This is a genomic window from Paracoccus thiocyanatus, assembly GCF_900156255.1.
Classification (GTDB): domain Bacteria; phylum Pseudomonadota; class Alphaproteobacteria; order Rhodobacterales; family Rhodobacteraceae; genus Paracoccus; species Paracoccus thiocyanatus.
In genome coordinates, this window is record NZ_FTMK01000004.1 from 55295 (window position 1) to 167462 (window position 112168).

Annotated in this window: 106 protein-coding genes, 1 tRNA gene and 1 CRISPR repeat array; of the genes, 61 read left to right on the forward strand and 46 right to left on the reverse strand. The window is 67.9% G+C overall.

All coding sequences use genetic code 11. From position 1 onward, the window contains the following. Positions 1-291: 291 nt before the first annotated feature. Both F3H32_RS04400 and pnp read left to right on the forward strand, forming a co-directional pair. Positions 292-558: a hypothetical protein gene (locus tag F3H32_RS04400; RefSeq protein WP_149764739.1), complete on the forward strand. Its 267-nt coding sequence runs from the start codon at positions 292-294 to the stop codon at positions 556-558. A gap of 241 nt (positions 559-799) precedes the next feature. After that, positions 800-2947 (forward strand): polyribonucleotide nucleotidyltransferase, encoded by a 2148-nt coding sequence (gene pnp, locus F3H32_RS04405; RefSeq protein ID WP_149764741.1) that lies wholly within the window; start codon positions 800-802, stop codon positions 2945-2947. Between the two features lie 53 nt (positions 2948-3000). On the opposite strand, the gene F3H32_RS04410 is transcribed toward pnp, so the two are convergent. After that, positions 3001-3879: a hypothetical protein gene (locus F3H32_RS04410; RefSeq protein ID WP_149764743.1), complete on the reverse strand. Its 879-nt coding sequence runs from the start codon at positions 3877-3879 to the stop codon at positions 3001-3003. Between the two features lie 15 nt (positions 3880-3894). Between F3H32_RS04410 and F3H32_RS04415 the strand changes: the two genes are divergently transcribed. Then, a complete protein-coding gene (locus F3H32_RS04415) occupies positions 3895-4704 on the forward strand; it encodes a glycosyltransferase family 2 protein (RefSeq protein ID WP_149764745.1) in 810 nt (269 codons plus the stop codon). Between the two features lie 30 nt (positions 4705-4734). On the opposite strand, the gene F3H32_RS04420 is transcribed toward F3H32_RS04415, so the two are convergent. Beyond that, on the reverse strand, positions 4735-5391 hold the full coding sequence (locus F3H32_RS04420; protein WP_149764746.1) for a peroxiredoxin: 657 nt from the start codon (positions 5389-5391) through the stop codon (positions 4735-4737). 158 nt (positions 5392-5549) lie between these two features. Here F3H32_RS04420 and F3H32_RS04425 point away from each other — a divergent pair, with 158 nt between their 5' ends. After that, positions 5550-6992: an aldehyde dehydrogenase family protein gene (locus F3H32_RS04425; protein ID WP_188128589.1), complete on the forward strand. Its 1443-nt coding sequence runs from the start codon at positions 5550-5552 to the stop codon at positions 6990-6992. A 96-nt stretch (positions 6993-7088) separates the two neighbouring features. Here F3H32_RS04425 and F3H32_RS04430 read toward each other — a convergent pair whose 3' ends face one another. The 5 genes from F3H32_RS04430 to F3H32_RS04450 all read right to left on the reverse strand — a co-directional run bounded on the left by F3H32_RS04430 (position 7089) and on the right by F3H32_RS04450 (position 12922). Then, complete coding sequence (locus F3H32_RS04430) at positions 7089-7811, reverse strand: GntR family transcriptional regulator (RefSeq protein WP_149764750.1); 723 nt, start codon at positions 7809-7811, stop codon at positions 7089-7091. 43 nt (positions 7812-7854) lie between these two features. Then, entirely contained in the window at positions 7855-8865 is a 1011-nt protein-coding gene (locus tag F3H32_RS04435; protein WP_149764752.1) for an aldose epimerase family protein, read from the reverse strand. A gap of 295 nt (positions 8866-9160) precedes the next feature. Then, entirely contained in the window at positions 9161-11227 is a 2067-nt protein-coding gene (locus tag F3H32_RS04440; protein ID WP_149764754.1) for a TRAP transporter permease, read from the reverse strand. 78 nt (positions 11228-11305) lie between these two features. Then, complete coding sequence (locus tag F3H32_RS04445; RefSeq protein WP_149764755.1) at positions 11306-12307, reverse strand: TAXI family TRAP transporter solute-binding subunit; 1002 nt, start codon at positions 12305-12307, stop codon at positions 11306-11308. 159 nt (positions 12308-12466) lie between these two features. Continuing rightward, positions 12467-12922 (reverse strand): phosphohydrolase, encoded by a 456-nt coding sequence (locus F3H32_RS04450; RefSeq protein WP_223191340.1) that lies wholly within the window; start codon positions 12920-12922, stop codon positions 12467-12469. A gap of 182 nt (positions 12923-13104) precedes the next feature. Here F3H32_RS04450 and F3H32_RS04455 point away from each other — a divergent pair, with 182 nt between their 5' ends. The 14 genes from F3H32_RS04455 (at position 13105) to F3H32_RS04520 (ending at position 27441) form a co-directional block, all read left to right on the forward strand. After that, positions 13105-14061 carry a GlxA family transcriptional regulator gene (locus tag F3H32_RS04455; RefSeq protein ID WP_149764757.1) on the forward strand — a complete coding sequence of 319 codons (957 nt, stop codon included), beginning with the start codon at positions 13105-13107 and terminating at the stop codon, positions 14059-14061. Positions 14062-14156: 95 nt separating this feature from the next. Next, entirely contained in the window at positions 14157-15536 is a 1380-nt protein-coding gene (gene ehuR / locus F3H32_RS04460) for a MocR-like ectoine utilization transcription factor EhuR (RefSeq protein ID WP_223191341.1), read from the forward strand. Positions 15537-15624: 88 nt separating this feature from the next. After that, positions 15625-16410, forward strand: a complete 786-nt coding sequence (ehuA, locus tag F3H32_RS04465; protein WP_149764761.1) for an ectoine/hydroxyectoine ABC transporter ATP-binding protein EhuA — start codon at positions 15625-15627, stop codon at positions 16408-16410. Between the two features lie 23 nt (positions 16411-16433). Beyond that, a complete protein-coding gene (gene ehuB / locus F3H32_RS04470; protein ID WP_223191342.1) occupies positions 16434-17255 on the forward strand; it encodes an ectoine/hydroxyectoine ABC transporter substrate-binding protein EhuB in 822 nt (273 codons plus the stop codon). Between the two features lie 57 nt (positions 17256-17312). Continuing rightward, positions 17313-17969 carry an ectoine/hydroxyectoine ABC transporter permease subunit EhuC gene (gene ehuC, locus F3H32_RS04475; protein WP_149764763.1) on the forward strand — a complete coding sequence of 219 codons (657 nt, stop codon included), beginning with the start codon at positions 17313-17315 and terminating at the stop codon, positions 17967-17969. Between the two features lies 1 nt (position 17970). Then, positions 17971-18630, forward strand: a complete 660-nt coding sequence (gene ehuD, locus F3H32_RS04480; protein ID WP_149764765.1) for an ectoine/hydroxyectoine ABC transporter permease subunit EhuD — start codon at positions 17971-17973, stop codon at positions 18628-18630. Beyond that, on the forward strand, positions 18627-19370 hold the full coding sequence (locus F3H32_RS04485) for an aspartate racemase/maleate isomerase family protein (protein WP_149764767.1): 744 nt from the start codon (positions 18627-18629) through the stop codon (positions 19368-19370). Before ehuD ends, F3H32_RS04485 begins: the two co-directional genes overlap by 4 nt. Further along, positions 19367-20317 (forward strand): hydroxyectoine utilization dehydratase EutB, encoded by a 951-nt coding sequence (eutB, locus tag F3H32_RS04490; protein ID WP_149764769.1) that lies wholly within the window; start codon positions 19367-19369, stop codon positions 20315-20317. Before F3H32_RS04485 ends, eutB begins: the two co-directional genes overlap by 4 nt. Continuing rightward, entirely contained in the window at positions 20314-21291 is a 978-nt protein-coding gene (locus tag F3H32_RS04495; RefSeq protein ID WP_149764771.1) for a cyclodeaminase, read from the forward strand. Before eutB ends, F3H32_RS04495 begins: the two co-directional genes overlap by 4 nt. Positions 21292-21302: 11 nt before the next feature. After that, positions 21303-22484, forward strand: a complete 1182-nt coding sequence (doeA, locus tag F3H32_RS04500; protein WP_149764773.1) for an ectoine hydrolase DoeA — start codon at positions 21303-21305, stop codon at positions 22482-22484. Between the two features lie 4 nt (positions 22485-22488). Continuing rightward, positions 22489-23499, forward strand: a complete 1011-nt coding sequence (doeB, locus tag F3H32_RS04505) for a N(2)-acetyl-L-2,4-diaminobutanoate deacetylase DoeB (protein WP_181900539.1) — start codon at positions 22489-22491, stop codon at positions 23497-23499. Continuing rightward, positions 23496-24947 carry an NAD-dependent succinate-semialdehyde dehydrogenase gene (locus F3H32_RS04510; protein WP_149764775.1) on the forward strand — a complete coding sequence of 484 codons (1452 nt, stop codon included), beginning with the start codon at positions 23496-23498 and terminating at the stop codon, positions 24945-24947. The genes doeB and F3H32_RS04510 overlap by 4 nt, the downstream gene beginning before the upstream one ends. Further along, entirely contained in the window at positions 24947-26317 is a 1371-nt protein-coding gene (locus F3H32_RS04515) for an aspartate aminotransferase family protein (RefSeq protein ID WP_115754785.1), read from the forward strand. Before F3H32_RS04510 ends, F3H32_RS04515 begins: the two co-directional genes overlap by 1 nt. After that, positions 26317-27441 carry an alcohol dehydrogenase family protein gene (locus F3H32_RS04520; protein ID WP_223191343.1) on the forward strand — a complete coding sequence of 375 codons (1125 nt, stop codon included), beginning with the start codon at positions 26317-26319 and terminating at the stop codon, positions 27439-27441. The genes F3H32_RS04515 and F3H32_RS04520 overlap by 1 nt, the downstream gene beginning before the upstream one ends. Positions 27442-27497: 56 nt before the next feature. Here F3H32_RS04520 and F3H32_RS04525 read toward each other — a convergent pair whose 3' ends face one another. Next, positions 27498-27866 (reverse strand): hypothetical protein, encoded by a 369-nt coding sequence (locus F3H32_RS04525; protein ID WP_149764777.1) that lies wholly within the window; start codon positions 27864-27866, stop codon positions 27498-27500. A gap of 83 nt (positions 27867-27949) precedes the next feature. Beyond that, a complete protein-coding gene (locus F3H32_RS04530) occupies positions 27950-30991 on the reverse strand; it encodes a Hint domain-containing protein (protein WP_149764778.1) in 3042 nt (1013 codons plus the stop codon). A gap of 664 nt (positions 30992-31655) precedes the next feature. Between F3H32_RS04530 and F3H32_RS04535 the strand changes: the two genes are divergently transcribed. The 9 genes from F3H32_RS04535 (at position 31656) to cas2e (ending at position 39873) form a co-directional block, all read left to right on the forward strand. Beyond that, positions 31656-32510: a LytTR family DNA-binding domain-containing protein gene (locus F3H32_RS04535; protein ID WP_223191344.1), complete on the forward strand. Its 855-nt coding sequence runs from the start codon at positions 31656-31658 to the stop codon at positions 32508-32510. 80 nt (positions 32511-32590) lie between these two features. Continuing rightward, complete coding sequence (selA, locus tag F3H32_RS04540) at positions 32591-33979, forward strand: L-seryl-tRNA(Sec) selenium transferase (RefSeq protein WP_149764782.1); 1389 nt, start codon at positions 32591-32593, stop codon at positions 33977-33979. A gap of 132 nt (positions 33980-34111) precedes the next feature. Then, complete coding sequence (locus F3H32_RS04545; protein ID WP_149764785.1) at positions 34112-35602, forward strand: CRISPR-associated endonuclease Cas3''; 1491 nt, start codon at positions 34112-34114, stop codon at positions 35600-35602. Next, positions 35595-36122 carry a type I-E CRISPR-associated protein Cse2/CasB gene (locus tag F3H32_RS04550; RefSeq protein WP_149764787.1) on the forward strand — a complete coding sequence of 176 codons (528 nt, stop codon included), beginning with the start codon at positions 35595-35597 and terminating at the stop codon, positions 36120-36122. Before F3H32_RS04545 ends, F3H32_RS04550 begins: the two co-directional genes overlap by 8 nt. Further along, positions 36115-37248: a type I-E CRISPR-associated protein Cas7/Cse4/CasC gene (gene cas7e / locus F3H32_RS04555; protein ID WP_149764789.1), complete on the forward strand. Its 1134-nt coding sequence runs from the start codon at positions 36115-36117 to the stop codon at positions 37246-37248. Before F3H32_RS04550 ends, cas7e begins: the two co-directional genes overlap by 8 nt. Beyond that, positions 37245-37982, forward strand: a complete 738-nt coding sequence (gene cas5e / locus F3H32_RS04560) for a type I-E CRISPR-associated protein Cas5/CasD (RefSeq protein ID WP_149764791.1) — start codon at positions 37245-37247, stop codon at positions 37980-37982. The genes cas7e and cas5e overlap by 4 nt, the downstream gene beginning before the upstream one ends. Then, positions 37979-38704 carry a type I-E CRISPR-associated protein Cas6/Cse3/CasE gene (locus tag F3H32_RS04565; RefSeq protein ID WP_149764793.1) on the forward strand — a complete coding sequence of 242 codons (726 nt, stop codon included), beginning with the start codon at positions 37979-37981 and terminating at the stop codon, positions 38702-38704. Before cas5e ends, F3H32_RS04565 begins: the two co-directional genes overlap by 4 nt. Before the next feature lie 3 nt (positions 38705-38707). Next, positions 38708-39583, forward strand: coding sequence for a type I-E CRISPR-associated endonuclease Cas1e (gene cas1e / locus F3H32_RS04570; RefSeq protein ID WP_149764795.1), 876 nt, complete (start codon positions 38708-38710; stop codon positions 39581-39583). Next, positions 39583-39873, forward strand: coding sequence for a type I-E CRISPR-associated endoribonuclease Cas2e (cas2e, locus tag F3H32_RS04575; protein ID WP_149764797.1), 291 nt, complete (start codon positions 39583-39585; stop codon positions 39871-39873). Before cas1e ends, cas2e begins: the two co-directional genes overlap by 1 nt. A 67-nt stretch (positions 39874-39940) precedes the next feature. Beyond that, a CRISPR array of direct repeats spans positions 39941-41737; the repeat unit is 29 nt; unit sequence GGCTCCCCCGCACCCGCGGGGATAGACCC. 247 nt (positions 41738-41984) lie between these two features. On the opposite strand, the gene rpmB is transcribed toward cas2e, so the two are convergent. Continuing rightward, on the reverse strand, positions 41985-42260 hold the full coding sequence (rpmB, locus tag F3H32_RS04580) for a 50S ribosomal protein L28 (protein ID WP_115756722.1): 276 nt from the start codon (positions 42258-42260) through the stop codon (positions 41985-41987). Between the two features lie 273 nt (positions 42261-42533). Continuing rightward, positions 42534-43523: a methylmalonyl Co-A mutase-associated GTPase MeaB gene (gene meaB, locus F3H32_RS04585; RefSeq protein ID WP_149764799.1), complete on the reverse strand. Its 990-nt coding sequence runs from the start codon at positions 43521-43523 to the stop codon at positions 42534-42536. 145 nt (positions 43524-43668) lie between these two features. Here meaB and F3H32_RS04590 point away from each other — a divergent pair, with 145 nt between their 5' ends. The 3 genes from F3H32_RS04590 (at position 43669) to F3H32_RS04600 (ending at position 46246) form a co-directional block, all read left to right on the forward strand. Continuing rightward, positions 43669-44028, forward strand: a complete 360-nt coding sequence (locus F3H32_RS04590) for a thioredoxin domain-containing protein (protein ID WP_149764801.1) — start codon at positions 43669-43671, stop codon at positions 44026-44028. A gap of 62 nt (positions 44029-44090) precedes the next feature. Next, on the forward strand, positions 44091-45383 hold the full coding sequence (gene serS, locus F3H32_RS04595; protein ID WP_149764802.1) for a serine--tRNA ligase: 1293 nt from the start codon (positions 44091-44093) through the stop codon (positions 45381-45383). Positions 45384-45448: 65 nt separating this feature from the next. Continuing rightward, a complete protein-coding gene (locus F3H32_RS04600) occupies positions 45449-46246 on the forward strand; it encodes a hypothetical protein (protein ID WP_223191345.1) in 798 nt (265 codons plus the stop codon). Here F3H32_RS04600 and der read toward each other — a convergent pair. The 6 genes from der to ribA form a co-directional block, all read right to left on the reverse strand. Continuing rightward, positions 46243-47709 carry a ribosome biogenesis GTPase Der gene (gene der, locus F3H32_RS04605; RefSeq protein ID WP_149764806.1) on the reverse strand — a complete coding sequence of 489 codons (1467 nt, stop codon included), beginning with the start codon at positions 47707-47709 and terminating at the stop codon, positions 46243-46245. The genes F3H32_RS04600 and der overlap by 4 nt on opposite strands. Then, positions 47706-49028 (reverse strand): PQQ-binding-like beta-propeller repeat protein, encoded by a 1323-nt coding sequence (locus F3H32_RS04610; RefSeq protein ID WP_149764808.1) that lies wholly within the window; start codon positions 49026-49028, stop codon positions 47706-47708. Before F3H32_RS04610 ends, der begins: the two co-directional genes overlap by 4 nt. 81 nt (positions 49029-49109) lie before the next feature. Then, complete coding sequence (locus tag F3H32_RS04615) at positions 49110-49817, reverse strand: tetratricopeptide repeat protein (RefSeq protein WP_149764810.1); 708 nt, start codon at positions 49815-49817, stop codon at positions 49110-49112. A 43-nt stretch (positions 49818-49860) separates the two neighbouring features. Beyond that, positions 49861-50772, reverse strand: a complete 912-nt coding sequence (rarD, locus tag F3H32_RS04620; protein WP_149764811.1) for an EamA family transporter RarD — start codon at positions 50770-50772, stop codon at positions 49861-49863. A gap of 78 nt (positions 50773-50850) precedes the next feature. Further along, the gene (locus F3H32_RS04625; protein WP_188128585.1) at positions 50851-51387 is read right to left on the reverse strand and encodes a L,D-transpeptidase family protein; all 537 of its coding nucleotides are present in this window, start codon (positions 51385-51387) and stop codon (positions 50851-50853) included. Continuing rightward, a complete protein-coding gene (gene ribA / locus F3H32_RS04630) occupies positions 51384-52445 on the reverse strand; it encodes a GTP cyclohydrolase II (protein ID WP_149764812.1) in 1062 nt (353 codons plus the stop codon). The genes F3H32_RS04625 and ribA overlap by 4 nt, the downstream gene beginning before the upstream one ends. Positions 52446-52578: 133 nt before the next feature. Here ribA and F3H32_RS04635 point away from each other — a divergent pair, with 133 nt between their 5' ends. The 5 genes from F3H32_RS04635 to pdeM all read left to right on the forward strand — a co-directional run bounded on the left by F3H32_RS04635 (position 52579) and on the right by pdeM (position 59230). After that, positions 52579-53265 (forward strand): response regulator transcription factor, encoded by a 687-nt coding sequence (locus F3H32_RS04635; RefSeq protein WP_115755921.1) that lies wholly within the window; start codon positions 52579-52581, stop codon positions 53263-53265. Between the two features lie 346 nt (positions 53266-53611). After that, positions 53612-54601 carry a ligase-associated DNA damage response exonuclease gene (locus F3H32_RS04640; protein WP_149764813.1) on the forward strand — a complete coding sequence of 330 codons (990 nt, stop codon included), beginning with the start codon at positions 53612-53614 and terminating at the stop codon, positions 54599-54601. Then, positions 54598-56142 (forward strand): cisplatin damage response ATP-dependent DNA ligase, encoded by a 1545-nt coding sequence (locus F3H32_RS04645; protein ID WP_149764814.1) that lies wholly within the window; start codon positions 54598-54600, stop codon positions 56140-56142. The genes F3H32_RS04640 and F3H32_RS04645 overlap by 4 nt, the downstream gene beginning before the upstream one ends. Further along, the gene (locus F3H32_RS04650) at positions 56139-58571 is read left to right on the forward strand and encodes a ligase-associated DNA damage response DEXH box helicase (protein ID WP_149764815.1); all 2433 of its coding nucleotides are present in this window, start codon (positions 56139-56141) and stop codon (positions 58569-58571) included. The genes F3H32_RS04645 and F3H32_RS04650 overlap by 4 nt, the downstream gene beginning before the upstream one ends. After that, the gene (pdeM, locus tag F3H32_RS04655) at positions 58568-59230 is read left to right on the forward strand and encodes a ligase-associated DNA damage response endonuclease PdeM (protein ID WP_149764816.1); all 663 of its coding nucleotides are present in this window, start codon (positions 58568-58570) and stop codon (positions 59228-59230) included. The genes F3H32_RS04650 and pdeM overlap by 4 nt, the downstream gene beginning before the upstream one ends. A gap of 68 nt (positions 59231-59298) precedes the next feature. Here pdeM and F3H32_RS04660 read toward each other — a convergent pair whose 3' ends face one another. The 11 genes from F3H32_RS04660 to F3H32_RS04710 all read right to left on the reverse strand — a co-directional run bounded on the left by F3H32_RS04660 (position 59299) and on the right by F3H32_RS04710 (position 71389). Then, complete coding sequence (locus F3H32_RS04660; RefSeq protein WP_223191346.1) at positions 59299-60027, reverse strand: outer membrane protein; 729 nt, start codon at positions 60025-60027, stop codon at positions 59299-59301. Positions 60028-60274: 247 nt separating this feature from the next. Beyond that, a complete protein-coding gene (gene gyrB, locus F3H32_RS04665) occupies positions 60275-62713 on the reverse strand; it encodes a DNA topoisomerase (ATP-hydrolyzing) subunit B (protein WP_149764818.1) in 2439 nt (812 codons plus the stop codon). 218 nt (positions 62714-62931) lie between these two features. Next, positions 62932-63267: a DUF1491 family protein gene (locus tag F3H32_RS04670; protein WP_149764819.1), complete on the reverse strand. Its 336-nt coding sequence runs from the start codon at positions 63265-63267 to the stop codon at positions 62932-62934. After that, positions 63260-64171, reverse strand: a complete 912-nt coding sequence (gene era / locus F3H32_RS04675; RefSeq protein WP_149764820.1) for a GTPase Era — start codon at positions 64169-64171, stop codon at positions 63260-63262. Before era ends, F3H32_RS04670 begins: the two co-directional genes overlap by 8 nt. Then, entirely contained in the window at positions 64168-64857 is a 690-nt protein-coding gene (gene rnc, locus F3H32_RS04680) for a ribonuclease III (RefSeq protein ID WP_115755914.1), read from the reverse strand. Before rnc ends, era begins: the two co-directional genes overlap by 4 nt. A 43-nt stretch (positions 64858-64900) precedes the next feature. After that, the gene (gene lepB / locus F3H32_RS04685; protein WP_394349609.1) at positions 64901-65692 is read right to left on the reverse strand and encodes a signal peptidase I; all 792 of its coding nucleotides are present in this window, start codon (positions 65690-65692) and stop codon (positions 64901-64903) included. Between the two features lie 58 nt (positions 65693-65750). Further along, positions 65751-66170 carry a holo-ACP synthase gene (gene acpS / locus F3H32_RS04690; protein ID WP_149764821.1) on the reverse strand — a complete coding sequence of 140 codons (420 nt, stop codon included), beginning with the start codon at positions 66168-66170 and terminating at the stop codon, positions 65751-65753. Positions 66171-66218: 48 nt separating this feature from the next. After that, on the reverse strand, positions 66219-66953 hold the full coding sequence (locus F3H32_RS04695; protein WP_149764822.1) for a pyridoxine 5'-phosphate synthase: 735 nt from the start codon (positions 66951-66953) through the stop codon (positions 66219-66221). Positions 66954-66982: 29 nt separating this feature from the next. Next, a complete protein-coding gene (locus tag F3H32_RS04700) occupies positions 66983-67804 on the reverse strand; it encodes a 4-(cytidine 5'-diphospho)-2-C-methyl-D-erythritol kinase (RefSeq protein ID WP_149764823.1) in 822 nt (273 codons plus the stop codon). A 2-nt stretch (positions 67805-67806) separates the two neighbouring features. Next, positions 67807-69636 carry a tetratricopeptide repeat protein gene (locus F3H32_RS04705; protein WP_223191347.1) on the reverse strand — a complete coding sequence of 610 codons (1830 nt, stop codon included), beginning with the start codon at positions 69634-69636 and terminating at the stop codon, positions 67807-67809. Positions 69637-69742: 106 nt separating this feature from the next. Beyond that, positions 69743-71389, reverse strand: coding sequence for an electron transfer flavoprotein-ubiquinone oxidoreductase (locus F3H32_RS04710; RefSeq protein WP_149764824.1), 1647 nt, complete (start codon positions 71387-71389; stop codon positions 69743-69745). A 277-nt stretch (positions 71390-71666) separates the two neighbouring features. On the opposite strand from F3H32_RS04710, the gene greA reads away from it, so the two are divergent. Together greA and F3H32_RS04720 are read left to right on the forward strand one after the other, a co-directional pair. Beyond that, positions 71667-72137: a transcription elongation factor GreA gene (greA, locus tag F3H32_RS04715; RefSeq protein ID WP_149764825.1), complete on the forward strand. Its 471-nt coding sequence runs from the start codon at positions 71667-71669 to the stop codon at positions 72135-72137. A 17-nt stretch (positions 72138-72154) separates the two neighbouring features. Next, a complete protein-coding gene (locus F3H32_RS04720; RefSeq protein ID WP_149764826.1) occupies positions 72155-73129 on the forward strand; it encodes a hypothetical protein in 975 nt (324 codons plus the stop codon). On the opposite strand, the gene F3H32_RS04725 is transcribed toward F3H32_RS04720, so the two are convergent. Beyond that, positions 73126-73713 carry a GNAT family N-acetyltransferase gene (locus F3H32_RS04725; protein WP_149764827.1) on the reverse strand — a complete coding sequence of 196 codons (588 nt, stop codon included), beginning with the start codon at positions 73711-73713 and terminating at the stop codon, positions 73126-73128. The two genes, F3H32_RS04720 and F3H32_RS04725, sit on opposite strands and share 4 nt — an antisense overlap. Before the next feature lie 73 nt (positions 73714-73786). Here F3H32_RS04725 and F3H32_RS04730 point away from each other — a divergent pair, with 73 nt between their 5' ends. Both F3H32_RS04730 and F3H32_RS04735 read left to right on the forward strand, forming a co-directional pair. Continuing rightward, entirely contained in the window at positions 73787-74563 is a 777-nt protein-coding gene (locus F3H32_RS04730) for an AzlC family ABC transporter permease (protein ID WP_149764828.1), read from the forward strand. Next, positions 74560-74892 (forward strand): AzlD domain-containing protein, encoded by a 333-nt coding sequence (locus tag F3H32_RS04735; RefSeq protein WP_149764829.1) that lies wholly within the window; start codon positions 74560-74562, stop codon positions 74890-74892. The genes F3H32_RS04730 and F3H32_RS04735 overlap by 4 nt, the downstream gene beginning before the upstream one ends. On the opposite strand, the gene F3H32_RS04740 is transcribed toward F3H32_RS04735, so the two are convergent. The 4 genes from F3H32_RS04740 to F3H32_RS04755 are packed head-to-tail and all read right to left on the reverse strand — an operon-like array spanning position 74877 to position 78471. Then, positions 74877-75524, reverse strand: a complete 648-nt coding sequence (locus F3H32_RS04740; RefSeq protein ID WP_149764830.1) for a hypothetical protein — start codon at positions 75522-75524, stop codon at positions 74877-74879. The two genes, F3H32_RS04735 and F3H32_RS04740, sit on opposite strands and share 16 nt — an antisense overlap. A gap of 23 nt (positions 75525-75547) precedes the next feature. Further along, entirely contained in the window at positions 75548-75700 is a 153-nt protein-coding gene (locus F3H32_RS04745) for an aa3-type cytochrome c oxidase subunit IV (RefSeq protein WP_149764831.1), read from the reverse strand. Between the two features lie 60 nt (positions 75701-75760). Beyond that, positions 75761-76783: an MBL fold metallo-hydrolase gene (locus tag F3H32_RS04750; RefSeq protein ID WP_149764832.1), complete on the reverse strand. Its 1023-nt coding sequence runs from the start codon at positions 76781-76783 to the stop codon at positions 75761-75763. After that, on the reverse strand, positions 76780-78471 hold the full coding sequence (locus F3H32_RS04755; RefSeq protein WP_149764833.1) for an acyl-CoA dehydrogenase: 1692 nt from the start codon (positions 78469-78471) through the stop codon (positions 76780-76782). Before F3H32_RS04755 ends, F3H32_RS04750 begins: the two co-directional genes overlap by 4 nt. A 116-nt stretch (positions 78472-78587) precedes the next feature. Between F3H32_RS04755 and F3H32_RS04760 the strand changes: the two genes are divergently transcribed. After that, positions 78588-79538: an L-threonylcarbamoyladenylate synthase gene (locus tag F3H32_RS04760; RefSeq protein ID WP_149764834.1), complete on the forward strand. Its 951-nt coding sequence runs from the start codon at positions 78588-78590 to the stop codon at positions 79536-79538. A gap of 3 nt (positions 79539-79541) precedes the next feature. On the opposite strand, the gene F3H32_RS04765 is transcribed toward F3H32_RS04760, so the two are convergent. Beyond that, complete coding sequence (locus F3H32_RS04765; RefSeq protein ID WP_149764835.1) at positions 79542-80114, reverse strand: YqgE/AlgH family protein; 573 nt, start codon at positions 80112-80114, stop codon at positions 79542-79544. Positions 80115-80224: 110 nt separating this feature from the next. Here F3H32_RS04765 and F3H32_RS04770 point away from each other — a divergent pair, with 110 nt between their 5' ends. Next, the gene (locus tag F3H32_RS04770; RefSeq protein WP_149764836.1) at positions 80225-81007 is read left to right on the forward strand and encodes a protein-disulfide reductase DsbD domain-containing protein; all 783 of its coding nucleotides are present in this window, start codon (positions 80225-80227) and stop codon (positions 81005-81007) included. Here F3H32_RS04770 and F3H32_RS04775 read toward each other — a convergent pair. Both F3H32_RS04775 and F3H32_RS04780 read right to left on the reverse strand, forming a co-directional pair. Continuing rightward, entirely contained in the window at positions 81004-81807 is an 804-nt protein-coding gene (locus tag F3H32_RS04775; protein ID WP_149764837.1) for a uracil-DNA glycosylase, read from the reverse strand. The two genes, F3H32_RS04770 and F3H32_RS04775, sit on opposite strands and share 4 nt — an antisense overlap. A 73-nt stretch (positions 81808-81880) precedes the next feature. Further along, on the reverse strand, positions 81881-82282 hold the full coding sequence (locus tag F3H32_RS04780) for a hypothetical protein (RefSeq protein ID WP_149764838.1): 402 nt from the start codon (positions 82280-82282) through the stop codon (positions 81881-81883). Between the two features lie 153 nt (positions 82283-82435). On the opposite strand from F3H32_RS04780, the gene leuB reads away from it, so the two are divergent. The 3 genes from leuB to F3H32_RS04795 all read left to right on the forward strand — a co-directional run bounded on the left by leuB (position 82436) and on the right by F3H32_RS04795 (position 85252). Continuing rightward, the gene (leuB, locus tag F3H32_RS04785; RefSeq protein ID WP_149764839.1) at positions 82436-83554 is read left to right on the forward strand and encodes a 3-isopropylmalate dehydrogenase; all 1119 of its coding nucleotides are present in this window, start codon (positions 82436-82438) and stop codon (positions 83552-83554) included. Between the two features lie 184 nt (positions 83555-83738). After that, a tRNA-Pro gene (locus F3H32_RS04790) sits at positions 83739-83815 on the forward strand. A gap of 408 nt (positions 83816-84223) precedes the next feature. Next, the gene (locus F3H32_RS04795; protein WP_188128586.1) at positions 84224-85252 is read left to right on the forward strand and encodes a hypothetical protein; all 1029 of its coding nucleotides are present in this window, start codon (positions 84224-84226) and stop codon (positions 85250-85252) included. 269 nt (positions 85253-85521) lie between these two features. Here the strand turns inward: F3H32_RS04795 and F3H32_RS04800 are convergent, their stop codons facing one another. Both F3H32_RS04800 and F3H32_RS04805 read right to left on the reverse strand, forming a co-directional pair. Next, a complete protein-coding gene (locus tag F3H32_RS04800) occupies positions 85522-86205 on the reverse strand; it encodes a RelA/SpoT domain-containing protein (protein ID WP_149764841.1) in 684 nt (227 codons plus the stop codon). Positions 86206-86208: 3 nt separating this feature from the next. Beyond that, positions 86209-86586, reverse strand: a complete 378-nt coding sequence (locus tag F3H32_RS04805) for a hypothetical protein (protein WP_149764842.1) — start codon at positions 86584-86586, stop codon at positions 86209-86211. 83 nt (positions 86587-86669) lie between these two features. Here F3H32_RS04805 and F3H32_RS04810 point away from each other — a divergent pair, with 83 nt between their 5' ends. The 5 genes from F3H32_RS04810 (at position 86670) to F3H32_RS04830 (ending at position 90585) form a co-directional block, all read left to right on the forward strand. Beyond that, entirely contained in the window at positions 86670-87629 is a 960-nt protein-coding gene (locus F3H32_RS04810) for an aminomethyltransferase family protein (protein ID WP_188128587.1), read from the forward strand. Between the two features lie 319 nt (positions 87630-87948). Continuing rightward, on the forward strand, positions 87949-88734 hold the full coding sequence (locus F3H32_RS04815) for an exodeoxyribonuclease III (protein ID WP_149764844.1): 786 nt from the start codon (positions 87949-87951) through the stop codon (positions 88732-88734). A gap of 108 nt (positions 88735-88842) precedes the next feature. Then, positions 88843-89754, forward strand: coding sequence for a thioredoxin (trxA, locus tag F3H32_RS04820; protein WP_149764845.1), 912 nt, complete (start codon positions 88843-88845; stop codon positions 89752-89754). Between the two features lies 1 nt (position 89755). Continuing rightward, a complete protein-coding gene (locus tag F3H32_RS04825) occupies positions 89756-90394 on the forward strand; it encodes an LON peptidase substrate-binding domain-containing protein (protein ID WP_115755220.1) in 639 nt (212 codons plus the stop codon). Positions 90395-90429: 35 nt separating this feature from the next. Then, positions 90430-90585 (forward strand): Trm112 family protein, encoded by a 156-nt coding sequence (locus tag F3H32_RS04830; protein ID WP_115755223.1) that lies wholly within the window; start codon positions 90430-90432, stop codon positions 90583-90585. Positions 90586-90602: 17 nt separating this feature from the next. On the opposite strand, the gene F3H32_RS04835 is transcribed toward F3H32_RS04830, so the two are convergent. From F3H32_RS04835 to F3H32_RS04855, 5 genes are all read right to left on the reverse strand, one after another. Then, entirely contained in the window at positions 90603-90932 is a 330-nt protein-coding gene (locus F3H32_RS04835; protein WP_149764846.1) for a DUF779 domain-containing protein, read from the reverse strand. Positions 90933-91003: 71 nt separating this feature from the next. Then, positions 91004-92530: an aldehyde dehydrogenase gene (adh, locus tag F3H32_RS04840; protein ID WP_149764847.1), complete on the reverse strand. Its 1527-nt coding sequence runs from the start codon at positions 92528-92530 to the stop codon at positions 91004-91006. A 106-nt stretch (positions 92531-92636) separates the two neighbouring features. After that, positions 92637-93635 (reverse strand): helix-turn-helix domain-containing protein, encoded by a 999-nt coding sequence (locus F3H32_RS04845; RefSeq protein WP_149764848.1) that lies wholly within the window; start codon positions 93633-93635, stop codon positions 92637-92639. An 87-nt stretch (positions 93636-93722) separates the two neighbouring features. Continuing rightward, positions 93723-99221 carry an alpha-2-macroglobulin family protein gene (locus F3H32_RS04850; RefSeq protein ID WP_149764849.1) on the reverse strand — a complete coding sequence of 1833 codons (5499 nt, stop codon included), beginning with the start codon at positions 99219-99221 and terminating at the stop codon, positions 93723-93725. Between the two features lie 56 nt (positions 99222-99277). Next, a complete protein-coding gene (locus F3H32_RS04855; RefSeq protein ID WP_149764850.1) occupies positions 99278-100336 on the reverse strand; it encodes a quinoprotein relay system zinc metallohydrolase 2 in 1059 nt (352 codons plus the stop codon). A 139-nt stretch (positions 100337-100475) separates the two neighbouring features. Here F3H32_RS04855 and pqqA point away from each other — a divergent pair, with 139 nt between their 5' ends. From pqqA to F3H32_RS04885, 6 genes are all read left to right on the forward strand, one after another. Further along, positions 100476-100568 (forward strand): pyrroloquinoline quinone precursor peptide PqqA, encoded by a 93-nt coding sequence (pqqA, locus tag F3H32_RS04860; protein WP_024843519.1) that lies wholly within the window; start codon positions 100476-100478, stop codon positions 100566-100568. A gap of 67 nt (positions 100569-100635) precedes the next feature. Then, positions 100636-101526: a pyrroloquinoline quinone biosynthesis protein PqqB gene (gene pqqB / locus F3H32_RS04865; protein ID WP_149764851.1), complete on the forward strand. Its 891-nt coding sequence runs from the start codon at positions 100636-100638 to the stop codon at positions 101524-101526. Then, a complete protein-coding gene (pqqC, locus tag F3H32_RS04870) occupies positions 101523-102317 on the forward strand; it encodes a pyrroloquinoline-quinone synthase PqqC (protein WP_115756569.1) in 795 nt (264 codons plus the stop codon). The genes pqqB and pqqC overlap by 4 nt, the downstream gene beginning before the upstream one ends. Continuing rightward, positions 102314-102625: a pyrroloquinoline quinone biosynthesis peptide chaperone PqqD gene (gene pqqD, locus F3H32_RS04875; protein WP_149764852.1), complete on the forward strand. Its 312-nt coding sequence runs from the start codon at positions 102314-102316 to the stop codon at positions 102623-102625. The genes pqqC and pqqD overlap by 4 nt, the downstream gene beginning before the upstream one ends. Then, on the forward strand, positions 102622-103758 hold the full coding sequence (gene pqqE / locus F3H32_RS04880) for a pyrroloquinoline quinone biosynthesis protein PqqE (RefSeq protein ID WP_149764853.1): 1137 nt from the start codon (positions 102622-102624) through the stop codon (positions 103756-103758). The genes pqqD and pqqE overlap by 4 nt, the downstream gene beginning before the upstream one ends. Beyond that, positions 103755-104525: a quinoprotein dehydrogenase-associated SoxYZ-like carrier gene (locus F3H32_RS04885; RefSeq protein ID WP_149764854.1), complete on the forward strand. Its 771-nt coding sequence runs from the start codon at positions 103755-103757 to the stop codon at positions 104523-104525. Before pqqE ends, F3H32_RS04885 begins: the two co-directional genes overlap by 4 nt. On the opposite strand, the gene F3H32_RS04890 is transcribed toward F3H32_RS04885, so the two are convergent. Genes F3H32_RS04890 through F3H32_RS04900 form a run of 3 tightly spaced genes read right to left on the reverse strand, consistent with a single transcriptional unit; the run spans position 104513 to position 106863 of the window. Then, the gene (locus F3H32_RS04890) at positions 104513-105103 is read right to left on the reverse strand and encodes an ATP-binding cassette domain-containing protein (RefSeq protein WP_149764855.1); all 591 of its coding nucleotides are present in this window, start codon (positions 105101-105103) and stop codon (positions 104513-104515) included. The two genes, F3H32_RS04885 and F3H32_RS04890, sit on opposite strands and share 13 nt — an antisense overlap. Continuing rightward, positions 105093-105875, reverse strand: coding sequence for an ABC transporter permease (locus tag F3H32_RS04895; RefSeq protein WP_149764856.1), 783 nt, complete (start codon positions 105873-105875; stop codon positions 105093-105095). The genes F3H32_RS04890 and F3H32_RS04895 overlap by 11 nt, the downstream gene beginning before the upstream one ends. Before the next feature lie 7 nt (positions 105876-105882). Next, a complete protein-coding gene (locus F3H32_RS04900; RefSeq protein ID WP_149764857.1) occupies positions 105883-106863 on the reverse strand; it encodes an ABC transporter substrate-binding protein in 981 nt (326 codons plus the stop codon). 186 nt (positions 106864-107049) lie between these two features. On the opposite strand from F3H32_RS04900, the gene F3H32_RS04905 reads away from it, so the two are divergent. The 6 genes from F3H32_RS04905 to F3H32_RS04930 all read left to right on the forward strand — a co-directional run bounded on the left by F3H32_RS04905 (position 107050) and on the right by F3H32_RS04930 (position 112143). Beyond that, the gene (locus tag F3H32_RS04905; protein WP_149764858.1) at positions 107050-107760 is read left to right on the forward strand and encodes a response regulator; all 711 of its coding nucleotides are present in this window, start codon (positions 107050-107052) and stop codon (positions 107758-107760) included. Continuing rightward, positions 107757-108938 carry an FIST N-terminal domain-containing protein gene (locus tag F3H32_RS04910; RefSeq protein ID WP_149764859.1) on the forward strand — a complete coding sequence of 394 codons (1182 nt, stop codon included), beginning with the start codon at positions 107757-107759 and terminating at the stop codon, positions 108936-108938. The genes F3H32_RS04905 and F3H32_RS04910 overlap by 4 nt, the downstream gene beginning before the upstream one ends. A 3-nt stretch (positions 108939-108941) precedes the next feature. Then, the gene (locus F3H32_RS04915; protein ID WP_149764860.1) at positions 108942-110267 is read left to right on the forward strand and encodes an ATP-binding response regulator; all 1326 of its coding nucleotides are present in this window, start codon (positions 108942-108944) and stop codon (positions 110265-110267) included. Between the two features lie 85 nt (positions 110268-110352). Next, positions 110353-110967, forward strand: coding sequence for a hypothetical protein (locus F3H32_RS04920; protein WP_149764861.1), 615 nt, complete (start codon positions 110353-110355; stop codon positions 110965-110967). Further along, positions 110964-111302, forward strand: a complete 339-nt coding sequence (locus F3H32_RS04925) for a hypothetical protein (protein WP_149764862.1) — start codon at positions 110964-110966, stop codon at positions 111300-111302. The genes F3H32_RS04920 and F3H32_RS04925 overlap by 4 nt, the downstream gene beginning before the upstream one ends. A 58-nt stretch (positions 111303-111360) precedes the next feature. After that, the gene (locus F3H32_RS04930) at positions 111361-112143 is read left to right on the forward strand and encodes an SDR family oxidoreductase (RefSeq protein ID WP_149764863.1); all 783 of its coding nucleotides are present in this window, start codon (positions 111361-111363) and stop codon (positions 112141-112143) included. The last annotated feature ends 25 nt before the right edge of the window (positions 112144-112168 follow it).

Genomic DNA, 112168 nt, shown 5'->3' on the forward strand with positions numbered 1-112168 from the left:
GCAATGTTAATCGGTTCGTTTTTCAAGCCCACCATCCCTCCGCCGACCCCTTCTTCGGTCCTGACCAGCTTGACGGATGGGTTGGGCAAGCTTCTTGGTTCGTCGCAAAGCCCCCAGACGGCGACGGGCAACGCGGCGCGCCTGGATCTTTCGCCGCAGGCGGCTGCAACTCCCGCCCCGGAAATCGCGGTGGCCGCTGCGCCTGCGCCGACGGGCGCCAGCGTTCCCTTGGACGGTGCCGGGCAGACAGGTGCCGGGACGGCGGCCCCGGCCGCCGGAACCCTGCCAACCGTGCCCCCAAGCCTGGCACCCCAACCCTTTGCCAACCGCACGGTCGGCGCGGCAGAAAAGGCCGAACCTGCGCGGTCGCAGCAGGCCCTTGTCCCGCCCGGCCCCGATGCCGAGGCGCTGTTCCGGTCCTGGGCGATCGCGGCACAGGCCAAGGAAATGGCGCAGGATGTGGTCAAGCGCGTCGCCGTGATCGACAGCCCGGCATGGCCGGCCGAGGCGACGGCCGAACCCAAGGCCGCCGTGCCGAGAACGCTGGCCACGGCCTGACCGGCCCCGCCAACGCCGGGGGCGACACCCGCCCCTGGCAGCTAAACAGGACCCCCGTCCGGATATCGGCCCGCGGTAAACCACTTTCCAAATCCCCTGTTTTCCTGTATGGGCCGTGCCCATCTGTGACGTGACGCCAGGCCCCTGGGCACATGCGAAGGATAGGGGCGGCGGCAATGGGGCCGCCATTTGACACAGGGCGCGCGACCGGAAGGGCCGGCGCGCCGCCAGAGGAAACCAGATGTTTGATGAAGTGAAGAAATCCATCCAGTGGGGCCAGGAAACGCTCACGCTGGAAACGGGCAAGGTTGCCCGTCAGGCCGACGGCTCGGTCATCGCCACCTTGGGCGAGACCAGCGTGATGGCCAACGTCACTTTCGCGAAAGAACCCAAGCCCGGCCAGGACTTCTTCCCCCTGACGGTGCATTACCAGGAAAAATACTATGCCGCCGGCAAGATCCCCGGCGGTTTCTTCAAGCGCGAAGCCCGTCCTTCGGAAAAGGAAACGCTGACTGCGCGCCTGATCGACCGGCCGATCCGCCCGCTGTTCGTCCCCGGCTTCAAGCATGAAGTGCTGGTGATGTGCACGGTGCTGAGCCACGACCTGGTCAACGATCCCGATATCGTGGCCATGATCGCTGCCTCGGCCGCGCTGACGATTTCCGGCGTGCCCTTCATGGGTCCGATCGCCGCCGCCCGCGTGGGCTTTGCCAATGGCGAATATGTCCTGAACCCCGAAGTGCAGGACATGGACCATCTGCGCGGCAATCCCGAGCAGCGGCTGGATCTGGTCGTCGCCGGCACCCGCGACGCGGTGATGATGGTCGAATCGGAAGCCTATGAACTGACCGAGGCCGAGATGCTGGGCGCGGTCAAGTTCGGCCACGAGGCCATGCAGCCGGTCATCGACCTGATCATCGACCTGGCCGAAGCTGCGGCGAAGGAACCCTTCGACTTTGCCTCGCCGGATTACAGCGCGCTTTACGCCCAGGTGAAATCGCTGGGCGAGGACGACATGCGCGCCGCCTATGCCATCCACGACAAGGGCGAGCGCCGCGACGCCATCGAGGCCGCCAAGGCCAAGGTGCTGGCCGGCCTGTCCGAGGATCAGCGGCTGGACCCCAACCTGGGCTCGGCGCTGAAAAAGCTGGAATCGGGCATCCTGCGCGGCGGCATCATCGACGGCCGCCCGCGTATCGACGGCCGCGACAACAAGACCATCCGCCCCATCGACTGCGAAGTGGGCTTCCTGCCGCGCACCCATGGCTCGTCGCTGTTCACCCGCGGCGAAACCCAGGCGCTGGTCGTGACCACGCTGGGCACCGGCGATGATGAACAGATCATCGACGCGCTGCATGGCAACAGCCGCAGCAACTTCCTGCTGCATTACAACTTCCCGCCCTATTCGGTGGGCGAGGTGGGCCGCGTGGGCAGCCCCGGCCGCCGCGAGATCGGCCATGGCAAGCTGGCCTGGCGCGCGCTGCAAGCCGTGCTGCCGGCGCCGACCGATTTCCCCTATACCATCCGCGTCGTCAGCGAGATCACCGAATCGAACGGCTCGTCCTCGATGGCCTCGGTCTGCGGCGGGTCGCTGTCGATGATGGATGCGGGCGTGCCGCTGAAAGCGCCGGTGGCCGGCGTCGCCATGGGCCTGATCCTGGAAGAGGACGGCCGCTGGGCGGTGCTGACCGACATCCTGGGCGACGAGGACCACCTGGGCGACATGGACTTCAAGGTCGCGGGCACCGAAAACGGCATCACCAGCCTGCAAATGGACATCAAGGTCGCGGGCATCACGCCCGAGATCATGGAACAGGCGCTGGCCCAGGCCCGCGATGGCCGGCTGCACATCCTGGCCGAGATGTCCAAGGCCCTGACCGAGGGCCGGCGCGAGTTCAGCGCCCACGCCCCGCGCATCGAGACGATGACCATCCCGACCGACAAGATCCGCGAAGTGATCGGCTCGGGCGGCAAGGTGATCCGCGAGATCGTGGAAACCTCGGGCGCGAAAGTCGACATCAGCGACGACGGCACCATCAAGATCGCCTCGGCCAATGCCGATTCGATCAAGAAGGCCTATGACATGATCCATTCGATCGTGGCCGAACCCGAAGAGGGCAAGGTCTATACCGGCAAGGTGGTGAAACTGGTCGATTTCGGCGCCTTCGTGAACTTCTTCGGCAAGCGCGACGGGCTGGTGCATGTCAGCCAGATCGCGGGCAAGCGCCTGAACCACCCCAACGAGGTGCTGAAGGAAGGCCAGGAGGTCAAGGTCAAGCTGCTGGGCTTTGACGACCGCGGCAAGGTGCGCCTGGGCATGAAGATGGTCGACCAGGAAACCGGCGAGGAGATTTCGCCGGAGAAGAAAGAGGAATCGGCCGAGGGCTGACGCTTCGTTTAGGAAAACGGATCAAGCGGAGCCTGTGGGCTCCGCTTTTCTTTTCAGCTTTCCCACCATTCGGTCTTTTTCAGTCGATGCACGGCGCGCAGCCGGGCAAAAACCGTATCGGCATCCTGAAGCCGGTTATAAATGCCGTGCAGGATTACGCCGGTGGGGCGCACGTCGAAGAATGGCTTCAACCGCCAATAGAGATTGTAAAGCGTATCATCCTGGCCGGCGGCGAAGCAGGACATGCCTTCGAACAGCGGCACCATCCGCTGGCGCAGTTCGGTAATGCGCTCCGGCAAGATGGGCTGGTCCTGGCTATTAGTCAGCCATCGCTCGGTCTCGGCGATCTTGACCATGTTCGCCAGTAACGAGGCCAGCATGCCCGCCCCGCGCACCTCGGGCCGCGGGTCGAGTTCAACGAACGTGTCCGCGGCCGAAGTCAGCCAGCGGATGTTCAGCGTTTCCGCAAGGAAATCGCATTCCGCATCCCAGAGTTGCCGGAAGTGGGCATAATTTTGCTGGGGCGCTACGCGGCGGCGGATCAGCACAATCAGTTTTGCGTGATGGAACATTAGTTCGGGCTGGCCGGAAAATTCGGCGCGCAGCTTGTCAAAATGTTCGCCCAGATCGCGCTGGGATTTCCAGGATTGGCTGGCCGGTCCCGCCGCGATAAGTGCGGTCTTCATCTGCTCGAAGGGCTCGGAATCGCGCATGAACTTGCGAGCGCCAAGGCGCCTTCGATGCTGGTTCCAAGACAGAAACCGCTCGATCCGGGTTTTTCTCCGCATCAGATAGCTCCTGAAAGGGTGTTTGCTCGGCCGCTGTTTGGCGGGGCATCTTTCGAGCCTTCCCGATGCGGCCCTTGACTTGCCAGATTGCTTGGTCCTGATGCGCTTGGCAAGGTCCGCGACTTGTCCAGCGTCTTCAACCAAGAAAGGGCAGTATGAATGACCTTACCCGTTTCTGCCTTCATCGTCTGCCAGAACGAAGAGCGCGTGATCGAGAACTGCATCCGCAGCGTTGCCTTTTGCGCCGAGATCGTCGTGGTCGATTCCGGCTCGACCGACGGCACGCTGGCGATCTTGCAAAAGCTGCGCGAAGAAGGGCTGCCGCTGAACATCCTGCACGAGCCCTGGCGCGGCTTTGGCGCGCAAAAGCAGTTCGCCCTGGATCAGTGCAGTCAGGACTGGTGCCTAAGCATCGACAGCGATGAGCGGGTCAGCCCGAAGCTGGCCAAGATCTTTCCCGGCCTGCTGGCGCAGGAGGGCGTGAATGGCTGGCGGCTGACGCGCTATGACTATCTGCCCGGCTATGGCTTCGTGCCGCCCGCCGCGCATGAGCGTTATCACAACCGGCTGTTCCGACGCGGGCGCGGGCGCTTTGATCCGACCGATCTGGTGCATGAGGGCATCGCCATCGACGGCCCGGTGCGCAAGGCGCAGCCTGGCGGGCTTTTGCATTTCAGCCCGTTGTCGCTGCACGAGCAGATGGAGAAAAAGAACAAGTATTCATCGCTCAAGGCGGAAATGAAGGCCCGGCGCGGCCAGCCGCCCCGTCCCTGGAAGATGCTGGCCAGCCCGTTTCTGTTCTTTCTGAAATGGTATTTCGGCCATGGCATGTGGCGCTGCGGCTGGCTGGGCTTCACCCATAGCATGCAGGGCGCGATCTATTCCTTCCTGACCGAGGCAAAGCGCTATGAAAACGCGGCGATCAGTCGGGTTCCGCCGGTCGAGCCAACCGATGTCGGCAGGTATTAGGTGGGGCAGAACGCCCCGCCCGCGCCCAGCTTACGCCGGATCCTTGGCAAAGCGCAGATAGGGCAGGGTCTTGTTCAACTGGCCGTATTTCGCCTCGGCCGCCGCGTCGTCCAGCGACAGCGCCACGATCACGTCCTGGCCCGGCATCCAGTTCGCGGGGGTGGCCAGCGGCACGCCGTCGGTCTTTTGCACCGCGTCCAGCGCCCGCACGATCTCGGCAAAGTTGCGGCCCACCGACATCGGATAGGACATGGTCAGCCGGACCTTCTTGTCGGGGCCGATGATGAACACCGTGCGCACCGTCGCCGAATGCGCCGGGGTGCGGTCCGCGCCCGGCAGGTAGAAATCCGCCGGCAGCATGTCGTAAGCCTTGGACACCGTCAGCGAGGTGTCGTCGATGATGGCGAAATTCGCCGGGGTGCCGGCGACCTTTTCGATGTCCGCCTTCCATTTGCCGTGATCCTCGACCGAATCGACCGAAACGCCCAGAACCTTGGTGCCCCGCTTCTCGAACTCGGGCACAAGCTGGGCGACGGCGCCGAATTCCGTGGTGCAGACCGGGGTGAAATCCCGCGGATGCGAGAACAGGATCGCATAGCTGTCGCCGACCCAGTCGTGAAAGCTGATCGGCCCTTCGGTGGAATCGGCAGTGAAATCAGGCGCGGTGTCATTGAGGCGCAGGGACATGTCGGATCCTTTCGGTTGGTTTGGCGACAAGATAGGCATCTGCGGCGGATTGTCCAACCTGATGCGTTCAGTCGTGTTAATCGCCCGGCTTGCAGCCCGCCCGCGCGGGTGCCAGTCTGCGGCCAATCCCAGATCAAAAGGAGGCTTTGATGAGCGGACTGGCCGACAAGCGGAATTTCTACATCGGCGGCGCCTGGGTGGCGCCCCGCCAGCCCCGCGACCTGGAGGTCATCGACCCCTCGACCGAAGAGCCGGTGGCGGTGATCAGCCTGGGCGACCAGGCGGATACGGATGCGGCGGTGGCGGCGGCCAAGGCGGCCTTCCCGGCCTGGGCCGCGACGCCCCCCGCCCAGCGGCTGGCCTATGTCCAGAAGATCCTGGACATCTACAAACGCCGCGCCCCCGACATGGCCGCCGCCATCAGCGCCGAGATGGGCGCGCCGCAGGACATGGCGCTGGCCGACCAGACCGCCGCCGGCAGCTATCACATCGAAACCTTCATCGAGGCGTTCAAGGGCTTTGACTTCATCCGCCCCCTGCGCCCCGATACCCCCACCAGCATGGTCGCGTGGGAGCCGGTGGGCGTGGTCGGGCTGATCACCCCCTGGAACTGGCCGATGAACCAGGTCACGCTGAAGGTGATCCCGGCCCTGCTGGCCGGCAATACGCTGGTGCTGAAACCCAGCGAGATCGCGCCCCTGTCCTCGGTCGTCTTTACCGAGATCGTGGACGAGGCCGGGCTGCCGCCGGGCGTCTACAACATGGTGAACGGCGACGGCGCGGGCGTGGGTTCGCAGCTTTCGGTGCATCCCGACGTGGACATGATCAGCTTTACCGGCTCGACCCGCGCGGGCATCGCCATCACCAAGGCGGCGGCCGATACGCTGAAAAAGGTGGCGCTGGAACTGGGCGGCAAGGGGGCGAACCTGGTCTTTGCCGATGCCGACGAAAAGGCGGTGACACGGGGCGCGCGGCATTGCTTCAACAATAGCGGGCAAAGCTGCAACGCCCCGACCCGAATGCTGGTCGAGCGGTCCTTTTACGAAACCGCGGTCGAGCAGGCCCGCAAGGTGGCCGAGGAAACCGCCGTGGCCAGCGCGCACCAGCCCGGCCGCCATATCGGCCCGGTGGTCAGCAAGCAGCAATGGGACAAGATCCAGGAGCTGATCCAGACCGGCATCGACCAAGGCGCCCGCCTGGTCGCCGGCGGAACCGGCCTGCCCGAAGGCGTCAATCGCGGCTATTTCGTGCGTCCGACGGTCTTTGCCGACGTGACCCCGGACATGACCATCGCCCGGCAGGAAATCTTTGGCCCGGTGCTGTCGATCATGCCCTTCGACACCGAGGAAGAGGCGGTCGCGATCGCCAATGACACGATCTATGGGCTGACGAACTATGTCCAGACCCAGGACGGGGCGCGCCGCAACCGGCTGGCCCGGCAATTGCGCGCCGGCATGGTCGAGACGAACGGCCAAAGCCGGGGCAGGGGCGCGGCCTTTGGCGGCGTCAAGGCGTCGGGCCGGGCGCGCGAGGGTGGCGTTTGGGGGCTGGAGGAGTTCATGGACAGCAAGCAGATCAGCGGCTGGGACCCCGAAGCGTAACCGGCAGGGCCGTCCAAGGGGGCGGCCCATGTCCTGGCCGGATGGCGGCGGGACAGCCCGCCCGGCGCGCAATGGGCCTGGCGCTTTGCGCTGGCGTCAGGCTTGCGCGGCGAGTGTTGCGGCGAAGGAATCGGTGCTGGTGAAATAATCCGGCGACAGCCGCAGCACCCCCGGCAGGTCCAGAAGCACCCGGCGCAGATGCAGCCGCATCGCCGCTTCGGCCGCATCGGGGTCGCCGGCGGCGATTGCCTCGGCCACGCTGCGATGCTGGGCCAGCATGATGTCCTTGGGCGTGATCGCACTTAGCAGGTGGCGGGCGCGGTCCAGCGGCATCTTGACCTGTTGCAAGTGGCTCCAGACCAGGGCCTTGCCGGCGATCCGGGCCAGGGTGGCGTGAAATTCCTCGTCCAACTGGACCAGGGTCGTGGGATCGGCCTGGGTCTCTTGCGCGGCGATCTGTTCAAACAGCGTCTGGTGGTCCTGGCGCCGGGCCTGGGATGCCGCAAGGCGCACGATGTCGGCTTCGACCGATTCGCGGATGAAGCGGGTGCACAGCACCCATTCCAGGTCGATGCGGGTGACGAAGGTGCCGCGCTGGGGGCGCACCTCCAGCAGACCCTCGCCCGCCAGGCGGATGAACGCTTCGCGCACGGGTTGGCGCGACATGGCGTAGCCATCGGCGATCTCTTGTTCCGAAAGGCGCGCGCCGGGGGGCAGTTCGCCTTGGACGATGCGCTGGCGCAGCCGGGCGTGAAGCTGCGCCGCAAAGGGCGCCTGCGCCCGCGTCGCGGAATGGGTCTGGGTCGATGCGCGGTCCATGTTTCCTCCCTGACCCCGCATTAGTTCGTGACCCGATCTTGCGTCAACTGCCGGAACGGCGGTGAAAGGTCATCGCGGTGGTCTGGCGATAAAGCTGTCCCGGCTCCAGCAGCGCCGAGGGATAGCCGGGATTATGCGGCGAATCCGGCCAGAGCTGCGTTTCCAGCGCAATACCGGCATGGCGGCCATAGGGGCGGCCGGCATGGCCGGGCGCCCTGGGGGTGAGATGTTCTGTCGCATGGATCTGAAGCCCCGGCTCGGTCGAGCGCAGGGTCATCGCAAGCTGGCCGGCCTGAAGCGTCGCGACCTTGCGCGGCACGATCCGGCGCCGCGACGCAAGGCAAAGATTGTGGTCGATGCGCGGCCCGTCCAGCCGGTCGCCCAGTCGCACCGGCTGGCGAAAGTCCAGATGCGTGCCCTGGACCGGGGCGGGGCGGCCAAGCGGGATCATCTCGGCGTCCACCGGCAGGTAGTGTTTGGCCGGGACGGTCAGGTGGTGATCGGCGATGCTGTCCGTCCCGTCCAGGTTGAAATAGCTATGCTGGGTAAAGTTGCACAGCGTGGCTTCGTCGGAAGTGGCCAGGATCGTCAGCATCAGCACCGGGCCGGGCAGGATGGACCAGGTCGCCCTGATCAGCATGGCGCCCGGAAAGCCCATATGCCCCGCGGGCAGGTAATCGGCCAGCGCCACCGAACCTTGGTCCCAATCGGCCAGCATCCAGTTGCGGGTGCCGCAGCCATCGCGGCCGCCATGCAGCATGTGGCGGTCGTCCTGGTTGCGGTCCAGATGCCATTCCTCGCCGTCGATCACCGCGCGGCCCTGGGCGATGCGATTGGCATAGCGCCCGATCACCGCGCCGAAATAGCGGCCTTTGCCCAGATAGGGGTCCAGCTTGGGAAAGCCCAGCACCAGCGCGTGCCCCATCCCCGCTAGCCGCAGATCCTGGAGCGATGCGCCCAGCGTGATGATCGAGGCCGTCAGCCCATGGCCCGAAATGGTCGCCTGCATGACCTGCCCGCCATCGGGCAGCGTTCCGAATGGCCTGGGCGTCATGCCATGGTGCCCCGCCCTGCCGGCCTGCCTGGACAGCCGGGGCGCGTGGGGACGGCCGGGGCGGTTGCCGGGATCGGGCGGCTGTGCCCCGGAAAATCGGATCGAGTTCGGAATGGGCTGTTCCCCCGCAGGCGAAACCTGCCGCAGGTTACCGATAATTCCCGCATCCGCCAGCCCCCTGTCGGCATGTCGCCTGCGGCCGGGCCGGCCAGGCAGGGGCCGGGCAACGCCCGCCTTGCGCGGTAAGGCCGGCGGGGCTTGCCAGGCCGCGCCTGCCGTCCCCTTGCCCTTGCCATCAGGATGCCGGTATGGCCCCGCCGCGATCGCCCCCTGCCATGTATTGGCGCAGCACGACGGCGGCCAGGATCGCCATGCCCAGCACGGTCGAGGTGAGTTCGGGCGCGATCAGCATCAGCGCGGCCAGGGGCAGCACGATCCTTTCGATCGTCAGCAGCGGACCCATCAGCCAATTGGTGATCGCGGCCGACAGCGCCACGATGCCCAGGACCGAGCCGGTAAAGGCCAGCAGGAAGTCGGGCAGCGTGAAGGACTGCGTGACCAGCAGAAGCGAGGGCGAGAAGACGAAGACGAAAGGCACCAGCGCCTTGCCCATGGACAGCCGGAACGCGGTATTGCCGGCCTTGAACCCGTTGGCGCCGGCGATCCCGGCCCCGGCATAGGCGGCCAGCGCCACCGGCGGCGTCACGTCGGCCAGCACGCCGAAATAGAAGACGAAGAAATGCGCCACCAGCGGTTCGACATTCATCATGCCCAGGACCGGGGCGGCCACCGCGACCATGATGATATAGTTCGCCGTGGTCGGCACCCCGCAGCCCATCAGCACGCAGACCACCGCCGTCATCAGCAGGGTGAACAGCAGCGTCAGCGTCTGGATGCTGAACAGCTCGAACGGCAGGAAGGTCAGGAACTGATGCAACCCCACGGCCCAGTCCTGCGCCACGCTCGTGACCATGAAGGCGATCTTGAAGCCGACGCCCGTCAGCGTGACGATGCCGATCACCACGCCGACCAGCGCGGCGGCGGCGGTCACGGCCAGCGATTGGCGCGCGCCGGCGACGAAGCCCTCGTAAAGGCCGGCGGCGGTTTCCTTGATGCCCTCGACCACGCCCGCGGCCATGACCCGCTGGATCAGATAGACCGCGATACAGGCGGTGATCGCCCAGAAGGCCGAAAGAAACGGCGTGCGGCCCGACATCAGCATCCAGACCAGCAGCACCAGCGGAAAGACCGACAGCCAGCCTTCGCGCAGCACCTTGCCGGCCTTGGGCAGTTCCTCGGCGCGCAAGCCGCGGATGCCCAGGCGCTTGGCCTCCAGGTGGACCTGAACCAGCACGCCGAAGAAATGCATGAAGGCCGGGACGATGGCGGCGATCAGGATGGTGCGCAGCGGGATGCCCAGATATTCCACCATCAGAAAGGCGACCGCACCCATGACCGGCGGGGTGATCTGGCCGCCGGTCGAGGACGAGGCCTCGACCGCGGCGGCGAAATGGCGCTTGAAGCCGATCTTGATCATCGCCGGAATGGTCAGCGCGCCCGTGGTCACGGTATTGGCGATCGACGAGCCCGAGATCGTCCCCAGCATCGCCGAGGAGATGACCGAGACCTTGGCCGGCCCGCCGGCGTAGCGCCCGGTCAGCGCGGTGGCCAGGTCGATGAACAACTGCCCCAGCCCGATCTTTTGCGCCATCACCCCGAACAGCACGAAGTGGAACACATAGGTGGCGATGACCCCCAGCGCGGTGCCATAGATGCCCTGCGACGTCAGATACAGGTGATTGACGATATTGGACCAGTCCGCGCCGGGATGGACCAGGATGCCGGGCATCGACTTGCCGAAATAGGCATAGGCGATGAACAGCCCGGCGATCACCGGCAGCGGCCAGCCCATCGAGCGGCGCACCGCCTCCATCAGCACCACGAGCAGCACCGTGCCCATGGCGATGTCGATGGGCAGCGGATTGCCGACCCGGAAGGCAAGCTGGTCATAGATCCAGGGCACGTAAAAGGCGCTGACCGCGCCGCCGATGGCAAGGATCCAATCCGTGACCGGCACGCCCAGGACGGCAAAGCCGCCGGTCTTGTGCCGATTCCGCGCCAGGGCCGAGAAGCTGAGAAAGATCACGAACAGCGACACGCCCATATGCAGCCCGCGATGGGTCGTGGCGCGCGGAATGCCGAATCCGGCCGTGTAGAAGTGATAGACCGACAGCAGGAACAGGATGACGCCGGACAGGATGGCGATGGGCCGGGTCACCGTCCGAAAGCGCGCTTCGGGATCGTATTCCTCTTCCAGGGCGCGCAGTTGTGCGTCGGTTAGCTCGCGGGGTGCGTCGGTCATCTTGTTTTCCTGCAATGCGCGTCGGCAACAGGGGCGCGAACCGCAGCGGTCCGCGCCCCCGGATCGGCGGCGGAAGCGTTACTTCAGCTTGCCCGCTTCTTTGTAGAAGCGCTCGGCGCCGGGGTGGAACGGGATGCCCGCGCCCTGGGTCGCGCTGTCAAGGGTGATCAGCTTGCCCTTGGCATGGCCGGCCGCGAACAGCTTTTGCGTGTTGTCGTTGTAAAGCGCCTTGGTGATGCCATAGACCAGATCTTCGGACAGATCGGCGTTGGTGACCAGCTGCGCCCCGACCGAGATCGTGGCCACATCGGCGTCCTGCCCCTCATAGGTGCCGGCGGGCACGGTGTCGGTGGCAAAGAAGCTGTAGGTGTCGCGCAGCTTTTCCACCTCGGGGCCGGTGATGGGCACCAGGGTCACATCATGCTGGCTGGCCAGTTCGGCGATGGCGCCGGCCGGGTAGCCGCCGACGAAGAAAAAGGCGTCCATCGCCCCGTCGCGCATCCGGTCCGCCGCCTGGTCGGGCTTGAGATATTCGGGCGTCACATCGGCTTCGGACAGGCCAAAGGCTTCCAGGATGATCTTGGCATCGACCAGCGTGCCCGATCCCGGCTCGTCCAGCGAGACCCGCTTGCCCTTGAGATCGGCGACCGAGGCGATGCCCGCATCCTTGCGCGCCACCAGGTGGATGCTTTCGGGATAAAGGTTGGCGATCAGCCGCAGCTTTTCGACCGCCGGCTGGCCTTCCCACAGGCCGGTGCCGGTCTGCGCCCAATAGGCGACGTCGGATTGGCTGAACCCGGCCTCCATCGCGCCGCCGTTGATGGCGTTCACGTTGCCGACCGAGCCGTTCGAGGCCACCGCCGTCGCCACCAGCCCCGGCACCCCGCAAGAGCCGCCATCCTCGCAGGCGCGCGAGCCGGGCGGGCTGGAAATCGCGTTGGCGATCAGGCCGCCGATCGGGTAATAGGTGCCGGCCGTGCCGCCCGTTCCGATGCGGAAGAATGACATCTCCTGCGCGCCGGCGGCCATGCCAAAGGTCGCGGCCATCGCGGCGGCGGCAAACAGTGCTTTGAAACTCATGATTTTCCCCTGTCAGAGTGGTTCTTGCCGGCAGGTTAGCGCAGGCGGAAGGCCATGAACAACCATCAATCTGGGTGCGGCCGTTTCGGTCGCTGCGTCACCGCCCCGCCGCGGGCCTGGCGCGGGCCGTATCTTTGCGCCTGCCGGGCGGATGCGGGCTCAATGGCAGCGCTCGGGCGGCGGGGGCTGCGATTGGGCCAGGCGGCGCATGGCCTTGCCGTATTTTTCCAGCCTTTCCTGATCTTCGGGGCCTGCGTTCTTCAGCCGGGCGGTATCGGAATTGTCGCACAGATCCAGGATCTTGACCGCCCGCGCCAGGACGTTGCGGCCGGCGCGATCCACGAAATCGAAATAGTCCTCGTCCTTGCGGCGGGTCAGGGCGTCGACCGCCTGGGCCAGGCGCAAATCCAGGCCGGCGGCCCGCAACTGGTCGATGGTCCAGTCGCTGTCCTCGACCACGTCGTGCAGAACGGCGACGATGCGCTGGTCATCCCCGTCCGCGGCCAGCATCATCCGCAGCGGGTGCAGGATATAGGGCCGGCCCGCGCGATCCCTTTGGCCGCGATGCGCCTGGGCGGCGATGCTGATGGCCTGTTCCAGATCCATGTCGTTCATGCTCTTGCCTCGTCCCTGGGCTGGGGGTGGCGTGAAACCTTGGGCGGCGGGCTTTGTTCCCGCGGCTGGCCGGCATCACCGGCAAAACCCGCCCCCTGCGGATCACGTGCGGGGCCGATTGCCTTTGGCCCGGCTTTCGGCAATGGTGCCAAGGTGGCGAAGTCGATGGAATCGCGGTCGATATGGACAAAACTGCACCCCTGATCGGTATCCTGCTTTATCCCGGCGTGCAGGTTTCGGCGGTGCTGGGCCTGACCGACCTGTTCCAGATCGCCGGGCAGTCCGCAACGCATGGCGACCGGCTTGACGTGCGCCACCTGCGCGCCGAGGGCGACGGCCCGCCCAAGCCGGTCTTCGACACCGCGCCGCAAGCGGCCGGGGATGCGCGCTGCGACGTGCTGATCCTGCCGCCCTCGCTTGCGCCGCCGATCACCCCCGCGGCGGCGGCGCCGCTGGCAGGCTGGCTGCGGGACCGTCATGCCCAGGGAACGGTGCTGGCCTCGATCTGCGCCGGCGCGTTCCTGCTGGGCGAAACGGGGTTGCTGGCCGGCCGGGCGGTGACGACGCATTGGACCCATGCGCAGGACTTGCAGGACCGCTTTCCCGACGCGCGGGTGGACTGCGACCGCCTGGTGATCGACGGCGGCGACATCGTTTCGGCGGGCGGGCTGATGTCCTGGACCGATCTGGGCCTGAAGCTGGTGGACCGCTTCCTGGGCCCGGTGGCGATGGCCCGAACGGCCCGGATGCTGCTGGTCGATCCGCCGGGGCGCGAGCAGCGCTTTTACAGCGGCTTCGTGCCGCGCCTGACGCATGGCGATGCCGCGATCCTGAAGGCGCAGCATTTCCTGCAAGCGCATGAGGGCAAGGAGGCGCGGCTTTCCGTCCTGGCCAGCCAGGCGGGGCTGGAGGAACGCACCTTTCTGCGCCGCTTCCAGAAAGCGACCGGGCTGACCGCGACCGATTACGCCCAGCGCCTGCGGGTGGCCAAGGCGCAGGAGCTTTTGCAATTCGGCCAGCAGCCCATCGAGCGCATCGCCTGGGAGGTCGGCTATTCCGACCCCGGCGCATTTCGCAAGGTGTTCCTGCGCATCGTCGGCCTGCCGCCCGGCGAGTATCGGCAAAGGTTCCATGCCTGACGCCCGCCGCCGCAAGACGGCGATTGCGGGCGCGCGGGATAGATCATAACATTGCCGAGTAATGACAGGATTGTCTTCATTCGGATTTCATCACAATGTGGACCCCCGATCCTCGCGCCCTGCACCGTCCGGCCTATCTTTCCCTGGCCGAGCAATATGCGCGGGCGATCCGCGACGGAATGCTGCCTGCCGGCAGCCGCCTGCCACCGCAGCGCAGGCTGGCCGACGACCTGGGGCTTTCCGTGCAGACCGTCTCGCGCGCTTATGAGGAACTGATCCGCCGCGGCCTGGTGGTGGGCGAGGTCGGGCGCGGCTCCTTCGTGCTGCCCTCGGGTTCAGAGAACACGCCGCCCTATCTGGCCGAACGGCTTGGCGAACTGATCGACCTGTCGATCCTGAAGCCGGTGACCGAGCGGATGCATGTGGAAACATTTCGCGAGGGGCTGCATTGGGTGGCCGAAAACCTGCCGGTCCCGGCGGCGCTGTCCTTTCGGCCCAGTTCGGTCCTGCCGCAGCACCGGCAGATCGCGGCCGACTGGCTGCGCCGGGGCGGCATCGACGCGGCGCCGGAAAACATCACCATAACCGACGGCGCGACCTCGGCCATCACCACCGCGGTCATGAGCGCGGTGCCCGCCGGCGACACGCTGGCCGCCTCGGCGCTGACCCATCACCTGCTGATGCCGCTGTGCAAATACCTGGGCCTGCACCTGGAGGGCCTGCCGGTGGACGAGGACGGCATCGTCCCCGAGGCGCTGGACCACCTGGCGCGCAAGGGCAGCCTGCGCGCGCTTTACATGCAGCCCGCCGCCGTCAACCCAATGGCGATCATGAGCAGCGCCGGCCGCCGCGCCGAACTGGTCGCCGTCGCCCGCCGCCACGACCTGCTGATCATCGAAAACGACATGCTGAACGCGATGATCGCCGACCGGCCGCCGCCCATGGCCGCCCTGGCGCCCGAACGGGTGCTGCATATCAACGGCTTCACCAAGACCACGCTGCCGGGCCTGCGGGTCGCCTGGCTGCTGTCGCCGGCGCGGCTGGCTTCGGCCACCGCCAACCGGCATCTGGTGACGAACTGGATGGCCACGCCGGCCATGGTGGAACTGCTGAGCCACTGGATCGGCGACGGCACCGTCGACCGGCTGATCCTGTGGCAGCGCGAGGCGCTGGCCGTCCGGCATGGCATCGCGCGCCAGGTTCTGGGCGCCGCACCCTTTCGCGCCCATCCGCAAAGCCTGCACATCTGGCTGGAACTGCCCCCCGGCCGCGACGAGGAAGAATTCGTGGCCCAGGCCCGCCAGCGCGGCGTCGCCATCGCCTCGGGCCGCGCTTTTCGGCTAAGCGAGCGCGGTCGGCGGGATGCGGTGCGAATCGCCCTGGGCTCGACCAGCACCGAAGAACTGCGCCGTGGCCTGACCTTGGTCGCCGAAGCCCTGGGCGGATTTGCCGAACCGCTGCTTCCACTGATCTGACGGGCCAGAAAAATTGTCATGATATTATTTTTGGATTGACCTGATTTAATCCCGCTGCAAAGTTCCTTGGGACAGCAAGGGGGGCGCATTGGACCAGCCGATCATCCGCATCCAGAACCTGCGAAAGTCCTTTGGGACGCTGACCGTCATCGACGGGCTGAATTTCGACGTGATGAGGGGCGAGAAGCTGGCGCTCATCGGTCCATCGGGTTCGGGCAAGACCACCATCCTGCGCATCCTGATGACGCTGGAGGACATTTCCGGCGGCCGTATCGAGGTTTGCGGCGAGCCGCTTTTCCACATGCACAGGAACGGTGCCGAACTGCCCGCGGACGAGGCGCATCTGCACAAGATGCGCCGCCATATCGGCATGGTGTTCCAGCATTTCAACCTGTTCCCGCACAAGTCGGTCTTGCAGAACATCACCCTGGCGCCGATGCTGACCAAGGGCGAGCCGCGGGCGGGCGCCGAAAAGCATGCGCGCGATCTTCTGGACATGGTGGGGCTGGCCGACAAGGCCGATTACATGCCCAGCCAGCTTTCCGGCGGCCAGAAGCAGCGCGTCGCCATCGCCCGCGCCCTGGCCTTGCAGCCGCAGATCATGCTGTTCGACGAGGTGACGTCGGCGCTTGACCCGGAACTGGTCGAAGAGGTGCTGGAGGTGATGAAGCGCCTTGCCTCGGAAACCGACATGACCATGCTGCTGGTCACGCATGAGATGGGCTTTGCCCATGATTTCGCCGATCGTGTGCTGTTTTTCGACCAGGGCCGCATCGTCGAACAGGGCCCGCCCGCCCAGATCTTTACCGCGCCGCAAGAGGACCGCACGAAGTCCTTCCTGCGCAAGATCATCGCCGCCGGACAACGCGTGTGATGCCAACCCGACAGGAGAGAATGATGAAGAAATGCCTGATTGCCGCGGCCCTGCTGGCCGTGCCGCTGCCCGCCGTGGCGGACAAGCTGGATGATCTCAAGGAACAGGGCTATGTCCGCATCGCCATCGGCAACGAGCCGCCCTATACCGCCGTCGCCTCGGACGGCAAGGTGTCGGGCGCGGCCCCGGACGTGGCGCGCGCCGTCTTTGCCGCGCTGGGCATCAACGACCTTGAAGCCTCGATCGCCGAATATGGCGCGATGATCCCCAGCCTTCAGGCGGGCCGCGTCGATGCCATCACCGCAGGCCTGTTCATGAAGCCGGAACGCTGCAATGCCGTGGCCTATTCGGAGCCGATCCTGTGCGACGCCGAGGCGCTTCTGGTGCCCAAGGGCAACCCCAAGGGCTTCAAGTCCTATGCCGACATCGCCAACGACTCTTCCGCCAGAATGGGCGCGCCGGGCGGCGGGACCGAGGAAAAGCTGGCGCTGGACGCCGGCGTGCCGCGCGACCGGCTGGTGGTGGTGCCCGACCCGCAATCAGGGCTGAAGATGGTGCAGGACGGCCGCATCGACGCCTATTCGCTGCCGGTCCTGTCGCTGAACGACCTGCTGGCGAAATCGGGCGATGCCAACCTGGAGGTCTTTGCCCCGGTCGAGGGCGCGCCGGTCTATTGCGACGGCGCCGCCTTCAACAAGAACGACACCGCGCTGCGCGACGCCTTTGACGTGGAACTGGCCAAGCTGAAGGAATCGGGCGAATTCGCCAAGATCGTCGAGCCCTACGGCTTTTCGGCGGCCGCGGCCATGTCCACCACCCGCGACGCGCTCTGCGCCGCGCAGTGACAACGGGCGGGGGCAGACCCCGCCCATCCCGATAACGGCAAAGGCAGGCTTCGGCGCATGGGCGACTGGGCAGGATATCTGACACTCATCCTTATGGGGGCCTGGGTCACGGTCAAGCTGACCCTGATGGGTTCGGCCCTGGCGCTGGTCGTGGCCTTCGTCGCCGGCCTGGGGCGTCTGTCGCGCCAGGGCTGGGTCCGCGGGCTTGCGACCGCCTATATCGAGTTCTTCCGCGGCACCTCGATCTTCGTGCAGCTATTCTGGATCTATTTCGTGCTGCCGATGACCGGGGTTGCGCTGACGCCGATGCAGGCCGGGGTGATGGCCCTGGGGCTGAACGTCGGCGCCTATGGGGCCGAGGTGGTGCGCGGCGCCGTCCTGGCCGTGCCGCGCGACCAGCACGAGGCCTGCATCGCCGTCAACCTGACCCGGTTCCAGCGCATGCGCCACATCATCCTGCCGCAGGCGCTGCCCCTGATGCTGCCGACCTTTGGCAACAACGCCATCGAGCTTTTGAAGGCCACTTCGGTCGTGTCGCTGATCTCGTTGTCGGACATGACCTTTCAGGCCCAGGTGGTGCGTTCGCAGACCGGCAACACGCTGATGCCCTTTGTCACCATCCTGCTGCTGTATTTCGCCATGTCCTCGGCGCTTTCCTTCGGCATGCGCCGGCTGGAGCGGCGGGTGACGCGCGGTCTGGACGGGGTGCGCTAAGATGGAATGGGATTGGGATTTCGCCTGGTCGATCATGCCGACCCTGCTGGCCGGGTTTCGCATCACCCTGATCGCCACGGTGCTGGGCGCCATGGTCGCCGCGGTGCTGGGGCTGGTCTTTGCCATCCTGCGCCGCTCGGCCAACCGGGCCGTCGCCCGCACCACCGGCTTCGTGGTCGAGTTCATCCGCGGCACGCCGCTGCTGGTGCAGCTTTACTTCATCTTCTACGTGCTGCCCGACCTGGGGCTGCGCCTGCCGGCGCTGACTGCGGGGGTGATCGGCATGGGGCTGCATTACGCGACCTATGCCGCCGAGGTCTATCGCGGCGGCATCGAAGCGGTGCCGCGCGGGCAATGGGAAGCCGCCAAGGCCACCAACCTGACCGCGCGCCAGACCTGGCTGCATGTGGTGCTGCCGCAGGCGGTGCCGCCGATGATCCCCGCCATGGCCAACTATCTGCTGGCCATGTTCAAGGAAACGCCGCTGCTGTCGGCGATCACCGTGCTGGAGCTGATGAACCAGGCCAAATCGGTCGCGAACAGTTCCTATCGCTATGTCGAGCCGATGACGCTGGTCGGCGTGATGTTCCTGATCGTCAGCCTGATCTCGGTGGTGGCGCTGCGCTGGCTGGAGCGCCGCTATGGGAGGATTTCGCGGTGACGATCCTGTCCGTTCCGGTCGTGCTGGACGACCGCCCGCTGCCCGGTCGCGTCGGGCTGGTGACGCTGGCCACCGACCACACGACCGAGGTCGATTTCGCCGCTTTGCCGGCGCATGGCGTGGGCGTCTATGCCACCCGCATCCCCTTTGCCAACCCGGTGACGCCGGAAACGCTGGCCGCCATGGCCCGCGACGTGACCGCGGCCGCGGCGCTGATCCTGCCGGACGAGGATCTGGACGCGGTGGTCTATAGCTGCACCTCGGCCTCGGTGGTGATCGGCGATCAGGCCGTGCGCGATGCAATCCGGCTGGGCAAGCCCGCGGCCGAACCGATCACGCCGATCTCGGCCGGCTTCGCGGCGCTCAGGGCGCTGGGGGCTGACCGGATCACGCTGCTGACCCCCTATAGTCCCCGCACGACCCAGCCGATGGCGGATTGCTTCGAGGCCGGGGGCTTTGCCTTGCAGGGCCTATCCTGCCTGAACCTGACCGATGACCGCGAGATGGCGCGGATTTCCCATGCGACGATCGTCGAGGCCGCGCGCGCCGCGCTGGTGCCGGGCAGCCAGGCGCTGTTTCTCGCCTGCACCGCCGTGCGCGCCTGCGCCATCATCGACCGGATCGAGGATGCGGTGGGCGTGCCGGTGGTCTCGGCCAATTCCGCGACGCTTTGGGCGGCGGCGCGGGCTTGCGGCGTGACTGCGCCGGTTGGGCCGGGCCAGTTGATGGGGCTGGCATGACCGTGACCTTGGACGACATCCGCGCCGCCGCCGAACGCATCCGCGGCCATGTGGTGGAAACGCCGCTGGTCCGCGACGAGGCGCTGTCGGCGCGGCTGGGCCAGCCCGTGTGGCTGAAATGCGAATACCGCCAGACCACCGGCGCCTTCAAGCTGCGCGGCGCGACCAATGCCATCCTGTCGCTGCCGCCCGCGGCGCTGGCGCGCGGCGTCGTCACCGCCTCGACCGGCAATCACGGCCGGGCGCTGGCCCATGCCGCCCGCGCGCTGGACGTGCCGGCCACCGTCTGCCTGTCGCGGCTGGTGCCGGAAAACAAGGTGCAGGCGATCCGCGACCTGGGCGCGGCGGTCCGCATCACCGGCGCCAGCCAGGACGAGGCGATGCAGGAAGTCGCCCGCGCCGTCGCGCAACAGGGCATGACCGAGATCCCGCCCTTTGACCACCAGGCCGTGGTGGCGGGCCAGGGCACCATCGGCCTGGAAATCGGCACGCCCGAGGCGGTGCTGGTGCCGCTGTCCGGCGGCGGCCTTGCCGCCGGGATCGCGGTGGCGGTCAAGGCGCTGTCGCCCGGCACGCGCGTCATCGGCCTGACCATGGAGAACGGCGCCGCCATGGCCGCGAGCCTTGCCGCCGGCCGCCCGGTCGAGGTCGCGGAAACCGCCAGCCTGGCCGACAGCCTGGGCGGCGGCATCGGATTGCAGAACCGCGTGACCTTCCCGCTGTGCCGCGACCTGCTGGACGAGGTGATCCTGCTGACCGAGGCCGAGATCGCCCAGGGCATCCGCCATCTGGGCCGCGCCGGCCATGTCGTCGAAGGCGCGGCCAGCGTCGGCGCCGCCGCGCTGCTGGCCGGCAAGGTCGTCCCGCAAGGCCCGACCGTCATCATCCTTTCCGGCGCGAATATCGACCCCGCGCTGCATGCCCGCATCATGGCAGAGGCCGCATGAGACCGCCCGTGACCATCCTGACCGAAACCGACCTGCGCGCGCTGGTGCCGCTGGATACCGGGGCGGTCGACTGTATCCGCGATGCCTTTGTCGCGTTGGCGACCAAGGCGGTGGCGATGCCGCCGATCCTGCGCCTCGACATTCCCAAGCATCGGGGCGAGGTCGATGTGAAGACCGCCTATGTTCCCGGCCTGTCGCATTTCGCCATCAAGATCTCGCCCGGCTTCTTCGGCAACCCGGCGCTTGGCCTGCCCTCGACCAATGGCATGATGGTGGTGCTGTCCGCGCGCACCGGCCTGGTCGAGGCGCTGCTGCTGGACAACGGCTATCTGACCGATGTGCGCACCGCCGCCGCCGGGGCGGTGGCCGCAGATGCGCTGGCGCGGCCGGACGCGGCGACGGCGGCGATCCTGGGCGCCGGAATGCAGGCGCGGATGCAGTTGCAGGCGCTGGCGCTGGTGCGCAAGCTGACCGGCGCGCGGGTCTGGGCCCGCGATGCCGCCAAGGCACAGGCTTTCGCGGCCCAGATGACCGCCGCCCTGCGCATCCCGGTGATCGCCGCCGCCAGCGTGGCCGGCGCCACGCGGGCCGCCGATCTGGTGGTCACGACCACGCCCTCGCAAAAGCCCATCCTGGCCGCCGCCCACATCGCGCCCGGCACCCATGTCACCGCCATGGGCTCGGACGCCCAGCATAAGAACGAGATCGCCCCCGACCTGATCGCCGCCGCGCATTACGTCGCGGATCGCCTGTCGCAGACCCGCGAGTTGGGGGAACTGCACCACGCGCCGCTGGCCGGGCAGGATTTCCCCGAGCTTGGCCAGATCCTGGCCGGGCAGCGCCCCGGCCGCACCAGCCCCGAACAGATCACCCTGGCCGACCTGACCGGCACCGGCATCCAGGACACCGCCATCGCCACCCTGGCGCTTGCCCGCGCGGGCAAGGCCGGGGCGGGCAGCCGCTTCACCCTGTAAGAGAAACCGCCATGACAGACGTCATCCTGAAATTTACCCGCGAGGAATATGCAGACCGCCTTGCCAAGACCCGCCGGGCGATGGAGGAAAAGGGCGTCGATCTGCTGATCGTCACCGATCCTTCCAACATGAACTGGCTGACCGGCTATGACGGCTGGTCCTTTTATGTCCATCAATGCGTGGTGGTGCCGCCGGATGGCGAGCCGATCTGGTATGGCCGCGGCCAGGACGCGAACGGCGCCAAGCTGACCGCCTATCTGCGGCAGGAAAACATCATCGGCTATCCCGACCATTACGTGCAGAACCCCCAGATGCACCCGATGGACTATCTGTCGGGCATCCTGCGCGACAAAGGCTGGGGCGCAAAGCGCATCGGCGTCGAGATGGACAATTACTGGTTCACCGCCGCCGCCTTTGCCAGCCTGACCCGGAACCTGCCGGATGCGCGCTTCAGCGACTGCACGGCGCTGGTGAACTGGCAGCGCGCGGTGAAATCGCCGCAGGAAATCGCCTATATGCGCAACGCCGCCCGCATCGTCGAGGCGATGCATGCCCGCATCCTGGACAAGGTGCAGGTCGGGATGCGCAAATGCGACCTGGTCGCGGAAATCCATGACGCCGGCACCCGCGGCGTGGACGGGATCGGCGGCGACTATCCGGCCATCGTGCCGCTGCTGCCCTCGGGGCGCGATGCCTCGGCCCCGCATCTGACCTGGGACGACCGGCCGATGAAGGCGGGCGAGGGCACATTCTTCGAAATCGCCGGCTGCTATCACCGCTATCATGTGCCGCTGTCGCGCACGGTGTTCCTGGGCAAGCCGACGCAGGCCTTCCTGGACGCCGAAAAGGCCACGCTGGAGGGGATGGAGGCCGGGCTTGCCGCCGCGAAACCCGGCAATACCTGCGAAGACATCGCCAAGGGCTTCTTCGACGTGCTGGCGAAATACGGCATCGTCAAGGACAACCGCACCGGCTACGGCATCGGCGTCAGCTATCCGCCGGACTGGGGCGAGCGCACCATGTCGCTGCGCCCCGGCGACCGCACCGTGCTGCAACCCGGCATGACCTTCCATTTCATGACCGGCCTGTGGCTTGATGACATGGGGCTGGAGATCACCGAGTCGATCCTGATCACCGAGACAGGCGTGGAATGCCTTGCCAATGTTCCGCGCCAGCTTTTCGTGAAGGACTAGGGCCATGTTGCAGATGCAGCTTACGCCTTCGCCCATCGCGGCGACGGTGGATTTCGCAGCGCCGGGCGTCCGCCACGGCTTTCTGCGCCTGCCCTATTCGCGCGACGATGCCGCATGGGGCTCGATCATGACCCCGATCACCGTGGTCAACAATGGCGAGGGGCCGACGGCGCTGCTGAGCGGCGCCAATCACGGCGACGAATACGAAGGACCGATCGCGCTGTTCGACCTGGCGGCGCGGGTGCGGGCCGAGGATGTGACCGGCCGCATCATTATCGTTCCGGCGATGAACTATCCGGCCTTTGCGGCCGGCACCCGCACCTCGCCCATCGACCGCGGCAACCTGAACCGCAGCTTTCCCGGCCGGCCCGACGGCACGGTCACGCAAAAGATCGCGGATTACTTCCAGCGGGTGCTGCTGCCGATGGCGGATGTGGTGCTGGATTTCCACTCCGGCGGCAAGACCCTGGATTTCCTGCCCTATTGCGCCGCCCATGTCCTGCCCGACAAGCGGCAGCAGGCGGCGGCCTTTGACCTTGTGCGCGCCTTTGGCGCCCCCTGGTCGGTCAAGATGCTAGAGATCGACGCGGTCGGCATGTACGACACCGCGGCCGAGGAAATGGGAAAGACCTTCGTCACCACCGAACTGGGGGGCGGCGGCACCGCCACCGCCCGCTCGGCCGGGATCGCCAAGCGGGGGCTGACCAACCTGCTGATCGCGGCGGGGGTGATGCGTGGCGAGATCGCGCCGCAGCCGACGCAATGGCTCGACATGCCCGACGAGGATTGCTTCACCTTTGCAGAAGATGGCGGGCTGATCGAGTTCCTGGCGGACCTGGGCGACCGGGTGGACCATGGCCAGCCCGTCGCCCGCATCTTTCCGGTAACGCGCACCGGCCTTGCCCCGGTCGTGGTCCATGCCCGCCGCGCGGGCCTGATGATGGCGCGGCATTTCCCCGGCATCGTGAAACCCGGCGACTGCGTCGCCGTCATCGGCGTGGAGGTTGACGAATGATTACCGACAAGACCCTGATGCGCCAGGATGCCTTCGTGAACGGTGCCTGGCTGGGCGGGCCGCGCTTTGCCGTCATCGACCCGGCGACGGGCGAACCCGTGGCGCAGGTGGCGCGGCTGGATGCGGCGCAGGCCCGCGGCGCGGTCGATGCGGCCGATGCCGCCTTCACCGGCTGGGCGGCGCTGTTGCCGCAGGAACGGGCCGCGGTGCTGATGCGCTGGCACCGGCTGATCGTCGAGGCGCGCGAGGACCTGGCGCGGATCATGACCGCCGAACAGGGCAAGCCGCTGTCGGAATCGCGCGGCGAGATCGACTATGCCGCCAGCTTTGTCGAGTTTTATGCCGAAGAGGCCAAGCGCCCGAACATCGAAAGCGTGACCTCGCATCTTTCGACTGCCGAGATGGAGCTTTGGCGCGAGCCGCTGGGCGTCGCGGCGCTGATAACGCCCTGGAACTTTCCCTGCGCCATGATCACCCGCAAGGCGGCGGCGGCGCTGGCGGCGGGCTGCACCGTGGTTATCCACCCCTCGGCCGAGACGCCGCTGTCGGCGACCGCGCTGGCGGAACTGGCCGACCGCGCGGGCTTTCCGGCCGGCGTCTTCAACGTGGCGACGGGCGAGGCGGCGGAAATCGTCGGCGAATGGTGCGCCGATACGCGGGTGCGGGCGCTGTCCTTTACTGGCTCGACCAGGGTCGGCAAGCTGCTTTACCGGCAAAGCGCCGACACGGTGAAGCGGCTGGTGCTGGAACTGGGCGGCCACGCCCCCTTTATCGCATTCGCCGATTGCGACCTCGACCTGGCGGTGGACGAGGCGATCAAGGCCAAGTTCGCCACCTCGGGCCAGGATTGCCTGGGCGCCAACCGCTTCCTGATAGAGCGCGGGATCTATGATGAGTTCTGCCGCCGCTTCAGCGCCGCCGCCGCCGCGCTGACGCTGGGGCCGGGGGCCGAGGACCGCGACCTGGGCCCGCTGATGAACGAAGCGGCGGTCAGGAAGCAGGAGGAGCATGTCGCCGACGCCCTGGCCCGCGGCGCGCGGCTTTTGACCGGCGGCAGCCGCGATCCGCAGGGGCCGCTGTTCTATCGCCCGACGGTGCTGGCCGACGTCCCGGCCGAGGCACTGATCTTTCACGAGGAAACCTTTGGCCCCGTCGCAGCCATCGCGCCCTTCGACGCCGAGGACGAGGCGGTTCGCATCGCCAACGGCACCGAATACGGCCTGGTCGCCTATGTCCACAGCCGCGACCCGCGCCGCATCTATCGGCTGTCCCGCGCCCTGGTCTTCGGCATGGTCGCCGTGAACCGCACCAAGGTCACGGGCGCGCCGATCCCCTTTGGCGGGATGAAGCAATCGGGCCTGGGCCGCGAGGGCAGCCGCCACGGGCTAGAGGCCTTTACCGATATCAAATACGTCTGCCGCGACTGGGCAGAGACAAGGAGAGCGTGATGCTGACCAATGACCAACTGTCCAAATGGGACCGCGAAAGCTTTTTCCACCCCTCGACCAATGTCGGCCAGTTCGCGCGCGGCGAAGGTGCGCAGCGCATCATCGCCGGCGCAGAGGGCGTCCATATCACCGACCGCGACGGCAACCGGCTGCTGGACGGGTTTGCCGGGCTTTACTGCGTGAACGTGGGCTATGGCCGGCCCGAGATCGCCGAGGCCATCGCCCGGCAGGCGCATGAACTGGCCTATTACCACGCCTATGCCGGCCACGGGTCCGAGGCCGCGATCACCCTGGCGAAAATGGTCATGGACCGCGCGCCGAAACACATGGCGCGGGTCTATTTCGGCCTTGGCGGTTCGGACGCCAATGAAACCAACGTCAAGCTGGTCTGGTATTACAATAATATCCGCGGGCTGCCGCAGAAGAAGAAGATCATCTCGCGCTGGCGGGGCTATCACGGCTCGGGGTTGATGACCGGCTCGCTGACCGGGCTGGAACTGTTCCACAAGAAATTCGACCTGCCGCTGGCGCAGGTGATCCATACCGAAGCGCCCTATTACTATCGCCGCAAGGACGCAGCCATGTCCGAGGAACAGTTCAGCGCCCATTGCGCCGAGGAACTGGAGCGGCTGATCGCGGCCGAGGGCGCCGACACCATCGCCGCCTTCATCGGCGAGCCGGTGCTGGGCACCGGCGGCATCGTGCCGCCGCCCAAGGGCTATTGGGATGCGATCCAGAAGGTGCTGGCGCGCCACGACATCCTGCTGATCGCCGACGAGGTGGTGACGGGCTTTGGCCGGCTGGGCAGCATGTTCGGCAGCGATCATTACGGCATGGTCCCCGACATCATCACCATCGCCAAGGGCCTGACTTCGGCCTATGCGCCGCTGTCGGGCAGCATCGTCGGGCAGAAGGTCTGGGAGGTGCTGATGCAGGGCAGCGACGAATACGGCGTCTTTGGCCATGGCTGGACCTATTCCGCCCATCCCATCGGCGCCGCGGCCGGCATCGCCAACCTGCGGCTGATCGACGAACTGGGGCTGGTCGAAAACGCCGGCACCGTCGGCCGCTATCTGAACGACCGCATGCGGGCGGCGCTGGGCGATCACCCGAATGTCGGCGAGATCCGCGGCGAAGGCATGCTTTGCGCCGTCGAACTGGTCCGCGACCGCCAGACGCGCGGCTTTTTCGACGCGGCCGAGGGCATCGGCGGCAAGGCAGTCGCCGCCATGCTCAAGCGCGGCGTGATCGCGCGGGCCATGCCGCAAGGCGACATCATCGGCCTGGCCCCGCCGCTTTGCCTGACCGAGGCCGAGGCGGATGTGATCGTCGACGCCACCGCCGACGCGTTGCGCGAAACGCTTGGCTGATGGCCGGCGCCGCGATCCCCGAAACCATGTGCGCCATGGTCCTGACCGGCCATGGCGGCCCCGAGCGGCTGGAATGGCGCCAGGACTGGCCGGTCCCGCGCCCGGCCAGGGGCGAGGTGCTGGTGCGCATCACCGCCTGCGCCAAGAACAATACCGACCGCAAGGTGCGCGAGGGGCTTTATTCGACCGCCGGCGACGACACCGTCACCTCTTTCGCGATGGCGGGGAACACGCTGTCCTTTCCGCGCATCCAGGGCGCGGATGTGGTCGGCCATGTCGTCGCGGTGGGCGAGGGCGTCGCGCCGGACAGGATCGGCGAAAGGGGCTTGCTGGATTTCAACATCTATCCCGACGCGCGGGACGACCTGAACCTGGCGCCCGATTATTTCGGCCATGGTGCCGATGGCGGTTTCGCGGAATACGGCTGTTTCCCCTCGGACCAGTTCCACGCCATCGCCAACCCGGCGCTGAGCGATGCGGAACTGGCGACGCTGGGCATGTGCTCGTGGCAGACGGGCTACCGGATGCTGACATCGGCCGGGGTGGCGGCGGGCGAGCATGTGCTGGTTACGGGCGCCTCGGGCGGGGTCGGGACCGCGCTGTTGCAGCTTTGCCGGGTGATCGGCGCCATTCCCCATGCCGTTGCCAGCCCCGGCAAGGCGGCGGCGCTTCACGCGCTTGGCGCTCAAACGGTGATCGAGCGCGGCGCGGTCACGGACTGGCCCGGAGCGGCCTGGGCCGCGACGGGCGGCGCCCCCATCGACGCGGTGATGGACCTGGTCGGCGGCGAGATGACCGTGCCGCTGATCCAGACCATGTGCCGCGACCTGCGCCGCCGGGCCACGCCGCCGCGCCTGTCCATCGCCGGGGCCAGCGCGGGCAATGTGACCGCGCTGCCCTGGACCCTGATCTACCTGAACCAGGTGCGGATCTTTGGCGTGTCGCACGGCACCCGCGCCGAGGCCCGGCAGTTGATCGCCTGGATCAGGGAAAACCGCTTGCGGCCGGTGCTGGCCGGCACCATGCCGCTGTCGAAACTGCCCCAGGCCGAACGCCTGTTCGCCGAGCGCAGCCGCGATTTTGTCGGAAAGCTGGTCATCATCCCCGACAGCGTCATCGGCTAGGCGCGGGCTGGCCCTTGGCCGGCGGCCAGGGGGGGCGGGCTGTCTTCCTTCGCCTGTCAGCGGCCCTTGCCGGCGTATCGGCCGCCATCTGCGTCATCGACGCCGGGCTTGCGGAATTCGCGCCATGCCAGGCACAGCAGGGCGGTGCCGCCGCTGACGCAATAGGTGATGGCAAGCCCCAGCAGCCCAAGGCCCGCCAGCCAGGCCAGCAGCGTCGCCGCGCCTGCGGCCAGCACGGCCAGCGCGATCAAGGCGACGACCCGTCCGCCGCCCTGCGCCCGGTCAAGGCCGGGGTGGTCCAGCGCCTCGGGCTGGGGGTGGAACCAGTATTGGCGATCCGCCCTGGCGCACCAGGCCGGCACCGTGCTTTCTGCAATCGTCGGACCCGTCGGCTCGGCCTTGGCCGGCGGCGGAACCGCGTTCACGGCGGCAGCGCCAGCGCGTTGCCGCCATGCGGGGCGCGCCTGATCCGGCGCCAAAGGCCGTGCCGGGCCCGCCCCTGCCGGCATCAGCCCACCTTTCCCCAGGTAAAGGGCTGCTTGCCATTGGCGACCAGCCGCTGCACCAGGTTGCGCCCCTGGCGGCCGCGCATCAAAAGCCGGGCAGCAACCGGCGCCTGCGGCTGCGGCTGCGCCAGTTCCGGGAAAATCGTAAGGATTTCCTCGCGCGCCTCTGGTCCCAGCGCCTTCATCGCCTCGGGTCCGGTATACAGGCTTTCGGTCGGCGCCCCGTTCGAGAAGACCACCTCGTGCCGGTCGAACATGAAATGCCAGTATTCCACCTCTGCCATGTCCTCGACCACCTCGATGCCGTCCAGCCCGATCAGGTGGCGCGCCGCCAGCAGCACCTCGGCCTCGCCGACCATCCGGCGCGCCACGGCCGAACGCAGCAGCACGCGATGCTGGGGCGAGACGATCAGGTCGCGTTCGGGCAGCCGCTCGCCCAGCGCCTCGGCGCGGATGCGGATCGGGCGCAGCTTGGGCTGCTCGGCCAGTTCCTGGGCGGTCAGCACGCGCTTGCCGATCCAGCGCAGCGCCTTCATGCCGTGGTCCAGCGTCATCACCTTCATGCCGGGTTCCAACTGCTCGACAGGAACCTCGCCGTCCTCGGTCTTGATCAGGGTGCCGCGCAGGAAGCAGACCACCCCGGTATTTTCGGCATTCAGAAGATTGGCCGCGACCGGCTGCCCCTGGCCGTCCAGGATACGCAGCCCGCCCACCTGTTGCAGGACGCCATCGGACTGATCCGCCCGCAGCCAGCCCAGCGGGGTGGAATAGGTCTGGTCCGGATTGGCGGCGTTCCAGGCCGCCAGCGTGGTGTCGTTGTAGAAATCCGCAAGATTGACGGTTTCGTTGTTGGCGGAGATGCCGTCGCCGATGCCGGTCAGGGCGTCGAAATCCTCGATCACGTCGCCGCCCGCATCGACAACGAAATGGTCGATGCCGTCGCCGCCCGCCAGCGTATCCGCCCCCGCGCCGCCGTTCAGAGTGTCGTTGCCATCGCCGCCCAGCAGGCTGTCATTGCCCGTGCCCGCGTCGAGCAGGTCGTGACCCGCACCGCCGTGCAGCGTGTCATCGCCATTGGCGGCTCGCAGCGTGTCGTTGCCCTCGCCCCCGTCGAGCGAGTCGTTGCCTTCGCCGCCAAACAGCCTGTCGTTACCCTCGCCGCCGAAAAGCGAATCGTGCCCGCCTTGGCCCTCAAGCTGGTCATCGCCGGCGCCGCCCTCAAGCGAACCGTTGCCGTAGCCGCCATCCAAGGTGTCATTGCCGTCGCCGCCCAAAAGGGTATCGTTTCCGTTTCCGTCGCCCCCTTTCAGTTGGTCGTCGCCCTCGCCACCGTCCAACAGATCGGCACCTTCGCCGCCGTCCAGCGTGTCGTTGCCCGTGCCGCCCAGCAGTTGGTCATCGCCGCTGCCGCCGTCCAGCAGATCCGCACCGCTACCGCCGATCAGCGTATCGTTGCCATTGCCGCCGCGCAGGGTGTCGTTGTCGTCCCCGCCGTCCAGCAGGTCCGCCCCCTCGCCGCCATACAGCTTGTCTTCGCCCTCACCGCCATACAGCTTGTCGTCGCCAATATCGCCACTGAGCGTGTCGTTCCCGTCGGCGCCCACGAGGGCATCGTTTCCGGCACCGCCGTCCAGGATGTCGTTCCCCAGGCCCCCATAAAGGCTGTCGTTGCCGGCATCGCCATGGATGGAATCGGCGCCGTCGCCCCCGTCGATACTGTCGTCGCCGCCATCCCCGTGGATGGTATCGTCACCGGCCTCGCCGTGGATCGAATCGTTCCCGTCGGTGATCTGGTCGCCCTGGGCGTCGGCATAGCCAAGGCCCATGTCTTCGTTACCGGCCGTGCCGTCCACCACGCCGTCAGGCTGCATCGCCGGGTCGAACAGCGTGGTGTCGGGATCCAGCGATTCCCAATCGTAAAGCAGGCTGTCCTTGCCGATCCCGTCGTCGCGCATCGACGTCAGTTCGATGCGCGAGATGTTCAGGCCGGCCAGCTTGCTGGGCGTCAGCTCACCCCAATCGCCCCAATCGCCATCTCCGCCGGTGATTTCGCCGGTCGGGACCGCGAAGACATCACCGTTTTCAAGCTGATAGACGTTCAGCGCGACCTTTTTCAGAACCTTTTCCTGACCATTGGCGTCGATGTGGTAAACATTGCCCCAGAAAAGCTGTTGCGAGTCGATCTCGCTGAAGCTTGATCCGTTCTGGCCGCCCGAGGGCGTATTGGCGAAACCCTCATCATAATAGCCGTCTGGATAATAGGTCGGGTCCCGGCCATAGTCATTGGTCGCCAGCAGGTCGTCGAGGACCTCCGGGTCGTGGCGCACCCAAAGCGTGTGCAAGGTGAACTGGTTGGCGCCGGGCGTGCCGCCGGTGGCGTCATATCCGCCCAAAAGATGGGCGGCACCTTCCATGTCGCCGTTGCCCTGAACGGTGTCCAGGATCGGCTTGTTGCCCAGATAAAGCGTATGCACCTGATCGTGGACGGATTCCCAGTCATAGATAAGCGTGTCCTGGCCGATCGCATCATCGCGGACCGTGTGCAGTTCGAAGCCGATAATGTCGAGACCGCTTAGAATACTTGGTGTCGTTTCTCCGTAATCTCCGTAGACATAATTGCCTTCTCCGCCCACGATTTCGGCCGACGGAACGACGAAGGTATCGCCGTTCTCGGTCTGATAGGCGGTAAAGGAGACATTCTGCAGAACCTTTTCCACGCCGTCGATGTCGCGATAGTAGACATCGCCATGATAAAGCTGCTCTTCGTCCAGCCGGCTATAGCCGCCAGAAGGCGTGTTGGAAAATCCGTCCTGCCAATAGCCGGGGCCGGGCTCTTCCTCGGTAACGCCGGCGTCGTTGGTTGCCAGCAACGCGTCCATGGCAATCGGATCATGCTGGACCTGAAGGTTATAATACTCAAAACCCGAGCCATGATCGTAACGGCCCAGAAGTTTTGCAGCGTCTTCCATGACGCCATTGCCCTGAACCGTGTCCAGGATCGGCCGGTTTCCGATATAAAAGACGTTGTTGATCCGATTCGTCATTTCTTATCTCCGGCATGGCCCAGACCCGTCGGGGCCGCGAACACTGGCAAGCGAATGGGCAGGTAGCCCGAAACTGTGAAAAAACCGTTAATTTCCGACACGGCAGCGCTCCGTAAAGATTGCACGCTGAAAGCGGGCATGGCCCAAGCGCCCCAGCTTCCGAACGGAGCATGGCTAACCCGGCAAGGGCAGGACTGCACAGTGCGATGCCCTGGACCGCCAGGCCGGACCGGAAAAATGTCCTGGACCGGCAGCAAGTCGCGGTGAACTGCCGGTAACGGGAAATAAAGACTTGTCCTGTACAGTTGGCGCGTCACGAAATGACAGCGAGTGGTGTAAAATGTCAGCCCGGTTATCCCTGAAGGAGAAGTTTGCCCCAGTTCCTGGGGCGAATCCGGCGGAAAGGGGCCTTGGAAATCCCTGCGATTCCACCCCAAGGTTGTGCACCGACGCGAACTTGGTAAATAGCAGCGCGGTGTCATCCGGGGAACCGCGCAAGCCAGGGACACTTATGCCAGAATCCGACATGTCGATGCAGAAGTCACGAACCGCGGACCGAGATGAGATTCGGATCCGGGTGATCTTGATAAACGGCCACAAGGTAACCCTTACGCCGACGGATCTGTGGCGTGTCCTGACCGATCGCCATTCCCTGATCTATTTCATGATATGCAGCATCTTGATCGCCTATCTTTACCCGTTGCCGATCTTGCCGTCGCCGCCCTGGTGGGAATATGTCACGGTCTTTTCCGCCGCAGAGATCGTTTTCTGGGGCACGGCCTATGGCATTCTTGTTGCGTCGGGTTGGGTAAGGCGCCTGTGGCGGCAATTCATCATCCCGGTTCCCTTGGTCATGTTCCTGTCGATATTCGCGACATTGCTGTTCGCCCGGATCTACAATCCCATCATGGCCGGGCCGGTCTGGTCCGAATTCTCTCCCCTTCAGGAAGAGGTTGTGCTGGTTTACGTGGTCATTCTGGGGTTCGAGATCGTGTATTCGATCTTTGTTCTGCCCCATACCCGGTTTTATGGCGGATTGATGCGGTTGCCCCCCGCCGGCCCCGTGGCCCTGGACCCGGCCCCGCCGCCGCCCGCGCTGCTGGCCGAAAACCGGACGACGCCGCCATCTTCGCCGCCGCAGAAGCCGCAGGCGGAACCTGCAAAGCCCCCGCCGCGCCACGTGCATTTCGGCAGCCATAGCTGGCCCGTCTCGGCATTGCGGCTGATTCGCGCCGAAGAGCATTACATCCGCGTCGTGACCGACCATCAGGAGGTGCTGATCCGCTATCGCCTTTCGGATGCGGTATCGCAGCTTCCCGAAGATGCGGGGATGCGGGTGCATCGCTCTTATTGGCTAAGCTACGATGCCATCGTCCAGCGCGCGCCGCTTCCCGACAGCCGGCTTTTGCTGACGCTGTGGAACGGCACGACCGTCACCGTGCCCCGCGCGCATCGCAAGAAGCTTGAGGCGGCCTTTGCCGCGCGGCCTTGTCCCGCGGATCCGGCAAAGGGCGGCTGAACGCCGCCGACGCCCCTTGCGCAGCAAGGCGGGTTGCGGACAAGATGCCGTGATATCTGCGGCCACCCGGCGAAAGAAGCATGGATCCTCGCAGCGCTCTTCCCTCGGTCGACAGGCTTTTGCGCCGGCCCGAGGCGACGCATTTGATCGCGCATCACGGCCGCGACACCGTGCTGGGCATGCTGCGCGGCCTGTTGCAGGCCCGGCGCATGGCCGCGGGCCGGGGCGAGCCGGCGGACGCAGAAGGCGTGCTGGAAGAATGCGCCGCGCGGCTGGCGGCGCAGGCCCGGCCCTCGCTGCGGGCGGTGCTGAACCTGACCGGGACGGTCAACCACACCAATCTGGGCCGGGCGCTGCTGTCTCGACCCGCCGCCGAGGCCGCCTTTCAGGCGATGGTCAGCGCCACGAACCTGGAATACGATCTGGACCGCGGCGCGCGCGGCGACCGCGACTGCCATGTCGAGGCGCTGATCTGCCGCCTGACCGGCGCCGAGGCCGCGACGGTGGTGAACAACAACGCCGCCGCGGTGCTGCTGATGCTGAACACGCTGGCCCTGGGGCAGGAGGTCGTCGTCTCGCGCGGGGAGCTGGTCGAGATCGGCGGCGCCTTTCGCGTCCCCGAGGTGATGGCCCGCGCCGGCTGCCGCCTGCACGAGGTCGGCGCGACCAACCGCACCCATCTGCGCGATTTCGCCAATGCGGTGAACGCCGAAACCGCCGCCTTCATGAAGGTCCATGCCAGCAATTACGCCATCGAGGGCTTCACCGCCGAGGTGCCCCAGGCCGACCTGGCGGCGCTGGCGCGGCGGCACGGCCTGCCGTTGCTGATCGACCTGGGCAGCGGGTCGCTGCTGGATCTTGGCGCCTTTGGCCTGCCGCCCGAACCGACGGCGCGGCAGGCGATCCGTGACGGCGCCGATGCGGTGACCTTTAGTGGCGACAAGCTGCTGGGCGGCCCGCAATGCGGCATCATCGCCGGTTCGCGCGCGCTGGTGGACCGGATGCGGGCCAACCCGCTCAAGCGGGCGCTGCGGGTGGACAAGATCATCCTGGCCGCGCTGGGCGCCACGCTGCAAGCCCATGCCGATCCCGAACGCGCGCGGACGGAAATCCCCACCCTTCGCCTGCTGACCCGGCCGCAGGGCGAAATCCGCGCGCTGGCCGACCGGCTGTGCCCGCCGGTTCGCGCGGCGCTGTCGGGCCGGGCAAAGGTCGCGGTGATCGACTGTCTCAGTCAGATCGGCAGCGGCGCGCGGCCGGTCGATCTGCTGCCAAGCGCCGGGCTGGCTTTTTCGGAAACCGGCGCGGTGCCGGTTGCGCGGATCGCGCAGGCCTTCCGCGCCCTGCCGCTGCCGGTGGTCGGCCGCGTCCACAAGGGCCGCTTCCTGCTGGACCTGCGCTGCCTGGAGGACGAGACTGCCTTTCTGGCGCAGTTGGGCCAGTTGGATTTCGGCAGGGCCGGGGGTTGAGACAGGCGCGGCGGCCGCGGCGAAACTTGGCGCGAGAGCCCGAGGCAACGGTTAAAATGTCGCGCAATCTTTCCTTGAAAAGTTTATAGTTGTGAACATGGTAATTCAGGCCTCCTGACCAAAGGATACCTGATGCGCGAACCTTGGGGAAAGCTGGATCTGCCGACGGGCGACAGTCACCACTTGATCCATCACAGTGCCGATGTCGCCGCTGTGGTTCACGAATTGCTTCATCTGCCAGGCTTTCGGTCCCGGCTGGACGCCGCCGCAGGCGCGCGCGTAAGCGACGACGGCATTGCCTGCCTGGCGGCGCTGGCGTTCCTGCATGATGTGGGCAAGCTGGCGCCCGCCTTTCAGGCCAAGGGCTGGCCGGCTGGGCACGGCATCACGCCGCGCGATCACCTGCGCTGCGGGTGGCGCTGGCTGAAGCAGGAAGAGCCCGGCGATTGCCTGGACGGCAATGCGCTGCATCTGATCCGTTGGCCCGGCCTTCTGGAATGGTTCAAGGTCCTGTTCGCCCATCACGGGGCGCCGATCGCCGAGCCGCCCGAAACCTGGGCGACGGCCGCGTTCAACGACCCCAGCGACTACAACTGGAAAGCGTCCGAGCGCCAGATGGGGCGGGCCATGCTGGCCTGGTTTCCCCAGATCGCCACGGCCGCCCCGCCCCAGCCGGTTCCGCGGCTGGCGCATCATTTCGCAGGCGTACTGGCCTTGGCAGACTGGATCGGGTCGGATCGCAGCGTGTTCGGCTTTGTGCCGGATCATGATCCGCACTATTACACCAAGGCGCGCGGACTGGCCCGCGCCCGGCTGCGCGAGATCCAGCTTGATACGGCCCCGGCCACCTTGCGCGGCCGCGCGGATTGGAGCCTGTTGTCGGACCATCCCCAGCCGCGCGCGGCCCAGCAAAAGCTGGCCGAAATCCCGCTAGACGAAACGCTGGTCATCCTTGAGGCCGAGACCGGGTCGGGCAAGACCGAGGCGGCCTTGTGGCGCTTTGCGATGCTTTATCAGCTGATCTGCGAGCTGTATTTCGGTGACTCCTGGGCGCGCCCGCCGCTTGCCGAGCCGGGGCCGGACGAGGGCGCGGACGACTTGCTGCTGATCGCCGAGGCCTTCGCCCGCGGCAATTCCAAGACTGACGGCTTCAAGTCGCGGGTGATCCCCGTGCCCAAGGCGGTCAAAAAGACCATGCTGGGCAGCGAGGCGGTCGAATTGGCCAGGGATCAGATCGAACTGATCACCAAGGTCGACATTGCCCTGCGCAACGGCCTTGCGCTCATCAGCGCCGAGGGCGAGCGGGACAAGGTCGGCAAGGCGAATTACGCCCGCACAGCACCCGCCCGCGATGCCCTGCAAGCGCGCGCCGATGCGCTGTTCTTTCCGGCGCTGTGGGACAAGCTCGCGGCCGGCTCGGAAACCGGCCGGCTTGCCGTCCACGCCCGGCTGATGCGCGACATGGCGGCGGCTGCGCGGGCCGCGTTCGAACGCGCCGCGCCCGCGATCCCCTGCGCCTCGATCATGCGCCCGCGGGCCGAAACGCGGGGCAGGGCGGCGCTGAACCGAGGCATCGCCGCGATCTTCAAGGAATCCGACATGACAGAGGTCGAACATGCCTGAGCCAAGCGAGCCGGTGGGCGCCCGCGCCTGCGCCATCGCCGCCGCCCTTGCTGTTGCCGATAGCGGCGACCGCGCCGCCGCCCGCCGCATGGGCCCCGAGGGCAGCGCATTTTTCTGGCGCATGGTCGCCCGCCACGGCATCGCCCGCGGCGAAGAGGAGAAATGGCGCCGCATCACCCGGATGCTGGCGCTGCTGACCCCGGCCAGCGCCACCAAGACCGTTCACCAGCCCGGGCGCAAGCTGGGGGCCGTGCTGGCCGATGGCGGTGCGGAAACGGCGCGGCTGGACAAGCCCGCCCTGTCGGAACCGCGCCTGGCCCGGCTGCTGGCCGCGCGCGGGCCCGCCCGGCTGGAAGCGCTGGAACGCGCCGTCCGCGCCCTGGCGCGCCAACAGCCGCATATCGACGCCGCCAGCCTGGCCTGGGCCGTGCTGCGCGAGGACGGCCGCGACATTGCGCGCGACTATTACGCCCGGCTTGACCGCCGATCCGAACAAAAGCCCGAGGATGCCGATGCCTGACCCCCGTTTCCTGCAAATCCATTTCCTGGCCCCCTATACTGCCGCGCTGCTGAACCGTGACGATGCGGGCTTGGCCAAGCGGCTGCCCTATGGCGGCCATCTGCGCACCCGCGTCAGCTCGCAATGTCTCAAGCGGCATTGGCGGCTGGCCGACGATCCGCATGCGCTGGACCGGATCGACGGGGCGGATGCGGCCTTCCGTTCGCGCGAGATCGTCGAACGCAAGGTATTCGGCGACTGGTCCGAAGGCGTTGCCGGCGACACCATCGCGGCAATCCGCGAGGTGCTGCTGAAGGCGGTCTATGGCGACAAGGGCGCCGACAAGAAATCCCGCCAGACCCTGCTGTTGGGCGAGGTCGAGGTGGCTTATCTGACGCAGGCCGCGCAGGACATGGTCGCGCAGTCGAATGGCGATCCGAAACAGGCCAAGGACGTGGCCGCCGAGTGGTTCAAGACCCACAAGGCCAATCTCAAGGCGATGGGCGAAGGATCCAAGCTGCCGGGCGGCCTGGTCGGCGCGCTGTTCGGGCGCATGGTGACTTCCGACCCGCGCGCCAATATCGACGCGGCGGTGCATGTCGCCCATGCCTTCACCGTCCATGCGGAAGAGGCGGAAAGCGACTATTTCATCGCCGCCGACGATCTGGCGCGGGAAGAGGACACCGGCGCCGACACCATCCAGGAAACCGAGCTGACCTCGGGCCTGTTCTATGGCTATGTCGTCGTGGACCTGCCGGCGCTGATCGGCAACCTGGGCGGCGACCGCCGGCTGGCGGGCGAGGTGCTGCACAACCTGGTCTATCTGGTGGCCGAGGTCTCGCCGGGCGCAAAGCTCGGCTCGACCGCGCCCTACAGCCGGGCGTCGTTCCTGCTGCTCGAAGCAGGCGACCGCCAGCCGCGCTCGCTGGCCGAGGCGTTCCGCGCCCCCGTCGCGCCCGACACCGCGCAGGCGGTTGCGGCGCTGGCCGATCATCTTGCCGCGCTGGACGGCGTCTATGCCACCGCAGAGGATCGCCGCGTGATGACGCTGGTGAACCGCGACCTGCCCGGCACCGCGCGCGGCACGCTGGCCGAGCTGGCGCAGTTCGCCGGCGGTCTTCCCACCGCCGTCCCGATGCCGGCATGACGCATCGCTGGCTGCATCTGCGCCTCGCCGCGCCGCTGATGGCCTTTGGCGGGGTGACCATCGACCATGTCGGCGTCACGCGCGAATTTCCCTCGGCCTCGGCGCTGGTGGGGCTTTTGGGCAATGCGCTTGGCTGGCAGCGTCACCAGGGCGCCGAGCATCAGGCCCTGCAAGACCGGCTGGTCTTTGCCGCGCTGTCGGTGCTGCCTGCGGGCGCGGCGCCTTGGGTCATCACCGACAACCAGAATGCGCGACTTTATGAGGACGAACCCGGATGGACGACATTCGGGGCTCCCGAACGCAGAAATAAGGGAAGCAGCTATTCGAACCCCGCCGTGAAAACCCAGATCGGTAACGAATCCGGCAGAAAATGGATAACGCACCGCCGCCGCCGCGACTATCTGGCCGATCACGAAACCCGCGTCGTGCTGCGGCTGGCGGCGGGGCAGGGGCCTTCGCTTGACGATCTGGCGCAGGCGCTGGACCGCCCGGCGCGACCGCTGTTCATCGGGCGCAAGCCCTGCCTCCCCTCGGGGCCGGTGTTCCAGGGCTGGACCCAGGCGGATACCGCCCACCAGGCCCTGCAATCGCTGAACCTGGCCGGCCGCGCCCTGTGGCCGGACGAGGGGCAGGCCCATCCGCGCGCCCTGCGCCTGGACATTCCCGACACCCGCAACTGGGTTTCGGGGCTGCATGGTGGCACGCGCCTCGTCTGGCAGGGTGAGCTGGCATGAGCTTGCATCTGGTCGAAATGCCGATCTCGCTGCCGGCCCTGAACCGCTGGGCCGGGCCGCGCAATTTCGCGCGCGGCGCCTTTGACGAGGGGCTGGCGCTGCATCACCTGCTGGGCGAGGTCTTCGGTCCCGCCGCTCTGCAACCCTTTCGCATGCTGGTGGCGCCGCGCGCCCAGGCGGGCACGCTTTACGCCTATGCCGCCCGCCCGGCCGAGGCGCTGCGCCGCGATGCCGCCGCGGTGATCGGCCCATCGCATGCCGGCGTGGTGGCGCTGGACGGCCTGCGCTCGCTGCCGCGCCCGGCGGATGGCTGGCGCAGCGGGCAACGGCTGGGCTTCGACCTGCGGCTGCGCCCGGTCGTGCGGCTGGCCTCGGCGATCGCAGGCACCGGCTTTGCCAAGGGCGCCGAGATCGACGCCTTCCTGGCCGAGGCCCTGCGCGTCGGCAGCGCCCGCCCGCGCGAGGCGGTGTATCTGGACTGGCTGGCCGCGCGGCTGGCGCCCGCCGCCCGCCTGGAACGCGAAACCAGCCGGCTGCACGCCTTTCAGCGCAGTGCCATCAACCGCAATGGCCGCGCCTTGGACGGCCCCGACGCGATCATCCACGGAACGCTGAGCGTGACTGATCCCGCAGGCTTTGCCGATCTGCTGGCGCGCGGGATCGGCCGGCATCGCAGCTATGGCTATGGCATGCTGCTGCTGCGTCCGCCGCAACGGGGCTGACCGATGCTAAAGGGGCGGCTGGGGCTCGACAGCGCGAAGGTGCCGCATTCCGACCGGGCAGGGTGCCTGTATCTGGCGCGCGGCGCGCTGACCGCGCGGGACGGCACGCTGGCCTTTCTGCAAGGCGCCCCCGGTCCCGGCGATGCCTTGACCTCGGGCGACTATGCCATCCCCTTGCAGGGCGTCTCGATGATCCTGCTGGGTCCCGGCTCGACCGTCAGCCATGACGCGCTGCGGCTTCTGGCCCATGCCCGCACGGCGCTGGCCGCCGTGGGCGAGGACGGTGTGCGCATGTATACCGCCCCGCCGATCATGCCCGACCGTTCGGGCCTGGCGCGGCTTCAGGCGCGGATCTGGGCGGATGAGGATCTGCGCCTGATGACGGCGCGGCGCATGTATGCCCTGCGCCTGGGCGAGGTGCTGCCGCATCGCGACCTGAACGTGCTGCGCGGCATCGAGGGCGCGCGGATGAAGGAAACCTATGCGCTTTGGGCGCAGCGCATCGGCATCGAATGGCAGGGCCGCCGCTATGACCGCCAGAAACCGCTGGCGGCCGACCTGGCCAACCAGGCGCTGAACCACGCCTCAAGCGCGGTCGAGGCCGCCGCCGCCATCGCCGTGACCGCCACCGCGACCATCCCGCAGCTAGGCTTCATCCACGAGGATCCGGGCCAGTCCTTTGTTCTCGACATTGCCGATCTTTATCGCGACACGATCACCATCCCCTGCGCCTTCAAGGCGGCCCGCGACGTGATGGCCGCCCCTGCCGAGAACATCGAGCGCGTGACACGGCGCATGACCGGCCGTGCGATCTCGGCCGAGGGGCTGATCCCAAGCATGATCGAACGCATCAAGGCGCTGGTCGAGGGCCGCGGCTGATGGCGCTGACCATCATCGTGACCCGCGACGTCGAGGCACGCTATCGCGGCTTCCTGACCTCGGTGATGCTGGAGATTTCTCCGGGGGTCTACGTAGCCCCGAACATGAGCGCGGCGGTCCGCGCCCGCGTCTGGGAGGTGGTGTCCGACTGGTGGCACAGCCTGGGGCGCGGCGCGCTGGTCCTGGTCTGGCGCGACAAGGCCGCGACAGGTCATCTGCGCATCGAGACGCTGGGCGAGCCCCCGAAAGAGATCGTGGACGCGGATGGTGTTTTGCTCGTAAAACGATAGCAGACGGCAGAAATTTCGCGTGTTTGCTTTTTGATAATTGAATGATATGAGGGTATTGCCTCCGAGAGGCTCCCCCGCACCCGCGGGGATAGACCGCCCTCCCGGTAGCGGATCCAGAGCGAACTGGTGGCTCCCCCGCACCCGCGGGGATAGACCCCCCGATATCGGGACAATCACCGACGAAGCCAGGGCTCCCCCGCACCCGCGGGGATAGACCCCCTGCCTTGGTGCGTCCGATGAATGGTATACGGGCTCCCCCGCACCCGCGGGGATAGACCCCCAGCCGAGGGGCTGACGCTCTACGGCAAGCAGGCTCCCCCGCACCCGCGGGGATAGACCCGACATAGACCTTGCGACCGATATCGTCACTGGGGCTCCCCCGCACCCGCGGGGATAGACCCATAGTGCAGCGTGTCGGGGCTGTCATGCGCTGGGCTCCCCCGCACCCGCGGGGATAGACCCCGCTCCGGCACCACGCCGGCCCGCGATTGGATGGCTCCCCCGCACCCGCGGGGATAGACCCTTCTGATGGACTGACCTGGACGCCGACGGAGAGGCTCCCCCGCACCCGCGGGGATAGACCCATGCCGCACAGGATCGCAGCCCTGGCGCTGGAGGCTCCCCCGCACCCGCGGGGATAGACCCTCGTTCATGCCGTTGAAGGCGATGATGCCGTTGGCTCCCCCGCACCCGCGGGGATAGACCTGGTCGGCCGACATGGCGCTCAACAGTGCCGCGGCTCCCCCGCACCCGCGGGGATAGACCCTGGCACGGGTGTTTGAAGAATGTGTTCCGTGCGGCTCCCCCGCACCCGCGGGGATAGACCCAGCCACTGCCGTATCGAATTGCGCTAGGACATGGCTCCCCCGCACCCGCGGGGATAGACCCTCGTCCGCACCTCGCGGACCGGCCGTGCTGAAGGCTCCCCCGCACCCGCGGGGATAGACCCGAGCCTCCCGTGCATCGCAACTCGCTCGATCCGGCTCCCCCGCACCCGCGGGGATAGACCCTCCGCCCTCACCTTGTCACCCGCGACGACGACGGCTCCCCCGCACCCGCGGGGATAGACCCACTGCGGGCGACGCTGGCCGAGATGGAGGAAGGGCTCCCCCGCACCCGCGGGGATAGACCCCCACATCCCCACCGCCTGCATGGCGATGACGGGGCTCCCCCGCACCCGCGGGGATAGACCCGGTGGATCATACGCGCCAATGGTATGCAGAACGGCTCCCCCGCACCCGCGGGGATAGACCCGATGACCATCTTGCCTTCGGGCCAGACCAGGCGGCTCCCCCGCACCCGCGGGGATAGACCCCCGCTCCTGCCACCTGCCGAGAACCGCAAGCGGGCTCCCCCGCACCCGCGGGGATAGACCCGCCTCGCAAAAGGCGCGGATGCGGGCGAGCGAGGCTCCCCCGCACCCGCGGGGATAGACCCGCGACTTGGGAATCACAGTCACCCGGACGCGGGGCTCCCCCGCACCCGCGGGAATAGACCCCTTGCACCACCTGCCGCCTATCTGTCAATGCAGGCTCCCCCGCACCCGCGGGGATAGACCTTGACCACGCGACCAGAAAGAGATGACCGAATGGGCTCCCCCGCACCCGCGGGGATAGACCCCAGCGGTTCGGCAAGGACTACCTGCAAGCCATGGCTCCCCCGCACCCGCGGGGATAGACCCAAGCCGGTCAGCACCGCCACCCAAAGCGCGCTGGCTCCCCCGCACCCGCGGGGATAGACCCCAGGCGACGTTCCTCGCGCGTTTCAAAGCCCCGGCTCCCCCGCACCCGCGGGGATAGACCCACGACCGGCATCTCGGCGCAGGCGATGATCGAGGCTCCCCCGCACCCGCGGGGATTGACCCGCGGCCCGCATTCCGCTGCGGCCCCCGCGGTAGGCGGTAGGCGGTAGGCGGTAGGCGGTAGGCGGCAGGCGGCAGGCGGCAGGCGGCGCTCGCGATTCACGCCTGCGGCTCCTGATCGTCGCCGCGGTTTGGCGGACGGGAATGCCCCCCCGATGCCGCAAGGCAGGCTGGCTGCAAAGCGAAAAGCCCCGCCGAATCAGCGGGGCTTTTTCATATTCGACCCGCGCCATCAGGACGCGGCAGGGATTTAGGCCTTGGCCAGGTCGCGCTTGATCTTCAGGGCGCGGTCGGACAGTTCCACATCCTTGGCCTTGGCAAGAAAGGCGTCCAGCCCGCCACGATGGTCGACCGAACGCAGCGCCGCGGCCGAGATACGCAACTGGAAGCTGCGGCCCAGCTTTTCCGACAGCAGCGAGACTTCGTTCAGGTTCGGCAGAAACCGGCGACGGGTCTTGTTGTTGGCGTGGGACACGTTGTTGCCGCTCATCGGGCCCTTGCCGGTCAGTTCGCAAACGCGCGACATGATCTTGTTCCTTCGATTCGATCCTGCACGGGCGTCGGCCCGCAATATGTAAAGGGCGCCGTCTGGCAGCGCCCGGAAATCCGTTTGCGCGGGATAAAGCGGAACGGCTGTGCCGTCAAGCCTTTTCACCAGCGCCCGGCGGCCCCGAAACCCGCGGCCAGCCGGAAAAATGCGGCCCTGATGCCGCAAGGGCGCCGGCTTTTCCTGCCCGCGCCCCGGCCGGGCAAAGGGAAAGCGGCATCCGCGCCGATCGGCCTGGGCGGGGCGATTCGCTCAGGCCTCTTGCAGCCTTTGGGCCGGCGTCGCTTCCAGCCAGTCCAGCATCTCGGCCGCCGCCGAATCGGGGTCGCTGTCGCCTCGGGCCACCGCGTCGCCGATCTCGCGCAGCCGGGCGCGCACCTGCGGGGCGTCGAGCCGCGCCAGCAGCCCGGCGCGCAGTTCCGACAGGAACCAGTGGCGCGCCTGTTCGGCGCGGCGGGCATCGAAATGCCCATGTTCGCGCCGCCAGTCGGCCAGATGCGTCATGTTGGCCCAGGCCTTGTCGAGCCCGTCGCCGGTATAAGCGGAAACCGGCAGCGCCTTGGGGAAGCCCGAGGGATCATAGGGGCGCTTGCGCAAGAGCCGCAGCGCGCCGGCGTAATCGGCGACCGTGCGCATGGCGGTGTCGCGCAAATCGCCATCGGCCTTGTTGACCAGGATGATGTCGGCGATTTCCATGATGCCGCGCTTGACGCCCTGCAACTCGTCGCCGCCGGCAGGGGCGAGCAGCAGGATGAACAGGTCCGACATCTCGGCCACCAGGGTTTCGCTTTGCCCGACGCCCACCGTCTCGATCAGCACCACGTCGAAGCCCGCCGCCTCGCACAGGCGCACGGTTTCGCGGGTGCGCCGAGCGACGCCGCCCAGTTCCGCGCGCGAGGGCGAGGGGCGGATGAAGGCGTTCGGGTCGCGCGACAGCGTCTCCATCCGAGTCTTGTCGCCCAGGATCGAGCCGCCCGAGCGCGCCGAGCTGGGATCGACGGCCAGCACCGCGACCTTGAGGCCCTGCGCGGTCAGCATCTTGCCGAAAGCCTCGATAAAGGTGGATTTGCCCACGCCCGGCGTGCCCGACAGGCCGATGCGCAGCGCCTGGCGCTGCGGCAGCTCTGCCAGCAGCGCCACGGCGCGGCCGCGGTGGTCGGGGCGGGTGCTTTCGATCAGCGTGATCGCGCGGGACAGCGCGCGGCGATTGCCCTGCGTCAAGGGTTCGGTCAGTTCGTCCATGCCTGTTCCGCTGCGCCGTTGCAACGCGGGGGCCGACTGCCCCCGCACCCCCGTGGATATTTCCACACGGAAGACATGTAAACGCCGCGCGGTTGTGACGACAGCGCCCGAGGGGTAGGAATGGCGCGGAAAAAAGGAGCGGGCAATGCCGACGCGACGGGCGATTCTGGCCGGGATGGCGGCGATGGCGGCGGGGCCGGGCAGGGCGGCGCCGGGGCTGCAATTGCTGATGGTGCGGCGGCGGGGCTGCGTCTATTGCGCCCAGTGGGATCGCGAGATCGGCCCGGTCTACGGGCGCCATCCCGAGGGGCGGGCGGCGCCGCTGCTGGTCGTCGACCTGGACGGGCCTTGGCCGGATGGGCTGGTGCTGGCGCGGCGGCCCAGGCTGACGCCCAGTTTCATCCTGCTGCAAGGCGGGGTCGAACTGGTGCGCGTCGAGGGCTATCCGGGGAGGCAGCAGTTCTTCGGCGTCTTGCGCGACATGCTGGCCGTGGCGGCGGGCTGAGGCTTTCGCCTTGCGCGGGCTTGGGTTATCTGAACCCGCGTAACCTGCCAAAGGAATGGGCCATGCACGACATCCGCGCCATCCGCGACAACCCCGCCGCCTTCGACGCAGCCCTGGGCCTGCGCAACATGGCCCCGGTTTCGCCCGAGATCCTGTCGCTGGATGCCGACCGCCGCGCGCGTATCGCAAGCGCCGAGGCGGCGCAGGCCGAGCAGAACCGCGCCAGCAAGGAGGCCGGCGCCGCCAAGGGCCGCGGCGATGATGCCGAGTTCGAGCGGCTGCGCGCCCTGGTCACCGCCAAGAAGGACGAAACCGCGCGCTTGCAGGCCGAAGCCGCGGCGCTGGACGCCAAGCTGCGCGAATTGCTGCTGGCGGTGCCGAACCTGCCGCTGGAAAGCGTGCCGGCGGGCCAGGACGAGGCGGACAATGTCGAGATCCGCCGCTGGGGCGAGCCGCGCGAGTTCGGCTTTGCCCCGCGCGAGCATTTCGAGATCGAGGCTGTCCGCCCCGGCATGGATTTCGAAACCGCCGCCAAGCTGGCCGGGTCGCGATTCGTGGTGCTGAAAGGCGGTGTCGCCCGCATCCAGCGTGCCCTGGCGCAGTTCATGCTGGACCTGCACAGCCTGGAGCACGGGCTGGAAGAGACCTGGACCCCGGTGCTGGTCCTGTCCGAGATGATGGAGGGCACCGGACAATTGCCGAAATTCGGCGAGGACAGCTATCAGACCCGCGAGGGCTGGTGGCTTATTCCCACGGCCGAGGTGACGCTGACCAATACCGTGAATGGCGAACTGGTCGATCACGCCAGCCTGCCGCGGCGCATGGTGGCGCATAGCCAGTGCTTCCGGTCCGAGGCGGGAAGCGCCGGACGCGACACCGCCGGGATGCTGCGCCAGCACCAGTTCGAGAAGGTCGAGATGGTGTCTATCACCGATGCGGAATCGGGGGTGGCCGAACATGCGCGCATGACCCGCTGTGCCGAGACGGTGCTGGAGCGGCTGGGCCTGCCTTATCGCACCATCGTGCTGTGCGGCGGCGACATGGGCTTTGGCGCCCGCATCACCCACGACCTGGAAGTCTGGCTGCCCGGACAGGGCCGGTATCGCGAGATTTCCAGCGTCAGCTATTGCGGGGATTTCCAGGCGCGGCGGATGAATGCGCGCTATCGCCCGGCCGGCGGCGGCAAGCCCGAATTCGTCCATACGCTGAACGGCTCGGGCCTGGCGGTGGGGCGTGCGCTGATCGCGGTGCTGGAGAACGGCCAGCAGGAGGATGGATCGGTGATCCTGCCCGAGGCGCTGCATCCCTATTTGGGCGGTCGCACCCGGCTTGACGTGGACGGCGTGCTGCGCTGAGCCGATAAAAGAGCCGCCGGGCGAAACCGGCCGCAAGCGGGCGGCGTTTCCTGCGCATGTCTCGCATGGCCGCCTTGTTGCTGATCCTTGGGGTGCTGGCCTTCGTGGCCAGCACGCTGGTTTACGCGCTGCAACCGGGGGCGGGGGTCGATCCGTCCCTGGGACCTGCCCCCTGGCAAGCGGGACCGCAGGGGCCGCCGCCGGTGCCGGTCGACCTGCCCGCCCTGTTCCTGCGTCCGCGGGGGCTGTGGATGGGCGGGCTATTGGCCGCAGTCTGGGCGGCGCTGGCGTATCACGCCGGGCGGCGCTGGTTCGAAGGGCGGCAGGTGCGCGCCGCCGCGACCTTGGGCGTCAAGCAAGGCCCGGTCCAGAACCATAAGCGCGGCGCCGGCGGGGCCGAGGCTTTGCCGTTGATCCTGGGGCTGCTGGCCGGGGCGGCCTGGCCGTGGTTGTGGCCGGCCCAGCCCTTTTACGCTTTTCTGCTGTCCGCGGCGATGCTGGCCGGCTTCCTGGTCGCCGCGATGCGCGACATTCACGTCGGCGGCCATGTGCGGCGCAGTTCCTCGCTGGGCTTCGTGGCGGGCTGGGGGGTGCTGGCCTGCCTGGCCGTGCTGACCGGGTTGCTGCGCGACCGGCTGGGGCTGCCGCAAGAGGGCGCGGCCATCGCCGCCCTGCTGATCGGATCGGTCGCGGCGGTCCGGGTGCAGTTGCGGCTGGAGCGGCGGATCGGCTTCAGCCTGGCGCTGATCTGGGGGCTGATCGGCGTGGCGGCCAGCACCGTGACCACCGATGCGGCCATCGCCACCATGACCGTCATCGCCATTGCCATCGTGGCCGTGGCGCTGGTGCGGGTGATGACCTAGCTGCCTTTGGGCTTTTGGCGCTGCTTGTGCTTGGAGAGCGCGCCGGACTGGCTGATCTTGCTGGCCTTGTCCCGGTATGGGTTCTTGGTGCCCTGGTCGCGGAAGGTCAGCCGGATCGGCGTGCCCGGCATGTCGAAATCTGCCCGCAGCCCGTTGATCAGGTAGCGCTGGTAGCTGTCGGGCAGCTTGTCGGTATGGGTCGCCATGACGACAAAGGCCGGCGGCCGGGTCTTGACCTGGGTCATGTAGCGCAGCCGGATCCGGCGGCCGCCGGGTGCGGGCGGCGGATGCGCCTCGGTCATCGCGCCCAGCCATTGGTTCAGCCGCGCGGTCGGGATGCGGCGGTTCCAGACCTCATGCGCCTTCAGGACGGCGTTGTGCAGCCGGTCCAGCCCCTTGCCGGTGCGGGCCGAAACCGTGACCAGCGGCGCGCCCTTGAGCTGCGGCAACAGCCGCTCGAACGCCTCGCGCAGTTCCTTGAGCTTTTCGGGCTTGTCCTCTTCCAGGTCCCATTTGTTCGCGGCGACGACCACGGCGCGGCCCTCGGTCTCGGCGAAATCGGCGATGCGCAGGTCCTGCTGTTCAAAGGGAATGCCCACGTCCAGAAGCACCACCACCACCTCGGCAAAGCGCACGGCGCGCAACCCGTCGGCGACGGAAAGCTTTTCCACCTTGTCGGTCACGCGCGCCTTCTTGCGCATCCCGGCGGTGTCGAAGATGCGCACCGGCGTGCCCATGAAATCCGTGCTGACGCTGATCGAATCGCGGGTGATACCGGCTTCGGGTCCGGTCAGCAGCCGGTCCTCGCCCAGGATCTTGTTGATGAGGGTGGATTTTCCGGCATTGGGCCGGCCGATCACCGCGACCTGCAAGGGTTTCTGCGCGCTGGGGCGCCAGTCCTCGACCTCTTCGCCATCCTCGACGGCGACATCGGTTTCGGGGGTTTGCTGGACGTTCTGGGCCTCGAACTCTTCGGCCAGCGGGACCAGCGCGCGATAAAGGTCGTCCATCCCCTCGCCATGCTCGGCCGATAGACGCAGGGGCTCGCCCAGCCCCAGAGCATAGGCCTCCATCGCGCCCGCCTCGCCGGCGCGGCCCTCGGCCTTGTTGGCGGCCAGGATGACGTGCTTGGCCCGCTTGCGCAGGATATCGGCGAAATATTCGTCGGCAGCGGTCACGCCGACGCGGGCGTCGATCACGAACAGGCAGACATCGGCCTCATCGACCGCGCGCTCGGTCAAGCGGCGCATCCGGCCTTGCAGGCTGTCGTCCTCGGCCATTTCCAGCCCGGCCGAATCGATGACGATAAAGCGCAGATCGCCCAGCCGGCCCGCGCCTTCGCGCAGGTCGCGGGTCACGCCGGGCTGGTCGTCGACCAGCGCCAGCCGCTTGCCGACAAGGCGGTTGAACAGCGTGGATTTGCCGACATTGGGACGCCCGACAATGGCGAGGGTAAAGCTCATCTGTATGCGATCAACTGGCCGTCATGGGTGACGACGTAAAGGGTCTGGCCCGCGACGGCCGGGCCTGCTGCGGCGCCGCCCGGAATCTGGGCGGTGCCGATCAGCGCGCCCGAGGCGGGATCGAAGACGCGCAGATAGCCGTCCGACGAGGCAAGGTAAAGCCTGGATCCCGCCAGCACCGGGCCGTAATGGTTCCAGACCCGGTCCTGCTTGCGGATGACCTGTTCGGTAAAATAGGGCAGCTTCTGCGCCCAGACCCGGCTGCCATTGGCCGCGTCCAGCCGGATCAGCTGCGCCTGGTCGTTGACCAGGAAGACCGAGTTGCCGGCCGCCAGCACCGGGCTGGCCGCACCTTCGCGCGCGTGCCATTTCATCGCGCCGCTGGCCAGGTCATAGGCGCCGACGCCGCCGGCGCTGGTGCCGGCGTAAAGTGTGTTGCCCTGGATGACCGGGTCGCCGGTCATGTCGCGGAAATAGCTGACCGCGCGGCCCAGCCGGGTGCCGCCGACATTGGCGACCCAAAGCTGGCTGCCGTCGCCGGCATCGACGCCGGTCAGCGCGCCGGTGTTCGAGGGAAAGACCACCGTGCCGCCCGATACCGCGGGGGCGGTGGCGCCCATCACCCCGGCCATGTCCTTGTTGCCGAAGCTGCGCCACAGCACCTTGCCGTCATTGGCGCGCACCGCCCAGCCGGTCTGTTCGCGGTCCAGCACATAGACCACGCCATTCGCGACCGTTGGCGCGCCGCCGATGGTCGAGCCGACCTTCTGCCGCCAGGCGACGCCGCCGGTGCGAGCATCCAGCGCCACCAGCTCGCCATAGCCGGTCGAGGCGAAGACGCGGTTGCCCGCAAAGGCCAGCCCGCCGCCCGAGACGCTGCGGCCGCTTTCCCCGGCCGGGCGCAGATCGACGCTCCAGGCCCGGCCGCCGCCGGTGGTGGTGGCGGTGACGGTGGACTGGCTGTCCAGCGTAAAGGCCAAGCCGCCCGCGACCACCGGCTCGGCGGTGATGCGGTGGCGCTTGTCCGATCCCGTGCCGATGGGCGCGGCCCAGACGCGGCGGGTGCCCGCGCCCAGGGCGACATTGCCCGGCGCATGGGCGGCATTGCCGGCGCGCTGCGGCCAGTCGGCATTGGCGCGCATCGGCGGCAGGGACAGGGCGGCGGTGGTCGGCGCCTGCGCGCCCTGAACCGCGGGGCTGTCGGGCGACAGCACGGCGCGGGGGTCCAGCCGCTCTCCGGGCAGGATCGTGTCACGCTCGGCGCAAGCCGAAAGGGCGGTCAGGCCAGCCAGAGCGGCGATCAGGGACAGCCTCGTCATCGCTTTCTCCTTTGTCCGGGCCGGGGGCGGATCGGGGTCGGCCGCGGGCGCATTGCTTCGGTTCGCCGTTCCGCCGGCCGCCTAGTTCGGGGCCGCTCCCGGCAGCGGCTGGGGGACGGTCTGGGGACCGGCACCCTCGCCCTGCCGCGGCTCGGCGCCCAGGGTGATCATCATCTCGGACAGGCGACGGCGCAAGGATTCGGACAGCCCGTCCTTTTGCTGGATCTGGCCGATCAGCATCACCGCGTCCTCGGTGCGGCCGGCGCCGATCAGCGCCACCGCCTTCTGTTCCAGGGCCAGCAACTCGAACGGGGCGCCGGGCTTGGACAGTTCGGCCAGCAGCCGGTCGCGCTCGGCCGCATCCATTGCGGGGCCCGCGGCCATCACCGCCTTGAGCAGCGCCAGATCGTGCAGCACCGGGTCGTCGCGCAGCGTCGCCGCGGCCGCCTTGAGCCGCTCGGCCGCCTTTTGCGACAGCCCGGCTTCGGCCTCGGCGCCGGCGGCCAGCATTTCGGCAAGCGCCTTGCGCCCGGCTCCGCCGGCGGGATCGACGGCCGACAGCGCGGCGACCGGATCGTCGCCCTGCCGCGCGGCCGTGATCGCATCGCCCCAGGTCCTGGCCCGGCTTTCGGCCTGGCTGCCCGACCATTCGCGCCAGGCCGCGCCGCCGACGATGCCCAGGATCACCAGCAGCGCAACCCAGCCATAGCGGCGGAACAGCGTGAACAGCCGGTCGCGACGCAGGTCTTCGGTCACTTCGTCGATGAAGCTGTCGTTCTGATTGGCCATGTCGCCGTCCCCGAATGCTCTTTGGCGCTTTCTATACGGGGTTTCACCCGTTTGCCAATGGCAGGCCGCGGCGGGACTGCCACAGCGCCGCCGCGGAATAGATCGCCAGGGCCGCCCAGATCATCGCAAAGGCAGCCATGTGCCAGCCGGTGAAGGCTTCGCCAAACAGCAGCACCGCGCAAAGAAATTGCAGCGTCGGGTTCAGGTAGAACATCAGCCCCAGCGTCGCCATTCCGACCCGGCGCGCGGCATAGCTGAACAGGATCAGCGGCACCGCCGTCACCGCCCCCGAGGCGACCAGCAATAGTGAAACCGGCAGGTCCGCGCCAAAGCCCAGCGGCTGCGCCAGCGGCGCCGGCATCAGGCCAAGCGCCTGCGGGACCAGCCATGCCAGGGCCAGCGGGGCCAGCAGCGCTACTTCGGCCGCGACCGACAGCACCGGACCCAAGGGTAGCGCCTTCTTGGCGATACCGTAAAGCACGAAGCTGCCGGCCAGCCCCAGGCTGATCCAGGGCGCGACCCCCAGCCCCCAGGTCAGCAGCGCCACCGCCAGCGCCGCCAAGGCCACGGCCAGCCCCTGCATTCGCGTCAGGCTTTCGCCGAAAAGCAGCACCCCGGCCAGCACCGCGGCCAGCGGGAAGATGTAATAGCCCAGCGAGCTTTGCACCACATGGCCGCTTTGGACCGCCCAGATGAACAGGCCCCAATTGGTCGAAACCGTCAGCGCCGCCAAGCCGATGCGCCGCCAGTGCCGCCCCGTCAGGGCGGCGCGCAAATCGCCCAGCCTGCCCTGGATGCCCAGCACGACCAGAAACAGCAGCAGGGACCACAGGGTGCGATGGGCCAGCACCTCGGCGGTGGGCACCCCCGCCAGCGCCCGATAAAAGATCGGCGACAGGCCCCATGTCACGCAGACCGCGATCATTGCCCAGAAGCCCTTGCTCCATTCGCTCATGCGTCGTTCCTTTGCCTGTCGCCAGCCATGCGGGCGATTCGCGCCAAGGGCAAGGGCGTCCGGCCCAGGCGCGCGCGCTTAGTCCTTTCCCCAATGCCGGGCTGCCCGCCGCGCGGGCCAGCGGGACAGGGCGCGAACCTCTAGCGGATCGCCCGGCGCGACGGCGGCGGCCAGCCACAGCAGATCGCGACGTGCCATGGCGATGCAGCCGGCCGTCGGAAAGCCGGGCCGGCGCCATTGATGCAGGAAGATCGCCGAACCCAGGCCCGGCCGGGCCTGCGGATGGTTCCAGTCCGTCACCAGCACGATGTCGTAAAGCGGATCGGGGCGCCGCATCGCCTCGTGGCTGGGGGTGAAGGGCGCGCGCACCGGCTGGTTATAGGCCGCATGGCCTGATGCATCGCACCACAGATCGCCCGGCAGGATCGGCCGCGCCCAGGCGTTCGGCCGCGCCACCCGGTCGGGGCGGTAAAGCAGGCCGACGATGCGATGCAGGCCAATCGGCGTCGCCCCGTCGCCTTCGCGCTTCTCGGCGCGGATGCCGCCGCGCCCCACCGAACAGGGAATGAGCCGCGAGCCCGCCCGCAGCCCCATGGGCGTCAGGGCCAGCCTCATAGCAGATGGCCGGATTTCGCGGCCTTCACGTCCAGATAGCCGGTATTGTGGCGATTGCGGGGCGTGATCAGCGGCACCCGCTCGGCCACGCGGATGCCGTGGCCCTCCAGCATCGCCACCTTTTTCGGATTGTTGGTCATCAGCCGCACCGCGTCGAAGCCCATCTTCTTCAGGATGCCGGCGCCGATGCGGAAATCGCGCTCGTCATCCTCGAATCCCAGGCGGTGATTGGCCTCGACCGTGTCGAAACCCTGGTTTTGCAGGGCATAGGCGCGCATCTTGTTGGCCAGGCCGATGCCCCGCCCCTCTTGGTTCAGGTAAAGCAGCACCCCTTCGCCGGCCTGGCCCATGGCGGCCAGCGCGGCATGTAGCTGCGGCCCGCAATCGCATTTCAGGCTGCCCAGCACGTCGCCGGTGAAACAGGCCGAATGCAGCCGCGCCAGCACCGGCGCCGCGCGCGAGGGGGCGCCGATCTCGACCGCGTAATGCTCGGCCTCGCCGGTGTCGGGGCGAAAGATGTGCAGCTTGGCGTTCTCGGCCGCCAGCAAGGGCAGGCGGGCGGCGGCGACGGGGGCCATCGCCGCCTCGGTCGCCATCTGCGCCAGCGCCGGGCCGGGCGACAGCCGCGTCAGCCCCTCGGCCGGCCCGACTGCCGCAACCACCAGCACGGCGGGCAGAAGCTGCGCCGATTTTGCCAGCGCGATGCCGGCCCGATGCGCGTCCACGTCGCCGCCGCGCGGGCTGCGGAAGGGGCCCTTCATCGGCGTCATCAGGTCGCCCGCCGGATCGGCCACCGCCCGCAGCCAGGCCAGATCGGCGTCGCCCGGCACCTCGACCCGCGCCAGGTCGCCGTCATAGACGCGCACCTTCAGCGTTTCTGCCCGCGGGCCGGTGATGGCCAGGACGGCGGGGCCAAGCGCGCGCATCGCCTCTAGCCGGTCGGCCCGCAGCGTCTCGGCCGCGGCGACAAGCTGGTCGCCGATCACCACCGGCAGGCCGATGCGCAGATCGGCGCGGGCGCGCGACAGGGTTTCGGTCAGGGTCGGGATCAGGGTCATCGGGCCAGCATGGTTGAAACAATCTGAAACATAGGGCGGGTTTCCGACAACTCCATGTGAGAATTGCCGCAATCCTCTGGACGCCCGCCGCAGCGCGCCGCAACTTTCCGCCATAACGCCAAAGGAGGCAAGAATGGCCGGACTGAAAAAGATCCTGCTGGTCGATGACGAGGATGACCTGCGCGAGGCCCTGGCCGAACAACTGGTCGCCACCGAGGATTTCGAGGTGTTCGAGGCCGGTTCGGGCCACGAGGCGGTCGAGCGGACCAAGGGTGCGATCTTCGACCTGGTGGTGCTGGACGTGGGCCTGCCCGATACCGACGGGCGCGAGCTGTGCAAGCGGCTGCGCAAGCAGGGGGTGAAATGCCCCATCGTCATGCTGACCGGCCACGATACCGATGCCGACACCATCCTGGGGCTGGATTCGGGGGCGAACGACTATATCACCAAGCCGTTCAAGTTCCCGGTGCTGCTGGCGCGGCTGCGCGCGCAACTGCGCACGCATGAGCAGTCCGAGGACGCGATCTTCCAGCTTGGCCCCTATACGTTCAAGCCGGCGATGAAGATGCTGATCGACCAGAAGGACCGCAAGATCCGGCTGACGGAAAAGGAAACCAATATCCTGAAGTTCCTTTACCGGGCCCAGGACGGGGTGGTGGCGCGCGACGTGCTCTTGCACGAGGTCTGGGGTTACAATGCCGGCGTGACCACCCATACGCTGGAGACGCATATCTATCGGCTGCGCCAGAAGATCGAGCCCGATCCCTCGAACGCGCGGCTGCTGGTGACAGAGTCCGGCGGCTATCGGCTGGTCGCCTGAGCCGTCGGGGGACGGAACCCGCGCAAGGGTTGCGGGTTCTGTCTGCCAAGCCCGGTGGCCGGAGGATGCGGCCACGAAAAAAACCCGGCCCCGACTGGCGGCCGGGTTTTCCCTTTTGCGGCGTCGCGCGGGGGCGCTTCGCCCCCCGCACCCCCCGAGGATATTTGTTCACGAAAGAAGCCGGCGGGCGATCAGGCGGCGCGCAGGTGTTCGATGCGATTTGCCGGCCTTTGCGCGTCGGCATGGATCTGGATCGCGGCAGCGGCGTTTGCTCGAACGAGACGATCTTTCTGGGCCGGCCGCGGGGTCGGGTTGATTTTCACGAAATGTTCTACATCTTCGGGTCATGCGCGCCGATTCCATCCTGTTCCCCACCGAAGCCGGGCTTTTCTGTCCCCAGGGCGGCTTTCACATCGACCCGCTGCGTCCGGTCGAGCGCGCGCTGATCACCCATGGCCATTCCGACCACGCCCGCCTTGGCCATGGCGCGGTCATGGCCACCGCCGAGACGCTGGAGATCATGCGGCTGCGCATGGGCGACGGTTTCGCGGGCTCGGTCCAGGTGGCCGAACCCGAGACGCGGATCGGCGGCGTCACGGTCGGCTTTCACCCGGCCGGGCATGTGCTGGGATCAAGCCAGATTTCCGTTACCGCCGGTGGGTGCCGCATCGTCGTTTCGGGCGATTATGCGCGCCAGCCGAACCCGACCTGCGCGCCGTTCCAGCCGGTGCCCTGCGATGTCTTCGTGACCGAGGCGACCTTTGGCCTGCCGGTGTTCCGCTTTCCCGAGCCCTCGACGCAGGTGGAGAAGCTGCTTGCCAGCATGGCCGAGTTTCCCGACCGCCCGCATCTGGTCGGCGCCTATGCGCTGGGCAAGGCGCAGCATGTCATCGCGCTGATGCGCGAGGCCGGCTATGATGCGCCCATCGCCATCCATGGCGCGCTGAAGGCGCTGTGCGATTTCTATGCCTTTCGCGGGGTCGAACTGGGCGCGTTGGTGCCCGCCACGGCCGAGGATGTGGCGGCGCAGTTGGTGATCGCGCCGCCCTCGGCATTCGCCAGCCCCTGGGTGCAGCGGTTCCGCGACCCGGTGATCGGCTTTGCCTCGGGCTGGATGGCGGTCAGGGCGCGGGCGCGCCAGCGCGGCGCGGAATTGCCGCTGGTCATCAGCGACCACGTGGATTGGCCGGCGCTGACCGGCACGCTGGCGGAACTGGCGCCGGCCGAGGTCTGGGTCACGCATGGCGCCGAGGACGGGGTGATCCGCTGGTGCGAGCTGGCGCAGATCCCCGCCCGGCCGCTGCGGCTGGTCGGCTATGAGGACGAGGCGGAATGAAAGCCTTTGCCGCTTTGCTGGAACGGCTGGCCTTTACGCCGGCGCGCAATGCCAAGTTGCAGCTTTTGCGGCATTACCTGGAACGCACGGCCGACCCGGATCGCGGCTGGGCGTTGGCGGCGCTGACCGGCGACCTGGAATTGCGCCGGGTCACGCCGTCGCTGCTGCGCGGGCTGGCGGCCGAGCGGGTGGACGACCAGCTTCTGGCGCTGAGCTATGATTTCGTCGGCGACCTGGCCGAGACCATCGCCCTGGTCTGGCCCGAGGGGGCCGAGGACGACCCCGCCCTGTCGCATGCGGTGGCGCTGCTGCAAGGCACCGGCAAGGCGGCGCTGCCCGGCGCCATCGCCGCGATGCTGGACCGGCTGGGCCCGTCCGAGCGGCTGGCCTTTCTGAAGCTGGCCACCGGCAACCTGCGCGTCGGCGTCTCGGCCCGGATGGCGCGGATGGCGCTGGCGGGGATGGGCGCGCCCTCGGTCCCCGAGATCGAGGAGATCTGGCACGGGCTTGCGCCGCCCTATGCGCCGCTGTTCGGCTGGATCGGCGGCGGGGCGCGGCCGGAAAGCGCGGCGCTGGCGCCGTTCCGCCCGGTGATGCTGTCCACGGCGACCGACCTGGACCAGTTGCGCGGGCTGGCGCCCGGCGATTATTTCGCGGAATGGAAATGGGACGGCATCCGCGTGCAGGCGGTGGCCGAGGGTGGGATGCGGCGGGTTTATTCCCGCACCGGCGAGGATATCTCGCACGCCTTTCCCGACCTGATCGAGGCGATGGATTTCGAAGGCAGCGTCGATGGCGAGCTGATCGTGCGGCGCGAGGGCGAGGTGGCGCCTTTTGGCGAGTTGCAAAAGCGGCTGAACCGCAAGACCGTGGGCAAGGGGTTGCTTTCCAGCCATCCGGCGGGCTTGCGGCTTTACGACCTGCTGCTGTGGGAGGGTCGCGACCTGCGCGCCGAACCGCTGGAGGCGCGGCGCAGGGTGCTGGAAGCCGTGGATTTCGGGCCGCGCATCGATCTGTCGCCGCTGCTGGATTTCGCCTCGTGGGATGATCTGGCCGCGTTGCGCGCCGATCCGCCCGCCGCGGTGATCGAGGGGGTGATGATCAAGCGCCGCGATTCGGCCTATGTCGCCGGCCGGCCGCGCGGGCCCTGGTTCAAGTGGAAGCGCGACCCGATGGTGGTCGATGCGGTGCTGATCTATGCGCAGCGCGGCCATGGCAAGCGGTCGGGCTTTCATTCCGATTTCACCTTTGGCCTGTGGGACGGCGGCGAGCTGGTGCCGGTCGGCAAGGCCTATTTCGGCTTTACCGATGCCGAGTTGCGCGAACTGGACCGTTTCGTGCGCCAGAACACCGTCGAGCGTTACGGGCCGGTGCGCGCCTTGGCGCCGAAGCTGGTGGTCGAGGTGGCCTTCGAGGGGCTGAACCGCTCGGCCCGGCACCGTTCGGGCGTGGCCATGCGTTTTCCCCGCATCAGCCGCATCCGCTGGGACAAGCCGGCGGCCGAGGCGGATCACCTGGCGACGCTTGAGGCGATGCTGTGATCCTGCCGCCCGCGTTCCGGGACTGGTTCGCGCGCCAGGGCTGGCAGCCGCATCCGCATCAGTTGGCGCTGCTGGCGGCGACCGGCGACAGCCTGCTGATCGCGCCGACCGGCGGCGGCAAGACGCTGGCGGGGTTTTTGCCCTCATTGGTGGAACTGGTGCAGGTGGGGCGGTCGCAGGAGTATTTGGAAAACGGTGAAAGCGCGAAAGGGTCGGTGCATACGCTTTACGTCTCGCCGCTGAAGGCATTGACCGCCGACATCGGGCGCAACCTGGCGCGGCCGGTGGCGGAGCTGGGGCTGGGGGTGCGGGTCGAGGACCGGACCGGCGATACCGGGCAGAGCCAGCGCCGGCGCCAGCGCGTCGATCCGCCCGAGATCCTGCTGACCACGCCGGAAAGCCTGGCCCTGATGCTGAGCTATCCCGAGGCGCCGGCGATCTTTGGCGGCTTGCGCCGCGTGGTGCTGGACGAATTACACGCCCTGGCGGAAAGCAAGCGCGGCGACCAGTTGATGCTGGGCCTGGCGCGGCTGCGGGCCTTGGCGCCGGGGCTGCGGGTGACGGGCCTGTCGGCGACGGTCGAGGATCCGCAGGCGCTGGCCGGGTTCATGGCGGGTGCGCGGCCTGTGACCGTGGTCGAGGCCGATCCCGGCCCCGATCCCGACATCGCCATGCTGGCCACCGCCCGGCCCGCGCCCTGGTCCGGCGGCGGCGGGCATTACGCCATCCGCGAGGTGCTGGCGGCGGTGAAGGCGGCCCGCACCACCATCATCTTCATCAACACCCGCGCCCAGGCCGAGCTGTTTTTTCAGGCGCTTTGGGCTGCGAATGACGAGAACCTGCCCATCGGGTTGCACCACGGCAGCCTGGCGCGCGAAAGCCGCGCGCGGGTCGAGGCGGCGATGGCGGCGGGCGAATTGCGCGCCGTGGTGGCGACCGGCAGCCTGGACCTGGGCATCGACTGGGGCGCGGTCGATCTGGTGATCCAGGTCGGCGCGCCCAAGAACGTCAAGCGGCTGGTGCAGCGCATCGGCCGGGCGAACCATCGCTATAACGCCCCGTCCAGGGCGCGGATCGTGCCGGCGAACCGTTTCGAGCAGATCGAATGCGTCGCCGCGCTGGAGGCGGTGCGCGCGCGCGACCTGGACGGCGATCCGCGCGGGCCGGGGCCGCTCGATGTGCTGTGCCAGCATATCGGGCTTACCGCCTGCGCCGCGCCCTTCGATGCCGATGCGCTTTATGCCGAGGTCGTCACCGCCGGCCCCTATCGCAGACTGTCCCGCGCCGATTTCGACGCCTGCCTGGATTTCGCCGCGACCGGGGGCTATGCCTTGCGCGCTTATGACCGCTGGCAGCGGCTGATGCTGCGCGGCGGCCTGTGGCAGCTACGCGACCCGCGGGCGGCGAGGCTTTTGCGGATGAATGCCGGCACCATCGTCGAGGCCGAGATGATGAAGGTCCGCCTGCGCGGCCGCAGCGGCGCGCCTTTGGGCGAGGTCGAGGAGGCATTCGCGGCCAGCCTGACGCCGGGCGACAGCTTTCTGATCGGCGGGCGGGTGGTGCGCATGGATGCGATGCGCGAGATGGTGATCGAGGTCACGCCCGACCCGACGCGGCAGCCCAAGATCGCCGTCTATTCCGGCGTCAAGCTGGCGATGTCCACGCAGCTTGCCCATCGCGTGCTGGCGCTGATCGGCGATCCGTCGCGGCACGGCGCCTTGCCGGCGCAGGTGCGGGACTGGCTGGGCTTGCAGGCCGAAGTCTCGGCCCTGCCGGAACCGGGGCTGCTGTTATCCGAAAGCTTTCCCCATGCCGGGCTGTGGCATTTCGCGCTTTACGGTTTCGCCGGGCGCAATGCCTTGCAGACGCTGGGCCTGTTGCTGACCCGCGAGATGGAGGAGGAGGGGCTGGGCCCGCTGGGCTTCCTGTCGACCGATTACGCGCTGCTGGTTTGGTCGCTGGACCCGCTGCGCGATCCCGCGCCGCTGTTGGACCGGGCGCGGCTGCGGGCGGGCTTGGGCGACTGGCTGGGCGGGAATGCGGTGATGAAGCGCACTTTCCGCAACGTTGCGACCGTCGCCGGGCTGATCCAGCGCAACATGCCGGGACAGCGGAAATCCGGGCGGCAGGCGACATTCTCTAGCGACATTCTTTACGACACCTTGCGCAAATACGACCCCGGCCACCTGATGCTGCGGATCACCGCCGACGAGGCCGGGCGGGGCCTTGTCGATTTCGGCCGGATCGAAGAAATGCTGGACCGCTCGCCCCGGCGCGAGCATCGGATGCTGGATCGCGTCTCGCCCCTGGCCGCGCCCTTGCTGCTGGAAATGGGCCGGGTGCCGATCCGCGGCGAGGGCCGCGAGCGGCTGGCGCAGATCGAGGCCGAGGCGCTGATGGCCGAGGCCGGGCTGGAAGGGATCGCATGAGCGGATATGGCTTCGACTTTCACGGCCTGCGGCTTGAGGCGCGGGGCTCGGGCGCGCTCTGGTGGGGGGCGGGCGGCTGGCTGGTCGTGGCCGACCTGCACCTGGGCAAGTCCGAGCGCATGGCCCGGCGCGGCGGCCCCTTGCTGCCGCCCTATGAGGGGCTGGCGACGCTGGAGCGGCTGGCGGATGAGATCGCGGCGCTGGACCCGCGGGCGGTGGTCAGCCTGGGCGACGGTTTCGACGACCTGGCGGCGGCCGAGGCGCTGGACCCGCTGGTCGCGGGCGCCTTGGCCGGGCTGGCGCAGGGGCGGGACTGGGTCTGGATCGGCGGCAACCACGATCCCGGCGCGCCCGCGGGCCTGCCGGGCCGGGCGGCGGACAGCCTGCGGCTGGGCCGGGTCACGCTGCGGCACCAGGCGGGGCAGGGGCCGGACATATCGGGCCATTTCCACCCCGCCGTGCGGCTGGCCGGCGAACGGCGCCGGGCCTTTCTGCTGGGGGCCGATCACCTGCTGCTGCCGGCCTTTGGGGCCTATACCGGCGGGCTGTTGCAGGACGATCCGGCCTTGGCGGCGCTGGTGCCGCAGGGGCTGGCCATCGCCTGCGGCGCCCGCGCCATCCCCCTGCCGCTGGGCCTGTCGCGCCGGCAAAGGCGCTGAGCCACGAAAAAGGGCCGCCCCAAGGGCGACCCTTTTCCGTCCGTGGAGCCGGATCAATCCTTCCGGGATCAGAACTTGAAGTTCAGGCCCAGTTTCAGGTTGTGATATTCTGGGGTGGCCTGGGTGGAGACGCCGCCATCGGCAACATAATTCCGGGTGGTCTTGCCGAAGCTGGCGTATTCATACTCGCCCGTCACCGACATCCGGTCAGTGACCTTCTTTTCGACGCCGACACCCAGGATATAGCCGGTTTTGCTGAAATCGCTGTCTTCGCTTATCGACCCGCCGCTGCCGTCAGTGCCCGCGACATTGTATTCGACCTTGGCGCGCGCGATGCCGGCGACGCCATAAACCAGCAGGTCCGGCTGCACGACGTAGCCGGTCTTCATGCGCAACGCGAGAACGTTCTTGATCTTCGACGTGACTTCGGTGGTCCCGCCCAATGTGTTCTCGAAAGACATCGTGTCATCGATATTGCCGCCTTCGAAGCCCAGTTCGGGGCCGAAAACCCAGCGATCCCGCTGCCAGCGATAACCGACCCGCACACCCGCATTGACGCCGCTGAGTTCGAGCTTGCCGACATCGCCAAGGTAGTCGCCCGTTGCGGTTTCGTGGAAGCCCACGCGGTCGTCGCCGCCGAAAGCATAGCCCAGCGTCAGGCCGGCATAACCACCCGCCCAGTCGGCGACCGGGGCGGTTTCAATCACCGGGGACACGACGCCGGTGTCGACGACCGGGGCCACGAAGCCACCGGCATTCGCGGCCAGCGACGCGCCAAGGGAAAGCGAGGCGAACATCGCCGCAGCGGCGGAAAATTTCACATGAACGGGGCACATATTCACGTCTCCTATGCGTGGTGATGCGGACAGGGCGTGCGCCCGAGCATCAGAATTGGCCAACAGCTAGCCTTGCTGCCACAGGGCTGCAAGAAGGGGTTGGTGACGCCATTATTTTCCCGCAAGGTCCGCGGCATGATGGCAACACTAAATCCCCGGTTGTCTTAAAATCGGCGATTCGCCCGCGCGGATTTGACGGCCTGTGCGCTTAGATGTCCAGGTTTTCCACGTTCAGCGCGTTCTGCTGGATGAAGTCGCGCCGCGGCTCGACCACATCGCCCATCAGCTTGGTAAAGATGTCGTCCGCCTCGGACAGGTCTTCGACCCGCACCTGCAACATGGTGCGCGCCGACGGGTCCAGGGTGGTTTCCCATAGCTGTTCGGGGTTCATTTCGCCCAGGCCCTTGTAGCGTTGCAGCGACAGGCCCTTTTCCCCCTCAAGGAAGATGGCTTGCAGCAGGCTCATCGGGCCGTGGATCGGGATGTCGCGATCCTTGCGGACAAGATGCGCGGTCTGGCCATAGACCTCGCGCAGCGTATCGGTCATGACGCCCAGCCGCCGGCTTTCGGCGCTGCGCAGCATCGGGCCGTCCAGGGTGCGGCTTTCCTCGACCCCGCGCAACAGCCGGGTCAGGCGGATGCCGGCATCCTGGGTCGGCCGGCCGGTCCAGCCGCGCTCATACTCCTCGGCGATCATGTCCAGACGCTGGGCCACGGCATTCGCCACGCCCTGCGCATCGGCATCGACCCGACCCTGGACCAGCGCGCCGGCGATGGCGGCCTGTTCGGTGATATGGGGCGGGTAATGCGTCGGATAGGCGCGCAGGATGCGGCGCACGCTGCGCGCTTCCTCGACCACGCGGGCCAGGTCGGCGCCGGTCAGGGTCTCGCCATGGCCAAGCCGCAGGCTGGCGCCGTCGATGCCCTGTTCGATCAGGTAATCCTCCAGCGCCGCCTCGTCCTTCAGATAGACCTCGGACCGGCCGCGGCTGACCTTGTAAAGCGGCGGCTGCGCGATATAGAGATGCCCCGCCTCGATCAGCTCCGGCATCTGCCGGAAGAAAAAGGTCAGCAAAAGCGTGCGGATATGCGCGCCGTCCACGTCGGCATCGGTCATGATGACGATCTTGTGGTAACGCAGCTTGCCCAGGTTGAATTCGTCCCGGCCGATGCCGGTCCCCAGCGCGGTGATCAGCGTGCCGATCTGGTCCGATGACAGCATCCGGTCGAACCGCGCCCGCTCCACGTTCAGGATCTTGCCGCGCAGGGGCAGAACCGCCTGGTTCTGGCGCGATCGGCCCTGCTTGGCGGACCCGCCGGCCGAATCGCCCTCGACGATGAACAGTTCCGACAGCGCCGGGTCCTTTTCCTGGCAATCCGCCAGCTTGCCGGGCAGGCTGGCCACGTCCATCGCGGTCTTGCGGCGCGTCAACTCGCGCGCCTTGCGCGCCGCCTCGCGGGCCAGAGCCGCCTCGATGATCTTGCCAAGGATGGATTTCGCCTCGGCCGGGTTCTCCTCGAACCATTCGGCCAGCTTTTCGCCCACCAGCCCCTCGACGGCCGGGCGCACCTCGGACGAGACCAGCTTGTCCTTGGTCTGGCTGGAAAATTTCGGGTCCGGCACCTTGACCGACAGCACGCAGGTCAGCCCCTCGCGCGCGTCGTCGCCGGTGAAATCGACCTTTTCCTTGCGCGCCTGGGCATTGGTTTGCGCATAGTTGTTGATGACGCGGGTCAGCGCGCCGCGAAAACCGGCCAGATGCGTGCCGCCGTCGCGTTGCGGGATGTTGTTGGTAAAGGGCAGCACGGTCTCGTGATACGAGTCGTTCCACCACATCGCCACCTCGACGCCGATGCCGTTCCTTTCGCCCTGGATGAAGATCGGCTCGGGCATGACCGCGGTTTTCGAGCGGTCGATGAACTTCACGAATTCCTGGACGCCGCCCTCATAGAACAGTTCGGTGCGCAGCGGCTCGGCGGGGCGCTCGTCCTCCAGGATGATCCGCACGCCCGAGTTCAGGAAAGCCAGTTCCCGCAGCCGGTTTTCCAGCAGCTTGAAGCTGTATTCGCGGTTCAGGAAGGTGCCGTCCGGCCGGTCCTCCTTGGACGAGGCCAGAAAGCGCACCTCGGTGCCCTTTTCGCCCGGCGCGGCATCGCCGGTGACGCGCAGATGCTCGACCGTGTCGCCGTTCTCGAAGCGGACGAAATGTTCCTTGCCATTGCGCCAGATGCGCAGCTCCAGCCAGTCCGACAGGGCGTTGACGACCGAGACGCCGACGCCGTGCAACCCGCCCGAGACCTTGTAGCTGTTCTGGTCGAACTTGCCGCCGGCATGCAGTTGGGTCATGATGACCTCGGCCGCGCTGACGCCTTCGGTGGGGTGCATGTCGACCGGAATCCCGCGCCCGTTGTCACGCACGGAAACGCTGCCGTCGGCATGAATCTTGACGCGCACGAAATCGGCATGACCGGCCAGCGCCTCGTCGATGCCGTTATCCACGACCTCGGTGACCATGTGATGCAGGCCCGAACCGTCGTCGGTATCGCCGATATACATGCCGGGACGCTTGCGCACCGCTTCCAGGCCCTTGAGAACCTTGATGGATTCGGCGCCGTAGTCGGAGGTCTGAGGGGCGGGTTCGGTCATTGTCTTCTTATCCTGCCTTGGACCCTCATCTTATAGTGTGCGCCGCAGGGAATGTCACGGGAAAGCCACAAGATTTAGCGGCTTCCCACCTGCCCGCCGCGCCCCCGGCCGTCCCGCGCGAAACCCCGGCGTCTTCGTTCCCCAAATACCCGTGCTGCCGCCCCGCCGGGCCAGGCTTTGCCGGCTTTCACCGTTTTCCAAATACTCCTGCCGCCGGTTCAAGCCAGCCCGTCCTCGTCCAGCAGGGTGCGGCCGTCGCGGCTCTCGATCTCGATCACCCACAGGTCGGGGTCGCGGGCGATGTTGCGGGCGATCTCGGCGTCGATCTCTGGCTCGGAAGCGTCATTCAGTTGCAGCCATTGCCGCGTGTCGGTCTGGAAATCCCATTCCCGGACCCACAGGCCGGCGCGGCCGTCCAGCGTGGCGCATTTCACCATCACGCTGCCGGCGGTGTCGTCGCCATGGCGGGTGACATAGGCCGGGATGCCGGCAAGGTCCAGCCGGCGCAGATAGGCCGCGACCCAGATGCCGGCGGCCAGCCGTGGTTCAGGCATCGCCGTCGCGGAAATCAAGGCCCATTTCGTTGTAACGCTCGGCCTCGTCCAGCCAGTTTTCCCGCACCTTGACTTGCAGGAACAGATGCACCGGCCGGCCCATGAATTCGGCCAGTTCGGCCCGCGCGGCCTGGCCCACGGCCTTGATCGTCTCGCCGCCCTTGCCCAGCACGATGCCCTTGTGGCCGGGGCGGGCGACATAGACGATCTGGTCCACGCGGGCCGAGCCGTCCTTCTTCTCCTCCCATGCCTCGGTCTCGACCGTCAGTTGGTAGGGGATTTCCTCGTGCAGGCGCAGGGTCAGCTTTTCGCGGGTGATTTCCGCGGCGATCATGCGCATCGGCAGGTCGGCCACCTGGTCCTCGGGGTAAAGCCAAGGCCCCTCGGGCACTTCCTGCGCCAGCCAATCCAGCAGGTCCGCGCAGCCATGGCCCTTTTCGGCCGAGATCATGAAGGTGCGGGCAAAGTCGAAGGCGGCATTCACCTGTTGCGACAGCGCCAGCAATGCCTCGGACTTCACCCGGTCGATCTTGTTGATGACCAGCGCCACCGGCGTCTGGCCGGCATGGTCGCGCAGGTTGTCGATGATCGCCTGCGCGCCCTCGGTCAGCCCGCGATGCGCCTCGATCAACAGCAGGATCACATCGGCATCGGCCGCGCCGCCCCAGGCCGCCTTGACCATGCTGCGGTCCAGCCTGCGGCGCGGGCGAAAGATGCCGGGCGTGTCGACGAAGACGATCTGGCTGTCCCCGCGCATGGCGATGCCGCGGATGCGGGCGCGGGTGGTCTGCACCTTATGCGTCACGATCGAGACCTTGGCCCCGACCATGCGGTTCAGCAGCGTGGATTTCCCGGCATTCGGTTCGCCGATCAGGGCTGCGAAGCCTGCGCGTGTCTGGGTCATGGCGTTCTTTCGATCTGTTCCAGCATCGCCGCGGCGGCGGCCTGTTCGATGCTGCGTTTCGTGCCCTTGCCGCTGGCCGCGGCCTCGCGGCCGTCGTCCAGCCGCACGGTGATCTGGAATTCCGGCGCGTGGTCGGGGCCGCTGCGCGCAACCTGGACATAGCGCGGCGGGCTCATGCCCTGCGCCTGCGCCCATTCCTGAAGCGCGGTCTTGGCGTCGCGGGCATCGCTTGCGACATTGGCCAGCCGGTCGGCCCACAGGTTCAGCACCACGTCGCGCGCCGCCTCGAAGCCGGCATCCAGATAGACGGCGGCGATCACCGCCTCCATCGCGTCGGCCAAGAGCGCGTCCTTGCGCCGCCCGCCCGACAGCATTTCGGACCGGCCGAGCTTGAGCACATCGCCCAGCCCGATCTCGCGGGCGATGGCGGCGCAGGTCTCGCCCTTGACCAGCGCGTTGTAGCGCGGGGCAAGCTGGCCTTCGGTCGCGCTGCGGTCGGCGGCGAACAGCGCCTCGGCCATGGTCAGGCCCAGCACCCGGTCGCCCAGGAATTCCAGCCGCTGGTTGTCGGGCCGGGTCGTGCTGGCGATCGAGCCATGGGTCAGCGCGCGGCGCAGAAGATCGGGGCGCAGGAATTCATGCCCCAGCCGGTCCGAGAATGCGCGCAGGTCTGCGGAAATCTTCATGTCGCGATCCTGCCACGGCGCGGGGCGCCGCGGCAATTCTTCCTTAATCCACGGCCTTCAGGAAACGGTCGGGCCGCCAGGTCCAGAAATACAGCAGCGACTTGCCGGCCGATGAGAACATGATCCGGTCGGCCCGGCCGATCAGGTATTCCGCCGGAACCATGCCGACGCCGCCCACCGCAGCCGGCCAGCGCGAATCGCCGGAATTGTCGCGGTTGTCGCCCAGGAAGAAGTAATTCCCCTCGGGCACGGTGAACTCGGCGGTGTTGTCGCCCGGACCGTTGGCAGAGATATCCAGCACGTCATGGGCGACGCCATTGGGCAGCGTCTCGGTGAAGCGGGCCTTTTCGCAGGCCGCGCCCTGGGGCACCGGCTCGTTGCCGCAACGCGGCAGGGTCTGTTGCGGGCCTTGCGGCGCGTAGGGTTCGGCAAATGTGCCGGCGGGCTCTTGCGGCACCTCTTGCCCGTTGATCCAGAGCCTGCCGTTCCTCATCTGGATGCGGTCGCCGGGCAGGCCGACCACGCGCTTGATGAAATCGTCGCCCCGCGTCGGGTGGCGAAAGACCACGACATCGCCGCGTTCGGGATCAGAGCCCAGGATGCGGCCCGAGATCGGGCACAGCGCGAAGGGGCAGGATACCCGCGAATAGCCATAGGCCATCTTGTTCACGAACAGGAAATCGCCGATCAGCAGCGTGTCCTTCATGCTGCCCGAGGGAATCCAGAACGGCTGGAAGAACAGGGTGCGGAACACGCCCGCGATCACCAGCGCCCAGAAGATGGTCTTGACGGTTTCCCAGATGCCGCCGTCCTTGCGGGCTTCGCTTTCGGCCATTGATGCCATTCCCTTCATCGGCAAGTCGCGCGTTCATGGGGCGCGGGGGGCGGCAAAGTCAAGCCGTGGCGGGGTCGGCCGGAATGGGAAGCGCCTCGATCACCACGAAGGCCTGGGCCCAAGGGTGGTCGTCGGTCAGCGTCACATGCACCTGCGCGCGGTGGCCGGGGGGCGTCATCGCCGCCAGCCTTTCGGCCGCCCAGCCGGTCAGTTCCATGGTCGGCTGGCCGGTCGCCAGGTTCCTGACCGCCATGTCGCGCCAGGCGATGCCCATGGCCAGCCCGGTTCCCAGCGCCTTGGAGCAGGCTTCCTTGGCCGCCCAGCGTTTCGCCAGCGTCGCGGCCTCGTGCCGGCGGCGCGCGGCCAGGACCAGTTCGCGTTCGGTAAAGACCCGGCGGCGAAAGCGGTCGCCGTGGCGCGCAAGCACCCCGGCGATGCGGTCGATATTGCAAAGGTCCGAGCCTATGCCGAGAATCATGCGCCTGATTGGTCCTGTAGTGACATGAGTATTTGGAAAACGGTGAAATCAGCCGCGGGCCGCGTCCATGCGCCGGCGCATTTCGCGGATCGCCGGGCCAAGGCCCAGGAAGACCGATTCGGCGATCAGGAAATGCCCGATGTTGAGCTCGCGCAGTTCCGGGATGGCGGCGATGGGGCCGACCGTGTCGAAGGTCAGGCCGTGGCCGGCATGGACTTCCAGCCCCAGAAGATGCGCCTGGGCCGCGGCGCGGCGCAGGGCGTCCAGTTCCAGGTCGCGTTCGGCCAGCCGCCCTTCGGTATCCAGGTCGCAATAGGCGCCGGTATGCAGTTCCACCACCGCGGCGCCGATGCGGGCGGCGGCCTCGACCTGGTCCTGTTCGTGGCCGATGAACAGCGAGACCCGGCAGCCCGCCTCGCGCAGGGGGGCGATGAAATCGGCCAGGAACGCCTGGTTTCCGGCCACGTCCAGCCCGCCTTCGGTCGTGCGTTCCTCGCGCTTTTCGGGGACGATGCAGACGGCATGCGGGCGGTGGCGCAGCGCGATGGCCTGCATTTCCGCGGTGGCGGCCATTTCCAGGTTCAGCGGCAGGTTCAGCGCCGCCATCAGCCGGTCGATATCCGCGTCCGAGATGTGGCGGCGATCCTCGCGCAGATGCGCGGTGATGCCGTCGGCCCCCGCCTTTTCGGCCAGTTCCGCCGCCCGCACCGGGTCGGGCCAGGGCGTGCCGCGGGCGTTGCGGATGGTGGCGACGTGGTCGATGTTGACGCCAAGGCGCAGCATGGTTTTCCCCTTGTGGATGTCGCGGCAGATTAGTGCTTTGCCGGCGCAAGTCCAGTCGCCGCCACCCACCAGCCCGGATTGGCCGCGGCGAGGGCGGCCTGGGCGGCGCTGGCCTGGGCTGCGCTGGCGAAAAGCCCAAAGCAGGTCGCGCCCGAGCCGGACATCCGGGCAAGCTGCGCGCCCGAGCCGCGGATCGCCGCCAGGCAATCGGCGATCTGCGGCATCAGCCGGATGGCGGGCGGTTCCAGATCGTTGCGGCAGTGGCGCAGAAAGGCGACCAGCGCCGCCGCATCGCGAAAGGCCGGCAGCCGGGCGGGCAGGGGCGGGTTGCCGGGCCGCTCCAATGCCTGGAACACCGCCGGCGTCGGCAGGGCGCGGCCGGGATTGACCAGCAGCACATGCAGCCTGGGCAAGGGCGGCAGCGGCGTCAGGATTTCGCCCAGGCCCTGCATCCGCAAAGGCCGGGCGGCCAGGCAGGCCGGCACATCCGCGCCCAGCGACTCGGCCCCCGTGGGCCGGGCGTCCAGCGCGCGCAGCACCGCCGCCGCATCGGCCGAGCCGCCGCCGATGCCAGAGGCCACGGGCAGGTTCTTTTCCAGGGTGATCGCGACCTCGCGGCCGGCAAGTCGGGCGGCGCGAAGGCACAGGTTGTCGGGCTCGGCCACCAGGCCATCGGCAAAGGGGCCGGTCAGGCGAAGCGACAGGGGTCCCGGCGCGACGGTCACGACATCGCCCAGTTCCAGGAACACCACCAGCGAATCAAGCAGGTGATAGCCGTCGGCGCGGCGGCCGGTCACATGCAGCGCCAGATTCAGCTTGGCTGGCGCGGCCTCGCGCCGGGGCAGGGGCATGGTTAATCGGCCCTGGCCGGTTCGGGGGCGCGCGGCTCCTCGGCCGGGGTGGCGCGGCCGGCCTTTTCGCTGTCCAGCACCGCGTCCAGGCCCCGCTCCAGCTTGGCGCGGATGCGGTCGGCCTCGGCCTCGGTTTCGGGTTTCAGCGACAGGGCGCGGTGCCACTGGATCTCGGCCTCGCGCTGGCGGCCGACCATCCAGTAGATGTCGCCCATATGGTCGTTGACCAGCGAATCGCCGGGCATGGCCGCCACCGCGCGCTCCATCGGTGGCACCGCCTGGGGATAGTTGCCCAGGCGGAAATAGGCCCACGCCAGCGAATCCAGGATGTAGCCGTCATCGGGGCGCAGTTCGACCGCGCGCTTGATCAGGTCCAGCGCCTCGTCCAGCTTGTCGCCGCGGTCCACCAGGCTGTAGCCCAGATAGTTCAGCACCTGGGCGGAATCCGGGCGGATCGTCAGCGCCTCGCGAAAATCGGCCTCGGCCCTGGCGAACTGGTCCGAGCGTTCCAGCGCGATGCCGCGGGCGTAAAGCGGGAACCAGCGCGCCTCGGCGCCGTCCTTGCCGATCAGGTCCAGCGCCTTGTCATAGGCCGGCACGGCCTGGGCGAATTTTTCCTGCTGGCGCAGCATGTCGCCAAGCGCGATCCAGCCCTGCGCCAGGTCGGGATGGGCTGCGGTCAGCGCCAGCGCGGCTTTTTCGGCATCGTCCAGCCGTTCGGCGCGGGCCAGCGCGTCGATGCGCGACAGTTCTGCGACGGGGCGCATGTCGCCCAGCTCGCGCAGCGCCTCGAACTCGGCCTCGGCCAGGTCGAACTGGCCGAAATCCTGCAAGAGCTGCGCGGCCAGGACCCGCGCCTCGGCCAGGTCGGGGGCCAGGTATTCGGCCAGCCGGGCATGGATCAGCGCCAGCGGGTCGGGTTCCTCGCTGCTGGCCAGGACCGAGCCGAAGGTCAGGAACACCTGGGCCATGCCATCGGCCGGCCCGCGCGCCACGTCAAAGGGCAGCGTCTCGCCCTGCGCCATGCGGTCGCGCAGCGAAACGAGCAGGGGTTCCTGGGCAAAGCCCGGCGTCGCTTCGAGCATGGCGATGGCGTCGCGGTTGCGCTCAAGCTGGGACAGCGCCTGGGCGTGGGCGATGACGCCCAGGATATGCGCCCCGGTGGCGGGATCGGCCAGCAGCAATTCGGCGCCCTCGAAATCGCCGACCCGCGCCTTGGCCAGCGCCAGGTGATAATTCACCATCGGCGCCGCCCCGCGCATTTCGGCCAGCGACTTGAAGGTGGTCAGCGATTCCCCCGCCCTGCCGGCGCCGAGCAGCGCCCAGGCGCGCATCATCCCATCGACCAGCTTGCTGCCGCCGGGGGACGCGGCATCCCCGGCCGCGGGCGCGGCCGCGATGGAGTCGGCCAGCGCCTCCCACCGCCCGGCGCGCGCCATTTCGGCACGTTGCATCAGGCGGGCGAGTTCCGTGGCGCGGCCCTGGTCCGAGATGGTGCCGGCAAGGGCGGCGGCGCGCTCCATCTCGCCGGCCGAGATCAGGGCGATCAGGGCGCTGTCTTGCAGAAAGGCGTCGTCGTCGTCATGGGCCAGCGCTTGCAGGAAATACCGTGCGGCCGGGCGATAGTCGTTGGCGATCGCGGCCATGCGCGCGGCCAGGTAGGGGCCGGAAAGACCGTGCAAGGCGGGACCCGAAGCGGCCGGGCGCTGCGCCGGCCTGTCGTTTTGCGCGTCTTCGGCCTGCGCCAGCAATGGCGCGGCCATGGCGGCGCCTTGCGGCAGCGGCGCGGCGGTCAGCGCGACCAGCAGCAGCGGGATCAGAGTTTTCGTCACGGCTTGGCCCATGTTTTCGGCGGCTTTCGGCGATTTGTGCAGGCGACCCTAGCCGCCGCAGCGCCGATGGGCAACGCCGCGGCCGGCGCTGCACCGCCCGCCGCGATCACATATTCGGGTAGTTCGGCCCGTCGCCGCCCTGGGGCGTGGTCCAGTTGATGTTCTGGGAGGGATCCTTGATGTCGCAGGTCTTGCAATGCACGCAGTTCTGGAAGTTGATCTGGAAGCGCGGGCCATCGTCGCCCTCCAGCACTTCATAGACCCCGGCCGGGCAATAGCGCTGCGCCGGCTCGGCATAAAGCGGCAGGTTCACCGCGATCGGGATCGCGGGGTCCTTGAGCTTCAGGTGGCAGGGCTGGCTTTCCTCGTGATTGGTAAAGCTGAAAGCCACGTTGGTCAGCCGGTCGAAGCTGAGCTTGCCGTCGGGCCGGGGATAGTCGATGGGCTTGTAGTCGGCAGCCTTGCCGGTGGCGGCGGCGTCGGTCTTGCCATGCTTCCACGTCCCCAGCGGGTTCCAGCCGGTCAGGTTCGCCACCCACATGTCGAAGCCGCCAAGCGCCAGGCTGGACCACAGCCCCAGTTTCGACCAGAGCGGCTTGACGTTCCTGACCGGCTTCAGGTCGCGGGCGATGGGGCCGGAACGCAGGTCGGCCTCGTATTCGGCAAGCTCGTCGCCCTCGCGCCCCGCGGCGATGGCCGCAGCCGCCGCCTCAGCCGCGGCGATGCCGGACAGCATGGCGTTGTGGTTGCCCTTGATGCGCGGCACGTTCACCAGCCCGGCCGAGCAGCCCAGCAGCACCGCCCCCGGCACGGTCAGCTTCGGGATCGACTGCCAGCCGCCCTCGGAGATTGCCCTGGCACCGTAAGCCACGCGCTTGCCGCCCTCCAGCAGTTCCGCGACCATGGGATGATGCTTGAAGCGCTGGAACTCCATATAGGGATACAGGTAGGGGTTGGCATAGTTCAGGTGCACGACGAAGCCGACCAGCACCTGGTTGCCTTCCAGGTGATAGATGAAGCTGCCGCCGCCGGCGTTCTTGCCCAAGGGCCAGCCCATGGTATGCGTCACCGTGCCGGGCTTGGCCTTGGCCGGGTCGATCTCCCAGATCTCCTTCATGCCGAGGCCGAATTTCTGCGGCTCGTGGCCGGCCGAGAGGTCGTATTTGCCGATCAGTTCCTTGGCGAGGCTGCCGCGCACGCCCTCGGCGATCAGCACGTATTTGCCGCGCAGTTCCATGCCGGGCTCATAGGCCGGGCCGGGGGTGCCGTCGGCATTCAGCCCCATTTCGCCGGCGACGACGCCGACCACCCGGTCGCCCTCATAAACCAGTTGCGAGCAGGCCATGCCGGGGAAGATCTCGACCTCCAGCGCCTCGGCCTGTTCGGCGAGCCAGCGGCAGACATTGCCCATGCTGACGATATACTTGCCGTGATTGTTCATCAGGGGCGGCATCGGCCAGTTCGGGACGCGCACCTGCCCGCCCTCGCCGAGCATATAGAAATTGTCGGACGTGACCTTGGTGGTGACGGGCGCGCCCTTGTCCTTCCAGTCGGGGATCAGCCGGTCAAGGCCCGAGGTGTCCAGCACCGCGCCCGACAGGATATGCGCGCCGATCTCGGAACCCTTCTCCAGCAGCACCACGGAAAGTTCGGGGTTGAGCTGCTTCAGACGGATCGCTGCCGACAGCCCGCTTGGACCGCCGCCGACGATCACAACGTCGTAATCCATCGACTCGCGTTCAATTCCAGACATGGCTCGGCCCCCGTTTTTCCCTAGCTCGATAATCCGTGCGCCAGACCTAGCCTGTAATATTCTTGCGGGCAATCGCAACGCGGCGCATTAAAATCGCCATGGGGCGTTTTCTCGGCGGGCTGTTGCGGATCGGATCGGGCGGGACTTGAAACAGGGGCCGGAACCCGCCACGATGCCTATCGGATTTTCAGCGGACGCCCCCAGCCCATGGCCGGGGGCGTTCCCACAGCTTGTTTCGCGTTGACTGGTGTCGCAGGTGGCGACCGGAAGGACTGAAATGGAAAAGATACCGATGACCCGCGCGGGCTTTGACCAACTGGACGAGGAATTGCGCGAATTGCGCTCTGTCCAGCGGCCCGCGGTGATCCGCGCCATCGCCGAGGCGCGCGAACATGGCGACCTGTCGGAAAACGCCGAATACCACGCGGCGCGCGAAAAGCAGAGCTTCGTCGAGGGACGCATCAAGGAACTTGAAATGATCCTGTCGCGCGCCGAGGTCATCGACCCCAGCCGGCTGAACGGCAGCATCAAGTTCGGCGCCACCGTCACCCTGCTTGACGAGGATACCGAGGAAAAGCGCACCTATCAGATCGTCGGCGAGGCCGAGGCCGACCTGGAACGCGGATTGCTGAACATCCGCTCGCCCCTGGCCCGCGCCCTGATCGGCAAGGACGAGGGCGACAGCGTCGAAGTGGTGACGCCGGGGGGCGGAAAATCATACGAGATCATGGCGATCCGTTATGTCTGACGGATGGGACCGGGCGCATGAATTCGCTTGACCCGCTGCGTCGGCTGGCTGTCGAACAGACCCGCGACCGCCTGCGGGTGATCGGCGCGGTTGCCAGCCTGGCCTGGCTGGCGGTGATCGGACTGTGGGCGCTTTTCGGTTCCGCCGGCGAAGAAGCGGGCGCCGCGGGCTGGCTGCTTTGGCTGGTGGGCGCGGCAATGCCCCTGGCGCTGGTCTGGCTGGCGGTCTGGTCGGCGCGCGGCCTGCTGGCGCTGCGCCAGGAGGCCGAGGAATTGCGCGCCATCCTGGCCCGCATGCAGGATCAGCCGGGACAGGCCGCGCCGGTCGAGCCTGCGCCCGAGCCGCGCCCGGCCGCCGCGCCCGCATCTTCGGCGCGGCGCAGCCCGGTCCCGCCGGCGCCGCGGCCTTCGGCCGATACGCGGCAGGCCATGCTGGAACTGGACGCGCCGGCCGCGGCCCGGCTGACGCCGGCCGAACTGTTCCACGCGCTGAACTTTCCCGACGGCCCCGAAGATTACGAGGCGATTCGCTGCCTGCGCCTGGCGCTGGCCGATCCGGGCATGGCCCGGCTGATCCGCGCCGCGCAGGACGTGGTCACGCTGCTGGCCGGGCAGGGCGTCTATATGGACGAACTGGCCATGGCTGCGGCCGACCCGGTCCTGTGGCATCGCTTTGCCACGGGCGCGCGCGGCGGCTCGGTCGCCGAACTGGCGGTGATCCGCGACGAGCCCGCCCTGGCCAGCGCCGCGGCCCTGCTGCGCGGCGACGAGGTGTTCCGCGACGTCGCCCACCATTTCCTGCGCCATTTCGACCGGCTGCTGAGCCGCCAGGCCCAGGACGGCGACCCGCAACTGCTGGCGGCGCTGGCCGAAACCCGCTCGGGCCGGGCTTTCATGTTGCTGGCGCAGGCGACCGGCATGCTGGGCCAAGCGGGCGAAAACCTGGAAGAAGCCGACGACCTGGCAGATACCGGCCCGGCCGCGCCGCGCTAAAGCATCAGCCGCAGCACATGGGCCGGGGCCGACCAGGGCCAGCCCAGCCTTTGGCGGGCCTGCGGCAGAAAGCCCATGGCCTGCCAGGCTGCCAAGGCATCGGGGTTGCCCGCCTCGACCTCGGCGCGCAGGGCGGGGTGGCCGCGGCGGCGGGCATGGTCGGCGGCCGTCCGGATCAGGGCCTGGGCAATGCCCTGCCGCCGCCATTGCGGCCGGACCGCCACCCCGTCCAGCACCAGATCCGCCGTCTCGGCGCCGGGCCGGTAAAGCCCGGTCGCCATATGCCGCAGCCGGCCGGCCGTCGGGCCCCAGACCGCCACGAAGGCACCGATACCGGGGGCGAGAAACCCGCCTTGCGCATCGCGCAGCCCCGCCATGCCCAGCAGCCGCCCGCATGGCGACAGCGCCACCAGCGCCTGGCCGGGCCGCATGGCGGCGCGCACCAGCGCCACGCCGTGCCGCGCCCCTGTCGGCACCGGCAAAAGCTGCGCGCCAAAATGTCGCCAGTAAAGCGCCGCCGCAGCCGCGCGCAGGTCGGGCGGTATGCCATGCAGGATGCGGGCGTCGGGCGGGGTCGCGGTCATGGGGCTCCTTGTGCCGGGGCGCGGATTTCGCCAATGTGCCGCGAACCTGTCCCGATCAAGAGCCGATTTCACCATGTCCGCGCAAGCCGATCTTGCGGTCGATCCCAGCCCGACCCCCGAACAGAGCCGCGCCTTGCGGCGCAGCCCCAGGCAATGCGCGCGCCACGGCTTCGTGCAGGCGCTGCCGTTTATCCTGGTGCTCTTGCCCTTTGGGATGCTGTTCGGCGTCGTCTCGTCGGATGCGGGGCTGGATCTGGGGCAGATCCTTGGCTTTACCGTGCTGGTGCTGGCCGGGGCTTCGCAGTTCACCGCGGTGCAACTGATGACCGACCACGCGCCGGCGCTGGTGGTGATCATCTCGGCCATTGCGGTCAACCTGCGCATGGCGATGTATTCAGCCTCGCTGGTGCCGTGGCTGGGCGGGGCCAGGCCGCGCGACCGGGCCTGGATCGCCTATGTGCTGATCGACCAGACCTATGCGCTGTCGATCCAGCATTATGAAAAGCACCCCCGGCTGGGCCTGGGACAGCGGATCGGCTATTTCCTGGGCGCGGCGCTGGCCACCTGTCCGCCCTGGCTGGGCGCAACGCTGCTGGGCGTCTGGCTGGGCGAGGCCATCCCGCAGGACTGGGCGCTGGATTTCGCCATCCCGATCACCTTCCTGGCGCTGGTCGCGCCGATGCTGCGCAGCCCGGCCCATGTCGCCGCGGCGCTGGTGGCGGTTCTGGCGGCGCTGGCCTTTGCCTTTCTGCCCTCGGGGTTGGGGCTGTTCGTCGCAGCGCCCCTGGCCATGCTGACCGGCGCCGGGGTCGAGATGCTGATGGAACGCCGCAAGGAGGCGCGGGCATGACCGGATATGGCGACACGACGATCTGGCTGATCATCCTGGCTGTCGCGCTGGGGACCTATGGGTTGCGCTGGTCCTTTCTTGGTGCTTTTGGCAACCGGCCGATGCCGGTCTGGGCGCAGCGGATCCTGCGCTATACGGCGGTCGGGGTGCTGCCGGCGCTGGTGGCGCCGCTGATCGTCTGGCCGGCGGCGACCGGGGGCCAGACCGATCCGGCGCGGATGATCGCTGCGGTGGTGGCGGTGGGGCTGGGGGTGGCGACGCGCAATGTGCTGGCGGCCATCCTGGGCGGGATGGCCGCGCTTTACATGGCGCTTTATCTCATCACATGAAGCTGGCCGTCGCGGCCATAGCCCGTGACCGCGCCGCCTTTCTGCCGCAGCAGCACGTCATGGTTGTTGGCCGGGTCGCCGTCCATGTGCCGGCGCGAGGTCACGCCCGGCCGCGCCAGGAACCATTGGCGCAGCTTGAGCGGTGAAAAGCCGGTGGGTGCGCCCTCGAATCCGGGCACGCGGCCCAGGGCCTTGCCGGTATTGACGGCGCAGAAGCTTTTGTTCGAGGCCCCCTGCTGCTCGACCGCGCGGATCGCGGCATCGGCGACGGCCAGCGGCACCTCGACGGTGTCCTCGGCCACCCAATAGGTCGAGCGGGCGTGGTAGTCGATGTAGAAATTCTTGAAATTCGGGGTAATGCCGTAAAGCACGTCCCGCCGTTCCGGGATCGCCGGATGTTCCCAGCTTCCGGCCGGGTCATAGATGACGCGCTGGCTGCCATTGATCATCAGCGCGGAATGCCCGCCTTCGCCGCGGGGGATGCCGATCACGGTGAACAGCGTGATCGAGGGCGGCCCGTCCGTGACATAGCGCGCCCGCATCAGGCTGTCGTCGCTGGCCCATTTGTTATCGGCCCCGCAGGCCGCAAGCGCGGCCGGCAGCGCCAGCGCAAGGAAGGCACGCCTTTGCATCTTGGATCTTTCCCTGGTCAGGATCAGGCGTTGGCAAGTGCCATGAACACCAGGACGGCGATGGACAGCCCGCTGACCCAGATCCCGGCCTTGATAAAGCCCCGGAATGTCGCCTGATGGTGGCTGATGTCCATGTGGCCGTGCTTGTGTTCGGTAATTTCGTGATGCGAGACCATGATCCTGTCCGTGAAGATGCGCTGCGTCGAAAGCAGGCATAACCCAAGCCGGCGGCCGTGTCACGCCCCCCAAAGCACCGCGCCGTCCTGGGTCTGGCCCATGGGCCACACCTTGCCGGCGGCATGCAGGTGGTTGATATGGCCCACCGCCTCGGCCAGCGCGAGGCCGAATTCCGGCTTGGCGATCTGGCGGCGATACAGCAGCGGGAAACAGCCGACGGCGCTTTGCGGCTGCTGGCGCAGCCCGTCCAGCAGCCGCGTCAGCGCGGCGCGCTGGCTGTCGGCCAGTTGCCGCAGCCGGGTCGGCAGGCCGCGATAGGGCAGTTTGTGGCCCGGCAGGACCAGCTGGTCGGGCCGCGCGAATGCGGCCAGCCTTTCGCAGCTTTCCAGCCAGTCGCCCACGGTGTCCGCCTGCGGCTCGATCGGATAGACCCCCAGGTTGGGAGAGATGGTCGCCAGCATCTGGTCGCCGCCGATCACCAGGTCGTCGTCCAGCGACCACAGCGTGACATGGTCGGGCGCATGCCCCTGGCCCATGCGCACCACCCAGCGGCGGTCGCCGAATGCGACCTGCTGGCCTTCGGACAGCCGCCGATAGCCGGGGGGCAGGGGCGCGCAGACATCGGCGCTGTTGAAGGGGCGCTCGTGGCTGCGTTCGGCCAGCAGGTCGGGGGGCATTCCCGCCCGGCGCCAAAAGGCCAGCGCCTGCGGCGTCGGGCGCTCTTGCACGTCCAGGATGCCCATCCGCGCCGTCAGCCAGGCCGGGCGCGAGGTCCAAAGCTCTGCCCCCAGCCCCTGGAACCAGCCGGCCAGGCCCATATGGTCGATGTGGTGATGGGTGGCGATCAGCCGCGTGACCGGCGCGCCGGCAAGCGGCCCTTGCAGGATGCCCTGCCAGATGGCCCGGCAGCGCGGATTGTCCAGCCCGGTATCCACCAGCGTCCAGCCATCGGCATCGCGAAAGGCATAGGCGTTGACGGTGTCGGGCTTGAACGGCAGGGGAAGCTGGAACCAGAACACGCCGGGGGCGATCTCATGGCCTTCGCCCTCGGCCGGGGGGGTATGTGTTTCGCTGCGTATCACCCGGTCATTTGACCCAGCAGCACCGCGTCGTCAAGCGCCTCCAGCTCGGCCAGGCCGGCGCGGGCGGCGGCCAGGTCGGCGGCGTATTGCGGCAGGATGCGGGTTATGTAAAGCCGCGCCAGAGCCTTGCTGCCGCCGCTGGTCGCGGCGCGCAGGTGGTAATGCGCGCCCAGCACCCGCGCAAAGGCGGACAGATAGGGCGCGGCGCCGGCAAAGCGGTCGGGCATGTCGCGCTCCAACAGGTCCAGCGTCGATTCGCGAAGGGTTTCGGCGGCCTGCCACAGCAGGTTGGCCAGGTCCGGCTGGGCCGCCTGCGCCGCCTTGGCGCCGTCCAGGATCTCGTCCAGCAGCGCCATCGCGGCGGCGCCGCCATCGGCCAGCTTGCGTCCGACCAGGTCCATGGCCTGGATGCCGTTCGTGCCCTCGTAGATCGCGGTGATGCGCACGTCGCGCAGATACTGCGCCGCGCCGGTTTCCTCGATATAGCCCATGCCGCCATGGACCTGCACCGCGGTATCGGCGACGCGGATGCCGACATCGGTGCCATGCGCCTTGGCGATGGGGGTCAGGAAGGCGGCGCGCGCGGCCCATTCCTCGGACCCGGTGGCGCGCGCCATGTCCAGCGCCACCGCGCAGCCCAGGCAGATGGCGCGGGCGGCAAAGATTTCGGCCCGCGATTGCGCCAGCATCCGCCGCACATCGGGGTGGCGGATGATCGGGCCCATCTGCACCCGCTCGGCCGCATAGGCCACGGCCTGCTGCAAGGCCGCCTCGGCCTGGGCCACGCCCTGGACGCCGACGCCCAGCCGGGCCGCGTTCATCATGGTGAACATGGCGGCCATGCCCTTGTGTTCCTGGCCCACCAGCCAGCCTTTCGCGCCCTCGAAGCTCATGACGCAGGTGGGGCTGCCGTGGATGCCCAGCTTGTGTTCCAGGCTGACCACGCGCAGGTCGTTGGCGATGCCGGGATTGCCATCCGCGTCGGGGATCAGCTTGGGCACCATGAACAGGCTGATGCCGCGGGTGCCCGGCGCGCCGTCGGGCAGGCGGGCCAGCACCAGGTGGCAGACATTCCCGGACAGGTCGCTGTCGCCCCAGGTGATGAAGATCTTTTGCCCGGTGATGCGATAGCTGCCGTCGTCCGCCCGCTCGGCGCGGGTGGTCAGCGCGCCGACGTCGGAACCGGCCTGCGGCTCGGTCAGGTTCATGGTGCCAGACCATTCGCCCGAGATGAGCCTGGGCAGGTAAAGCGCCTTCAGCGCGTCGCTGCCGTGATGCTCCAGCGCCTCGATCTGGCCCTGGGTCAAGAGCGGGTTCAGCTGCAACGCCAGGCAGCCCGAGGCCACCATCTCGTTCACCGCCATGTTCAGCGCCTGCGGCAGGCCCATGCCGCCATGTTCGGGATCGGCGGCAATGCCGATCCAGCCGCCCTCGGCCAGGGCGCGGAACGCCTCGGCATAGCCGGGAGAGGAGCGCAGCTTGCCGTTTTCCAGCCGCGCGGGGGTCAGGTCGCCGGCGCGGTTGATGGGGGCGATAACCTCGGTCGCCAGCTTTCCGGCCTCGGCCAGGACGGCAGCCATGGTCTCGCTTGTCGCCTCGGCAAAGCGTTCGGTGCCGGACAGTTCTGGAAACGACACGACCTGGTTCAGGATGAACGCGATCTGATCGACCGGGGCTTGATAGGCCATCCGCACACTCTCTTCCTCTGGCGCCTTGGCAAATGGGGCTGCGGCGCGTAACTGATGCCTTGGGCTTCGATCATATTTGCCGGCCCGCGTCCATCAACCACAACCCGACGTAACGAATGCAGACGCTGATCCTTGGCCACGACCCGCAAGGGATTGCCGCCGCCGCGGAATTGCTGGCGCAGGGCGAACCGGTCGCCATCCCGACCGAGACGGTCTATGGACTGGCCGGCGACGCCCACAACGCCCAGGCCGTGGCCCGCATCTATCAGGCAAAGGGGCGGCCAAGCTTCAATCCGCTGATCGTGCATGTCCCCGACCTGGCGGTGGCTGAACGCATCGCCGTCTTCGGCGATGCCGCGCGGGCCCTGGCGCGGGCGTTCTGGCCCGGCGCGCTGACCATGGTGCTGCCGCTGCGGCCGGGGGCCGGCATCGCCTCGCTGGTGACGGCGGGGCTGGATACCGTGGCGATCCGCGTGCCGGCCCATCCGCTGGCGCAGGCAGTGCTGCGGGCCTTTGGCGGGCCGCTGGCGGCGCCCTCGGCCAACCCGTCGGGGCGGATCAGCCCCACCGCTGCGGCGCATGTCGCCGATCCGGAAAGCGGGCTTGGCGGGCGCATTGCCGCGGTGCTGGACGGCGGCGCATGTCCGGTCGGGGTGGAATCGACCATCATCGGCTGGGCGGATGGCCGTCCGGCATTGCTGCGTCCCGGCGGCATCGCGGCCCAGGCGGTCGAGGTGGTGCTGGACCGCCCGCTGGCCCGGCCCGCGGCCCAAGCCGCCGCGCCGACCGCGCCCGGACAATTGTCCAGCCATTATGCGCCGCGCGCCAGCCTGCGGCTGAACGCCCAGGCCGCGCGGCCGGGCGAGGTGCTGATCGGCTTCGGCCCGGTGCCGGCCGAGATGTCGCTGAGCGAGGCGGGCGATCTGACCCAGGCGGCGGCGCGGCTTTTCGACCTGCTGCACCGCGCCGATGCCGATGGGCGGCCCATTGCCGTGGCCCCGGTGCCGGAAGACGGGCTGGGCGCGGCGATCAACGACCGGCTGCGCCGCGCCGCCGCGCCGCGCTAAGGATCAGGCATGGCCCGCATCGGGCGACAGCATCAGCGGGTCGACGCCCAGGGATTTCAGCGCCGCGCGCCATTTTCCGGGATCGTCGGCGCCGAAGATGATCTCGTCGCCCTGGTCCGAGGTCAGCCAGCCATTGCCGCGGATCTCGGAATCAAGCTGTCCCGGCCCCCAGCCCGCATAGCCAAGCGCCAGCACCGCCGGCTGCGGCCCCTGGCCGCGGGCGAAATCCTCCAGGATGTCGCGGGTGGTGGACATGGCAAGATCGTCGCTGATGCGCATGCGGTTTTCGTCCAGGACGATGTCGCGGGGCGCGCGATGCAGCACGAAGCCGCGCCCAGGCTCGACCGGGCCGCCGAAGCGGACGGGAATGTCCAGGACATCCTCGCCAGGCTGGATGCCAAGCTGCGCCAAAAGGTCCGGGAAGCCGATTTCCGGCAGCGGGCGGTTGACCACCAGGCCCATGGCGCCGTCTTCGGAATGAGCGCAGATCAGGATCACCGCCTGCTCGAAGCGCGGATCGCGCATGCTGGGCATGGCGATCAGCATCTTGCCGGTCAGGTTGCTGGTTTTGTCCATGGTCTGCTCCTGCGCGTTATCCCTTCAAGATCGGCGCTGCGGACTGATTTCGCAAGGGATTGCCGCTAATGTGACTTCACGCAGGGGAAGGCGGCGTCTAAAACGGCCTGATGAAGACCCTTGCCCTGCTTTTCATGACCGCCGCCCTGCCGGCCCTGGCGCGGGACCTGCCGCCGGGGCTGGTCTCGGCCGAGCTTCTGCCCGGCTGGACCACGGCCCAGGGCCATCGCATGACCGCGCTGCACTTGCGGCTGGAGCCGGGCTGGAAGACCTATTGGCGCAGCCCCGGCGATGCCGGCGTGCCGCCGCGCTTTGACTGGGCCGCCTCGGGCAACCTGGGCCAGGTGCGGCTGCTTTGGCCGCGCCCCGAGGTGATCCAATCGGGCGGAGAGCGCACGCTGGGCTATCGACAGGAACTGGTCCTGCCGATCGAGATTGCGCCCGCCGGCCCCGGCGCGGTCGAGCCGATGGTGACGGTCGATTTCGGCATCTGCCAGGATATCTGCGTGCCGGTGCGGGTGGAGTTGCAGGCCGGCCCGCCGGGCGCGGCACCCGATCCGCTGATCCGGTCCGCCATGGCGCGCCAGCCTCGGGTCGCGGGGGACCAGCCGGATTGCCGCATCGAACCCATCGCCGACGGCATGCAGGTCACGGCCACCCTGCCCGCGGCGGGCGGTGCCCGCGGCCACGAGGTGGCGATGGAACTGGCCGATGACGATATCTGGGTTTCGGCCGCAGAAACCCGTGCGGCAGGGGACCGCCTGATGGCGCAGGCGGATTTCGTCGCCGCCTCGGGCAAGCCCTTTCCGCTGGATCCGGCATCGCTGCGCCTGACGCTGATCGGCGCCGACGACGCGGTGGAATACCGCGGCTGCCGCCTGGCAGAGGACTAGCCGTCCAGCCGGGCGGCCAGCGACAAAAGGTCGGCCCAGGCCTCGCGCTTGGCCAGGGGGGTGCGCAGCAGATAGGCCGGGTGCGCCATCGGCAGCGCCGGCAGGCCGAAGGCCGTGGTCCAGGTCCCGCGCAGCTTCAGGATGCCCTGCTGGTTCAGCGCCGCGATGCAGGGCGTATTGCCCATCAGCACCAGAAATTGCGGCTGCGCCAGTTCGACATGCCGGGCCAGAAAGGGCAGCATCATCGCGATCTCGGCCGGCTCGGGGCGGCGGTTGCCGGGTGGTCGCCAGGTCAGCACATTGGTGATGTAAAGCGCGCGTTCCGCGTCCACCGCCTGCCGCGACAGGCCGATGGCGGCGAACATCTGGTCCAGAAGCTGGCCGGCGCGGCCGACGAAGGGGCGGCCCTGACGGTCCTCTTCCTCGCCCGGCGCTTCGCCGATGATCATGACCCGCGCCGCCGGATTGCCGTCGCAAAAGCAGAAATTGCGCGCGCCCTTCTTCAACTCGATCCCGTCAAAGTCTTCTTGCGCCTGGGCCAGTTCGGCCAGGCTGGTGGCGGCGGCCGCCATGGCCGTGGCGCGGGCGACCAGGTCCTCGGCCTCGGCGGGGGGCTTTGCCGCGGCCGGGGCGGGTGCCGGGGCAGGGGCGGGCGCTTCGGCGCGCTCGGGCATGGCATAGCGGTCAAGCGGCGCGTCAAGGCATGGCTCGTCCGCGCCCAGCTCGGACTGCCATTGCAAAAGCGCCAGTGCCGTTTCCGCGTCCAGCGCGAATCCCCTATAGGTCGGTTCCGCGGTCATGCGCGCAGGCTAGGCCGCCGCGCCCGCGCCGGCAAGCGTCCGGCGTGACGCAAGGCGCGGGATAGGCGCAAAACTATTGCGATTGCGTCAGGGGCGTGGTGCCGCCGCCCATTCCGACCAGCCGCTGGACCAGCGGCCTTGCCGCCGGCCCGATGCGGTCGCAGGCCCCCGGATCGTCCAGAAGCTTGAAGGCCGGCGCGTAATAGGTCCGGTCATAGGTCGAAGCATCCAGTCCCAGCCGCGCCGCCAGCAGGTCGCCGGTGCCGGTGATCAGCGTCCATTCCCCGTCGGTGATCGGGTAATCGGCGCAGTTCGAGGTGATCACGTTCACTTCCGCCAGTTCCGCAATCAGCGCCTTGGCCTGCGCATCGGACAGGCCCGAGACATCGGGAAGCTTTACGGTGACGCCTCCATCCGCCGCGACGGCGCCAGCCCCCAGGACCAGCGCGCCGGCCATGGCCGCGAGTGCTTTCATGGATTGCTCCCTTGCTTGTGCTGGGCGTTCGGTTTCGCCGGCCCATCCCGCCCGATCCGCCGGCATGGCGCAACCCAATTCGCCGTGAACTTGACGCAGCAAGGGCGCAGGGCTACGCGATTGCGACAGCCAAAAGCACAAAGGATGCCTGCGATGACGACCTATTCACTGCTGATCCTGCCCGGCGACGGCATCGGCCCCGAGGTCATGGCCGAGGTTCGCAAGGTCGTCGGCTGGTTCCAGACCAACCGCGGCCTGAACTTTGATGTCAGCGAGGATCTGGTCGGCGGCGCCGCCTATGACAAGCACGGCACCCCGCTGGCGGACGAGACGATGGCCAGGGCGCAGGCGGCCGATGCGGTGTTGCTGGGCGCGGTCGGCGGGCAGAAATACGACGACCTGGATTTCTCGGTCAAGCCCGAGCGGGGCCTGCTGCGCCTGCGCAAGGAAATGGACCTGTTCGCCAACCTTCGCCCGGCGCAGTGTTTCGACGCGCTGGCCGATTTCAGCAGCCTCAAGCGCGAGGTGGTGGCGGGGCTCGACATCCTGATCGTGCGCGAATTGACCTCGGGCATCTATTTCGGCCAGCCGCGCGGCATTTCCGAAGACCACACCCCCGGCAACGAGGGCGGCCGCGTCGGCATCAACACCCAGCGTTACACCAGCGGGGAAATCCGCCGCGTCGCCCGTTCGGCCTTTGAGCTGGCCCGCAAGCGCGGCAACCGCGTCTGCTCGATGGAAAAGGCCAATGTGATGGAATCCGGCATCCTGTGGCGCGAAGAGGTGCAATGGGTCCATGACAACGAATATCCCGATGTCGAACTGTCGCACATGTATGCCGACAACGGCGCCATGCAGTTGGTGCGCAATCCGCGCCAGTTCGACGTGATCGTGACCGACAACCTGTTCGGCGACATCCTGTCGGATGCGGCGGCGATGCTGACCGGCAGCCTGGGCATGCTGCCCTCGGCCAGCCTTGGCGCGCCGATGGAAAACGGCCGGCCCAAGGCGCTTTACGAGCCGGTGCACGGTTCCGCCCCCGACATCGCCGGGCAGGGCCTGGCCAATCCCATCGCCTGCATCCTGAGCTTTGCCATGTGCCTGCGCTATTCCTTTGGCCTGGGCGCCGAGGCCGACCTGCTGGAAAAGGCGGTCGAGACGGTGCTGGCCCAGGGCGTTCGCACCGCCGACCTGATGGGCCCCGAGGGCGGCACCCCCGTCTCGACCGCCCAGATGGGCGACCACATCGTCGCGGCGCTTTCGGCGCTGTGACCCGTTCCGTCGCCGCGCCCAGGCACGGCCTGGCGCGGCGACGGGCGCCACGGAAAGCGCCGGCGTTAGTCCATATGGCGGGCGGCGGCTTGCGGTCGCGCCGCCGGCCCCGAATTTCCGCCCTGACCCGGCAAGATTCCCCCTTGCATTCCAGCGCCCCAGGGGCTACCTGCCCCCTCACGGTCGGAGCGTAGCGCAGCCTGGTAGCGCACCTGCTTCGGGAGCAGGGGGTCGGAGGTTCGAATCCTCTCGCTCCGACCAGTCGGGAAAGGTGGCGTTTCAGAGAGTCTTGCCTTTTGTGTCAAAAGGCGACCCTCTGGTGAGGTCAAGAGCTTCGCGGCTGAGTTCGCCGGGCCGGGCCGCTTGCATGCAACTTTGTCGTGTAACCCTAGAGGCGATCGTCGGTCACGGCCCAAAGCGGACTGTCGACCACGAAGTATGCTGCTTTGCAATATTCCCGGTAGCTGCCGTTCGTCTTGCGCCGAAGCACACACCCGGCCAAGATGGTAGAGATGCATGAATTTTCTGATGTTTGCAGATGCGGCAGAGCCAGTCGCAACAACGCAGCCAAACTTTCCTGCTGGGGCTGCCAAAGTCATTGTCGGTTGAAAAACGGGCAAGTCTGGCGTTAACGATGATAGGGAATAATGCTACATGATACCTGACACGTTGTTCGATGCCCTTGTCTGCGGTGCCCGCATTGCGGTCCGCCATGCCTGGCTCCACGCATTCGCGACGTCGAGCGGCACCCCGGATGAGATCGACCACATCTACGCCATGACGACGGAGGGCATCCGCGAGCTTGGCACGCAGTGGTCCCCGATCTTACACAGCAAGGGCCTCTCGCTTCGGCTGACGGGCGTCTTCTGTCACCAAACCCCCAAGGCGCACTATGTCCATCCCCTCGATGGACCGAAGGCGCCGGAGTTGGGCGACCTCCTGCTCGTGCATGAACATAAGAATACCGACTCCGGGGGGACGATCAAGATAACGCGCCGTGCAGTGCTCGTGCAGGCCAAAATGGTCGACGAGGGCGTGCCGGGGGGCGGCAAGGTCGATCAATATCAGGAGTATCTCTACGAGCACTGGCCCGCCTTCGAGCTGAAGGGCCGAGGACCGGGAACGGTTCGGTTCCTCTCCGGGCAGCGCGATTTTCGACCCGGTATTGATCCGGGACGATACGGATTGATCGAAAAGACTCCGCACGCCGGCCACAAGGCCATTGAGATCCCTTACTGCTGCGGCTTCCCTTGGACCTATTCAGAGCCACGCAGGCCCGTGCGGAGTGCGGGCGGCGAAGACGCGGGCGCGTTTATCGCCAACATGCTCTACGATACGGGATGGCTGCGAGGTCGGGTTGCCCTGATCCCACCAACGCCGCTGGCGCTGGCCTCGGGCACGAAAAACAATCATTTCGATGTTACGGTCGAGGAGCTGCTGACACTCACGGCGATGAAAACCTTACGCTTCAGGAGAAAGACCCACATGACGGGGCCGCGCGGGTATCCCGCGCTTGTCTGTTTTCAGGAAAACTATGGTGTGCCCGGTCTGCTCCCAGACACCGGCGTTGGTTTCGCCGAGACCGATTTCGGGGGCGAAGGCATCCCGCCGGAGGAAACGGCAGAACCTGATTTCGATGATGGCATTTCCGTTCTTCTCGTTGAGACCGGCGGGGAGGGCGAAGCGAGACTGGACTGACCGCGCACCCTACCCGGTTGCTTCTCCGCCCGTTGCGAAGGTGTCGACAGGATCAACGCACTCGGCCTTTAACTGACAGTCGGCTTCGGCCGCTGCTGCGCAGCGCCCGAAGCCGACACTTTTTTTGGCACCGCAGCGGAGCCACCGCCCTGAAGATTTCCAAACGGGACGAAGCTGTCAGTTACGTTTGATGCGGTGCAACGTGTAAATAGAGCAGTTATCAAGGCATTCGAACGCGAACGCGAAATAAACGTTGAATCCACTCGCGATTACTTCCTGTCGTCCTCGTCCACCCTGTAAATGGAATCAAGAAGCCTACTTCCTGCGCCGACAATTTTTGACAATACCTTTATTTGCTCTGTTAGTGCGGGGTTTTCGCATTTGGCAGGGTAATTCAGATGGTGGTCTACCTCACCCCAGATCTCTTCAAATAACGTGCGAACTTGAATCTCACAATGAATTGGACTCTTTTCGTGCGGGCGAACGAGGTAGTGAACGCTGGTGTATGAACTCTCTTTAATTTTAGGGTCAACGCCGTGGTTCTTAAAGAACGCGGTGCTCTCTGGATCCCATGTATAGGCCATGGGCGGCTCAGCAAGGAACCAATCCCCATCCGCTTCGATCTTATTTCTTATGATGCGATTAACAATTGCGAAGTCTTCTTGATACAGAAGCAAGACGCGCACACCAGCCAGATCGGTAATTTCTGAAAAGAAATTATCCTCAGTTATTTTCCTGCCCGCATTAATCTTTCGATATAATTTCTCGGATAGGTGATTTTTATCCTTAATGCGTGATTTTGTTGAGTGTACAATCTGCCGCCCTTTATGTTGAAGCTCGGGATTATTCGTGAATAGAAGCTCCACACTGGCGCGAAATGCATCTATCGCATGTTTTTTCGTTCGAAAAGCTGACAGGCAGGATTCAATAGCCTCATTGGCGCCTTCGATCATAGCTCAAACCTCATCAAGGCGCTGGAGAACCTCTGCGGCAAAATCATGGTAAGCTTGCTGCGTCGCGCGGAACTTTTTCGAGTTACCCCGCACGGTGTTTTTATCTTCCTCCTCAACTTCTATGTTTGGAATTTCCCACATGGGCACATGGTATCTCTGCGCCATACTTGGAAAGGTATTATGAGTATGAATGACAGAGTTTCCACCAATGGACTCGTCTAGAATGTCATCAAACGGTAACGAAACATCCTGCGAAATAAAGTTGCGAATTGTGTCCGGTATCTGGGCGGCATAATGCTGATGTGCTTTGGCCAACTGCAAATCGTTATTTGGGCCATCGTATTTCTTGGCGTTGTAGATCGTAAAACCTATGAGCTTCACAAAGCGATCCGGGAACTGCTCTCTCTTTGTTGTAGATATAACATTAAAAACAGTATCGAATTGCTTGGACCACTCATCCAGTGATGTTGAATGTGGGTGGGGGGATTGAAACCGAAGCGACTATTACTCGCCTTGACCATGATCGCTTTTACGTCGTGGCAAACATCTTTGCAGAAGGACGGTTGGCTGATCTATTTGATCAACAGCGTCGCCCAGGTGAGTCATTTAAGGTGACTAATCTGAGCAGGGAGTTGGGAGTGCTGGTAGTTGCTGGACCCCTTTCACGCTCGGTGATGGAGAAGCTATCAAAGCACGATTTCTCCAACACCGCATTCCCGTTCTTCACCGCCGCCCCCTTGCCTGATATTTCCGCTAATTGCCTCGCCATCCGCGCGTCGTTTACAGGTGAGCTGGCTTGGGAGCTTCATTTGCCACACGAAGAGATGAAAAATGTCTACGAGCGGCTAATGGATGCAGGCGCTCCCTTTGGCATCAAGCCATTTGGATCGCTCGCGATGAATTCTCTTCGCATCGAGAAATCCTATAGGACGGCGGCTGAACTTACTCCAAACCTCAGCATGGTTGAGGTGGACATGCTGCGATTTGTGTCCTTCGAGAAGGGCGACTTTGTTGGACGCGCCGCGACTGAAGCCATCCGTAAGGCTGGAACTGAAGACGTTCTGGTCACTCTTCAGATAGATGCAACTGATGCTGACTGCTCCGGTGGTGAGCCGGTGTTTGCACCCACGGGACAATTGGTTGGGTCGGTCAGTTCCGGCGACTACGGACATCATGTAAAGGCAAGCCTCGCGCTTGCGTTCGTCAAAAGGTCCAATTCTCTACCCGGAGCAGAGCTTCTCGTCGATATTTTGGGAGAGCGCAGACGCGCAACTGTTCTATCGGGTCCGGCATATGATCCTGAAAATCGAAGATTGCGTGGTAATGGAACTGACCGGGGTTCAATCCTCAACGCCGATCAGGACAGTTTTACATCAAACGATTCTGGTAGCGAACGCGACATGATGAAAGTCGCGGGAAGCTAACTGAGTTGCCAATTACTCTAATCGTTTGACGATCGCGGCATTAGATGCTGCTATATATAGTTGTTCGGGGCAAGGTGCAGCCTTGCCCCGATATATTTGCGCTGGGACATGACGCATGAGAAGATCGGGCCATATCATCTGAAGCGTAGCGCGCCAGACCTGCCACCCGCCCAACCGACGGCATCCGCCGCGCTGAACGCCAATGCGAATGGATGGCGCGCAAGCCGCCCGCACCCGTCCGCGGCAGCATCGCGGGCGGCGGCGATGGACAAGCCGCGCCCGGCATCCTAGGGTCCGCCCCCAAAAAAGGAGCCTGCCCGTGTTCACCATCGCCACCTGGAACATCAACTCGGTCCGCCTGCGCGAGGGGTTGGTCGCCCGCCTGCTGGCAGAAGAGGCCCCGGACATCCTTTGCCTGCAAGAAACCAAAAGCCCGGTCGAGAAAATCCCGCTGGAGGCGTTCCGGGCGCTTGGCTACGATCATTTCGTGGCGCGGGGCCAGAAAGGCTATAACGGCGTCGCCATCCTGTCGAAGCTGCCGATCCAGGATGCGGGCGACCGCGACTATGCCGGGCTGGGCCATGCCCGCCACGTCGCCGCGCGGCTGGAGAACGGCGTCACCATCCACAATTTCTACGTCCCGGCCGGCGGCGACATCCCCGACCGCGAACAGAATATCAAATTCGGGCAAAAGCTGGATTTCCTGGCCGAGATGCGCGACGCCTTCCATGCCGACAAGCCCGCGCGCTCGATCATGGTGGGCGATCTGAACATCGCCCCGCGCGAGGACGATGTCTGGTCGCACAAGCAGTTGCTGAAGATCGTCAGCCACACCCCCGTCGAGGTCGAGCATCTGGGCGCGGCGCAGGATGCCGGAAAATGGGTCGATATCACTCGCCAGGACATTCCCCAAGGCCTGCTTTACAGTTGGTGGAGCTATCGCGCCCGCGACTGGGATGCGGCCGACAAGGGCCGGCGGCTGGACCATATCTGGGCCACTTCCGACATCGCTAATGCCGGCCATGCCAGCCGCATCCTGCGCCCGCTGCGCGGCTGGCAGCAGCCCAGCGACCATGTGCCGGTGCTGGCCAGTTTCGACCTTTGACCGGATGCTGCGGCGCATGGCCGCAGGCGGGGGTGCGGCCAGGCCAATCTTGCATCGCGCCGCTTGCTGCGCCATCTAGGGGACGACCCTTTCGCATGAGGAAACCCGATGCTCGAGCTTGGCTCCGCCCCCAACGACGCCGCCCCCGCCGATATGATCAAGGACGTTTCCGAGGCGACCTTCATGGCCGATGTCGTCGAAGCCTCGATGCAGGTGCCGGTGATCGTCGATTTCTGGGCGCCCTGGTGCGGCCCCTGCAAGACGCTTGGCCCGCAGCTTGAAGCCGAGGTCGCGCGCCACAAGGGCCGCGTCCGCATGGCCAAGGTCAATGTGGACGAAAACCAGATGATCGCCGGGCAGATGCGGGTGCAGTCGATCCCGACGGTCTATGCGTTTTTCCAGGGCCAGCCGGTCGATGCCTTCCAGGGCGCGATCCCACAAAGCCAGATCAAGCAATTCGTCGAAAAGCTGGTCGCGCTTGGCGGCGATGACGGCGGCCTGGCCGAGGCGCTGGACGCCGCCGAGGCGATGATCGCCGAAGGCGCGGCCGAGGATGCGGCCGAGACCTTCCAGGCCATCCTGGGCGAAGAGCCCGAGAATGCCGCCGCCTGGGGCGGGCTGATCCGCGCCTATCTGGCCGCAGGCCATGCCGACCGGGCCGAAGAGGCGCTGGCGCAGGTGCCCGCCGCCATCGCCCATGCCGCCCCCGTCGAGGCGGCGCGCGCCCAGTTGCAACTGGCCCGGCAGGCCGCCAGCGCCGGCCCCCTGGACGAGCTGCGCCACAAGGTCGAGGCCGACCCGGCCGACCAGCAGGCGCGCCTGGACTATGCCACCGCCCTGCATGCGGCGGGCCAGGTCGAAGAGGCGATCGACCAGCTTCTGGAGGCATTTCGCCGCGACCGCGACTGGAACGAAGGCGCGGCCAAGGCGCAGCTTCTGACCATTTTCGACGCGATGAAGCCCACCGATCCCATCGCGCAAAAGGGGCGCCGCCGCCTGTCCTCGCTGATCTTCGCCTGACATGTCGCGCGGCATCGACCTGCCCGAGACCGTCGCGCTGTTTCCCCTGCCCGGTGCGGTGCTGATGCCCCGCACCCGCCTGCCCTTGCAGATCTTCGAGCCGCGCTATCTTCAGATGGTCGAGGACGTGCTCAAGACCCCCTCGCGGCTGATCGGCATGATCCAGCCGGCCGAAGGCGGGCTGGAATCCCTGGCCCAGGTCGGCTGCGCGGGCCGGATCGTCGCCTTTTCCGAACTGGACGACGGGCGACTGATGATCTCGCTTCGGGCGCGGTCGCGCTTTCGCCTGAACCAGGTGCAGCCCGGCTTTACCCCCTATCTGCGCGGCCAGGTCGATTGGTCCGGCTACGAAGGCGACCTGGCCCAGCAGCCCGAACAGGACGCGCAGTTCGAACGCAAGGGCTTCATGGCCAGGCTGGGCCGCTACATGGAACAGCGCAGCCTGTCCACCGACTGGGACGCGGCCGAAGCGTCCGAGCCCGAGATCCTGCTCAATTCCCTGTCCATGCTGCTGCCCTTCGCCCCCGAGGAAAAACAGGCCCTGCTAGAGGCGCCGACCCTGGCCGAACGCCGCGCCCTGCTGGAGGGGTTGCTGGAATATGCCCTGCATGGCGGCGACAACGAGGAGACGATCCAGTGACCGATGACCCGACCCAACGCGGCTATGACCGCCACATGCTCGAAGCGCTGGTCTGCCCGGTGACGCATGCGACGCTGCGCTATGACGCCCAGGCGCAGGAACTGATTTCCGAACCCGCCGGGCTCGCCTTTCCGATCCGCGACGGCATCCCGATCATGCTGCTGAACGAGGCGCGCCAGATCCGGGCCTGACCCAAGCGCCCCACGGGTCAAGAGGCGCAAATGTCCGAGCGCACCAGGAAGCGCCGCTCGCGGCCGTTGTCCAGGCTGAACATCCCCCCACGGCCCGGCACCACGTCGATCACCAGCCGGGTATGCTTCCAGGCCTGGTATTGGCTGGCCGAGATGTAGAACGGCATCCCCCCGATCTCGCCCAGTTGCACGTCATTGTCGCCGATGCGGAACTCGCCCTGCGGATAGCACATGGGCGAGGATCCGTCGCAGCAGCCCCCCGACTGGTGAAACAGCACCGGGCCGTGATCGGCGACGATCTCGGCCAGCAGCGCCAGGGCTGCGGAAGTGGCGGTCACCTGGTCCATGGCGCTTTCTCCGTTTGACAAATACTCCGCGGGGGTGCGGGGGCGCGAAGCCCCCGCCGCCAAGGCTGCAATCAGAAGAAGCCCAGCTTCTTGGGCGAATAGCTGACCAGCATGTTCTTGGTCTGCTGATAGTGGTCCAGCATCATCTTATGCGTCTCGCGCCCGATACCCGACTGCTTGTAGCCGCCAAAGGCCGCATGGGCCGGATAGGCGTGATAGCAATTGGTCCAGACCCGCCCGGCCTTGATGCCGCGGCCCATCCGATAGCAGGTGTTGGCATCGCGCGACCACACCCCGGCGCCCAGCCCGTAAAGCGTGTCATTGGCGATTTCCAGCGCCTCGTCCTGGTCCTTGAAGGTCGTGACTGACACCACCGGGCCAAAGATTTCCTCCTGGAAGATGCGCATCTTGTTATGGCCGCGAAAGATCGTCGGCTCGATGTAAAAGCCGCCCGACAATTCGCCGCCCAGGTCGGCCGCCTTGCCGCCGGTCAGCACCTCGGCGCCCTCTTTCCGGCCGATGTCCAGATAGCTGAGGATCTTTTCCTTCTGCTCGCTCGACGCCTGGGCGCCGATCATGGTGTCGCTGTCGCGCGGGTCGCCCTGCTTGATCGCCTGGACGCGCTGGACCGCGCGTTCCATGAAGCGGTCATAGATGGATTCCTGGACCAGAACCCGCGACGGGCAGGTGCAGACCTCGCCCTGGTTCAGCGCGAACATGGTAAAGCCTTCCAGCGCCTTGTCGAAGAAATCGTCATCCTCGCGCGCGACATCGGCAAAGAAGATGTTGGGGGACTTGCCGCCCAGCTCCAGCGTCACCGGGATCAGGTTCTCGCTGGCATATTGCATGATCAGCCGGCCGGTCGTCGTCTCGCCGGTAAAGGCGATCTTGGCGATGCGGTTCGACGATGCCAGCGGCTTGCCGGCTTCCAGCCCGAAGCCGTTGACGATGTTCAGCACGCCCGGCGGCAGCAGGTCGCCGATCAGGTTGGCCCAGACCATGATGCTGGCCGGGGTCTGCTCGGCCGGTTTCAGCACCACGCAATTGCCGGCGGCGATCGCGGGGGCCAGTTTCCAGCAGGCCATCAGCAGCGGAAAGTTCCAGGGGATGATCTGGCCGACCACGCCCAGCGGTTCCTGGAAGTGATAGGCGACGGTGTCGTTGTCGATCTGGCTGATCGAGCCGTCCTGGGCGCGCAGCACCCCGGCGAAATAGCGGAAATGGTCGATGGCCAGCGGCAGGTCGGCGGCCATGGTTTCGCGGATCGGCTTGCCGTTGTCCCAGGTCTCGGCCGTGGCCAGCAGTTCCAGGTTCCGTTCCATCCGGTCGGCGATCTTCAGCAGGATATTTCCGCGCTCGGCCGGGCTGGTCGCGCCCCATTTGTCCTTGGCGGCATGGGCGGCGTTCAGCGCCAGGTCGATGTCGCCGGATTCCGAGCGGGCGATCCGGCCGATCTCGGCGCCGGTGATCGGGGTGGTATTGGTGAAATACCTGCCCGAAACCGGGGCCACCCATTCGCCGCCGATGAAGTTGTCATAGCGTTCCTCGAAGGGCAGGGCGTTCACGCCCCGGAAAGGATGCGTCTGGTCGTTCGGCATGGTGTTCCTCCTGTCAGGCCGGCTCCTCCAGCCGGTTGTCCAGAAAGATTGGGCGCCGCGGGCCGCTCGGGTCAACGCGGGGTTTCGGCCCGCTTGCCCACCTGTTTCAGGGCCGAGACAGTTTGCCCGGATTTCCGTCGATGCCCAGCCGCGCCATGCGGCGGTAAAGCGTCGCCCGCCCGACCCCCAGCGCGCGGGCCGCGGCCGAGACATTGCCCTCGGCCCTGGCCAGGGCCCGAATCACCGCGGCCCGTTCGGCGCGCTCGAAGCCGGTCGCCTCGTCCTGCCGGCCCAGCAGGTCCGAGGCGGGGCGGGGCCGCAACCGCCCCTCTTTCTCAAGTCCCAGGGCGCGGCGGGCGGCGCGATTGGCGCCGATGGCCAGGTCGTCCTTGTCCACCGCGATCAGCAATGTGCCATCCCCGGCCCCTTCGGCTTCGGCGGTGACGATGCGCGCGCCGGGGAACGAGGCGCGAAAGAACGCCGCCTCGATCGCCCGCGCGCTATGGGCGACCTGTGCCGCGATCAGCGCGTTCAGCCGCTCGGTATGGTCGGCGCGGGCCGAGCTGATGTCCAGCGCCGCGATCAGCCGCCCGTCCGGGCCCCAGATCGGCGCGTCCATGCAGGACAGGCCGGTATTGCGGGCATAGAAATGTTCGTCGCGGTGGATCGTGACCTGCCGCCCCTCGGCCAGGCAGGTGCCGATGCCGTTGGTGCCCTGCACCTCTTCGGACCAGTCCATGCCGCGCCACAGGCCCCAGCCGCGAAAGGTGGCGGCGTCGCCCTGGCTCACGCGGTGTTCCAGCACGATGCCCTGGGCGTCGGTCAGCAGCAGGTTGCAGCCGGTCGGGCAGACCAGCTGGAAAAGCTGGTCCAGCTGCGGCCGGGCAACGGCGATGAAGCGGTCCATGCGCTCGACCCGTTCGGCCAGTTCGCGCTCGGTCAGGCGGCGGGGATCGGGCGGCCGGGTCGGGTCCAGCCCGTGCTTGACGATCGAGCGGCGCCAGCTTGCGGCCAGCCGGGTGACGGCGCCGGGCGATTGCGACGCCTGGACCACGCGATCCTCGTGGCGGGTTGCGCTGGGCGGTGCCGGGCGGGTCTCGGGCAAGGCGTCCTCCCCTTCCTTACGCGATGGCGCGATATTGCCCGCCCCGGCGCTGCGGGGCAAGCAATGCTTTTCGCGCCTCCTGCCGGATCAGGGCGTGACCGTGACCGTGCCGCTGTCCGACCAGGCGCGGAATTCGGGGCGATACATGTCCTCGACGCTGGCGGCCGGGTGGTGGAACTCGCCCTGCGTCACCGCGCGGACGATATAGGCCAGCCGGAAGCTTTCGGCCGAGGTCCAGGTCAGCGCCGCGGCAAAGCGGTCGGCGCGGAACTCGGTCATCTCGGCCGCGGTCTCGCCCTCCAGCCAGTCCAGCGCCGAAACGTCGCCGGCGCGCAGCAGGTTGGGGTTGTCGATCTCCCACCCGGCGGGCAGGGGGTCGGCGATCACCAGACGGCCGCCGCCTTCGGATTGCGGCGCGATTTCCAGCACCACGACCATGCGGGTGCCCTGCTGCACCTGCGCGGGGTCCAGCGCCTCGCCCTGCATGCTGTAATAGCGCCGGGCGATGCCATAGCCCTTGCCGCCGGCCGCGACTGGACCCGCGGGCTTGCCGGTCGCGGTCAGCGTCACCTCCAGCGCGTCTTCGCCGGTATTGGCGATGGCGGCATCGGCCGGCAGGCTGGCGACCGGCTGGGTCAGGGCCACCCCGTTCAGCGTCGCGGGCGGTGCGGCGCCAAACAGCGACTGCGCCGCCATGACCGTCCAGACCGATTCCTGCGTGGACAGGCTGCGGCCGTCCTGTTGCGCCTGCGCGATGCGCTCGGCGATCTGGTTGGTCAGGTCGGTGGCATCGACGGCCTGCGCCCTCGCCTCGGCCGCCAGCGCCAGCACGGCGGTGGCGTCGCGCAGCCGGGTGCCGTAATCGGCGCGGAAGGCATGGGGTTCGGGCGCGCCCAGGTTCAGCAGGTTGCGCGCCTGCGCGAACATCCGGTCCGCCCGCCCCTGGTCGCCGTAAGAGGCCAGCGCCGCCCCCAGGCTGGCCGCCCCCATCGGGGTCGAGAACGAGCCGGCCGCCGTGTCGGCGTAATAGCGCAAATCGCCCACCGTTGCCGCCCGTTCCCGCGCCAGCACCGCCAGCGCATAGGCCAGCGCCGCGTTTTCCTCGGCCGAGGCGGCGGCGGGTTCGGTGGCGTAATTGGCGCGGTTGCGCAGGTTGTCGATGGCCATGCGGAAGCCGGTTTCCGGCACCTGATGCCCCGCCGCCCGCGCCCGCGACAGGAAGTCGGTGACATAGGCTTCCAGCCACAGGTCGCCCGAATCCGCCGACCACAGCCCAAATCCGCCGTTCGAGCCCTGCCGGGTCAGGATCCGGGTGATCGCCTTGTCCACCTGTTCGGCCGCATCGCCGCCCTCGACCCCCTCGGCGGCGGCAAGGCCGGGCAGGTAGATCAGCGGCATCGCGCCCGAGGCCAGTTGCTCGGTGCTGCCATAGGGATAGCGCGCCAGCCGCATCAGCGCGCCGGCCACGTCCAGCCGGGCATAGGGGCCAAGCGCCGCCGTCACCTGGGCGCCGGGCAGCAGGCCCTGCGTCAGGCTGGCGGGCACGGTCAGGCTTTGCCCCGGCTCGACGACCAGCCGGTCCTGGCGCTGGATGTCGGCCTCGTTCAGCGCGATGGGGATGGCGATGTCCTTGGTCAGGTCCTGACCATCGGGCGTGGTCAGCACCAGCCGCAGGTTGGCGGTGCCAAGCGCCTCGGTCGCGGTGACGGGGATGTCCAGCCGCGCCTCGGCCTTTTCGCCAAGCTGCACCTGCGGCTCTACCGCATAGGTCAGCCCGCCCTCACCGCCGACCTGCGACAGCGCCAGCCGCACCTCTCCGGCCGGGCCAGAGGTATGGGTCAGCCGCAGCCCCAGCCGGGCGCTGTCGTTCGGCGCAAGAAAGGCGGGCGCGGTCACGGTCATCACCACCGGATCGCGCACCAGGACCGAGGCATCGGCCTGGCCCACGCCCTTTTCCGACCAGGCCACGGCCATCACCCGCAGCTCGCCGTTGAAATCGCCCACCGGCACCTCGACGGTGGCTGTGCCGTCCTCGTCCAGCGTCACCGGGCCGGAAAACCAGCTCATCAGCTTTTCGGTGGGCGGCGGCGCCTCGGCATTGCCGGCAAGGCTGGCGTCGCCCCCCTGGCGCAGCGCGCCGTCCGGCGCCCCGGTGGGCAGGATCAGCCGCCCATAGAGGTCGCGCAGCGCCACGCCCAGCCGGCGCTGGCCGAAGTAATGCTGCGACGGATCGGGCGGCTGGAAGCGGGTCAGGTTCAGGATGCCCTGATCGACGGCGGCGACGGTCGCGTGGACCGTCTGGCCTGCCGCGCCCTCGACCTTCAGCGTGACCGGGACTGTGCCGCGCGGGCGGGCCTCGGCCGGGGCGGTGATGCTGGCGGCAAGCTTGCGGTCGCCGGGATCGACGGCGGCATGGGCCAGCCCCAGGGCGCGCACCGGCTGGCGATCCCCCGGCCGCGCCTCGCCCAAGGGGCGGATGGCGCTGACGGTGACATAGACCCCGGCGCCCCAATCGTCGGACACGGGCAGGTCGATCTGGTTCTCGCCAGCCTTCAGCGCCACGGTCTGCATCGAGACCAGCCGGTTCGACAGCACAGAAACCAGGCCCAGCCCGTCGGCAGCCGCCTCGACCCGGACGCGGGCGGTATCGCCGCTGCGATAGGCGGGCTGGTCCAGAACCACTTGCAAGCGGTCGGGCGTTTCGGTTCCCGCATTGGCGGCGGCGCCCCAGCCGGCATAGAACCGCGTCGAGCTTTGCCCGCCCGCGCCGGATGCCGGCTCGGCCACCAGCTCATATTGGCCCCATTCGACGGGGACGGCGATCTCGGCCGGGGCTTGCCCCGGCTCGGCCTCCCCCTCGGCGATGCGGGTGCGCGAGGTGATCGCCTCCCAGTTCCATTGCCCGCCCAGCGAATACCATTGGTAATCGGTGTCGATGCGGTTCAGCACCCAGCGCAGCGGCTCGGCCACGGGTTTCAGGTCGGGGCCGACCGCGACCAGCGCGAAACGCGCCTCGGCGTTTTCCGAAACCGTGTCGCCTTCGAAAAGCGGGCGGATGCCGGCGACCGGGGCTTCGGGCATGACCACGCGCGATTCCGTTCGCTCGACCGGGCGGCCGGCGCCTTCGCGGATGTCCAGCACCAGTTCGGCCTGGACCGGACGCGGCCCAAGCTCGCCGGCCGGGGGCAGCGTGACCTGCGCCTGGTAATTGCCTTGTGCGTCGGTGGTGCCTGGCGGCAGGCTGTCCGTAACCGGCGCGCTGTCGTCGTCGTGGCGGCCAAAGACATAGCCGTCGAAACCATCCAGGCTGCGGGTCGGGGACAGGCGCAACTGCCCCTCGACCGGCAGGTTGGCGGCCGGGGCGCCGAAAAGCCAATGCGCGTCCAGCGACAGATCCAGCGCCGCGCCGGCGCGAGCCGGGCCCTCGGGCAGGCGCGGGGTAAAGTCGATGCGTTCGGGCAGGAAATCCTCGACCAGCAGGCGCGCGGTGGCCAGGGCTGGGCCGTCGGCCTCGGCGCGCAGTTCCATGCGCCAGGTGCCGCGCGGGGCGGTGGCGGGGATCTGCCAGGCGACCACGCTGCCGCCGGCGCCGGCGTCTTGCGCGGGCAGGCGCGCCGCCTCGACCCCGTCGGGGCGCAGGATCACCGCGGTCAGCGGCAGGTTTTCCAGCGCGCGGGCATCGGCATCGCGGGCCAGAATGGTGGCGTTCACCGTCTCGCCCACGCGATAGGCGCCGCGGTCGGTGGTCACGAACAGGTCGATGGGCGGCGCGGGGGGCTGGCCCTCGACCCCGCGGTCGGACAGGTCGAATTCGGGGTCCGACAGCGACAGGAAGGCCATGTCGCGGGGTGCGCGATCCGTCCCTTCGCCCTGCCAATCCGTCACCGTGACCAGCGCCGGCGCCGCGCCGTCGCGGCCCATGGCAAGCCCCGGCGCGAAATGCGCCAGGCCCTGGTCGTCGGTCACGGACTTGGCCAGCACCTCGTTCGAGCGGCTGACCAGCGCCACCTCGGCCCCCGTCTTGGCGGCGGTATCGGCCAGGCTGCGCACCGCAACGGTCAGCCCGTCCGCGCCCGAGAAGGTCGAGATCCCGAAATCCGAGATCACGAACCATTGCGTCGCCAGCCCGGTATCCTGGACGGCCTGGTTCTGGATCCCGGCCTCGACGATATAGATGCCGGGCTCCAGCGGGCCGGCCTCGGCGGGGATGGCAAGGCTGGTGGTCAGTTCCTGGTTCAGCGTCCGCTGCCCCATGGGTTTCGCCACCTGGGCCGTGCCCTTCCAGACCTCGCGCGCCATGCGCTCGCCGAAGTAATCCGCCTGCCAGCTGTCCAGGGGCTTGGCGAACATGTCCTCGGCCATGGCGCGGATCAGGTTGCGGTCGGAAATGCGCAACAGCCGCAGGTCGATCGCATCGGCATTGACCGTGACCATCGACAGCCGCTGGTCGCCCGAGGCGGGCAGCACATAGGCCCGGCCCGGAAAGCGCACCGAGGGTTCGCGGTCGCGCACATAGCCCTTTAGCGTCACGTCGCGGGCCAGCACCTCGCCATCGGCGGCGGGCAGGCCGGCGCGCAGGGTCAGTTCCACCGCTTGCCCATGGGTCAGCCCGGCGACGCACAGCCGGTTGCCGTCCGCCTCGACCGTCAGGTCGCGGCCGGGCAGGCGCAGGAAGGGCGCGTAATCCGTGCCCTCGGCCAGTTCGCGCGACATCACTGCGCAGAAACGCGGCTGCTTGCCCTCGGCTTCCGCCTGGCTGTCGGTGACGCGCAGCCCGTGGCGGGCCTGCGATTCCTCCAGCGCCTGGGCGATGGCATCGTCGCCCGGCGCAAGCGCGCCGGCCAGGCGCAAGGCGGACAGCGCGTCGCGGCCGCGGTCCTGCCGTTCCCAGGCCATGGCCAGCCAGGACAGCGCGCGCGCCGCCACCGCATCCTGGTCCGCGCGCAGATAGGCGTTGATCGCCATCAAGGCGATGGATGCCGATGCCTCGCGGTCGTCGGGGTCGCTGGTGTAAAGCGTCAGCCGCGCCAGGTTGGTCCAATCCTCGGCCCGGTCGTCGCGGGCGGCCAGCGATGCCATGATCCGCGCTGCCCCCGCCAGGTCGCCCGCCCGTTCCGCATCCGCGGCGGCATCGCCCGCATCGCCCGCACCCAGCGCCGGGTGCAGGGCAGGAAACAGGCGCGCCTGGCTATGTGCCGCCTTGCGGTCCTGCGCACCGATAAAGGGCGCGGCGGCGGCGCGCGATTCGGCGCGCAGCCGCGCTTCGGCCGAGGGGGTCGCGACATGGCCCGAGACCGCGCCCGCGAAGGCCGCGGGCGCGCCCGCATCGCCGCCCTTGGGAAAGCAGGCGCGCGAGCGCTGGTTATAGGTCAGCGCCCGGCAGTCCTGGTTGCCCAGGCAGGCCTGGACACAGGCTTGCAGGGTGGTGTCGAAGATCGGGCCAAGATCGCCGCCGGGCAGGTCGGTATCGGCCTGCAAGGACAGCCGCCGTTCCGGCAGCGGCGCGTCCTGCGCCAAAGCGCCGCCCGCGACCAGAAGCCCGGTCAGGGCTGCTGCGATGAAACCGTGCCGGACGGGATGTGCCATGGCCTTGCTCCTTCTGCGCGCGTCACAGTTGTGGCATCCGGTCGCAGGCTAGGCAACTATTCCCATTCCAGTTCGGCATAGGCGGCGGCGGCGTTGCGCGCGGTGGTGGCCCGGAAATCGGCCCAGCCTTCGGCGGCGGGCTGCATCGCCACCACGATGGCCGGGATCGCCCGCGACAGCGGCAAGCCGGCCCCGATGGCCTTGCGCGTGGCGTCGCGCAGCGCGGTCAGATAGTGCCGTTCCGGGGCCACCGCATCGTCCCAGTTTTCCATCACCGGGCCGTGGCCGGGCACGATCAGCGCCGGCAGGGGGTCGGGCGGCGTGGCGATCCAGTCCAGCCAGCCGGCCAGCGATCCGTCAAGCGACGGCGTCAGGCCCAGGAACACCAGGTCGCCGGTGAACAGCGTGCCCGTTTCCTGGTCCAGCACCGTCATGTCGCTGCCGGTATGGGCCGAGGGCACGGGGGTCAACTGCAATTGCCGGTCGCCCAGCGACAGCAGCCGGGGCGCTTCGACCCGCTGGTCCACGGCGGCGATCCTGGTGCCGGCAAAGGCTGCGGCGCCGATCTGGCGCGGGGTCGACATCATCCAGCTTTCCGCCCGGCGCGCCACCGCTTCGGGCAGGCGGGCATCGGCGACGATGCTGGCGCCGGCTTCGGAAAACACCTCGGCGCCCAGGATGTGGTCGGGATGCATATGGGTCAGGATCAGATGGCTGACCGGCTTGTCGGTGACCTGGCGGATGGCGGCGTAAAGCGCCTCGCCCTCGGCACGGCTGCCGCCTGCGTCGATGACGGCGACGGTGTCGCCGATGACAAAGGACAGGTTGGCGATCCGCCCGCGGTTCTGGGTCGAGACCTGGGCCATCGCGCCCTGATGCACATGGATGCCCGGCGCCACCTCTTGCGCGGTCAGGGCCGGCAATTCGCCGGTTTCCACGCAGCGCACCGGGCCGCTGCCGGCCAGATCGGGATGGCGCGCCAGCCAGTCGCTGGCCACGGGCCCGGCGCGCAGTTCGCAATCCTCGCGCGTGGGGGCGTCGCCGGCGGGCAGCAGGCGGGACTGGCAGGTGGCGGGCTGGGCTGCCAGACAGGCGGCCAGGACCAGGTGAAACATCCGCATTCCTTTCGCGGCGGCGACGCTAACACAAGCCCGCGACCGGCGCCATCTACGACCTTTGGCGTGTTGACTGGCAGCCAGAGCGGCTTAGCATCAATGCTGGCCGTATCCTGCGGCTTTTCGAGGAGGAGAAAACATGGCCTGGACGAAACCCGCGCCCAAGGAAATCGCCTGCGGCATGGAAATCAACATGTATGCACCGGCCGAAGACGAGCCGGTCCTGTTCTAAACCGCCGGCAAACTTCCCTGGCCCGGCTTCCGGCTGACCGGGGGCCGGGCCTGCCGGAGCCTTTCCCATGCGTATCGTGATTCTCGGCAGCGGCGCCGGTGGCGGTGTGCCGCAGTGGAACTGTGGTTGCCGCAACTGCGAGGCCGCGCGCGACGGGCGCATTCCCGCCATGAGCCAAAGCGGGATCGCCGTGTCCGCCGATGGCCGGGACTGGGCGCTGGTCAATGCCTCGCCCGACCTGCGCCAGCAGCTTGCCGGGGCGGCGGCGCTGCGGCCCCAGGGGCTGCGCGGCACGCCCATCCGCTCGGTTCTGGTCACGAATGGCGACATCGACCATGTCGCGGGGCTGTTGACGCTGCGCGAAGGCCAGCCCTTCGATCTGTTCGCCACCCAGGCGATCCATGGGGTTCTGGCCGCCAATCCGATGCTGGCGGCGCTGGATCCGCATCTGGTCGCCCGGCGCGAGGTGGCGCTGGACCAGCCCTTCGAGCTGGCGCCCGGCCTTGCGGCGACGCTTTTCGCCGTGCCCGGCAAGGTGCCGCTTTACCTTGAGGGCGAGCGGGTCGAGACCGAGCTGATGGGAGAGCAGACCGTAGGCGTGGAACTGGCCGGGGGCGGGCGGCGGGTATTCTATATCCCCGGCTGCGCCTCGGTCCCCGGCTGGCTGCGTGAACGGATCGCCGGTGCGGACGCGCTGCTGTTCGACGGCACGCTGTGGACCGATGACGAGATGCTGCGCGCGGGCCTTGGGGCCAAGACCGGGCGGCGCATGGGCCATGTGCCGGTATCCGGCCCCGGCGGCAGCCTGGAGGCGCTGCGCGGCTTGGACCTGGGTGCCCGCATCTACGTGCATCTGAACAATTCGAACCCGCTGGTCGATCCGGCCAGCCCCGAACGTGCGCAGGCGCAGGCGGCGGGCTGGCAGGTGGGCCATGACGGAATGGAGATCGCGCCATGAAACTTGCCGACCATCAGGCCCAGACCCGCGCCGAGTTCCACGAGCGGCTGCGGCGCATCGGCGCCGAGCGCTATCACGACCGCCACCCGTTCCACAAACGCCTGCATGGCGGGCAATGCAGTCCCGACGAGGTGCGGGCCTGGGTGATCAACCGCTGGCAATACCAGTCGCGCATCCCGATGAAGGACGCGGCCTTCCTGTCGCGGGTCGAGGATCCGCAGCTACGCCGCATCTGGCGAAGTCGCATCGAGGATCACGACGGCGGCACCGATCAGGGCGGCGGCATCCGGCGTTGGCTGGCGCTGGCCCGCGCCGTCGGCCTTGACCCCGATTACGTCGCCAGCGGCGTGGGGGTGATGCCGGCGACCCGCTTTGCCGTCGATGCCTATGTCCGCTTCGTGCGCGACATGCCGCTGCTGGATGCCGTGGCCGCCAGCCTGACCGAGATGTTCGCGCCGAAAATCCATGCCGAGCGGATCGAGGGGCTGCTCAAGCATTACGATTTCGCCGACGATGCCAGCCTGGCCTATTTCCGCAACCGGCTGTCCGAGGCGCCCAAGGACGTGGAATTCGGCCTGAACCATGTGCTGGACCATGCCGATACGCTGGAAAAGCAGGACGCGGCGGCGGCGGCGCTGGTCTTCAAGACCGATGTGCTGTGGGCGCAGCTTGACGCGCTGTGGCACGGCTATGTCGAAGGCAATATCCCCCCCGGCGCCTGGCGTCCGGGCGAGGGGCTGCTGGACGCCGCCATCCCCGAGCCGGCCCCCGAGGCCGCGGGGGCCTCATGAGCGGGGATCGCATCAGCGGCGCCGCCGTGCCCTATCTGCCGCGGGGCGTGCGGCTGCATGACGACCGCGTGCGCGGCATCCGCGTGCTGCTGGCGCCTGAACGGGTGATCCAGCTTGACCCGGTCGGCCATGCCATTCTGTCGGAACTGGACGGCAAGCGCAGCCTGGCCGAGGTGGTGCTGACGCTTTGCACCCGCTACGAGGCCCCGCCCGAGCAGATCGAGGGCGATGTGCAAGAGTTCCTGCGCGACCTGATGGACCGGCGCATGGTGTTTCTGGAGCAAGAGCCAGAGGGGGCCCAGCCATGAGGGATGATCCCGCCCCGCGCGACATCGACGGCAATCCGGTCCGGGTCGGCCTGCCCATGGCGATGCTGGCCGAACTGACGCATCGCTGTCCGCTGGCCTGCCCCTATTGCTCGAACCCGGTCGAACTGACCCGCGCCAGCGCCGAGCTGAAGGCGGCGGAATGGGCGGATGTGTTCCGCCAGGCCGCCGAGATGGGCGTCTTGCAACTGCACCTGTCGGGCGGAGAGCCTGCCTCGCGCCGCGACCTGGCGGAAATCGCCACCGCCGCCCGCGACGCAGGGCTTTACGTGAACCTGATCACCTCGGGGATCGGGCTGACCGAAGCGCGGCTGCGCGAATTGGACGGCGTGGTCGATCATATCCAGCTTTCGCTGCAAGGCATCGACGCCGAGATGGCCGACTGGATCAGCGGCTATGGCGGCAGCTTCGCCCGCAAGATGCAGGTCGCGCAATGGGCCCGCGCCATCGGCTTTCCGATGACGCTGAACGCCGTGGTGCATCGCCAGAACCTGGACCGCCTGTCCGAGATGATCGACCTGGCCGAGGGGCTGGATTGCCGCCGCATCGAGGTGGCGACCGTGCAGTTCCACGGCTGGGCCGACCTGAACCGCCGCCCGCTGATGCCCACGCAAGAGCAGGCGACGCGGGCGCGGGCGGTGGTGGACGAGGCCCGCCAGCGCCTCAAGGGCCGCATGGTCATCGACTATGTGCCCGCCGATCATCTGGCGTCGTTCCCGAAAAGCTGCATGGGGGGCTGGGGCTCGACCGGGCTGAACGTGGCCCCTGATGGAACGGTGCTGCCCTGCCACGCCGCCCAGACCATCAAGGGGCTGGCATTCGAGAATGTGCGCGATGTGCCCCTGGCGCGGATCTGGCACGACGGCGCGGCCTTCAACGCCTTTCGCGGCACCGCCTGGATGCCCGAGCCCTGCGCATCCTGCGAGCGGCGCGAGATCGACTTCGGCGGCTGCCGCTGTCAGGCCATGGCGATGGCGGGCGACGCGCGGGCGACCGATCCGGTCTGTTCGCGGTCAAGCCTGCACGCACAGCTTCGTGCCGAGGCCGAGGCCGAGGCGGCAAGCGATTCCACCGTGCTGGTCTATCGCCGCATGACACGGGAGAAGCGCGGATGAGACCGGCTTGCCTGCTTGCCGCCCTGATCCTGGCGCCGGGGGCGCTGCTGGCCCAGGTGGCCAATCCCATGCAGCCTTCGGCCCTGTGGGATGACATGCGGCTGGCGGTGATCGGCACGGATCAGGAACCGCCGGTCGATCCGTCGGTCCTGGACCTGGACGCGCCGCCGCGCGCCGACAATCCGGCGCTGGTGCCGGTGCGCATCACCCAGCCGCCGGGCGCGCCGGCGATCACGGCGCTGGCGCTGGTGGTGGACGGCAACCCGGCGCCGGTCGCGGCCGAGTTCACATTCGGCAAGGCGCTGATGCCCCTGGATTTCGAGGTGCGGGTGCGTGTCGATACCTATTCCGACCTGCGCGCCATCGCCACGCTGGAGGACGGGCGCAAGGTCATGGCCGGCCGTTTCGTCAAGGCGTCGGGCGGCTGCGCGGCGCCGGCCGGCAAAAGCATGGACGAGGTGCGCGCCACCATGGGCGAGATGCGTTTCCGCGCCGCCGAGGAAGACGGGCGACAGGTCGGCACGCTGATGATCCGGCACCCCAATTTCTCGGGCCTGCAGCGCGACCAGGTGACGCTGCTGACCATCCCGGCCGAGTTCATCCAGACGCTGGAGGTCAAGCAGGGCGATGCGCCGCTGTTCACCATGCAGGCCGGGATCTCGATTTCCGAAGACCCGGTGTTCCGCTTTGCCCATGCGCCGGGCAAGGGGCCGGTGACGGTCCATGCCGAGGATACCGACGGCCGGACCTGGGATCAGTCCTTCTGAAGCTGCGCGGGCTGGCCGGCCAGGTGCAGCACCCGCGCGTCCAGCGCCGCCGCCTCGGCCGGGTCATGCGTGACCAGAACCAGGCCGGCGCCGCTGCGGGTCAGCAGCGCAGCGGTCAGCGCCAGCATCCGCGCCGCCGTATCCGCGTCCAGCGAGGCGAAGGGTTCGTCCATCAGCAGGATGTCGGGCCCGGCGGCAAAGGCGCGGGCCAGCGCCAGCCGCCGTTGCTGGCCCAGCGACAGCTGGCGGGGGAACTTCGCCTCGTGCCCGGCCAGCCCGACCTGCGCCAGCCAGTCCCGCGCCGTGGCCGCATCGCAGCCGGTCGGGATGGTGATATTCGCCACCGCGTCGCGCCAGGGCAGCAGCACCGGTTCCTGGAACACCGGGGCCAGGCGGTCGGCGCCCTTCAGCCGGCCGCGAAAATCCGCGTCCAGCCCGGCCAGGATGCGCAGCAGCGTCGATTTGCCGATGCCCGAGGGACCCAGGATCGCCACCCGCTCGCCCCGCGCGACCAACAGCGCCAGCGGCCCCAGCACCTGGCGCGGGCCGAAGGACTTGGCCTCCAGTTCAAGCCGCATCCTGCCTCCAGCGATTGGCGCGCCGTTCCCACGGGCGCAGCAGGAACAGGTCGATGGCCAGCATGACCGCGACAAAGGCCAGCGCCCAGGCCAGCACGCCGGTCACGTCGAAGCTGGAAAACAGCAGGTGGATCTTGAAGCCGACCCCGTTCGAGCGGCCCAGGAACTCGACCACCAGCACGATCTTCCAGATCAGCGAGATCCCGGCCCGCGCGGCCGAGGCGAGATGCGGCGCAAGCTGCGGCAGCACGACATGGCGCAGCCGCCGCAGCGGCGGCATCCGAAAGGCGCGGGCCATGTCGCCCAGGTCGGGGCGCAGCGCCCGCGTGCCCTCGCGCACCATCACCGTCACCACGGGGATCTTGTTCAGCGCCACGGCCAGGATGGCGGCGGTTTCGTTCAGGCCGATCCAGATATAGCACAGCACGATCACCACCAGCGCCGGCACGTTCAGCAAGATGATCGTGGCCGGGTTCAGCCAATGGTCGACGGCGCGCGACCGTCCCATCCACAGCCCCAGCGCCACCCCCGCCGCCATGGCCAGCGCAAAGCTGGCGGCGACCCGGAACAGGGTCATACCGGCGTTGAACCACAATTCGCCGGTCGCGGCCAGCCGGCCGATTCGCGCCGCGACATGCCAGGGCGCGGGTAAGGTCTGGGGCCGGTCGGTCAGTTGCGACGCCAGGGTCCAGATCAGCACCAGCGTCAGGATCGACAGCACCCCCGGCACAAGGCCCGGACGCAGCGCAGAGGGCTTGGGAAGCTGGGCCAAGGCGGGCTTACTCCGGCCACCAGAACAGGCCCTCGGGCAGGGCGGCAAGCCCGCCGGTCAGTTCCTCGCCGCCAAGCGCGGCCATGGTGGCGAACATGCTTTGCGCATCGGCCGCATCGACCGGGCCGGGTGCGGGAATGCCGGCGCGCCAGCCGGCCTTCAGCGCCTGGAACTCGGCCTCGTTTCCGGCCTGCATGATCGGGCGCAGCTCTTCCCAGGCGGCATCGTCCTGGGCCAGAAGATCCTTGGCGGCGCGGGATGCGCGCGCCAGCCCCGCCGACAGCGCCGGGTTGGCCGCGATCCAGTCGTCGCGCAGCACATAGCCCAGAAGCGGCGTCGCCGGCTCCAGCCCCAGATCGCGCGCCGCGGCCTGCACCGAAATGATCTCGCGCATGCCCTGCGCCTGCATCCGCGCCTGGAAGTGCCAGAAGTTGATCGCGGCGTCGATCTCGCCCGTCTCGGCGGCATTCAGGATCATCGGCGGCGCGCCGAACACCTGCCGGGTGATATCGGCCAGGTCCTCGCCCAGCTTTTCGCGCGACCAGGCGCGCAGGATCAGCCAGCTTTTGTCCACCGGCCCGCCGGCGATGCCGATCTTCTTGCCGCGAAGGTCGGCCAGCGACTGCGCGGCGCTGCCCGCCGGCACCATCAGCCCGCCCACGGCGGTGGAATAGGGCAGGATGCGAAAGCCCGTGCCGCGCGCCCGCTGCTGCGCCACCCACAGGAAGTCCGACACGATGGTATCGACCTCGGCCCCCTGCATGGCGACCTGGGTGGCGGGGTTGCCCGCCAGGACCAGCGTTTCCAGCCGAAAGCCGTTCTGGGCATCAAGGCCGCGGCGGCGGATCGTTTCGGTTTCCCAGGTGACGGTGCCGTTTTCCAGCGTGCCGATGCGGATCGCCGGGACTTGGGCGCGCGCCGGCCGCAACATCGGCGCGGCCAGGGACAATGCCCCGGCCAGCAGGGTGATTCTGCGCGTGATCCTCATGCTTGGTTCCCCCGTGCTGCGGCCAAACTGTCATGCGCCCCGATTTCCGCCAATACAACCGAAGTCGTAGCCGCAAGCCCGGCCCAGGGCTTAACGGGCTTGCGCCGGCGGGCAGGGGACTTAAGATGGATGCCGAAAGGCCGGCGCGCCATGGCCCGGTCCTATCGTTTCTTTGGGAGGAGAACGATGGCCTCAGCCGAATTGCAGTCCCAGGAACGCGTCGTGTCGCCAAGGCTTTCCGTCGAACGGGTCCGCGAGATCCTGATCGTGGACGATCACCCGCTGATGTGCGACGCCTTGGCCCTGACGCTGAAGATCAGCTTCGGGCTGCGCAATGTGCGCACCGCCCGCAGCCTGGCCGCCGCCCAGGAACAGATCCGCAGCCAGGGCGCCCCCGATGCGGTGATCCTTGACCTGAACCTGCCCGATGCCAAGGGGGCCGAGGGGCTGGTGACGCTGCGCCGCCAGATCCCCGACGTGCCGATCACCATGATCTCGGCCGATCTGGAAAACGCCATGATCTCGGCTGCGATGGCCGCGGGCGCGCAGGGCTATATCAGCAAGTCGCTGGGCCGCGAGGCGCTGGTCGACAGCCTGCGCCGCATGTGGCAGGGCGAACGGGTGACGCCCGACAGCTACCAGCCGCAGCATGCCGGCGAAGAGGACGCGGCCCGCGTCGAACTGGCCCGCCGCTTCGCCACCCTGACGCCGCAGCAGATGAAGATCCTGCGGCTGATCTGCCAAGGCAAGGCGAACAAGGAAATCAGCTACGAGCTGTCCATCGCCGAGGCGACGGTCAAGACGCATATCACCGCGATCATGTCCAAGATCAACGCCCGCCGCCGCACCCAGGCGGTGCTTTTGGCCAATAGCGTCAGGCTGTTCGAACCGGCATGAGCGCGGCCCAGCCCGAACCCTGGCCGGCGGCGCGTCCCCAGGCGCGGCCGGCCGCGCCGCCGGCTGCCCCCGTCGCCGTCTCGGTTCCGGCCGCCGGGGCGGATACCGCCCGCCGCATTGCCGAAGCCATGGCGCCACTGGACCCGGCGCTGGTCCTGCTGTTCGGCATGCCGGCCGAGGGGTTGCCGGCCCTGGGCGCGGCGCTGCGGCAGACGCTGGGCCCGGATTGCCGCATCGTCGGCTGTTCCTCGGTGGGCGAGATCGGGCCCGGCGGCTATTGCGCCCGCACGGTCACGGCGCTGGGCTTTCCCGCGGCCAGCTTTCGCGTCGGCGTCTGCGTCCTGCGCGACCAGGCGCTGGTGCCGGTGTCGGAATGGATGTCCACCTTGCGCCGCTTTCATGCCGATTTCCGCCCCGACCTGCGCCGTTCCGGCTTTGGCGTGGTGCTGGCCGATGCGCTGGCCCGGCAAGAGGACGTGCTGACCGCAACGCTGGACGCGGCCATTCCCGGCCTGCCCATCGTCGGCGGCTCCAGCGCCGAGGGCATGCGGTTCGGGCCGACCTGCCAGATGGTGGATGGCGAATCATATCCCGGCGCGGCGCTGTTTTTGCTGATCGAGACGGATCTAGCGGCGGCCGAGGTCTCTTTCCAGCATTTCAGCCCCACCGACCGGCGTGCCGTGGTGACGGCGGCCGACCGCCACAACCGCGTCATCATGGCGCTGAACGACGAGCCGGCGGCACAGGAATATGCCCGGCTGGCCGGCATCCCGGTCGAGGCGCTGACGCCCACCGAATTCGCCCGCCACCCGCTGCTGCTGCGCACCGGCAAGCGCCATCACGTCCGCGCCATCCGCGCCATCACCCCCCAGGGCGGCTTGCAGCTTTTGTCCGGGATCGAGGCGGGCAGCATCCTGACGCTCGGCCGGGCCATGGACATGACCCGCGGCTTTGCCGAGGCGCTGGATGCGTTGCCGCGGCCGCCGCTGATCGTGCTGGGCTTCGACTGCATCCTGCGCCGGCTGGCGCTGGAACGCGCCGGCATGGACGGGCAGATGTCCGAACTGCTGGCGCGCTATCGCGTCGCCGGCTTCAACACCTATGGCGAACAGCACAGCGGCATGCATGTGAACCAGACCTTTGTCGGCATGGCCCTGATGCCGCCCGCGCCGGGCTAAGCCATGTTCCTGCGCGACGACGATCCCCCCGCGCGACGGGTCGAGAAGCTGACGCGCATCGCCGACGTGCTGGTCGAGCGCATCGACCGGCTGGAGGAAAGCCGCGGCTCGGCCTGGTCGATGTTCCAGGCCGCCGTCGCGCTGGAGCAGGAAGTCCAGGTGCGCACCCGCGAGTTGGAACAGGCGCTGGCCGACCTGTCGGAACGCAACCGCGAACTGGCCGTCGCCCGCGCCTCGGCCGAAGAGGCAAACCGTTCCAAGACCCGTTTCCTGCGCGCGGCCAGCCACGACCTGTTGCAGCCGCTTTCGGCGGCCAAGCTGTTCCTGTCGGCGCTGAAGGACACGGAACTGGACGAATTGCAGCGCGAACTGACCGGACGCCTGACCGGCGCCTTCGAGTCGGTGGAGGAACTAATGCACGCGGTGCTGGACATCTCGCGGCTGGACAGCCAGCGCATCGAGTTCCAGCGCAAGCCCGTCGATCTGGGCGACCTGTTCCGCCGCCTTGCCGTCGAATACGCCCCCATGGCCGAAGCCAAGGGGCTGCGGCTGAGCTTTGCGCCGACCACGGTGCTGGTGGAAAGCGACCCGACCTTTCTGCGGCGCATCGCGCAGAACCTGGTCTCGAACGCGATCAAATACACCGATCGCGGCGGCGTGCTGGTCGGTGTGCGCCAGCGCGGCGAGCGGGCCTGGCTGGAAATCTACGACACCGGCATCGGCATCGCCGCCGCCGACCGCGCCCGCATCTTCGACGAGTTCCAGCGCATCGGCCGCGAAGGCGGCGCGCCCGGCATGGGCCTGGGCCTGTCGATCGTGCGCCGCGCCTGCGCCAAGCTGGGCCATTCCATCGCCATGGACAGCGAACCCGGCCGCGGCACGGTGTTTCGCGTCAACCTGCCGCTGGCCGGGGCGCGGGACGAGCCGGCGCGGCCGGAAAGCGCATGCGGCGGTCCTTCGTTGCGGGGCCGCGTCGCGGTGGTGGTCGAAAACGACGATGCCATGCGCCGGGCGCTGCAACTGCTGCTTCAGGATGGGCTGGGCATGGCGGTCCGCGTCGCGGGCGGCATTGCCGAGGCCCTGGCGCAGACGGGCGACGAGCCGCCCGATGTGGTGATCGCCGATTACAATCTGGACAATGGCGATACCGGCTTGCAGGCCATCGCGGCGCTGCGCGCGCAGGCGGGGCGGGCGGTGCCCGCCATCGTCGTGTCGGCCCGCCGCGCGCCGGAACTGGGACTGGCCTGCCAGAAGATCGGCGTGCCGGTGCTGGAAAAACCCGTCGCCCCGCAGGACATGCAAGCCATGTTGCAGCGGATGCTGGCCTAAGACCAAAGCACGAAACCGCGCTTGGCGGGCTTTCGCCCCGGCCCCGGCAAGGGCAGGCTCGCAAACAGGGAAGGAACAAACCGAGATGAAGATCTTGCGCAGCCTGGTGCTGATCGGATTGCTGGCCTCGCCGCTCTGGGCGGGCGAGGCGGGGGACCTGGTCTTTGCCGATCGCGGGCCATGGGACCTGCCCCAGGGGCCGCTGGTCTGGACGCTGCATCAGACCGGCCCGCAGACCCAGGGATTCGCGCCCTTGGGCGAGGGGCGGATTTCGCTGGCCCGCTCGACCCAGACCGCCGATGGCCAGGCGGTGCTGGAACTGACCGAGGAAACCCCCGGCGTCCAGCGCAGGATCGGCCCTTTCCCGGTCTCGGGCGGCGATCCGGCGCTGACCTTCTTTCTGGAAACCATCACCCGCGACATGGCGGCCCTGACCGGCGGCAGCCCGTTCTATATCCGCAACCGGCTGAAGGATGCGCTGTTTCGCGGCGGCGAGCTGCGGCCCGAAGGCGACGCGACCACCGCCGTCTTCGCGCCGTTCAAGGACGACAAGAATAGCGGGCGCATGGCTGGCTTTGACACGCTGGAACTGCGCTTCACCCTGGACGATCCCAAGCGGCCGATCCGGCGCATGCTGGCCGAAACCGGGCCGCTGGCCGGGGGACGGCCGGCCTATCACAGTGAAATGGTGCTGAAATGATCCGGGCGATGCTGACCGTTGCCCTGCTGCTTTCGGCCGGCATGGCCGGGGCGCAGGCGATCAACGACTATCCGACCAGTGCGCGGGCCGATTACGTCTACGTCTGCATGGCGACGAACGGCCAGACCCGCGAGATGCTGGACAGGTGCAGTTGCGCCATCGACCAGATCGCCCAGATCCTGCCCTATGACGATTACGTCAGGGCCGAGACGGTGCTGGCCATGCGCCAGACCGCGGGCGAGCGGGCGGGCATCTTTCGCCAGGGCATCGCCGTCAACGAGATGATCGCCGATTTCCGCCGCGCCGAGGCCGAGGCCGAGATTCTGTGCTTCTGAACTGGACAATCCGCGCGGCCCGCGCTTCCTTGGCGCCAAGCTGAACAGGAGGGAAGCCATGGATCTGGGGATCAGCGGCAAGCGCGGGCTTGTCTGCGCCGCATCGAAGGGGCTGGGCCGGGCCTGTGCCGAAGCACTGGCCGAGGCGGGGGTGGACCTGGTCATCAATGCCCGCGGCGCCGAGGTGCTGGAGGCCGCCGCGCAAGAGATCGCCGGCCGTCATGGCGTTTCCGTGACCCCGGTCGCCGCCGACATCACCACCGAGGCGGGCCGCGCCGCGGTGCTAAAGGCCCTGGGCGGACAGGCCGACATCCTGGTCAACAACGCCGGCGGCCCGCCGCCGGGCACCTGGACCGACTGGACGCGCGACGATTTCATCAAGGCCATCGACGCCAACATGCTGACCGCCATCGCACTGATGCAGGCGCTGGTGCCGGGCATGATCGAGCGCGGCTGGGGCCGGGTGGTGAACATCACCTCGCAATCCGTACGCTCGCCCATTCCGGTTCTGGGCCTGTCCAACACCGCCCGCGCCGGGCTGACCGGCTTTGTCGCCGGCATGTCGCGGCAGGTGGCGCCGCATGGCGTGGCGGTGAACAACCTGCTGCCCGGCATCCATGCCACCGACCGCGCCGTCAGCCTGGATTCGGGGGTGGCCAAGGCCGAGGGCATCGGCCTGGACGAGGCGCGTGCCCGGCGCGAGGCGACGATCCCCACCCGCAGCTATGGCCGGGCCGAGGATTTCGGCGCAGCCTGCGCCTTTCTGTGCAGCCAGCAGGCCCGGTTCATGATCGGGCAGAACATCCTGCTGGATGGCGGCGCGCTGAACGCCACGATCTGAACGAAACGGTCCGCACAAGTCTCTT

What these genes read in the sequence shown, in the direction of transcription:
- pnp (WP_149764741.1), top strand. Translation starts at nt 800, where the DNA reads ATGTTTGATGAAGTGAAGAAATCCATCCAGTGGGGCCAGGAAACGCTC.
- F3H32_RS04415 (WP_149764745.1), top strand. Translation starts at nt 3,895, where the DNA reads ATGACCTTACCCGTTTCTGCCTTCATCGTCTGCCAGAACGAAGAGCGC.
- F3H32_RS04420 (WP_149764746.1), bottom strand. Translation starts at nt 5,391, where the DNA reads ATGTCCCTGCGCCTCAATGACACCGCGCCTGATTTCACTGCCGATTCC.
- F3H32_RS04430 (WP_149764750.1), bottom strand. Translation starts at nt 7,811, where the DNA reads ATGGACCGCGCATCGACCCAGACCCATTCCGCGACGCGGGCGCAGGCG.
- F3H32_RS04435 (WP_149764752.1), bottom strand. Translation starts at nt 8,865, where the DNA reads ATGACGCCCAGGCCATTCGGAACGCTGCCCGATGGCGGGCAGGTCATG.
- F3H32_RS04440 (WP_149764754.1), bottom strand. Translation starts at nt 11,227, where the DNA reads ATGACCGACGCACCCCGCGAGCTAACCGACGCACAACTGCGCGCCCTG.
- F3H32_RS04445 (WP_149764755.1), bottom strand. Translation starts at nt 12,307, where the DNA reads ATGAGTTTCAAAGCACTGTTTGCCGCCGCCGCGATGGCCGCGACCTTT.
- F3H32_RS04450 (WP_223191340.1), bottom strand. Translation starts at nt 12,922, where the DNA reads ATGAACGACATGGATCTGGAACAGGCCATCAGCATCGCCGCCCAGGCG.
- F3H32_RS04455 (WP_149764757.1), top strand. Translation starts at nt 13,105, where the DNA reads ATGGACAAAACTGCACCCCTGATCGGTATCCTGCTTTATCCCGGCGTG.
- ehuR (WP_223191341.1), top strand. Translation starts at nt 14,157, where the DNA reads ATGTGGACCCCCGATCCTCGCGCCCTGCACCGTCCGGCCTATCTTTCC.
- ehuB (WP_223191342.1), top strand. Translation starts at nt 16,434, where the DNA reads ATGAAGAAATGCCTGATTGCCGCGGCCCTGCTGGCCGTGCCGCTGCCC.
- ehuC (WP_149764763.1), top strand. Translation starts at nt 17,313, where the DNA reads ATGGGCGACTGGGCAGGATATCTGACACTCATCCTTATGGGGGCCTGG.
- ehuD (WP_149764765.1), top strand. Translation starts at nt 17,971, where the DNA reads ATGGAATGGGATTGGGATTTCGCCTGGTCGATCATGCCGACCCTGCTG.
- eutB (WP_149764769.1), top strand. Translation starts at nt 19,367, where the DNA reads ATGACCGTGACCTTGGACGACATCCGCGCCGCCGCCGAACGCATCCGC.
- F3H32_RS04495 (WP_149764771.1), top strand. Translation starts at nt 20,314, where the DNA reads ATGAGACCGCCCGTGACCATCCTGACCGAAACCGACCTGCGCGCGCTG.
- doeA (WP_149764773.1), top strand. Translation starts at nt 21,303, where the DNA reads ATGACAGACGTCATCCTGAAATTTACCCGCGAGGAATATGCAGACCGC.
- doeB (WP_181900539.1), top strand. Translation starts at nt 22,489, where the DNA reads ATGTTGCAGATGCAGCTTACGCCTTCGCCCATCGCGGCGACGGTGGAT.
- F3H32_RS04510 (WP_149764775.1), top strand. Translation starts at nt 23,496, where the DNA reads ATGATTACCGACAAGACCCTGATGCGCCAGGATGCCTTCGTGAACGGT.
- F3H32_RS04515 (WP_115754785.1), top strand. Translation starts at nt 24,947, where the DNA reads ATGCTGACCAATGACCAACTGTCCAAATGGGACCGCGAAAGCTTTTTC.
- F3H32_RS04520 (WP_223191343.1), top strand. Translation starts at nt 26,317, where the DNA reads ATGGCCGGCGCCGCGATCCCCGAAACCATGTGCGCCATGGTCCTGACC.
- F3H32_RS04530 (WP_149764778.1), bottom strand. Translation starts at nt 30,991, where the DNA reads ATGACGAATCGGATCAACAACGTCTTTTATATCGGAAACCGGCCGATC.
- F3H32_RS04535 (WP_223191344.1), top strand. Translation starts at nt 31,656, where the DNA reads ATGATATGCAGCATCTTGATCGCCTATCTTTACCCGTTGCCGATCTTG.
- selA (WP_149764782.1), top strand. Translation starts at nt 32,591, where the DNA reads ATGGATCCTCGCAGCGCTCTTCCCTCGGTCGACAGGCTTTTGCGCCGG.
- F3H32_RS04545 (WP_149764785.1), top strand. Translation starts at nt 34,112, where the DNA reads ATGCGCGAACCTTGGGGAAAGCTGGATCTGCCGACGGGCGACAGTCAC.
- F3H32_RS04550 (WP_149764787.1), top strand. Translation starts at nt 35,595, where the DNA reads ATGCCTGAGCCAAGCGAGCCGGTGGGCGCCCGCGCCTGCGCCATCGCC.
- cas7e (WP_149764789.1), top strand. Translation starts at nt 36,115, where the DNA reads ATGCCTGACCCCCGTTTCCTGCAAATCCATTTCCTGGCCCCCTATACT.
- cas5e (WP_149764791.1), top strand. Translation starts at nt 37,245, where the DNA reads ATGACGCATCGCTGGCTGCATCTGCGCCTCGCCGCGCCGCTGATGGCC.
- F3H32_RS04565 (WP_149764793.1), top strand. Translation starts at nt 37,979, where the DNA reads ATGAGCTTGCATCTGGTCGAAATGCCGATCTCGCTGCCGGCCCTGAAC.
- cas1e (WP_149764795.1), top strand. Translation starts at nt 38,708, where the DNA reads ATGCTAAAGGGGCGGCTGGGGCTCGACAGCGCGAAGGTGCCGCATTCC.
- cas2e (WP_149764797.1), top strand. Translation starts at nt 39,583, where the DNA reads ATGGCGCTGACCATCATCGTGACCCGCGACGTCGAGGCACGCTATCGC.
- rpmB (WP_115756722.1), bottom strand. Translation starts at nt 42,260, where the DNA reads ATGTCGCGCGTTTGCGAACTGACCGGCAAGGGCCCGATGAGCGGCAAC.
- meaB (WP_149764799.1), bottom strand. Translation starts at nt 43,523, where the DNA reads ATGGACGAACTGACCGAACCCTTGACGCAGGGCAATCGCCGCGCGCTG.
- F3H32_RS04590 (WP_149764801.1), top strand. Translation starts at nt 43,669, where the DNA reads ATGCCGACGCGACGGGCGATTCTGGCCGGGATGGCGGCGATGGCGGCG.
- serS (WP_149764802.1), top strand. Translation starts at nt 44,091, where the DNA reads ATGCACGACATCCGCGCCATCCGCGACAACCCCGCCGCCTTCGACGCA.
- F3H32_RS04600 (WP_223191345.1), top strand. Translation starts at nt 45,449, where the DNA reads ATGGCCGCCTTGTTGCTGATCCTTGGGGTGCTGGCCTTCGTGGCCAGC.
- der (WP_149764806.1), bottom strand. Translation starts at nt 47,709, where the DNA reads ATGAGCTTTACCCTCGCCATTGTCGGGCGTCCCAATGTCGGCAAATCC.
- F3H32_RS04610 (WP_149764808.1), bottom strand. Translation starts at nt 49,028, where the DNA reads ATGACGAGGCTGTCCCTGATCGCCGCTCTGGCTGGCCTGACCGCCCTT.
- F3H32_RS04615 (WP_149764810.1), bottom strand. Translation starts at nt 49,817, where the DNA reads ATGGCCAATCAGAACGACAGCTTCATCGACGAAGTGACCGAAGACCTG.
- rarD (WP_149764811.1), bottom strand. Translation starts at nt 50,772, where the DNA reads ATGAGCGAATGGAGCAAGGGCTTCTGGGCAATGATCGCGGTCTGCGTG.
- F3H32_RS04625 (WP_188128585.1), bottom strand. Translation starts at nt 51,387, where the DNA reads ATGAGGCTGGCCCTGACGCCCATGGGGCTGCGGGCGGGCTCGCGGCTC.
- ribA (WP_149764812.1), bottom strand. Translation starts at nt 52,445, where the DNA reads ATGACCCTGATCCCGACCCTGACCGAAACCCTGTCGCGCGCCCGCGCC.
- F3H32_RS04635 (WP_115755921.1), top strand. Translation starts at nt 52,579, where the DNA reads ATGGCCGGACTGAAAAAGATCCTGCTGGTCGATGACGAGGATGACCTG.
- F3H32_RS04640 (WP_149764813.1), top strand. Translation starts at nt 53,612, where the DNA reads ATGCGCGCCGATTCCATCCTGTTCCCCACCGAAGCCGGGCTTTTCTGT.
- F3H32_RS04645 (WP_149764814.1), top strand. Translation starts at nt 54,598, where the DNA reads ATGAAAGCCTTTGCCGCTTTGCTGGAACGGCTGGCCTTTACGCCGGCG.
- pdeM (WP_149764816.1), top strand. Translation starts at nt 58,568, where the DNA reads ATGAGCGGATATGGCTTCGACTTTCACGGCCTGCGGCTTGAGGCGCGG.
- F3H32_RS04660 (WP_223191346.1), bottom strand. Translation starts at nt 60,027, where the DNA reads ATGTTCGCCTCGCTTTCCCTTGGCGCGTCGCTGGCCGCGAATGCCGGT.
- gyrB (WP_149764818.1), bottom strand. Translation starts at nt 62,713, where the DNA reads ATGACCGAACCCGCCCCTCAGACCTCCGACTACGGCGCCGAATCCATC.
- F3H32_RS04670 (WP_149764819.1), bottom strand. Translation starts at nt 63,267, where the DNA reads ATGCCTGAACCACGGCTGGCCGCCGGCATCTGGGTCGCGGCCTATCTG.
- era (WP_149764820.1), bottom strand. Translation starts at nt 64,171, where the DNA reads ATGACCCAGACACGCGCAGGCTTCGCAGCCCTGATCGGCGAACCGAAT.
- rnc (WP_115755914.1), bottom strand. Translation starts at nt 64,857, where the DNA reads ATGAAGATTTCCGCAGACCTGCGCGCATTCTCGGACCGGCTGGGGCAT.
- lepB (WP_394349609.1), bottom strand. Translation starts at nt 65,692, where the DNA reads ATGGCCGAAAGCGAAGCCCGCAAGGACGGCGGCATCTGGGAAACCGTC.
- acpS (WP_149764821.1), bottom strand. Translation starts at nt 66,170, where the DNA reads ATGATTCTCGGCATAGGCTCGGACCTTTGCAATATCGACCGCATCGCC.
- F3H32_RS04695 (WP_149764822.1), bottom strand. Translation starts at nt 66,953, where the DNA reads ATGCTGCGCCTTGGCGTCAACATCGACCACGTCGCCACCATCCGCAAC.
- F3H32_RS04700 (WP_149764823.1), bottom strand. Translation starts at nt 67,804, where the DNA reads ATGCCCCTGCCCCGGCGCGAGGCCGCGCCAGCCAAGCTGAATCTGGCG.
- F3H32_RS04710 (WP_149764824.1), bottom strand. Translation starts at nt 71,389, where the DNA reads ATGTCTGGAATTGAACGCGAGTCGATGGATTACGACGTTGTGATCGTC.
- greA (WP_149764825.1), top strand. Translation starts at nt 71,667, where the DNA reads ATGGAAAAGATACCGATGACCCGCGCGGGCTTTGACCAACTGGACGAG.
- F3H32_RS04720 (WP_149764826.1), top strand. Translation starts at nt 72,155, where the DNA reads ATGAATTCGCTTGACCCGCTGCGTCGGCTGGCTGTCGAACAGACCCGC.
- F3H32_RS04725 (WP_149764827.1), bottom strand. Translation starts at nt 73,713, where the DNA reads ATGACCGCGACCCCGCCCGACGCCCGCATCCTGCATGGCATACCGCCC.
- F3H32_RS04730 (WP_149764828.1), top strand. Translation starts at nt 73,787, where the DNA reads ATGTCCGCGCAAGCCGATCTTGCGGTCGATCCCAGCCCGACCCCCGAA.
- F3H32_RS04735 (WP_149764829.1), top strand. Translation starts at nt 74,560, where the DNA reads ATGACCGGATATGGCGACACGACGATCTGGCTGATCATCCTGGCTGTC.
- F3H32_RS04740 (WP_149764830.1), bottom strand. Translation starts at nt 75,524, where the DNA reads ATGCAAAGGCGTGCCTTCCTTGCGCTGGCGCTGCCGGCCGCGCTTGCG.
- F3H32_RS04745 (WP_149764831.1), bottom strand. Translation starts at nt 75,700, where the DNA reads ATGGTCTCGCATCACGAAATTACCGAACACAAGCACGGCCACATGGAC.
- F3H32_RS04755 (WP_149764833.1), bottom strand. Translation starts at nt 78,471, where the DNA reads ATGGCCTATCAAGCCCCGGTCGATCAGATCGCGTTCATCCTGAACCAG.
- F3H32_RS04760 (WP_149764834.1), top strand. Translation starts at nt 78,588, where the DNA reads ATGCAGACGCTGATCCTTGGCCACGACCCGCAAGGGATTGCCGCCGCC.
- F3H32_RS04765 (WP_149764835.1), bottom strand. Translation starts at nt 80,114, where the DNA reads ATGGACAAAACCAGCAACCTGACCGGCAAGATGCTGATCGCCATGCCC.
- F3H32_RS04770 (WP_149764836.1), top strand. Translation starts at nt 80,225, where the DNA reads ATGAAGACCCTTGCCCTGCTTTTCATGACCGCCGCCCTGCCGGCCCTG.
- F3H32_RS04775 (WP_149764837.1), bottom strand. Translation starts at nt 81,807, where the DNA reads ATGACCGCGGAACCGACCTATAGGGGATTCGCGCTGGACGCGGAAACG.
- F3H32_RS04780 (WP_149764838.1), bottom strand. Translation starts at nt 82,282, where the DNA reads ATGAAAGCACTCGCGGCCATGGCCGGCGCGCTGGTCCTGGGGGCTGGC.
- leuB (WP_149764839.1), top strand. Translation starts at nt 82,436, where the DNA reads ATGACGACCTATTCACTGCTGATCCTGCCCGGCGACGGCATCGGCCCC.
- F3H32_RS04800 (WP_149764841.1), bottom strand. Translation starts at nt 86,205, where the DNA reads ATGATCGAAGGCGCCAATGAGGCTATTGAATCCTGCCTGTCAGCTTTT.
- F3H32_RS04810 (WP_188128587.1), top strand. Translation starts at nt 86,670, where the DNA reads ATGTTGAATGTGGGTGGGGGGATTGAAACCGAAGCGACTATTACTCGC.
- trxA (WP_149764845.1), top strand. Translation starts at nt 88,843, where the DNA reads ATGCTCGAGCTTGGCTCCGCCCCCAACGACGCCGCCCCCGCCGATATG.
- F3H32_RS04825 (WP_115755220.1), top strand. Translation starts at nt 89,756, where the DNA reads ATGTCGCGCGGCATCGACCTGCCCGAGACCGTCGCGCTGTTTCCCCTG.
- F3H32_RS04830 (WP_115755223.1), top strand. Translation starts at nt 90,430, where the DNA reads ATGCTCGAAGCGCTGGTCTGCCCGGTGACGCATGCGACGCTGCGCTAT.
- F3H32_RS04835 (WP_149764846.1), bottom strand. Translation starts at nt 90,932, where the DNA reads ATGGACCAGGTGACCGCCACTTCCGCAGCCCTGGCGCTGCTGGCCGAG.
- adh (WP_149764847.1), bottom strand. Translation starts at nt 92,530, where the DNA reads ATGCCGAACGACCAGACGCATCCTTTCCGGGGCGTGAACGCCCTGCCC.
- F3H32_RS04850 (WP_149764849.1), bottom strand. Translation starts at nt 99,221, where the DNA reads ATGGCACATCCCGTCCGGCACGGTTTCATCGCAGCAGCCCTGACCGGG.
- F3H32_RS04855 (WP_149764850.1), bottom strand. Translation starts at nt 100,336, where the DNA reads ATGTTTCACCTGGTCCTGGCCGCCTGTCTGGCAGCCCAGCCCGCCACC.
- pqqA (WP_024843519.1), top strand. Translation starts at nt 100,476, where the DNA reads ATGGCCTGGACGAAACCCGCGCCCAAGGAAATCGCCTGCGGCATGGAA.
- pqqB (WP_149764851.1), top strand. Translation starts at nt 100,636, where the DNA reads ATGCGTATCGTGATTCTCGGCAGCGGCGCCGGTGGCGGTGTGCCGCAG.
- pqqC (WP_115756569.1), top strand. Translation starts at nt 101,523, where the DNA reads ATGAAACTTGCCGACCATCAGGCCCAGACCCGCGCCGAGTTCCACGAG.
- pqqD (WP_149764852.1), top strand. Translation starts at nt 102,314, where the DNA reads ATGAGCGGGGATCGCATCAGCGGCGCCGCCGTGCCCTATCTGCCGCGG.
- pqqE (WP_149764853.1), top strand. Translation starts at nt 102,622, where the DNA reads ATGAGGGATGATCCCGCCCCGCGCGACATCGACGGCAATCCGGTCCGG.
- F3H32_RS04885 (WP_149764854.1), top strand. Translation starts at nt 103,755, where the DNA reads ATGAGACCGGCTTGCCTGCTTGCCGCCCTGATCCTGGCGCCGGGGGCG.
- F3H32_RS04890 (WP_149764855.1), bottom strand. Translation starts at nt 105,103, where the DNA reads ATGCGGCTTGAACTGGAGGCCAAGTCCTTCGGCCCGCGCCAGGTGCTG.
- F3H32_RS04900 (WP_149764857.1), bottom strand. Translation starts at nt 106,863, where the DNA reads ATGAGGATCACGCGCAGAATCACCCTGCTGGCCGGGGCATTGTCCCTG.
- F3H32_RS04905 (WP_149764858.1), top strand. Translation starts at nt 107,050, where the DNA reads ATGGCCTCAGCCGAATTGCAGTCCCAGGAACGCGTCGTGTCGCCAAGG.
- F3H32_RS04910 (WP_149764859.1), top strand. Translation starts at nt 107,757, where the DNA reads ATGAGCGCGGCCCAGCCCGAACCCTGGCCGGCGGCGCGTCCCCAGGCG.
- F3H32_RS04915 (WP_149764860.1), top strand. Translation starts at nt 108,942, where the DNA reads ATGTTCCTGCGCGACGACGATCCCCCCGCGCGACGGGTCGAGAAGCTG.
- F3H32_RS04920 (WP_149764861.1), top strand. Translation starts at nt 110,353, where the DNA reads ATGAAGATCTTGCGCAGCCTGGTGCTGATCGGATTGCTGGCCTCGCCG.
- F3H32_RS04925 (WP_149764862.1), top strand. Translation starts at nt 110,964, where the DNA reads ATGATCCGGGCGATGCTGACCGTTGCCCTGCTGCTTTCGGCCGGCATG.
- F3H32_RS04930 (WP_149764863.1), top strand. Translation starts at nt 111,361, where the DNA reads ATGGATCTGGGGATCAGCGGCAAGCGCGGGCTTGTCTGCGCCGCATCG.